The sequence below is a fragment of the Pseudomonas sp. BN414 genome (genome assembly GCF_029871275.1).
GTDB classification, from domain to species: domain Bacteria; phylum Pseudomonadota; class Gammaproteobacteria; order Pseudomonadales; family Pseudomonadaceae; genus Metapseudomonas; species Metapseudomonas resinovorans_C.
On the sequence record NZ_SSOL01000065.1, the window covers coordinates 168,257 to 282,913 of the forward strand.

104 protein-coding genes (2 of these 104 only partly in view) are annotated in these 114,657 nt (G+C 63.2%); 32 read left to right on the forward strand and 72 right to left on the reverse strand.

Annotated features, from left to right (window positions below):
- Together E8E95_RS13850 and E8E95_RS13855 are read left to right on the forward strand one after the other, a co-directional pair.
- A protein-coding gene (locus E8E95_RS13850; protein ID WP_280351001.1) for a quorum-sensing-regulated virulence factor family protein crosses the window boundary here: on the forward strand, positions 1-241 show its 3' portion. The gene continues 173 nt to the left of window position 1, outside the view; only the last 241 of its 414 coding nucleotides appear in the window; its start codon lies off the left edge, out of view; its stop codon occupies positions 239-241.
- Positions 242-462: 221 nt separating this feature from the next.
- Positions 463-1,542 (forward strand): LOG family protein, encoded by a 1,080-nt coding sequence (locus tag E8E95_RS13855; RefSeq protein WP_179060264.1) that lies wholly within the window; start codon positions 463-465, stop codon positions 1,540-1,542.
- A 77-nt stretch (positions 1,543-1,619) separates the two neighbouring features.
- Here E8E95_RS13855 and recX read toward each other — a convergent pair whose 3' ends face one another.
- The 4 genes from recX to E8E95_RS13875 form a co-directional block, all read right to left on the reverse strand.
- Positions 1,620-2,081: a recombination regulator RecX gene (gene recX, locus E8E95_RS13860; protein WP_280351004.1), complete on the reverse strand. Its 462-nt coding sequence runs from the start codon at positions 2,079-2,081 to the stop codon at positions 1,620-1,622.
- 7 nt (positions 2,082-2,088) lie between these two features.
- Positions 2,089-3,135: a recombinase RecA gene (gene recA / locus E8E95_RS13865; RefSeq protein ID WP_077527704.1), complete on the reverse strand. Its 1,047-nt coding sequence runs from the start codon at positions 3,133-3,135 to the stop codon at positions 2,089-2,091.
- 87 nt (positions 3,136-3,222) lie between these two features.
- Positions 3,223-3,735 (reverse strand): CinA family protein, encoded by a 513-nt coding sequence (locus E8E95_RS13870; RefSeq protein ID WP_280351007.1) that lies wholly within the window; start codon positions 3,733-3,735, stop codon positions 3,223-3,225.
- A gap of 755 nt (positions 3,736-4,490) precedes the next feature.
- The gene (locus tag E8E95_RS13875) at positions 4,491-4,994 is read right to left on the reverse strand and encodes a GIY-YIG nuclease family protein (protein ID WP_280351010.1); all 504 of its coding nucleotides are present in this window, start codon (positions 4,992-4,994) and stop codon (positions 4,491-4,493) included.
- A gap of 304 nt (positions 4,995-5,298) precedes the next feature.
- On the opposite strand from E8E95_RS13875, the gene E8E95_RS13880 reads away from it, so the two are divergent.
- Together E8E95_RS13880 and E8E95_RS13885 are read left to right on the forward strand one after the other, a co-directional pair.
- Complete coding sequence (locus tag E8E95_RS13880; RefSeq protein ID WP_280351012.1) at positions 5,299-5,535, forward strand: pyocin activator PrtN family protein; 237 nt, start codon at positions 5,299-5,301, stop codon at positions 5,533-5,535.
- Between the two features lie 176 nt (positions 5,536-5,711).
- On the forward strand, positions 5,712-6,296 hold the full coding sequence (locus E8E95_RS13885) for a tyrosine-type recombinase/integrase (RefSeq protein WP_280351014.1): 585 nt from the start codon (positions 5,712-5,714) through the stop codon (positions 6,294-6,296).
- A 20-nt stretch (positions 6,297-6,316) separates the two neighbouring features.
- On the opposite strand, the gene E8E95_RS13890 is transcribed toward E8E95_RS13885, so the two are convergent.
- Genes E8E95_RS13890 through E8E95_RS13900 form a run of 3 tightly spaced genes read right to left on the reverse strand, consistent with a single transcriptional unit; the run spans position 6,317 to position 8,018 of the window.
- On the reverse strand, positions 6,317-6,805 hold the full coding sequence (locus E8E95_RS13890) for a hypothetical protein (RefSeq protein WP_280351016.1): 489 nt from the start codon (positions 6,803-6,805) through the stop codon (positions 6,317-6,319).
- Positions 6,802-7,113: an STAS-like domain-containing protein gene (locus tag E8E95_RS13895; RefSeq protein ID WP_280351019.1), complete on the reverse strand. Its 312-nt coding sequence runs from the start codon at positions 7,111-7,113 to the stop codon at positions 6,802-6,804. The genes E8E95_RS13890 and E8E95_RS13895 overlap by 4 nt, the downstream gene beginning before the upstream one ends.
- Before the next feature lie 11 nt (positions 7,114-7,124).
- Entirely contained in the window at positions 7,125-8,018 is an 894-nt protein-coding gene (locus E8E95_RS13900; RefSeq protein WP_280351021.1) for a hypothetical protein, read from the reverse strand.
- Between the two features lie 619 nt (positions 8,019-8,637).
- Here E8E95_RS13900 and mutS point away from each other — a divergent pair.
- Positions 8,638-11,205, forward strand: a complete 2,568-nt coding sequence (gene mutS, locus E8E95_RS13905; protein ID WP_280351191.1) for a DNA mismatch repair protein MutS — start codon at positions 8,638-8,640, stop codon at positions 11,203-11,205.
- 140 nt (positions 11,206-11,345) lie between these two features.
- The gene (gene fdxA / locus E8E95_RS13910) at positions 11,346-11,669 is read left to right on the forward strand and encodes a ferredoxin FdxA (RefSeq protein ID WP_077527701.1); all 324 of its coding nucleotides are present in this window, start codon (positions 11,346-11,348) and stop codon (positions 11,667-11,669) included.
- 529 nt (positions 11,670-12,198) lie between these two features.
- Here the strand turns inward: fdxA and rpoS are convergent.
- The 8 genes from rpoS to E8E95_RS13950 all read right to left on the reverse strand — a co-directional run bounded on the left by rpoS (position 12,199) and on the right by E8E95_RS13950 (position 19,368).
- On the reverse strand, positions 12,199-13,203 hold the full coding sequence (rpoS, locus tag E8E95_RS13915; RefSeq protein WP_077527700.1) for an RNA polymerase sigma factor RpoS: 1,005 nt from the start codon (positions 13,201-13,203) through the stop codon (positions 12,199-12,201).
- A gap of 107 nt (positions 13,204-13,310) precedes the next feature.
- On the reverse strand, positions 13,311-14,186 hold the full coding sequence (locus E8E95_RS13920; protein ID WP_280351193.1) for a peptidoglycan DD-metalloendopeptidase family protein: 876 nt from the start codon (positions 14,184-14,186) through the stop codon (positions 13,311-13,313).
- Positions 14,187-14,346: 160 nt separating this feature from the next.
- A complete protein-coding gene (locus tag E8E95_RS13925) occupies positions 14,347-14,982 on the reverse strand; it encodes a protein-L-isoaspartate(D-aspartate) O-methyltransferase (RefSeq protein WP_179060554.1) in 636 nt (211 codons plus the stop codon).
- A 41-nt stretch (positions 14,983-15,023) separates the two neighbouring features.
- On the reverse strand, positions 15,024-15,773 hold the full coding sequence (surE, locus tag E8E95_RS13930) for a 5'/3'-nucleotidase SurE (protein WP_280351023.1): 750 nt from the start codon (positions 15,771-15,773) through the stop codon (positions 15,024-15,026).
- The gene (gene truD, locus E8E95_RS13935; RefSeq protein WP_280351025.1) at positions 15,761-16,819 is read right to left on the reverse strand and encodes a tRNA pseudouridine(13) synthase TruD; all 1,059 of its coding nucleotides are present in this window, start codon (positions 16,817-16,819) and stop codon (positions 15,761-15,763) included. Before truD ends, surE begins: the two co-directional genes overlap by 13 nt.
- On the reverse strand, positions 16,816-17,289 hold the full coding sequence (ispF, locus tag E8E95_RS13940) for a 2-C-methyl-D-erythritol 2,4-cyclodiphosphate synthase (RefSeq protein WP_280351027.1): 474 nt from the start codon (positions 17,287-17,289) through the stop codon (positions 16,816-16,818). Before ispF ends, truD begins: the two co-directional genes overlap by 4 nt.
- 53 nt (positions 17,290-17,342) lie before the next feature.
- Entirely contained in the window at positions 17,343-18,188 is an 846-nt protein-coding gene (gene fghA, locus E8E95_RS13945) for an S-formylglutathione hydrolase (protein WP_179060272.1), read from the reverse strand.
- Positions 18,189-18,255: 67 nt separating this feature from the next.
- The gene (locus tag E8E95_RS13950; protein ID WP_280351030.1) at positions 18,256-19,368 is read right to left on the reverse strand and encodes an S-(hydroxymethyl)glutathione dehydrogenase/class III alcohol dehydrogenase; all 1,113 of its coding nucleotides are present in this window, start codon (positions 19,366-19,368) and stop codon (positions 18,256-18,258) included.
- Positions 19,369-19,471: 103 nt separating this feature from the next.
- On the opposite strand from E8E95_RS13950, the gene E8E95_RS13955 reads away from it, so the two are divergent.
- The gene (locus E8E95_RS13955) at positions 19,472-20,386 is read left to right on the forward strand and encodes a LysR substrate-binding domain-containing protein (protein ID WP_280351032.1); all 915 of its coding nucleotides are present in this window, start codon (positions 19,472-19,474) and stop codon (positions 20,384-20,386) included.
- On the opposite strand, the gene ispD is transcribed toward E8E95_RS13955, so the two are convergent.
- The 23 genes from ispD to rpsB all read right to left on the reverse strand — a co-directional run bounded on the left by ispD (position 20,362) and on the right by rpsB (position 46,278).
- Positions 20,362-21,072 (reverse strand): 2-C-methyl-D-erythritol 4-phosphate cytidylyltransferase, encoded by a 711-nt coding sequence (gene ispD / locus E8E95_RS13960; RefSeq protein ID WP_280351034.1) that lies wholly within the window; start codon positions 21,070-21,072, stop codon positions 20,362-20,364. The genes E8E95_RS13955 and ispD overlap by 25 nt on opposite strands.
- A complete protein-coding gene (gene ftsB / locus E8E95_RS13965; protein ID WP_280351036.1) occupies positions 21,069-21,353 on the reverse strand; it encodes a cell division protein FtsB in 285 nt (94 codons plus the stop codon). Before ftsB ends, ispD begins: the two co-directional genes overlap by 4 nt.
- Before the next feature lie 317 nt (positions 21,354-21,670).
- Positions 21,671-22,960 (reverse strand): phosphopyruvate hydratase, encoded by a 1,290-nt coding sequence (gene eno / locus E8E95_RS13970; protein WP_280351038.1) that lies wholly within the window; start codon positions 22,958-22,960, stop codon positions 21,671-21,673.
- A gap of 144 nt (positions 22,961-23,104) precedes the next feature.
- Positions 23,105-23,950 (reverse strand): 3-deoxy-8-phosphooctulonate synthase, encoded by an 846-nt coding sequence (kdsA, locus tag E8E95_RS13975; RefSeq protein ID WP_280351040.1) that lies wholly within the window; start codon positions 23,948-23,950, stop codon positions 23,105-23,107.
- A 3-nt stretch (positions 23,951-23,953) separates the two neighbouring features.
- Positions 23,954-25,585 (reverse strand): CTP synthase, encoded by a 1,632-nt coding sequence (locus E8E95_RS13980; RefSeq protein ID WP_280351042.1) that lies wholly within the window; start codon positions 25,583-25,585, stop codon positions 23,954-23,956.
- A 172-nt stretch (positions 25,586-25,757) separates the two neighbouring features.
- The gene (gene tilS, locus E8E95_RS13985) at positions 25,758-27,074 is read right to left on the reverse strand and encodes a tRNA lysidine(34) synthetase TilS (protein ID WP_280351044.1); all 1,317 of its coding nucleotides are present in this window, start codon (positions 27,072-27,074) and stop codon (positions 25,758-25,760) included.
- 69 nt (positions 27,075-27,143) lie between these two features.
- Complete coding sequence (accA, locus tag E8E95_RS13990) at positions 27,144-28,094, reverse strand: acetyl-CoA carboxylase carboxyl transferase subunit alpha (RefSeq protein ID WP_280351046.1); 951 nt, start codon at positions 28,092-28,094, stop codon at positions 27,144-27,146.
- A gap of 127 nt (positions 28,095-28,221) precedes the next feature.
- The gene (dnaE, locus tag E8E95_RS13995) at positions 28,222-31,746 is read right to left on the reverse strand and encodes a DNA polymerase III subunit alpha (RefSeq protein ID WP_280351048.1); all 3,525 of its coding nucleotides are present in this window, start codon (positions 31,744-31,746) and stop codon (positions 28,222-28,224) included.
- A 106-nt stretch (positions 31,747-31,852) separates the two neighbouring features.
- Complete coding sequence (gene rnhB, locus E8E95_RS14000) at positions 31,853-32,455, reverse strand: ribonuclease HII (RefSeq protein WP_280351050.1); 603 nt, start codon at positions 32,453-32,455, stop codon at positions 31,853-31,855.
- Positions 32,455-33,588 carry a lipid-A-disaccharide synthase gene (lpxB, locus tag E8E95_RS14005; protein ID WP_280351052.1) on the reverse strand — a complete coding sequence of 378 codons (1,134 nt, stop codon included), beginning with the start codon at positions 33,586-33,588 and terminating at the stop codon, positions 32,455-32,457. Before lpxB ends, rnhB begins: the two co-directional genes overlap by 1 nt.
- Positions 33,589-33,592: 4 nt before the next feature.
- Positions 33,593-34,369 (reverse strand): acyl-ACP--UDP-N-acetylglucosamine O-acyltransferase, encoded by a 777-nt coding sequence (gene lpxA, locus E8E95_RS14010; RefSeq protein WP_179060284.1) that lies wholly within the window; start codon positions 34,367-34,369, stop codon positions 33,593-33,595.
- Positions 34,366-34,806, reverse strand: coding sequence for a 3-hydroxyacyl-ACP dehydratase FabZ (gene fabZ, locus E8E95_RS14015; protein WP_077527680.1), 441 nt, complete (start codon positions 34,804-34,806; stop codon positions 34,366-34,368). Before fabZ ends, lpxA begins: the two co-directional genes overlap by 4 nt.
- A 48-nt stretch (positions 34,807-34,854) precedes the next feature.
- Positions 34,855-35,916, reverse strand: coding sequence for a UDP-3-O-(3-hydroxymyristoyl)glucosamine N-acyltransferase (gene lpxD, locus E8E95_RS14020; RefSeq protein ID WP_280351055.1), 1,062 nt, complete (start codon positions 35,914-35,916; stop codon positions 34,855-34,857).
- Positions 35,916-36,419 carry an OmpH family outer membrane protein gene (locus E8E95_RS14025; protein ID WP_280351057.1) on the reverse strand — a complete coding sequence of 168 codons (504 nt, stop codon included), beginning with the start codon at positions 36,417-36,419 and terminating at the stop codon, positions 35,916-35,918. The genes lpxD and E8E95_RS14025 overlap by 1 nt, the downstream gene beginning before the upstream one ends.
- Positions 36,420-36,461: 42 nt before the next feature.
- Positions 36,462-38,813, reverse strand: a complete 2,352-nt coding sequence (bamA, locus tag E8E95_RS14030; RefSeq protein WP_280351060.1) for an outer membrane protein assembly factor BamA — start codon at positions 38,811-38,813, stop codon at positions 36,462-36,464.
- A gap of 75 nt (positions 38,814-38,888) precedes the next feature.
- The gene (gene rseP / locus E8E95_RS14035) at positions 38,889-40,241 is read right to left on the reverse strand and encodes a sigma E protease regulator RseP (protein WP_280351062.1); all 1,353 of its coding nucleotides are present in this window, start codon (positions 40,239-40,241) and stop codon (positions 38,889-38,891) included.
- A gap of 40 nt (positions 40,242-40,281) precedes the next feature.
- Positions 40,282-41,472: a 1-deoxy-D-xylulose-5-phosphate reductoisomerase gene (ispC, locus tag E8E95_RS14040; RefSeq protein WP_280351064.1), complete on the reverse strand. Its 1,191-nt coding sequence runs from the start codon at positions 41,470-41,472 to the stop codon at positions 40,282-40,284.
- On the reverse strand, positions 41,469-42,284 hold the full coding sequence (locus tag E8E95_RS14045) for a phosphatidate cytidylyltransferase (RefSeq protein ID WP_280351066.1): 816 nt from the start codon (positions 42,282-42,284) through the stop codon (positions 41,469-41,471). The genes ispC and E8E95_RS14045 overlap by 4 nt, the downstream gene beginning before the upstream one ends.
- Positions 42,278-43,039 (reverse strand): polyprenyl diphosphate synthase, encoded by a 762-nt coding sequence (gene uppS / locus E8E95_RS14050; RefSeq protein WP_280351068.1) that lies wholly within the window; start codon positions 43,037-43,039, stop codon positions 42,278-42,280. Before uppS ends, E8E95_RS14045 begins: the two co-directional genes overlap by 7 nt.
- A gap of 6 nt (positions 43,040-43,045) precedes the next feature.
- Complete coding sequence (frr, locus tag E8E95_RS14055; protein WP_179060292.1) at positions 43,046-43,603, reverse strand: ribosome recycling factor; 558 nt, start codon at positions 43,601-43,603, stop codon at positions 43,046-43,048.
- Positions 43,600-44,343, reverse strand: coding sequence for a UMP kinase (gene pyrH, locus E8E95_RS14060; protein WP_077527672.1), 744 nt, complete (start codon positions 44,341-44,343; stop codon positions 43,600-43,602). Before pyrH ends, frr begins: the two co-directional genes overlap by 4 nt.
- Positions 44,344-44,541: 198 nt before the next feature.
- Complete coding sequence (gene tsf, locus E8E95_RS14065) at positions 44,542-45,411, reverse strand: translation elongation factor Ts (protein ID WP_179060293.1); 870 nt, start codon at positions 45,409-45,411, stop codon at positions 44,542-44,544.
- Between the two features lie 126 nt (positions 45,412-45,537).
- On the reverse strand, positions 45,538-46,278 hold the full coding sequence (gene rpsB / locus E8E95_RS14070; RefSeq protein WP_280351072.1) for a 30S ribosomal protein S2: 741 nt from the start codon (positions 46,276-46,278) through the stop codon (positions 45,538-45,540).
- Between the two features lie 264 nt (positions 46,279-46,542).
- Here rpsB and map point away from each other — a divergent pair, with 264 nt between their 5' ends.
- From map to E8E95_RS14105, 7 genes are all read left to right on the forward strand, one after another.
- Positions 46,543-47,325, forward strand: a complete 783-nt coding sequence (gene map, locus E8E95_RS14075) for a type I methionyl aminopeptidase (protein ID WP_280351074.1) — start codon at positions 46,543-46,545, stop codon at positions 47,323-47,325.
- A gap of 29 nt (positions 47,326-47,354) precedes the next feature.
- On the forward strand, positions 47,355-50,057 hold the full coding sequence (locus E8E95_RS14080) for a [protein-PII] uridylyltransferase (protein ID WP_280351076.1): 2,703 nt from the start codon (positions 47,355-47,357) through the stop codon (positions 50,055-50,057).
- A 76-nt stretch (positions 50,058-50,133) separates the two neighbouring features.
- Positions 50,134-51,330, forward strand: coding sequence for a succinyldiaminopimelate transaminase (gene dapC, locus E8E95_RS14085; protein WP_280351078.1), 1,197 nt, complete (start codon positions 50,134-50,136; stop codon positions 51,328-51,330).
- A 16-nt stretch (positions 51,331-51,346) separates the two neighbouring features.
- Complete coding sequence (locus E8E95_RS14090) at positions 51,347-51,694, forward strand: ArsC family reductase (protein ID WP_280351080.1); 348 nt, start codon at positions 51,347-51,349, stop codon at positions 51,692-51,694.
- A 78-nt stretch (positions 51,695-51,772) separates the two neighbouring features.
- On the forward strand, positions 51,773-52,807 hold the full coding sequence (gene dapD, locus E8E95_RS14095) for a 2,3,4,5-tetrahydropyridine-2,6-dicarboxylate N-succinyltransferase (protein ID WP_280351082.1): 1,035 nt from the start codon (positions 51,773-51,775) through the stop codon (positions 52,805-52,807).
- Between the two features lie 144 nt (positions 52,808-52,951).
- Complete coding sequence (locus E8E95_RS14100; RefSeq protein WP_280351084.1) at positions 52,952-54,157, forward strand: cysteine desulfurase; 1,206 nt, start codon at positions 52,952-52,954, stop codon at positions 54,155-54,157.
- Positions 54,154-54,558, forward strand: a complete 405-nt coding sequence (locus E8E95_RS14105) for a SufE family protein (protein WP_280351086.1) — start codon at positions 54,154-54,156, stop codon at positions 54,556-54,558. Before E8E95_RS14100 ends, E8E95_RS14105 begins: the two co-directional genes overlap by 4 nt.
- 195 nt (positions 54,559-54,753) lie before the next feature.
- Here E8E95_RS14105 and tcdA read toward each other — a convergent pair whose 3' ends face one another.
- Positions 54,754-55,557: a tRNA cyclic N6-threonylcarbamoyladenosine(37) synthase TcdA gene (tcdA, locus tag E8E95_RS14110; RefSeq protein ID WP_280351088.1), complete on the reverse strand. Its 804-nt coding sequence runs from the start codon at positions 55,555-55,557 to the stop codon at positions 54,754-54,756.
- 152 nt (positions 55,558-55,709) lie between these two features.
- On the opposite strand from tcdA, the gene E8E95_RS14115 reads away from it, so the two are divergent.
- The 5 genes from E8E95_RS14115 (at position 55,710) to E8E95_RS14135 (ending at position 62,404) form a co-directional block, all read left to right on the forward strand.
- Positions 55,710-56,861, forward strand: a complete 1,152-nt coding sequence (locus E8E95_RS14115) for an iron-containing alcohol dehydrogenase (RefSeq protein WP_280351090.1) — start codon at positions 55,710-55,712, stop codon at positions 56,859-56,861.
- Positions 56,862-57,245: 384 nt separating this feature from the next.
- Positions 57,246-59,840, forward strand: a complete 2,595-nt coding sequence (locus E8E95_RS14120) for a glycosyltransferase (RefSeq protein WP_280351092.1) — start codon at positions 57,246-57,248, stop codon at positions 59,838-59,840.
- A gap of 237 nt (positions 59,841-60,077) precedes the next feature.
- Positions 60,078-61,220: a succinyl-diaminopimelate desuccinylase gene (dapE, locus tag E8E95_RS14125; RefSeq protein WP_280351094.1), complete on the forward strand. Its 1,143-nt coding sequence runs from the start codon at positions 60,078-60,080 to the stop codon at positions 61,218-61,220.
- Complete coding sequence (locus E8E95_RS14130; protein ID WP_280351096.1) at positions 61,217-62,023, forward strand: putative RNA methyltransferase; 807 nt, start codon at positions 61,217-61,219, stop codon at positions 62,021-62,023. Before dapE ends, E8E95_RS14130 begins: the two co-directional genes overlap by 4 nt.
- A 9-nt stretch (positions 62,024-62,032) precedes the next feature.
- Positions 62,033-62,404, forward strand: coding sequence for a hypothetical protein (locus E8E95_RS14135; RefSeq protein WP_280351098.1), 372 nt, complete (start codon positions 62,033-62,035; stop codon positions 62,402-62,404).
- Positions 62,405-62,477: 73 nt separating this feature from the next.
- Here the strand turns inward: E8E95_RS14135 and E8E95_RS14140 are convergent, their stop codons facing one another.
- The 5 genes from E8E95_RS14140 to E8E95_RS14160 all read right to left on the reverse strand — a co-directional run bounded on the left by E8E95_RS14140 (position 62,478) and on the right by E8E95_RS14160 (position 67,511).
- Entirely contained in the window at positions 62,478-62,687 is a 210-nt protein-coding gene (locus E8E95_RS14140; protein WP_016494409.1) for a cold-shock protein, read from the reverse strand.
- A gap of 325 nt (positions 62,688-63,012) precedes the next feature.
- Entirely contained in the window at positions 63,013-64,008 is a 996-nt protein-coding gene (locus E8E95_RS14145) for a DUF4340 domain-containing protein (RefSeq protein WP_280351100.1), read from the reverse strand.
- A gap of 10 nt (positions 64,009-64,018) precedes the next feature.
- Positions 64,019-65,854, reverse strand: a complete 1,836-nt coding sequence (locus E8E95_RS14150) for a Gldg family protein (protein WP_280351102.1) — start codon at positions 65,852-65,854, stop codon at positions 64,019-64,021.
- Between the two features lie 2 nt (positions 65,855-65,856).
- Complete coding sequence (locus tag E8E95_RS14155; protein ID WP_179060310.1) at positions 65,857-66,591, reverse strand: ABC transporter permease subunit; 735 nt, start codon at positions 66,589-66,591, stop codon at positions 65,857-65,859.
- A complete protein-coding gene (locus tag E8E95_RS14160; protein ID WP_280351105.1) occupies positions 66,588-67,511 on the reverse strand; it encodes an ABC transporter ATP-binding protein in 924 nt (307 codons plus the stop codon). Before E8E95_RS14160 ends, E8E95_RS14155 begins: the two co-directional genes overlap by 4 nt.
- Positions 67,512-67,741: 230 nt before the next feature.
- On the opposite strand from E8E95_RS14160, the gene plsB reads away from it, so the two are divergent.
- From plsB to E8E95_RS14185, 5 genes are all read left to right on the forward strand, one after another.
- Complete coding sequence (plsB, locus tag E8E95_RS14165) at positions 67,742-70,240, forward strand: glycerol-3-phosphate 1-O-acyltransferase PlsB (protein ID WP_280351107.1); 2,499 nt, start codon at positions 67,742-67,744, stop codon at positions 70,238-70,240.
- Between the two features lie 175 nt (positions 70,241-70,415).
- On the forward strand, positions 70,416-70,682 hold the full coding sequence (locus E8E95_RS14170) for a hypothetical protein (RefSeq protein ID WP_280351109.1): 267 nt from the start codon (positions 70,416-70,418) through the stop codon (positions 70,680-70,682).
- Positions 70,679-71,866 carry a hypothetical protein gene (locus E8E95_RS14175; protein ID WP_280351111.1) on the forward strand — a complete coding sequence of 396 codons (1,188 nt, stop codon included), beginning with the start codon at positions 70,679-70,681 and terminating at the stop codon, positions 71,864-71,866. Before E8E95_RS14170 ends, E8E95_RS14175 begins: the two co-directional genes overlap by 4 nt.
- Positions 71,867-71,981: 115 nt before the next feature.
- Positions 71,982-72,380: a YbaY family lipoprotein gene (locus E8E95_RS14180; protein ID WP_280351113.1), complete on the forward strand. Its 399-nt coding sequence runs from the start codon at positions 71,982-71,984 to the stop codon at positions 72,378-72,380.
- Positions 72,381-72,423: 43 nt separating this feature from the next.
- Complete coding sequence (locus E8E95_RS14185) at positions 72,424-73,101, forward strand: DUF4197 domain-containing protein (protein WP_179060316.1); 678 nt, start codon at positions 72,424-72,426, stop codon at positions 73,099-73,101.
- A 252-nt stretch (positions 73,102-73,353) separates the two neighbouring features.
- On the opposite strand, the gene E8E95_RS14190 is transcribed toward E8E95_RS14185, so the two are convergent.
- From E8E95_RS14190 to E8E95_RS14200, 3 genes are all read right to left on the reverse strand, one after another.
- Positions 73,354-74,511: an SRPBCC family protein gene (locus E8E95_RS14190; RefSeq protein ID WP_280351116.1), complete on the reverse strand. Its 1,158-nt coding sequence runs from the start codon at positions 74,509-74,511 to the stop codon at positions 73,354-73,356.
- Between the two features lie 153 nt (positions 74,512-74,664).
- The gene (locus E8E95_RS14195; RefSeq protein WP_280351118.1) at positions 74,665-77,781 is read right to left on the reverse strand and encodes an efflux RND transporter permease subunit; all 3,117 of its coding nucleotides are present in this window, start codon (positions 77,779-77,781) and stop codon (positions 74,665-74,667) included.
- 6 nt (positions 77,782-77,787) lie between these two features.
- Positions 77,788-78,891, reverse strand: a complete 1,104-nt coding sequence (locus E8E95_RS14200) for an efflux RND transporter periplasmic adaptor subunit (protein WP_280351120.1) — start codon at positions 78,889-78,891, stop codon at positions 77,788-77,790.
- Positions 78,892-78,983: 92 nt separating this feature from the next.
- Between E8E95_RS14200 and E8E95_RS14205 the strand changes: the two genes are divergently transcribed.
- Entirely contained in the window at positions 78,984-79,619 is a 636-nt protein-coding gene (locus E8E95_RS14205) for a TetR/AcrR family transcriptional regulator (protein ID WP_280351122.1), read from the forward strand.
- Positions 79,620-79,679: 60 nt separating this feature from the next.
- Here the strand turns inward: E8E95_RS14205 and E8E95_RS14210 are convergent, their stop codons facing one another.
- The 8 genes from E8E95_RS14210 to ppc form a co-directional block, all read right to left on the reverse strand.
- On the reverse strand, positions 79,680-80,453 hold the full coding sequence (locus E8E95_RS14210; RefSeq protein ID WP_280351124.1) for a class I SAM-dependent methyltransferase: 774 nt from the start codon (positions 80,451-80,453) through the stop codon (positions 79,680-79,682).
- Positions 80,454-80,522: 69 nt separating this feature from the next.
- The gene (locus E8E95_RS14215; RefSeq protein WP_280351196.1) at positions 80,523-81,182 is read right to left on the reverse strand and encodes an extensin family protein; all 660 of its coding nucleotides are present in this window, start codon (positions 81,180-81,182) and stop codon (positions 80,523-80,525) included.
- A gap of 37 nt (positions 81,183-81,219) precedes the next feature.
- Positions 81,220-82,047, reverse strand: a complete 828-nt coding sequence (locus tag E8E95_RS14220; RefSeq protein WP_280351126.1) for an isocitrate lyase/phosphoenolpyruvate mutase family protein — start codon at positions 82,045-82,047, stop codon at positions 81,220-81,222.
- 119 nt (positions 82,048-82,166) lie between these two features.
- Complete coding sequence (locus E8E95_RS14225; protein ID WP_280351127.1) at positions 82,167-83,021, reverse strand: DUF72 domain-containing protein; 855 nt, start codon at positions 83,019-83,021, stop codon at positions 82,167-82,169.
- Positions 83,021-83,365 (reverse strand): hypothetical protein, encoded by a 345-nt coding sequence (locus tag E8E95_RS14230; RefSeq protein ID WP_280351129.1) that lies wholly within the window; start codon positions 83,363-83,365, stop codon positions 83,021-83,023. The genes E8E95_RS14225 and E8E95_RS14230 overlap by 1 nt, the downstream gene beginning before the upstream one ends.
- A gap of 104 nt (positions 83,366-83,469) precedes the next feature.
- A complete protein-coding gene (gene tsaB, locus E8E95_RS14235; protein WP_280351131.1) occupies positions 83,470-84,150 on the reverse strand; it encodes a tRNA (adenosine(37)-N6)-threonylcarbamoyltransferase complex dimerization subunit type 1 TsaB in 681 nt (226 codons plus the stop codon).
- 84 nt (positions 84,151-84,234) lie between these two features.
- Complete coding sequence (gene adk / locus E8E95_RS14240; protein ID WP_179060326.1) at positions 84,235-84,882, reverse strand: adenylate kinase; 648 nt, start codon at positions 84,880-84,882, stop codon at positions 84,235-84,237.
- Positions 84,883-85,043: 161 nt separating this feature from the next.
- Positions 85,044-87,680 carry a phosphoenolpyruvate carboxylase gene (gene ppc / locus E8E95_RS14245; protein WP_280351135.1) on the reverse strand — a complete coding sequence of 879 codons (2,637 nt, stop codon included), beginning with the start codon at positions 87,678-87,680 and terminating at the stop codon, positions 85,044-85,046.
- A gap of 203 nt (positions 87,681-87,883) precedes the next feature.
- Here ppc and E8E95_RS14250 point away from each other — a divergent pair, with 203 nt between their 5' ends.
- On the forward strand, positions 87,884-88,228 hold the full coding sequence (locus E8E95_RS14250; RefSeq protein ID WP_179060328.1) for a pilin assembly protein: 345 nt from the start codon (positions 87,884-87,886) through the stop codon (positions 88,226-88,228).
- 16 nt (positions 88,229-88,244) lie between these two features.
- Here the strand turns inward: E8E95_RS14250 and cadR are convergent, their stop codons facing one another.
- A complete protein-coding gene (gene cadR, locus E8E95_RS14255; RefSeq protein WP_077527635.1) occupies positions 88,245-88,712 on the reverse strand; it encodes a Cd(II)/Pb(II)-responsive transcriptional regulator in 468 nt (155 codons plus the stop codon).
- Positions 88,713-88,787: 75 nt separating this feature from the next.
- Between cadR and E8E95_RS14260 the strand changes: the two genes are divergently transcribed.
- Positions 88,788-90,974: a heavy metal translocating P-type ATPase gene (locus E8E95_RS14260; protein ID WP_280351137.1), complete on the forward strand. Its 2,187-nt coding sequence runs from the start codon at positions 88,788-88,790 to the stop codon at positions 90,972-90,974.
- A gap of 231 nt (positions 90,975-91,205) precedes the next feature.
- On the opposite strand, the gene E8E95_RS14265 is transcribed toward E8E95_RS14260, so the two are convergent.
- The 16 genes from E8E95_RS14265 to E8E95_RS14340 form a co-directional block, all read right to left on the reverse strand.
- Positions 91,206-91,706, reverse strand: a complete 501-nt coding sequence (locus tag E8E95_RS14265) for an O-acetyl-ADP-ribose deacetylase (RefSeq protein ID WP_280351139.1) — start codon at positions 91,704-91,706, stop codon at positions 91,206-91,208.
- Positions 91,707-91,734: 28 nt separating this feature from the next.
- The gene (locus E8E95_RS14270) at positions 91,735-92,058 is read right to left on the reverse strand and encodes a hypothetical protein (protein WP_077527632.1); all 324 of its coding nucleotides are present in this window, start codon (positions 92,056-92,058) and stop codon (positions 91,735-91,737) included.
- Positions 92,055-92,948 carry an alpha/beta hydrolase gene (locus tag E8E95_RS14275; protein ID WP_280351142.1) on the reverse strand — a complete coding sequence of 298 codons (894 nt, stop codon included), beginning with the start codon at positions 92,946-92,948 and terminating at the stop codon, positions 92,055-92,057. Before E8E95_RS14275 ends, E8E95_RS14270 begins: the two co-directional genes overlap by 4 nt.
- 236 nt (positions 92,949-93,184) lie before the next feature.
- The gene (locus E8E95_RS14280; RefSeq protein ID WP_280351144.1) at positions 93,185-94,474 is read right to left on the reverse strand and encodes a flavohemoglobin expression-modulating QEGLA motif protein; all 1,290 of its coding nucleotides are present in this window, start codon (positions 94,472-94,474) and stop codon (positions 93,185-93,187) included.
- Between the two features lie 7 nt (positions 94,475-94,481).
- Positions 94,482-95,036, reverse strand: a complete 555-nt coding sequence (locus E8E95_RS14285; RefSeq protein ID WP_077527629.1) for a hypothetical protein — start codon at positions 95,034-95,036, stop codon at positions 94,482-94,484.
- 202 nt (positions 95,037-95,238) lie between these two features.
- Complete coding sequence (locus E8E95_RS14290) at positions 95,239-95,952, reverse strand: TetR family transcriptional regulator (protein WP_077527628.1); 714 nt, start codon at positions 95,950-95,952, stop codon at positions 95,239-95,241.
- Positions 95,953-96,148: 196 nt separating this feature from the next.
- Positions 96,149-97,654, reverse strand: coding sequence for a lysine--tRNA ligase (gene lysS, locus E8E95_RS14295; protein ID WP_280351148.1), 1,506 nt, complete (start codon positions 97,652-97,654; stop codon positions 96,149-96,151).
- A gap of 130 nt (positions 97,655-97,784) precedes the next feature.
- Positions 97,785-98,880 (reverse strand): peptide chain release factor 2 gene (prfB, locus tag E8E95_RS14300; protein WP_280351150.1). Its coding sequence is split into 2 segments (ribosomal slippage): positions 97,785-98,807 and positions 98,809-98,880, totalling 1,095 coding nucleotides; the frame shifts between segments, so codons are not numbered across the junction.
- 132 nt (positions 98,881-99,012) lie between these two features.
- Positions 99,013-100,038: a diguanylate cyclase gene (locus tag E8E95_RS14305; RefSeq protein ID WP_280351152.1), complete on the reverse strand. Its 1,026-nt coding sequence runs from the start codon at positions 100,036-100,038 to the stop codon at positions 99,013-99,015.
- A gap of 34 nt (positions 100,039-100,072) precedes the next feature.
- Positions 100,073-101,077, reverse strand: coding sequence for a chemotaxis response regulator protein-glutamate methylesterase (locus E8E95_RS14310; RefSeq protein WP_280351154.1), 1,005 nt, complete (start codon positions 101,075-101,077; stop codon positions 100,073-100,075).
- Positions 101,074-103,362 carry a hybrid sensor histidine kinase/response regulator gene (locus E8E95_RS14315; RefSeq protein ID WP_280351156.1) on the reverse strand — a complete coding sequence of 763 codons (2,289 nt, stop codon included), beginning with the start codon at positions 103,360-103,362 and terminating at the stop codon, positions 101,074-101,076. The genes E8E95_RS14310 and E8E95_RS14315 overlap by 4 nt, the downstream gene beginning before the upstream one ends.
- Positions 103,359-104,045, reverse strand: a complete 687-nt coding sequence (locus tag E8E95_RS14320) for a chemotaxis protein CheW (RefSeq protein ID WP_280351157.1) — start codon at positions 104,043-104,045, stop codon at positions 103,359-103,361. Before E8E95_RS14320 ends, E8E95_RS14315 begins: the two co-directional genes overlap by 4 nt.
- Positions 104,035-105,285, reverse strand: a complete 1,251-nt coding sequence (locus tag E8E95_RS14325; protein ID WP_280351159.1) for a CheR family methyltransferase — start codon at positions 105,283-105,285, stop codon at positions 104,035-104,037. The genes E8E95_RS14320 and E8E95_RS14325 overlap by 11 nt, the downstream gene beginning before the upstream one ends.
- Positions 105,282-105,788 (reverse strand): chemotaxis protein CheW, encoded by a 507-nt coding sequence (locus E8E95_RS14330; RefSeq protein WP_280351161.1) that lies wholly within the window; start codon positions 105,786-105,788, stop codon positions 105,282-105,284. Before E8E95_RS14330 ends, E8E95_RS14325 begins: the two co-directional genes overlap by 4 nt.
- 9 nt (positions 105,789-105,797) lie before the next feature.
- A complete protein-coding gene (locus E8E95_RS14335; RefSeq protein WP_280351163.1) occupies positions 105,798-107,426 on the reverse strand; it encodes a methyl-accepting chemotaxis protein in 1,629 nt (542 codons plus the stop codon).
- Positions 107,427-107,718: 292 nt separating this feature from the next.
- Positions 107,719-108,417: a tellurite resistance TerB family protein gene (locus E8E95_RS14340; RefSeq protein WP_280351165.1), complete on the reverse strand. Its 699-nt coding sequence runs from the start codon at positions 108,415-108,417 to the stop codon at positions 107,719-107,721.
- A 205-nt stretch (positions 108,418-108,622) separates the two neighbouring features.
- Here E8E95_RS14340 and E8E95_RS14345 point away from each other — a divergent pair, with 205 nt between their 5' ends.
- The 5 genes from E8E95_RS14345 to E8E95_RS14365 all read left to right on the forward strand — a co-directional run.
- Positions 108,623-109,534, forward strand: a complete 912-nt coding sequence (locus E8E95_RS14345) for a LysR family transcriptional regulator (protein WP_179060345.1) — start codon at positions 108,623-108,625, stop codon at positions 109,532-109,534.
- 101 nt (positions 109,535-109,635) lie between these two features.
- Positions 109,636-111,141, forward strand: a complete 1,506-nt coding sequence (locus tag E8E95_RS14350; protein WP_280351167.1) for a gamma-aminobutyraldehyde dehydrogenase — start codon at positions 109,636-109,638, stop codon at positions 111,139-111,141.
- A 137-nt stretch (positions 111,142-111,278) separates the two neighbouring features.
- Positions 111,279-112,430 (forward strand): putative ABC transporter substrate-binding protein YdcS, encoded by a 1,152-nt coding sequence (gene ydcS / locus E8E95_RS14355; RefSeq protein WP_280351169.1) that lies wholly within the window; start codon positions 111,279-111,281, stop codon positions 112,428-112,430.
- A gap of 284 nt (positions 112,431-112,714) precedes the next feature.
- Positions 112,715-113,740 carry an ABC transporter ATP-binding protein gene (locus E8E95_RS14360; protein ID WP_280351172.1) on the forward strand — a complete coding sequence of 342 codons (1,026 nt, stop codon included), beginning with the start codon at positions 112,715-112,717 and terminating at the stop codon, positions 113,738-113,740.
- A gap of 1 nt (position 113,741) precedes the next feature.
- A protein-coding gene (locus E8E95_RS14365; RefSeq protein WP_280351174.1) for an ABC transporter permease crosses the window boundary here: on the forward strand, positions 113,742-114,657 show its 5' portion. Its footprint extends 35 nt past the window's final position; only the first 916 of its 951 coding nucleotides appear in the window; it begins with the start codon at positions 113,742-113,744; its stop codon lies beyond the right edge, outside the window.

Below are 114,657 nucleotides of genomic sequence, written 5' to 3' on the forward strand. Positions count from 1 at the left end.
TGGCAATGAACTGGTGAACCACCTCAGCGTACGCGAGGGCCATGCCGCTCAGATGCGCGCAAACCCTGATGCTGTACGCGCGCAACTGGCCGCCAGCGTTTGCCGCAATACCGGTTACCGTCAATTGCTGGCACGCGGCGCTGGCCTGCGTTACGAGTTCAGTGAGTACAAGACCAATCGCCCGGTTACTTCCGAGCGTTTCACCGCCAAGGACTGCGGTCTCAAGGCGAAGACCAACTGATCGCTTGCGCGGCGCTCCCAGCTTCGGGAGCGCCTCCTCCTTGCTCTTCCCTGACGCGCTACGCAATGCTCCGGACTTTTTGCCGCTGTACATTCAGGCGGCTGGCTGGAAAAGATCCGCTCCCTGCCGCAAGCTGTAGTTGAGCGGCTCGCCTGGGTCGCCCGGATTCCGGACATAGCCAGCGGAGCTGCTCAGAGATGTTGATGAGCAAGGAGAATGCTATGCCCTATGATCCGGACGATTATCTCTCCCGGCACTTCCAGACCAGTGGAATCGATCTGACCCAGAAGGTCGATGAGCTGATCAACCTTACCGTTCCCAGCGGCAGTCCCAACCTCGCGCTCTACCGCGAAATGCTGATTACCGTCGTGCGCATGGCACAGGCTGACCGTAACCGTTGGGATGCCAAGATCATGCTGCAGACCCTGCGCGAGATGGAGCACGCCTTCAGCGTACTGGAGCAGTTCAAGCGGCGGCGTAAAGTCACCGTGTTCGGTTCCGCGCGGACCCCTGAGGGTCATCCGGTCTACAACCTCGCCCGCCAGTTGGGTGCTGAACTGGCCAAGCGCGACCTGATGGTCATCACTGGCGCCGGCGGCGGCATCATGGCCGCAGCCCATGAAGGTGCGGGACTTGAAAACAGCCTCGGGCTGAATATCACCCTCCCCTTCGAACAGCACGCCAACACAACGGTCGACGGCACCGAGCACTTGCTGTCGTTCCACTTCTTCTTCGTACGCAAGCTGTTCTTCGTCAAGGAAGCCGATGCGCTGGTGCTGTGCCCGGGTGGCTTCGGCACGCTGGATGAAGCACTGGAAGTGCTGACCCTGATCCAGACCGGCAAGAGCCCGGTCGTCCCGGTGGTGTTGCTGGACGAACCGGATGGCAGCTATTGGGAGGACGCCATCGGATTCCTCCACGAGCAACTTGAACGCAACCGCTACATCCTCCCCAGCGACATGAACCTGATGCGTCTGGTGCGCAATGCGGACGAAGCCGCAGCCGAAATCGCACAGTTCTACCGCAACTACCATTCCAGTCGCTGGCTGAAGAACAGCTTTGTGATCCGCATGAATCATCCGCTCAGCGGAAGGGCCCTCGACCAGATTCAGGAGCAGTTCGCCGACCTGTGTCTGGAAGGCGATTTCAGCCAACAGGCCTATCTGGAGTCGGAGAAGGATGAGCCGGAGTTCAGTGAGCTCATTCGCCTGGCATTTCGCTTCAATGGCCGTGACCACGGCCGCCTGCGCGAGCTGATCGACTTCATCAACCTGCCGCAACACTGGGCCAGCAACGTCTGATCCAGCGAGCGTAATCAATCCTGTCCAGCAACCAGCCATGCGCAGTCGCGCATGGCTCAAGGCTGCGTTCAGAAAAATCAGTCGTCGGAACCACCACGCAGGAGACGGCTGATCATCTCCATCGAATAGCCACGGTAGGCGAGAAAACGGCCTTGCTGGGCACGCTCACGAGCGTCCTGCGGCTGCCGATTGAACTTGCGGCGCCAGACTTCGCGAAGCTGCTCGCCCCAGTCGACATCGGCTTCCCGCAAGGCCTGGTCGATATCACTGCGGGGAAGACCACGCTGGGCCAATTCTTCGCGGATGCGTTGCGGCCCATAACCACCGCGGGCGCGGCTGGCAATGAAACTTTCGAGATAGCGGGATTCGGAGAGCAGGCCCTCTTCCGTCAAACGGTCGAGGGCACAGTCGATCAACTCGGGAGGGGCGCCGCGCTGACGCAGCTTGCGCGTCAGCTCGACTCGCCCGTGTTCGCGCTGCGCCAGCAGGTCCATGGCGGCCCGTCGCACTGCGGCGGGGCTGTCGAGCACAACGGGCATGGGAGGATCAGAGGTCTACGTCGGCCAGATCGTCAGCAGTAGCTGCCGACTTGTTGTTGGCAGAGGAGTCGACCAGCAGCCGCTCGCGGATGATCTTCTCGATGGCGCTGCCAACTTCCGGGTTGTCTTCCAGGTACTTGGCGGCGTTCGCCTTGCCCTGGCCGATCTTGTTGCCCTGGTAGCTGTACCAGGCACCGGATTTCTCCACCAGGCCTTGTTGCACACCCAGGTCGATGATCTCGCCGGTACGGTAGATACCCTTGCCGTACATGATCTGGAATTCGGCTTGGCGGAAGGGCGGGGCCACCTTGTTCTTCACTACCTTCACGCGGGTTTCGCTGCCCACAACTTCCTCGCCCTCTTTCACCGCGCCGGTACGGCGGATGTCGAGACGTACGGAAGCGTAGAACTTCAGGGCGTTACCGCCGGTGGTGGTTTCCGGGTTGCCGAACATCACACCGATCTTCATACGGATCTGGTTGATGAAGATGACCAGGCAGTTGGCGTTCTTGATGTTGCCGGTGATCTTGCGCAGGGCCTGGGACATCAGGCGTGCTTGCAGACCGACGTGGGAATCACCCATCTCGCCTTCGATTTCGGCCTTGGGTACCAGGGCGGCCACGGAGTCGACGATGATCACGTCAACGGCGTTGGAGCGCACCAGCATGTCGGTGATTTCCAGGGCCTGTTCACCGGTATCCGGCTGGGAAACCAGCAGGTCATCGACATTCACACCGAGCTTGCCGGCGTAGTCCGGATCCAGGGCATGTTCGGCGTCGACGAAGGCGCAGGTAGCGCCCATTTTCTGGGCTTCAGCGATGACGGAGAGGGTCAGGGTGGTTTTACCGGAGGATTCCGGACCGTAGATTTCTACGATACGGCCCTTCGGCAGACCGCCAATACCAAGCGCGATGTCCAGGCCCAGGGAACCGGTGGAAATAGCCGGAATGGCCTGGCGGTCATGGTCGCCCATGCGCATGACCGCGCCCTTGCCGAACTGTTTCTCGATCTGGCCCAGGGCAGCAGCCAAGGCGCGCTTCTTGTTCTCGTCCATTGAAGTCCTCACTAAAATCAAGAGGGCCTGGCGGCCACCAACAACTGTATAAGTAGACAGTATTATTCCATAGGGCAAGTCGCTCGCCTACCCCTGAACGGCTTTTTCTCCTGCAGCTAGTCGGATCAGCCCCCTGAGCGCTTCCGCAACGGTTTGTCGGCGTACGGCCAGGCGATCGCCCGGAAAATGGCGGCGTACAGCCTCGACGTCATTTCCATCGCCCCACGCCAGCCACACCGTACCGACCGGTTTTTCCGGCGAGCCCCCATCCGGCCCGGCCACGCCGCTGACCGCCACGGCAAAGCGTGCCCCGCTGCGCTGCTGGGCGCCATGCACCATGGCCTCGACCACCTCCTGACTCACAGCGCCCACCTGCGGGAACAACGTCGCCGACACTGCCAATTGCTCGGTCTTCTGCGCATTCGAATAAGTGACATAGCCCGCCTCGAACCAGGCCGAGCTACCCGGAATGCGAGTAATGGCTTCGGCGATACCACCTCCGGTGCAGGATTCCGCGGTGCTTACCGATTCGCCACGCGCCTTCAGTTCCTCACCCAGCCTGCCAGCCAGGGAAGTCAGCTCTTCATCGGTAACAGACATGTGCACTCCGGGGTTAAAGCGGGCCAACGGGATACCGTACACTAGCGCCTTTTGCACGCAAGGCCAGCCAATGAGTCAGAGCGATCTCAGCGAACACACACCCATTGTGTGGCAGTAGATCGCTATGGAGCACGGCAGCTTAGAGCCACCGAGCATTCCAGGCATTTTCAAACGATGCAGTCGGGATAGTTCTTGGCATTGAATGGCATGGTTTGGCGATCAACTTGCCCCATTTTTGCCCCATGCGCGCCGGCCGGCCTCACGCTTCGATTCACTCCCGCCAGCACTGCCCTGTTTCCGACGCTGGCCGTCAGAGCCTATCGTGCCTGCGACTTACCAAAAGTAATTTTGGCGGGTATATCAGGGAGTTACGCGCATATTGAGCTGACTTCCCTCCCCGCAAAAATCCCCCACAGTCCCCGCCTGTGGTACAGAAAGTGGTACAGAAAAAGCCCGGTCTTCGCCGGGCTTTTTTATGTCTGCCTTTGCCCTGCTCGGCCGGTCACGACAGGCAGAGACGGAAGTTCTATAAAAAATGGCTTACCGGCACAGGATGAGCCACCTAACCAGTCATTCATCCAGGTTATACCGTCTGCACTCGCATGCCCTGCGTGCGTCAGACTGCGCGTAGAACTCCAGCTCCGGTTAACGGGGAAATTGGCGCCCGCCTTGGGGCGACTTCTGTCGATTGCGATCGGCAGAGACCAGCAGGAATCAAACCAAAGCCGCCGTTGTTAGGCAGGTGCTGCCTCCTGCTAGCGACCAATCCTTTCCTGCTCTTCCCTCAGCAGACGGATTGCCGCAGCGTGTTTAGGATTCCTAAATTCTCTGGTGTGCCACAAGCAGTATTGGCGCCCCTTAAACTCCCGCTCTGCATGCCCCTTACAGCCTGGATACTCACATGGAGACACTTTTTGATCCTGCCCTGGTGCGTTCACTTCCGACGATTCGCCAGTGGTGCCCCCGCTTTCTAACAGAATGTCACCAGCGGCTACGTCTCTAATGTGCCTAATAGCTTCCAGAACTGTTAAGCGAAACCATTCCTTACCTTCTTGGTTTTGAGCGAGACGCTGGTGGAGAGTCCGCTCAAGATCGCGAGGTTCGCGGACCAGCACATCATAGAGAACGACGTAGGGATGCGGCGTGCCTGTGTGATTGAGCTCCTTTGCACGAAGCACGGGATCCTTGAGTGAATATCCGATCTTAATCAGACCCGGCATCGCCGGATTGGTGATCACATAAACCCAGCCGCGGGCCATATCCTGCACTCCGAACAAATGAAGCCGCTTACTAAATCGCCCCTGATTTTATACACGTGACCCCTGCCGCTAATGGCCGTCCCCTGTCCGATTCGACAGGAGGCAAAGGGCAATAAGCTGCTGGCGAACGTCCGCTTCTTGCACACGATTGCTGCCGCTCGGGAGCGGCAGCTTCGGGCCTGCTCCATCAAGCTACGACGTTTGGGGATCAAAAAAACTGTCTCCATCCCCGTCGTAGTCATAGTAGCTACGCTAGAAAGATTGTACCTGTCCGGCTGCCGGCGGGGTGCGGGGAGGCGCGGGCATGACAACGCTGGAACTCCTGCAACACCGCTGGAAGGCCAACAGCCTGGCGCTGGACGAAGTGCGCGAGCACTACTTCCCGCACATCAAGACGGAGAAGCGCCTGCGTGCCCTGATCAAGGCCAAAGAGATCACCCTCCCGACCTTCAAGCATTCCAAGTCGCGCCTGGCCCCGCTGCACGTGCGCCTCACCGATCTGGCCGAGTACCTGGACACCTGCGCCGCGGCTGCCGCCTAAAGCAGCCGGTCAACAAGGAGGATTGGCAGCCATGTAGCGAGCACCGATGCACCTCATCCCAGCAGAAGCGCCCCGCCGGGGCGCTTCACCGGACTCTGACCCCGAACTAAACGAGACACAGCACATGAGCAAACGCCCCTTCATGGACACCCTGCGCGAGATCGAGATGGGTGGCGGTGTACACCGGCCTGCGCCCGGGCGAACTGTGCGCGCTGGCCTGCGAGGACATCAACCTGGCAGCCGGCACGCTCCAGGTGCAACGGGCCATCACCAGCCGCGGGACATTCAAGGTGCCGAAGACCGGCAAGCCAAGGACGGTGATGCTGCTCCCGCCAGCGCTGGAGGCCTGCCGCACCCTGCTGTCGCTGGCCGCCGGTCGGAAGCCGCTGGGCGTGACGGTCTACCTGACCCGCCACGAGAGCCGCACCGACACCATCACGCCGCTGCTGACACCCGGCACCCTGGCGCGCAAGAAACGGGTGAACCAATGGTTCGTGCCCACCGCTTGGAACACCAAGTGGGCCACGATCCAAAAGCGCGCCGAGATCCGCCCGCGTCGGCCCTACCAGACCCGCCACACCTACGCCTGCTGGTGCCTAACCGCGCGCGGTAACCTTGCCTTCATTTCGAAGCAGATGGGTCACAAGGACTTCACCATGCTGGTGGAGGTGTACGCGAAATGGATGGACGACGAATCTCCGAATGAACTGCAGCACATTTGGAAGGGCATCCAGAACCAGAAGCACAGGACTATTTCCTGAACCTGGCTCTGGACTGCACGTCACTTGTGATAAGTGCCTTGGTAAGCTTTCTCCAAAGCATCGATCAGAACTGCGACCTGCAAATTAATGTCGTGCAACGCGCGATGATCACAGTCAACCGCTTGCCTATTGGCAACCCGATAGAAGCCATTGTTAGTGATAGCAGTCCGAACTTGCTGGGCTGTTATTACCACACCGCTATCGTCACGCAGCTTCAATCTCATCAAGGAATCTTCAAGAGTTTTCAGACAGGGATCTATCGATGCCTCGAGCTTACGAATCACAGCCGCATCGCTGGACAATAAGCACTCAAGCGCGCTGTCACGAACCTTTTCAACCGAAGAAATTGTGCGATCAAGAAACTGCCGAGTTTCCTTGCGCGTTTCTCTTTTGTCGTTGCCCTTGGAAACAACGACCCAACCTAGGATCACTAGGCCGGATGGCACAACGATTTTTACTAACTCCAGCAACACGGCCCATCCTGAGACCCCTTCAGTACCTGGAATCAAGCGCGTCTCCTCGCACCATCAATGTAGCCCCAAGCTTCGTTTACATAACTCTGCAGGGAAAAATTTATGGTTAGCTTTCGATGAAGTTCCTGAGCTGTGTAAACCCCTTCACGAACCAACCCGCCAAATGCCTCGTCAAGAAATGAAGAGCCCAGCGCAATAACCCCATTAAGATCTACGATCACACGCTCATTATTGCGCAGAGCCGGGATCAAAATATCATCCCTAAATTCCTCTCCTGACTGCGGCCCATCTTTCCTAGACCTTACACAGGGCATCCTTGCAAATTCTTTGCTGACATTAATCATAAATGAACTCATCACGTGTGCTCACTGACAAGACCAAAAGCCTCGATCGGAATACTCCACTGAATTACCGTACCCACAATACTCAGCTTTTCGTCGAATGAAACTTCTCTTCCAGCAGCATTATCCAGACTGAATACGCCTTTATTGCTATAGATCCCAAGGCTACCCACCTTGTGATCCCGCACGACCTTAAGAATATCTTTAAGACCTTTCCCACGATGTTTCTCATTGGTTCTGGTCTTACCCACTGTAAAAGCCAACTCGATCATCTTGTGGTGCTCCCGCTTCAAGCCAGACCGAGTTTTCAGATAGCTTCTTACTTCTTCCTTCCAATTCGACTCAAGCGTGCCAGGAATTCCAGCACCCAGATCACAAATAACAACAGCGATGTCCTCATCCACTTGCCTAGCAAATAGCCACCACTTTTTCTTTGTCTCTGGGTACCCCTTGCCAACCTCATCATTGTCTTTGATGTAGGCATGCTCGGAAGAGTTCGCTACGGCTTCAGCCATACCGCTCAACAGGGCGAGCCTCAGCTCCTGGTTGCTGCTATCAGTAAGAATTCTAGGCAAGCTGTCTGGAATCGCCCGAAGATCCCCCTCGTGTCCCGAGACATAAAGCCAGGGCACTACATTCTGCGCATCAATCTGAGGGATCCTGCTGGGCAGCCCCAGCTTGCTCAGGAGCCCAACATGCTGGAACAGCTGCTCGACCACCTCATCTTGCGGGTAGGTCCCAGTAAACTTGGGACTACATCCGGGCGTTTCAAGTAGCCGCTCAATCTCCGCCAAGAACAGTAATGTCCCACACGGGTGGAGCTGGGTCACATTGGAAAAGTCAATGATGACGTTAGAGATCTCTGGCGCTTGAGCGGCGGACCGCATGCGCCGCAGCACGGGGACCAAGGCGTCCCTCCATTCCGTTTTCCCCAAGCTCACGATCTTCGGAAGGCGAATCTTGACGGTCGAAAACTGAAGTGCAGACGCCTTTGCGCGCCTTACTTGAGCGCGGCACTGCTTAGCGAAGAGCGCATAACTCCTGCGCTTTTGGAGGTCAATCGCGTCCCTGGATACCCTTTTCATAGCCCTGCCGCAGTCTAAAAATTGGCAGATGATACGGCTGTTCGCGCTAGGAATGAACAATATCGGCCACCTATCGCCTTGGGAGGCTCCAATCACCACTCACGGTAGCACCGTGGTCAACCACCTCGCCCCGAGGTAAAACTCAAAGTTTGACTGGCAATCGACGATCGATGCGAAAGCGTACCTAGACAAGGCCTGCCAGCCCCTTCCACAGCCGTCGCCCCCTTACCTGCGAGCGTCTTATGGCCGTGATAACCTTGCCGCAATTAGACGCAGATGGGCTTTCCAAGACTTCAACGAGCTAGTGCAGCGCCACGTGAAGTAGATGGTCGACGAGGCGCTAAATGAGCACCAGCGCATTGGCGCGTCATCCATAGTGAAAAGCCCCAATTCTGCCCCACGAAAAACTCTACATAGCGCTAACTAGTTGATGGCAAAGGACATACAGGATTTTTCTGAACACACACCCATGATGCAGCAGTACTGGAGGCTGAAGAATCAGCACCCGGACCAGCTGATGTTCTACCGCATGGGCGACTTCTACGAGATCTTCTATGAGGACGCCAAGAAAGCCGCCAAGCTCCTCGACATCACCCTGACCGCGCGCGGCCAATCGGCAGGCAAGTCGATTCCCATGGCCGGTATCCCTTTCCATTCGGTGGAAGGTTACCTGGCCAAACTGGTGAAGCTTGGCGAGTCCGTGGTCATTTGCGAGCAGATTGGCGATCCCGCCACCAGCAAAGGGCCGGTGGAGCGCCAGGTGGTTCGCATCATCACCCCCGGCACCATCAGCGACGAAGCACTGCTCGATGAACGCCGCGACAACCTGCTCGCTGCCGTGCTGGGCGATGAGCGCCTGTTCGGCCTGGCCGTGCTGGACATTACCAGCGGCCGCTTCACCGTGCAGGAAATCAAGGGCTGGGAAAACCTGCTGGCCGAACTGGAGCGCCTGAACCCTGCCGAGTTGTTGATACCGGATGATTGGCCTCAGGGCCTGCCGGCCGAAAAGCGCCGCGGTGTCCGCCGCCGTGCGCCTTGGGATTTCGATCGCGACTCGGCCAGGAAAAGCCTCTGCCAGCAGTTCGGCGTACAGGACCTCAAGGGATTCGGCTGCGAAACCCTGACCCTCGCCATAGGTTCGGCCGGTTGCCTTCTGGGCTACGCCAAGGAGACCCAGCGTACTGCCCTGCCCCATCTGCGCAGTCTGCGCCACGAGCGTATCGATGACACGGTCATCCTCGATGCCGCCAGCCGCCGCAACCTGGAACTGGACGTCAACCTCTCCGGCGGTCGCGACAACACGCTGCAATCGGTGATCGACCGTTGTCAGACCGCCATGGGCAGCCGGCTCCTGAGCCGCTGGCTGAACCGCCCATTGCGCGACCGTGCCGTGCTGGTGGCGCGTCAGGACGCCATCGACTGCCTGCTGGACCGTTACCGTTTCGAAGGCCTGCAACCGCAGCTGAAAGAAATCGGCGACGTCGAACGCATCCTCGCCCGTATCGGCCTGCGCAATGCGCGCCCCCGTGATCTGGCCCGCCTGCGTGACGCCCTCGCTGCCCTGCCGCAACTGCAAGGCGCCATGACCGAACTGGAAGCGCCGCACCTGCAGGACCTGGCCGGTAGCATTCGCACCTACCCGGAACTGGCCGACCTGCTGGCTCGCGCCATTATCGAAAACCCGCCGGCGGTGATCCGCGACGGCGGCGTGATCAAGACCGGCTACGACGCCGAACTGGACGAACTCCAGGCGCTGAGCGAGAACGCCGGCCAGTATTTGATGGATCTGGAAACGCGGGAAAAAGCCCGTACCGGCCTGCCCAACCTCAAGGTTGGCTACAACCGCATCCACGGCTATTACATCGAGCTGCCGCGCGTACAGGCCGAGCAAGCACCCGCTGACTACATCCGTCGCCAGACGCTGAAAGGCGCCGAGCGCTTCATCACGCCAGAGCTGAAAGCCTTCGAAGACAAGGCGCTGTCGGCCAAGAGCCGCGCCCTTGCGCGCGAAAAGATGCTCTATGACGAACTGCTGGAGCTGCTGATCGAGCAATTGGCACCGCTGCAGGACACCGCCGCCGCCCTGGCTGAACTGGACGTGCTGAGCAACTTCTCCGAGCGGGCGCTGAATCTCGACCTGAACCGACCGCGCTTCGTCGACGAACCCTGCATGCGCATCAACCAGGGCCGTCACCCGGTTGTGGAACAGGTGCTGGACACGCCCTTCGTGGCCAACGACCTGGCCCTGGACGACGCCACCCGCATGCTGATCATTACTGGCCCGAACATGGGCGGTAAGTCGACCTACATGCGCCAGACCGCCTTGATCGTCTTGCTCGCCCACATTGGCTGCTTCGTGCCTGCGGCCAGCTGCGAGCTGTCACTGGTGGACCGCATCTTCACCCGCATCGGTTCCAGCGACGACCTGGCCGGCGGCCGTTCCACCTTCATGGTGGAGATGAGCGAAACGGCCAACATCCTGCACAACGCCAGTGCCAGCAGCCTGGTGCTGATGGACGAAGTGGGCCGCGGTACCAGCACCTTCGACGGCCTCTCGCTGGCCTGGGCGGCAGCCGAGCACCTGGCTCGTTTGCGTGCCTTCACCCTGTTCGCTACCCATTACTTCGAGCTGACCGTTCTGCCGGAAGCTGAACCGGTGGTAGCGAACGTCCACCTGAATGCCACCGAGCACAAAGAGCGCATCGTGTTCCTGCACCATGTACTGCCGGGGCCGGCGAGCCAGAGCTATGGCCTGGCGGTAGCGCAACTGGCGGGTGTTCCAGGCGGCGTCATCCAGCGCGCCCGCGAGCACCTGGCGCGGCTGGAAACCACCAGCCTGCCCCATGACGCCCCGCGACAGGACCCAGGCCAGCCGAGCGCTCCCATGCAGAGCGACCTGTTCGCCAGCCTGCCCCATCCTGTGCTGGACGAATTGGCGAAGATCAAGCCGGATGATCTGACGCCCCGGCAAGCGCTTGAGCTGTTATATACACTGAAGTCACGCCTCTAACCCCTAAACCGCACAAGCTGCTAGAATCCCGCGCGCTCTGGAGTGCACCCGGGATTCAGCCTACCCGGTACCGTGAGTTCCCGAGCCGAGAAGCCAGATATAGAAGGCTTCCGAGCCGCCGCTTGAGGAGAAGAATAGAAATGACCTTCGTCGTCACCGACAACTGCATCAAATGCAAATACACCGACTGTGTGGAAGTCTGTCCGGTGGACTGCTTCTACGAAGGCCCGAACTTCCTGGTCATTCACCCGGACGAGTGCATCGACTGTGCACTGTGCGAGCCTGAATGCCCGGCGCAAGCCATCTTCTCCGAGGATGAAGTGCCTGAGGATATGCAGGAGTTCATCGAGCTGAACCGTGATCTGGCCGAAGTGTGGCCGAACATCACCGAGAAGAAAGATGCCCTGGCCGACGCCGAAGAGTGGGATGGCGTCAAAGGCAAGCTGGAGCAGCTGGAGCGCTGATTCGTCTACGCATCCAAACGCAAAAAGGCCCGCATCTGCGGGCCTTTTGCTTTCCTGCGGACGAAAAAAAGGGGCGGGGGATACCCGCCCACTCTTTTGTCCCTATTCCCTGTAGTCCTTGCTCATCATCCTGATGAATCGCATCCCGCGATGTCCTGGTCGAATTCCTTATCAACCCGCATACATCCTGTACGCAAGGGAGATATTAGCGATCCAGACGCCCCCAGCAAGTTGGCAGTTTGCCGCACCAGTGGAAAAGAAAACCCTAGAGCTTCAAATAAAAACCTTATAAATCAATACCTTAAAAATATCTCTCGTAGCTTTCCACCAATTACGACCAGCAAGTTCCTCTGATCACGTACATAGCGTGTAAGCAATGACTTACACAGCGATGCAAAAAAGTGGACGTCGCAGGGCATTGCTCAATAGAAGGCGCCAAGGTCGAAGTTGCTGCCCTCCCCCCGGCCCACGCCTTTCATCCGCCATAAAAAAGCCCGGCTATGCCGGGCTCTTTCGATTTGCTCCAGCGTTACTGGAACAGGGCATCGCTGGATAAGCCATTCTTCTCCAGGATTTCCCGAAGCCGTTTCAGCGCTTCGACCTGGATTTGCCGCACCCGCTCGCGGGTCAGGCCGATTTCCTGGCCCACTTCCTCAAGCGTGCAGCTTTCATGGCCACGCAATCCGAAGCGGCGAACAACCACTTCTCGTTGCTTGTCGGTCAGTTCGGACAGCCACTGGTCGATGCTCTGCGAGAGATCATCGTCCTGCAACAGCTCGCAAGGGTCAGTGGGACGATCGTCGGTCAGGGTGTCCAACAGGGTCTTGTCGGAATCCGGACCGAGGGAAACATCCACCGAAGTCACCCGCTCGTTGAGACCGAGCATGCGCTTGACCTCGTCGACCGGCTTTTCCAGCAGATTGGCGATCTCTTCAGGCGAAGGCTCGTGATCCAGCTTGTGGGTCAACTCACGAGCAGCTCGCAGATAGACATTGAGCTCCTTCACCACATGGATCGGCAGGCGGATGGTCCGCGTCTGGTTCATGATGGCCCGTTCAATGGTCTGACGGATCCACCAGGTCGCATAGGTAGAGAAGCGGAAACCCCGCTCCGGATCGAACTTCTCCACCGCCCGGATCAAGCCGAGGTTGCCCTCTTCGATCAGGTCGAGCAGCGACAAACCGCGATTGACGTAACGTCGTGCGATCTTCACCACAAGGCGGAGGTTGCTTTCGATCATGCGCTTGCGCCCGGCAGGATCACCACGCTGCGCGAGGCGCGCGAAGTGCACTTCTTCTTCCGGGGTTAGCAGGGGGGAAAAGCCGATTTCGTTGAGGTACAGCTGAGTCGCGTCGAGCGCGCGGGTGTAATCGATGTACTTGTGTTGCTTTGGCGAGCTTGAATGCCGGGATTTCGCGGTAGGCAGAGGCGCGTCGTTCTCCTCGCTCAACGCATCGTCCAATATGACGCCCGGCTCCAGGAGGAGCAGTTCGTCATCGACGTCAAACTCCGGCGCTTCTTTATTGAGTGCCATTGTTGTTGTCCCTTGCTGAGTTCGACAACAAGCCCTGGCGATGCCTTATATCCCTGGCGCCGCCCGAGCCCGTCCTTACCACGTAGGTGGAACGGGCCGATAGCGAGTCAACGACGTGGCAGGTATTGCAGCGGATCTACGGGTTTACCCTGACGGCGAATCTCAAAATGAAGCTTCACCCGGTCAGTTCCCGTTGAGCCCATCTCGGCAATTGTCTGCCCGACCTTGACCTGCTGTCCCTCCCGTACCAGTAGCCTGCGGTTATGACCGTAGGCGCTTACGTAGGTATCGCTGTGTTTGATGATGACCAATTCGCCGTAGCCCCGTAGTCCACTTCCGGCATAAACAACTGATCCATCTGACGCAGCCAAGACAGGCTGGCCTAATTCCCCAGCGATATCAATCCCTTTATTCAAACTTCCGTTTGACGAAAAACGGCCGATCAGCGGGCCGCTCGCGGGCCATACCCAACCGGCTGCAGAGCGCGCAGTAGACGCGTTTGGCGTAGATACAGGCGCCGTCGCGACGGGTTGCGGCGTTTGCGGTTGAGGGCGGACAGCCGGTTGTTGGGATTGCACCGGCGGGCGCGTAGGAACGGTGCTGCTACTCGTCCTTGGATTGGTCACCGCGGGCGCCGTTGCGACTGCTGCCGGGCGCGCCTGACCCGCCTTACCGTCGAAACGAATGATCTGGCCGGGGCGAATCACGTAGGGCGCAGGAATGCTGTTACGCGCAGCCAGGGCTTTCCAGTCCCAGCCAAAGCGGAAGGCAATCGAATAGAGGGTATCGCCGCGTTGGACGCGGTACTGACCGCTGGTGACGGGTTGCCGCTGGGACGCGCCCGTCGCCCCCGAATGATTGCGGTCGACGACGCTGACACCATCTTTCTGGGTACTGGAGCAGCCGGCAAGCAGGATGCCGACGGCCATTGCGGGCAACCATGCGAGCCCATTTCCCATGCGAATCCACTGCCGAATGGCCATCAGGCTCACTCTTGTCCCCTTTTCCCAACATTCGAAGGTCTTGATTATTGTGCCGGAAATATCCGGACGAGCCAGTCGCCTGCCGCACAAAGTGCCACAGGCAGACCACTTGGCGGTGCATCAGAAAGTTGCCCTCGACGCAGGTTCCCTGCCAACGCGTTCAGGCGAGCGGGCCACTGAGCAGGGGGACGAAGCGTACGGCGTCGAGCACGTGACGCGTGAATCCCTGCTCTTCGCGAATGATCAGCATCAGTTGCTGGACGTCGCCCGCGCCGACCGGAATCACCAGACGCCCGCCCGGAGCCAGCTGATCCAGCAGCGCCTGCGGAACATCTGCCGCCGCCGCCGTTACGATGATGCCGTTGTAGGGCGCCAGCGCAGGCCAGCCTTCCCAGCCATCGCCCCAGCGGAATACGACATTGCGCAGGTTGAGCACTGCCAGGCGTTCCTTGGCCTTTTCCTGCAGGACCTGAATACGTTCGACGGAAAACACTCGCTCCACCAGCTGCGCGAGGATCGCCGTCTGATACCCCGAACCGGTGCCGATCTCCAGCACCTTGTCCAACGGCCCCGCGGCCAGCAGAAGCTCGGTCATCCGAGCGACCATGTAAGGCTGCGAGATGGTCTGGTTGTGGCCGATCGGCAGCGCGGTGTCCTCGTAGGCACGATGGGACAAGGCCTCGTCGACGAAGAGGTGACGCGGTGTCCGGCGAATGGTCTCGAGCACGCGGGCATTGGACAGCCCTTCCTCGTACAGGCGCTGGATAAGGCGCTCGCGAGTGCGCTGGGAAGTCATGCCGATCCCGCGGCGCATCAGGTCATCCTGTTCCCGAGACATCAGAGCAGGCCCTCCAACCAGCTATCGAGACCTTCGAAGGCCTCGTTGAAAGTCCGATCGAGCTGCAGGGGCGTGATGGACACGTAGCCCTGCATCACCGCATGGAAATCCGTACCGGGCCCGCCATCTTCAGCGTCGCCCGCGGCCGATATCCAATATCCCTCCTTTCCCCTTGGGTTGACTACCTTCACCGGCGCACCAGCCCGTGCGCGATGGCCGAGGCGGGTCAGCTGGATACCCTTGATTTGCTCGAGGGGCAGGTTGGGAATGTTCACATTGAGTACGGTGCGCGGCGGCAGGTCCAGCTGATCATGCGCAGCCACCAGCCGGCGCGCGATATGCGCAGCGGCCGGCAGGTTGTCGACCTGTCGCGATACCAGTGAGAAGGCGAAGGCGGGCAAGGCGAGGAAACGCCCCTCCAGAGCCGCAGCCACGGTCCCGGAATAGAGCACGTCGTCACCCAGGTTGGCGCCGAGGTTGATCCCCGAAACCACCATGTCCGGCAATTGCTCCAGCATGCCGTTGAGCCCGAGGTGGACGCAGTCGGTCGGCGTGCCGTTGAGGCAGATGAAACCGTTATCCAGCGTACTGGGATGAAGCGGGCGATCCAGTGTCAGGGAACTGCTGGCGCCGCTCCTGTCCTGGTCCGGTGCGATGACCACGCAATCGGCGTAATCCTTGAGCGCACCATGCAAAGCGGCCAGACCGGGTGCGTTCACCCCGTCGTCGTTGGAAATCAGAATGCGCATGGGTTTTCCGTCTGCCCTGCCGGCAGCAGATCGACGAGCTCACGCACCACTGCGGTGGCGAAGCATCCAGCCGGCAGGACGAATTCCAGTTGCAGAACGTCAGGCTCGGGATAATGCCACGTCAGGCCGCCGATGGGGAGGCGGAGGATGCGCCGTTCGTGCGCCATTCCCGCTTCGGCCAACCAGTGGCAAAGTGCCGGCTCCGCCGCGGCAACCGTCGCTTCCAGCTTTTGCGGCTGCCCCTGGGCAGGTGATGCGCCCTCCCCCCACAACGGCCCGGTCGGATGCAAATCCAGCTCGGCAAGACGGGGGTCGCTACAGTCGGACTCGCCTGCCGGGAAGAAGCTGCGGCTGGTAGTGAAAGCCAGCAGATCGCCAACCTGGGCTTTATTCCAGGTGCCGTCAGCAATGCGCTCGGCCAGCACCCGGTTGAAGAGGAAGCTACGGCCTGCCGAAAGCAAACGCGAACGGAGATTGCGCTGCACCGGCAGTTCCTTGCGCTCGGCGAAGGCGCGGGCGTCCACCACGTTGCCACCGCCGTGACCGAAGCGCTGTAGGCCAAAGTAATTGGGCACACCGGCCTCGGCCAGTTGCTTGAGCCTCGCGTCCAGTGCCTCTCGGTCGGCAGCCAGGCGCGTCAGGCGAAGGGTGAAGCCGTTGGCCGAATGGGCTCCGCGTTGCAGCTTGCGCTTGTGGCGGACGCTCTTGAGTATCCGCAGGTTGGCATTCTCGGCCGCAGTCAGATCCGGATCAGTCTTGCCCGGCAAGTGCAGGCTGAACCACTGGCGAGTCAACGCCTGGCGGTCCTTCAGCCCGGCATAGCTGACCACCTTCAAGGGCACGCCGGCGGCACGGGCGATACGCCGCGCGGCTTCCTCGGTGTTCAACTCGCGCTTCTCCACCCAGAGCCACAGGTGCTCGCCCTCGCCCTCCAGTGGAATGTCCAGCACTTCATCAACCTGGAAATCCTCGGCCACAGCTTTCAGCTGAGCCTGCCCGAGGGATTCGCCATGGGCTCGCGGGCCCAGCAGTTCGAGTTCGTTCATACCGGCAGCAGCAGGGCAACCGCATGTACGGCGATGCCCTCCTCGCGCCCCGTGAAGCCGAGCTTTTCGGTGGTGGTGGCCTTGACGTTGACCTGGTCCAGGTCGACTTCCAGATCAGCTGCGATGTTGCCGCGCATGGCCTCGATATGCGGAGCCATCTTTGGTGCCTGAGCCACTATGGTTCCGTCGACATTGCCGACCTTCCAGCCCTTGGCTTTCACCAAAGACACCACATGGCGCAGCAGCGCACGGCTGTCGGCGCCCTTGAAACGTGGATCGGTGTCGGGGAAATGCTTGCCGATGTCGCCCAGCGCGGCTGCGCCAAGCAGGGCATCGGACAACGCATGCAGCAGAACGTCGCCGTCGGAATGGGCGATCAGCCCGAACTTGTGGGAAATGCGCACGCCGCCAAGGGTGATGAAGTCGCCTTCACCGAAGCGGTGTACGTCGTAGCCGTGGCCAATTCGCATAGAGAAGAACGCCCTGAAAAGTCAGGGCGTGATTCTACCTATTTTACCGACGCTTAGCCCTTGAGGGCCGCGGCGTGATGCTTCAGGTGGTCGCCGATGAAGCTGGCGATGAAGTAGTAGCTGTGGTCGTAGCCAGGCTGCAACCGCAGGGTCAACGGATGCCCGGCCGCGTTGGCAGCCGCCTGCAGGGCCTCGGGCTTGAGCTGGTTGGCGAGGAAGTCATCGCGGTCGCCCTGATCCACCAGGATCGGCAAGCGCTCGGTAGCCTCGGCCAGCAAGACGCTGGCGTCCCACTCCCGCCAGCGGGCGCGGTCGTCGCCCAGATAGCGGCTGAACGCCTTTTCGCCCCAAGGGCACGCCATGGGATTGCTGATGGGGGCGAACGCCGACAGCGACTGATAACGCCCCGGATTGCGCAGCGCGCAAACCAAGGCACCGTGCCCTCCCATGGAGTGGCCGCTGATCCCGCGTTTCCCGGACACCGGGAAGTTGGCCTCGATCAGCGCGGGCAACTCGTGCACCACGTAGTCATGCATGCGGTAGTGGCGTGCATAGGGCTCCTGGCTGGCATTCAGGTAGAAGCCGGCGCCTAGCCCGAAATCCCAGGCGTTGTCCGGGTCACCGGGCACATCCGCGCCGCGCGGACTGGTGTCCGGTGCGACAATGATCAACCCCAGCTCCGAGGCCAGGCGTTGCGCGCCAGCCTTTTGCATGAAGTTTTCATCGGTGCAGGTCAGGCCCGAGAGCCAATAGAGCACCGGCAACTTTCCACCCTGCTCCGCCTGGGGCGGCAGGTAGACCGCGAACACCATCTCGCAGTTGAGGCTGGTGGAGCGATGACGGTAGCGCTTGTGCCAGCCGCCGAAGCTCTTGTTGCTGGAAACGATCTCAAGCGTCATGGAGCGATCTCCGTGGAAGCCAAATGCCCGAAGCGGAATACCTCGCCGCCTCGGGCTGTCTGCCGGATTAGTAGTGGACGACCGAGCGGATGCTCTTGCCTTCGTGCATCAGGTCGAAGGCCTTGTTGATATCGTCCAGCCCCATGGTGTGAGTGATGAAGGTGTCCAGCGGAATCTCACCCTTCTGCGCCTTCTCCACGTAGCTCGGCAGTTCGGTACGGCCTTTCACGCCGCCGAAAGCCGAACCACGCCAGACGCGGCCAGTCACCAGCTGGAACGGACGGGTCTTGATCTCGGTGCCAGCCGGCGCCACGCCAATGATCACGGACTCGCCCCAACCCTTGTGGCAGCACTCAAGCGCAGCGCGCATCAAATCGACGTTGCCGACGCACTCGAAGCTGTAGTCGACGCCGCCATCGGTCAGCTCGACGATGACGTCCTGGATCGGCTTGCTGTGTTCCTTCGGATTGACGAAGTCGGTGGCGCCCAGCTCACGGGCCACGTCGAACTTCTCCGGATTGATGTCGATGGCGATGATGCGCGACGCCTTGGCCATCTTCGCACCAATGATTGCGGCGAGACCGATACCGCCCAGGCCGAAGATCGCGACGGTAGCGCCCTCTTCCACCTTGGCGGTGTTGAGCACGGCACCGATGCCGGTGGTCACGCCGCAACCCAGCAGGCAGACCTTCTCCAGCGGCGCTTCCTTGGGAATCTTCGCCAGGGAAATTTCCGGCAGGACGGTGTACTCGGAGAACGTCGAGCAACCCATGTAGTGATAGATCGGCTGACCGTTGTAGCTGAAACGGGACGTGCCGTCCGGCATCAGGCCCTTGCCCTGGGTAGCGCGCACTTTCTGGCAGAGGTTGGTCTTGCCCGATTTGCAGAATTTGCACTCGCGGCATTCGGCTGTGTAGAGCGGGATGACGTGATCGCCCACCGCCAACGAGGTAACGCCCTCGCCCACCGCTTCGACGATGCCGCCACCTTCATGACCAAGGATGCACGGGAACACGCCTTCGGAGTCGGCGCCGGACAGGGTGTAGGCATCGGTGTGGCAGACGCCGGTGGCCACGATCCGCACCAGGACTTCGCCGGCCTTGGGCGGCGCCACGTCGACTTCGACGATCTGCAGCGGCTGGTTGGGCGCAAAGGCCACAGCGGCACGGGACTTGATCATGGTCATTCTCCAGCTGATTGAAATGGCGAAGAAGTGTAGTTGAGGCGCTAATGGTAAATAATCCGTCACAAAGCAAAACGTTATTGCTGTGGAGGGATAATCAATGAGTCGATGGGAAGGCCTCGACGAGTTTGTCGCGGTTGCCGAAACAGGTCAGTTCACGGCTGCGGCGGAACGCCTGGGTATCTCTTCATCCCATGTCAGCCGACAGATCGCCCGACTCGAAGAACGCCTGCAGACGCGACTGTTCTATCGAAGCACCCGCAAGGTGGCCTTGACCGAGGCCGGGCAGACCTTCCTGCAGCACTGCCAACGCCTCATGGATGCTCGCGAAGAGGCCCTTCGAGCGGTCAGCGACCTCACCAGCGAACCCAAGGGCCTGCTGCGCATGACCTGTGCGGTAGCCTACGGCGAGCGTTTCATCGTGCCGCTGGTCAACGAGTTCATGGCGCGCCATCCACAGTTGCGCGTGGACATCGAGCTGAGCAATCGCACCCTGGACCTGGTGCACGAAGGCCTCGACCTGGCGATACGCCTCGGCCGCTTGCAGGATTCGCGACTGGTGGCGACGCGCCTGGCGCCACGGGTCATGTACCTCTGCGCAGCGCCGTCCTATCTGGAGCGTTACGGTCGCCCACACAGTCTTTCCGAGCTGGCGCGGCACAACTGCCTGATCGGCAGCGCGGATCATTGGGATTTCCTCCAGCAAGGGCGCGAGCATGCGGTGCGGGTCCAGGGCAACTGGCGCTGCAACAGCGGGCAGGCCGTGCTGAGCGCCGCGCTGCGGGGATTCGGCCTGTGCCAGTTGCCCGACTACTACGTGCTGGAGCACCTGCGCAGCGGCGCGCTGGTGTCTCTACTGGAACAGCACCGTCCACCGAACACAGCGGTCTGGGCACTTTATCCACAGCAGCGGCACCTATCGCCGAAGGTGCGGCAATTGGTGGACCTATTGAAGACCGGGCTGGCCGAAAGGCCGGAATATGCGCTGGATCAGACGCGCGTCGACCAGCGCTGACGCAGCCAGTCGAGATCTTCGGGACGGGTGATCTTGAGGTTGTCGGCGCGCCCTTCGATTAGCCGGGGTGCGTTGCCGGCCCACTCCATGGCGGAGGCTTCATCGGTGATGGCTACGCCTGCTACCAGGGCGTCGGCCAGCGCGCGGTGCAGGGCGCCGAAGCGGAACATCTGAGGCGTATAGGCCTGCCAGATCAGGCTGCGATCCACGGTTTCCGCCACCCGGCCATCGGCGCTGGCACGCTTCAAGGTATCCCTTGCCGGCACGGCGAGCAGACCACCTACCGGGTCGTCCGCCAACTCGGCCAGCAGCAGGTCGAGGTCGTAGCGCGACAGGTTCGGCCGTGCCGCATCATGCACCAGCACCCAGTCATGGGCTCGGGCTCCGTGCTCGGCCAGTCGCAACAGGGCACTGAGCACCGAATCCGAACGCTCCTTGCCGCCGTCGGCACGGATGATGCGCTCATCCGTGGCGCAGGAAAGCGCCGGCCAGTACGGGTCATCGACTGACAGGCTGACTACCAGTCCTTTGAGCTGCGGATGATCGAGGAAGCAATCGAGGCTGTGCTCGAGGATGGTTCGCCCGGCGAGTTCGAGATACTGCTTGGGACGGTCGGCGCGCATACGGGCACCGACACCGGCGGCAGGAATCACCGCCCAGAAGAAGGGAATGTCAGCCTGGTTCATTCGGAAATCTGGAAGAGGGTTTCGCCTTCCTTGACCATGCCCAGTTCGTGACGGGCACGCTCTTCGACGGTCTCCATACCTTTTTTCAGCTCCATCACTTCCGCTTCGAGGATGCGGTTGCGCTCCAGCAGGCGCTCGTTCTCGCCTTTCTGCTCGGCAATCTGGTGCTGGAGATCCTGGACCTGAGCCAGGCTCCCGTCGCCCACCCAGAGGCGATACTGCAGGCCAGCCAGCATCAGGATCAGGACAACGAACAACCAGTAAGTGTTAGGGCGAGTCATTTTGCCAGGGAGTATCCATGCGAAAAGGGCAGCTTGCGCTGCCCTTTTACCATTCCTGAACGGATTACGTCGCTGCCGTGCGGCGGGAGACGACCGGCCAGGAGAAATCAGGTGAGGCTGCGAAGTTTACATGAAGTAAAGATGCATTCAGCGCCTGATTTCAACATGGCATCGCTGAGACTTGCTCACGATCGAGCGAGCTAGAGAAGAACAAGGCGAGAATGGCTGAGGACGCGGAGTTTACGAGCTGTAAATGAGCAGTCCGAAGCCATTCTCAACGCAGTTATTCCGACGCGCAGCCGATCGTAGCCAGTCTCTTAGCCGCGGAATTCCGCACGGCCACGGTACGGAGCCTTCTCACCCAGTTGCTCTTCGATGCGCAGCAGCTGGTTGTACTTGGACACGCGGTCGGAACGGCACAGGGAACCGGTCTTGATCTGACCGGCGGCGGTGCCTACGGCCAGGTCGGCGATGGTGCTGTCTTCGGTCTCGCCGGAACGGTGGGAGATCACCGCGGTGTAACCGGCAGCCTTGGCCATCTGGATGGCTTCCAGAGTTTCGGTCAGGGAGCCGATCTGGTTGAACTTGATCAGGATCGAGTTACCGATGCTCTTCTCGATGCCTTCCTTGAGGATCTTGGTGTTGGTTACGAACAGGTCGTCACCGACCAGTTGAACCTTGGCACCGATCTTGTCAGTCAGGCCTTTCCAGCCAGCCCAGTCGGACTCGTCCATGCCGTCTTCGATGGAGATGATCGGGTAACGCTGGGTCAGGCCGGCCAGGTAGTCAGCGAAACCGGCAGCGTCGAACACCTTGCCTTCACCGGCCAGGTCGTACTTGCCGTCCTTGAAGAATTCGCTGGAAGCGCAGTCCAGGGCCAGGGTCACGTCGGTGCCCAGCTTGTAGCCGGCGTTGGCAACGGCTTCGGCGATGGCGGCCAGGGCGTCTTCGTTGGAGGCCAGGTTCGGGGCGAAACCACCCTCGTCACCTACGGCGGTGTTCAGGCCACGGGCCTTCAGCACGGCTTTCAGGTGGTGGAAGATCTCGGCGCCCATGCGCAGGGCGTCGGCGAAGTTCTTGGCGCCAACCGGCTGAACCATGAACTCCTGGATGTCGACGTTGTTATCGGCGTGCTCGCCACCGTTGATGATGTTCATCATCGGTACCGGCATGGAGTACTGGCCGGGGGTGCCGTTCAGGTCGGCGATGTGGGCATAGAGCGGTACGCCCTTGGCCTGGGCAGCGGCCTTGGCGGCAGCCAGGGACACGGCGAGGATGGCGTTGGCGCCCAGCTTGCCTTTGTTCTCGGTACCGTCCAGTTCGATCATGGCGCGGTCCAGGCCTTTCTGGTCAGCAGCGTCCTTGCCCAGCAGCAGGTCGCGGATCGGGCCGTTGATGTTGCCCACGGCCTTCAGAACGCCCTTGCCCAGGTAACGGCTCTTGTCGCCATCACGCAGTTCCAGTGCCTCGCGGGAACCGGTGGAAGCACCGGACGGCGCGCAAGCGCTGCCGATGATGCCGTTCTCGAGGATCACATCGGCTTCCACGGTGGGGTTGCCACGGGAGTCCAGAACCTCGCGGCCCTTGATGTCGACGATCTTTGCCATTGTTGTTAGCACTCCAAAAGTTGACGAAAACGCTCAGCAGAAAGTGAGGCGATTCGCCGGGCCTCGGGGTCGGCTGACCCGGCGAATGTCCTGACCGATCGGTCAGTTTGTGCCCACGCGGCACTTTACCGGAGATCGGCCGGTTCAGGCAGTCTCGATCGGCGGAAAACTCTTGACCAGGTCGTCCAGCTGCTTGAGCTGGGACAGGAAGGGCTCGAGTTTGTTCAGGCGCAAGGCGCAGGGGCCATCGCACTTGGCGTTGTCCGGGTCCGGATGCGCCTCGAGGAAAAGACCCGCCAGGCCCTGGCTCATGCCGGCCTTGGCCAGGTCGGTGACCTGGGCCCGACGGCCGCCAGCGGAGTCGGCACGGCCGCCCGGCATTTGCAGGGCGTGGGTGACGTCGAAGAAAACCGGGTACTCGAACTGCTTCATGATGCCGAAGCCGAGCATGTCCACGACCAGGTTGTTGTAACCGAAGGACGAACCGCGCTCGCAGAGGATCAGGCGATCGTTGCCGGCTTCCTCACACTTGGTGAGGATGTGCTTCATCTCCTGGGGCGCGAGGAACTGGGCCTTCTTGATGTTGATTACCGCGCCCGTCTTGGTCATGGCGACCACGAGGTCGGTCTGGCGCGACAGGAAGGCCGGCAACTGGATGATGTCGCAGACCTCGGCCACCGGAGCCGCCTGATAGGGCTCATGGACGTCGGTGATCACCGGGACACCGAAGGTCTTCTTCACTTCCTCGAAGATCTTCATGCCCTCTTCCAGGCCCGGGCCACGGAAGGAGTTGATCGAGGAGCGGTTGGCCTTGTCGAAGCTGGCCTTGAACACGTAGGGGATACCGAGCTTCTCGGTCACCTTGACGTATTCCTCGCAGACCTTCAGGGCGAGGTCACGGGACTCCAGCACGTTCATGCCGCCGAACAGCACGAAGGGCTTGTCGTTGGCGATCTCGATGTTGCCGACGCGGACGATCTTCTGCGCCATGGGTCAGGCCTTCTTCGCTTTCTGCGCCAGGGCGGCGTTGACGAAGCCGCTGAACAGCGGGTGACCATAACGCGGCGTGGAAGTGAATTCCGGGTGGAACTGGCAGGCGACGAACCACGGATGATCCGGAGCCTCGACCACTTCGACCAGGGCACCGTCGCCAGAGCGACCGGTGACCTTCAAGCCGGCTTCCCGCAATTGCGGCAGCAGGTTGTTGTTCACTTCGTAGCGATGGCGATGGCGTTCGACGATCTCGTCCTTGCCATAGCAATCGTGTACCTGGGAGCCGTTTTCCAGCTGGCAAGCCTGGGCGCCGAGGCGCATGGTGCCGCCGAGGTCAGAGGCTTCGGTACGGATTTCGGTGGCGCCGGTGGCGTCTTCCCACTCGGTGATCAGGCCCACGACCGGATGGCCGCTGGACTTGTCGAACTCGGTGGAGTTGGCGTCGGTCCAGCCCAGTACGTTGCGGGCGTATTCGATGACCGCAACCTGCATGCCGAGGCAGATGCCCAGGTAGGGAATCTTGTTCTCGCGGGCGAAGCGCACAGTGGAAATCTTGCCTTCCACGCCACGCAGACCGAAGCCGCCCGGAACGAGGATGGCGTCGACGCCTTCGAGCAGAGCGGTGCCCTGAGTCTCGATGTCTTCGGAATCGATGTAGCGCAGGTTCACCTTGGTGCGGCTCTGGATGCCAGCGTGGCTCATCGCTTCGATCAGCGACTTGTACGCGTCCAGCAGCTCCATGTACTTGCCGACCATGGCGATGGTGACTTCCTTCTCGGGGTTCAGCTTGGCATCCACCACGCGGTCCCACTCGGAGAGGTCGGCACTGCCGCATTGCAGGCCGAAGCGCTCGACGACGAAATCGTCCAGGCCCTGGGCGTGCAGTACGGACGGGATCTTGTAGATGGTGTCCACGTCCTGCAGGGAGATCACCGCGCGCTCTTCCACGTTGGTGAACAGAGCAATCTTGCGACGGGAGGACAGGTCGACGTCATGATCGGAACGGCAGACCAGCACATCAGGCTGCAGGCCGATGGAGCGCAGCTCCTTCACGGAGTGCTGGGTCGGCTTGGTCTTGGTCTCGCCAGCAGTGGCGATGTAGGGGACCAGGGTCAGGTGCATCAGCATGGCGCGCTTGGCGCCTACTTCCACGCGCAGCTGGCGAATGGCTTCGAGGAAGGGCTGGGACTCGATGTCACCCACGGTGCCGCCGATTTCAACCAGGGCCACGTCGGCGCCTGCGGCACCCTTGATGATGCGGTGCTTGATCTCGTCGGTGATGTGGGGGATCACCTGGATGGTGGCACCCAGGTAGTCACCACGGCGCTCCTTGCGCAGCACATCGGCGTAAACGCGGCCGGTGGTGAAGTTGTTGTTCTGGGTCATCGTGGTGCTCACGAAGCGCTCGTAGTGACCCAGATCGAGATCGGTCTCGGCGCCGTCCTCGGTCACGAAGACTTCACCGTGCTGGAAGGGGCTCATGGTACCCGGGTCCACGTTGATGTACGGGTCGAGCTTGAGCATGGTGACCTTCAGTCCCCGCGCTTCCAGAATGGCGGCCAAGGATGCCGAGGCGATGCCTTTCCCCAAAGAAGAAACAACACCACCCGTGACGAAGATGTAGCGCGTCATGAAAAACCCTAGAAGTCTGCGTTTAGGCGGAATGCCGCCGGGGAAAGCGATGAAGGGCTATGGCCTTCAACCATTGAGCGCAACTGGGCGCTGCTTCAAAAGCAACTACCGCCGATTCCGAAGGAATCAGCGAAAGCTATGTAAGACGGGAGCGTAGTCTACCGGAAAGACCCTACCAGCTCAAACCTTGGTCACTCGTCGGTGGCGACCAGCGCAGCTGCCCACTACCCGCTCCCCGACTGTCCAGCTCCGGAAGGTTGGCGACGGCCACCAGCTCACCATCGACGAACAGCAGCGGCAATCGGCCGCGAATAAAAGCAGGCAGGCGAGATTCGTTGAGCAAGCGCTTGAGGTCGCGACGCCCTCGCCCCGCCAGTTCCAGTACCTCACCTCCCCGCCGATAGCGAACTTCGAGCCTGCCGGCCGGTGGCGCCCCCAACAGACTCAGCTCGCCATTGCCCGGCAGTTCGAGCGGCAAAGCCGGATCGGGCCAGGGAAGATCGCTCTCCGGCACCGCGAGCCAATCCCCGGACAGCCACCACAACCGTCCGTCGGCACGGTGCAGCTCACCCCTGGCAAGACGCCAGATCGGCGTCGTATCGGCGGCCGCATCGCGCAGGTCTTCCCACCCTGCCCAATGGCTGCTGTCCGGTAGCGGCGTGAACCTCGCCAGCCAGTAACGCAGGGCATTGCGCTGTCGCGGCGGCGACAACGACGCCAGCACTCTCAGATCGAGGGACGGCAGCGGCAGCCAGGGGAAATCGCTGCCAGCCTGGGCGTGCTGCAGGTCGGTCTGGGCCAGCTCGCCCAGTAGCCCTTCCGCCTCAGCCATGTGCTCTGCGCTGCGGGCCAGACTTTCCGTCGCCTTCGGCCAACGAGACAACAACACAGGCAACACATCGTGGCGGAGAAAATTGCGCGCAAGCGAAGTATCCGAATTGCTCGGGTCTTCCACCCAGTCGATCCCTTCGGCGCGGGCATAGGCTTCCAGTTCGGCGCGGGACGCCTGCAGCAGCGGCCTGACCAGGCTGCCCAAGCCGAGGGGCCGGACTTGCGGCATACCCGCCAGCCCACGCACACCGGCACCTCGCAATTGTCGGAAAAGCAGCGTTTCCGCCTGGTCATCCCGATGTTGGGCGCTGAGGAGCACCTCCCCCGCTCGCAGCTCGCCCACGAATGCGGCATAGCGCGCATCCCGCGCCGCACGCTCCAGGCTTGGCCCGGTATCGACAGTCACACGCAGCACTTTGAGCGGCACGCCCAATGCCTCGCAGACACCTTGGCAATGTTCCGGCCAGGCATCGGCTGCGGCCTGCAAGCCGTGATGTACATGAATGGCCGATAGCGGCGGCAGGGCTTCGCGAAGCGCGAGACGCGCCAACACATGCAGCAGGACGGTGGAATCGAGCCCGCCAGAGAAGGCGACGTGCCAAGCCGGCGCATGGCGCCAGGGGGCCAGGGCAGTCAGGAGGCGGGACTCAAGGGACATGGGCTGCTCGAAACGAAATCGGGCCCCAAGCATAAAGCCGGGGCCCGATCTTTACAGCCGGAAGCGGGATCAGGCTACGCCGTAGCTCATCAGGCGATCGTAACGACGCGCCAGCAGATCCTCGTTGTTGAGCTTCTGCAGGGTCTTCAGTTGCTCGGAGAGCTCCTTGCGGATCGACTCGGCAGCGGTGGCCGGGTCACGGTGGGCGCCGCCCAGAGGCTCGGCAATCACCTTGTCCACAATGCCCAGGCCTTTCAGGCGCTCAGCGGTGATGCCCATGGCCTCGGCCGCATCCGGAGCCTTCTCGGCGGTTTTCCACAGGATGGATGCACAGCCTTCGGGTGAAATCACCGAGTAGGTGGAGTACTGCAGCATGTTCAGGCGGTCGCAGACACCAATGGCCAACGCGCCACCGGAACCACCCTCACCAATCACAGTGGCGATGATCGGGGTCTTCAGACGGGACATGACACGCAGGTTCCAGGCGATGGCTTCGCTCTGGCCGCGCTCCTCGGCATCGATACCCGGGTAGGCGCCGGGGGTGTCGATGAAGGTCAGGATCGGCATCTTGAAACGCTCGGCCATTTCCATCAGGCGGCAGGCCTTGCGGTAACCCTCGGGGCGCGGCATGCCGAAGTTGCGGCGTACCTTCTCGCGCACCTCACGGCCCTTCTGGTGGCCGATGACCATGACCGGCTCGTCGTTCAGACGGGCAACCCCGCCAACGATAGCGGCGTCGTCGGAGAAATGACGATCGCCGTGCAGTTCGTCGAACTCGGTGAAGATGTGCTCGATGTAATCGAGGGTGTAAGGCCGACGCGGATGGCGCGCCAGCTGGGCGATCTGCCAGCTGGTGAGATTGCCGAATATGCTTTCGGTGAGCGCGCTGCTCTTCTCCTGCAGACGGGAAATCTCGTCGGTGATGTTCAGGGCGTTGTCGTTACCGACCAGACGCAGCTCCTCGATCTTGGCTTGCAGATCGGCGATGGGCTGTTCGAAATCCAGAAAGTTCGGGTTCATAGGCTTCCGTCGTGCGCTTGGGGCCAGGCGGCTGGTTCCATTTGGCGCCCTACCTTAAGGGATCGGGCGCGTTCGGGTCGAGATCAAATCGAAATCGGGCCGCTGCGAGCGTGCAGTCACGTTCGCATCAGCGGTAGTGCAGGAAGACGTTGTCGCGCCCGAACTGGTCACGCAATGCCTGAATCAAAGCGTCAGCCGGTGCGATTCGCCAGTTGTCGCCGAACTGCAGCACGGCCTTCGCGTCATTGCCGCTGTAGTCCAGGGTCAGCGGGCAGGAGCCGCGATGGCGACCGCAAAGCTCGGCCAGCCAGCGCAAACGATCGCCTTGCAAGGCGCTGAAATCCACTTTCATGCGCAAGCTCTCAGCCAGGCCGGTGCGCGCCTCTTCCAAGCTCAGCACACGCTTGGCGCGCAAGCGCAGGCCGCCGGAGAAGTCGTCATGGCTGACCTCCCCTTCCACCACTACCAGGGCGTCGGTCTGCAGCAGGCCCTGGGCAACGTTGAAGGCATCGGCGAAGAGCGAGGCTTCGATGCGACCGGAGCGATCGTCGAGGGTGATGAAGCCCATCTTGTCGCCCTTCTTGTTCTTCATTACCCGCAGGTTGACGATCAGGCCGGCGATGATCTGGGTGTCACGCGCAGGCTTGAGCTCGACGATGCGCTGGCGGGCGAAGCGGCGGATCTCGCCTTCGTACTCGTCGATCGGGTGACCGGTGAGGTACAGCCCCAGGGTTTCCTTCTCGCCCTTCAGGCGCTCCTTGAGGGACAGCTCCTTGGCATTGCGGTGGTTGGCGTACATATCGGCCTCAGGCTCGGCGAACACCCCGCCGAAGAGGTCCATATGGCCACTGTCATGGCTACGCGCGGTCTGCTCCGCCGCCTGGATGGCTTCCTCCATGGCTGTCAGCAACACCGCGCGGTTGCGGTCGATGCCAGCCTGATAGGCCTTGGGTTCGTTGCTGAAGAACGGACCGAGACGATCGAGGGCACCGCCGCGAATCAGGGCTTCCAGGGTGCGCTTGTTGATGCGTTTGAGGTCGACGCGGTTGCAGAAGTCGAACAGGTCCTTGAACGGACCGCCTTCGGCGCGGCATTCCGTAATCGCCTCCACCGGGCCCTCGCCCACGCCCTTGATGGCGCCCAGGCCGTAGACGATCTGGCCGTCATTGTCGACGGTGAAGCGATACTCGGAGTTGTTCACGTCGGGGGCGACGATGCGCAGCTTCATGTGCCGGCATTCTTCGATCAGCGTCACCACCTTGTCGGTGTTGTGCATATCCGCAGTGAGTACCGCGGCCATGAAGGGTGCCGGGAAATGTGCCTTGAGCCAGGCGGTCTGGTAGGAAACCCAGCCATAGGCGGCCGAGTGGGATTTGTTGAAGCCGTAGCCGGCGAACTTTTCCACCAGGTCGAAAATGTTGCCCGAGAGGGTGGGGTCGATTCCATTGCTGGAGCAACCTTCGATGAAGCCGCCACGCTGCTTGGCCATTTCCTCGGGCTTCTTCTTGCCCATCGCGCGGCGCAGCATGTCTGCACCGCCGAGGGTGTATCCCGCCATCACCTGGGCGATCTGCATCACCTGCTCCTGATACAGGATGATGCCGTAGGTGGGCTTGAGGACCGGTTCGAGGCCCGCGTACTGGTAGTCGGGGTGCGGATAGGAGAGCTCGGCACGGCCGTGCTTGCGGTTGATGAAGTCATCCACCATGCCGGACTGCAGCGGACCCGGTCGGAACAGCGCCACCAGGGCGATCATGTCTTCCAGGCAGTCGGGCTTGAGCTTCTTGATCAGCTCCTTCATGCCGCGCGATTCAAGCTGGAAGACCGCGGTGGTCTCCGCCTTCTGCAGCATGTCGTAGGTTTTCTTGTCGTCCAGCGGGATGCGGTCGATATCAACCAGGGGCTTGCCCAGCTTCTCCTGCTCCCGGTTGATCATCTCCATGGCCCACTTGATGATCGTCAGGGTACGCAGGCCGAGGAAGTCGAACTTCACCAGGCCGGCGGCTTCCACGTCGTCCTTGTCGAACTGGGTCACCAGGCCGGCGCCCTCTTCATCACAGGCGATCGGGGAGAAGTCGGTGAGTTTGGTCGGCGCGATAACCACACCGCCGGCATGCTTGCCGGTACCTCGGGTGATGCCTTCCAGCTTGAGGGCCATGTCCCAGATCTCCTGGGCTTCTTCGTCCACCTTGAGGAAGTCCCGCAGCACTTCTTCCTGGTTGAACGCTGCCTCCAGGGTCATGCCGACTTCGAAGGGGATCATCTTGGACAGGCGATCGGCCAAGCCGTAGGACTTGCCCTGCACCCGCGCCACGTCGCGCACCACCGCCTTGGCCGCCATGGAGCCGAAGGTGATGATCTGGCTGACCGCGTTGCGTCCGTACTTGTCGGCCACGTAGTCGATCACGCGGTCGCGGCCGTCCATGCAGAAGTCGACGTCGAAGTCGGGCATGGATACCCGCTCGGGGTTGAGGAAGCGCTCGAACAGCAGGTCGTAGGCCAGCGGGTCGAGGTCGGTGATCTTCAGCACATAGGCCACCAGGCTGCCCGCACCCGAGCCCCGACCCGGCCCCACCGGCACACCGTTGTTCTTGGCCCACTGGATGAAGTCCGCAACGATCAGGAAGTAGCCGGGGAAGCCCATCTGGATGATGGTGCCCAGTTCGAATTCCAGGCGATCGATGTAGAGCTGGCGTTTCTCTTCGTAATCAGGCGTGGTTTCCTTCGGCCAGAGCACCAGCAGGCGTTCTTCCAGCCCTTCATAGGAGGCATGCCGCAGGTAGTCGCCGATGCCCATGCCGTTGGGCGTGGGGAAGTCCGGCAGGAAGTGCTTGCCCAGCTGCACTTCGATGTTGCAGCGCTTGGCGATCTCGACGGTGTTTTCCAGCGCCTCGGGGATGTCGGCGAACAGCTCGGCCATTTCCTCGGGCGACTTGAGGTACTGCTGGTCGGAGTAGTTGCGCGGACGGCGCGGGTCATCGAGAACGCGGCCCTCGCCGATGCAGACACGGGTTTCGTGGGCCTCGAAATCGCCGGCCTTGATGAAGCGCACGTCATTGGTGGCCACCAGCGGCGCACCGCAACGGGCGGCGAGGGCAACGGCGGCATGTACGTGCTCCTCGTCGTTGACGCGGGAAGTACGCTGCAGCTCCAGGTAGAAGCGGTCGGGGAAAACGCCCTGCCACTCGGCCAACATGGCCTCGGCGCTCGCCGGGTCATTGTTGAGGAGGGCCATGCCGATCTCGCCCTCTTTGGCACCGGACAGGGCGATCAGGCCTTCGGCAGCCTCTTTTACCCAGTCGCGCTGGATGATCACCAGGCCATTGCTCTGGCCGTCAGACCAGCCGCGGGAAATCAGTTCAGTGAGGTTGCGGTACCCCTTGGCGTTCATCGCCAGCAGGGTCATGCGGCTCAGGGGACCATCCTCGAAGGGACTCGCCAGCCAGATGTCCGCGCCGCAGATGGGCTTGATCCCGCCGCCCATGGCGGTCTTGTAGAACTTCACCAGCGAGCACATGTTGCTCTGATCGGTGATCGCCACCGCCGGCATACCCGCTCCCGCCACTGCCTTTACCAGCGGCTTGACCCGTACCAGGCCGTCTACCAGGGAGTATTCGGAATGCAGACGCAGATGGACGAAGGAAGCGGTCATGGAAGTCCTATGCAAAACGCGAAAACGACAAGGCCCGGATTGTACCGGGCCCTCGGACAAAGCTACAGGCTTGGGGCAAGGTCGCGGATAGGCGCAATGGCGGGCCTCAGAAGGCACCCTCGATCAGCTCTCGAACCGGGCCGAAAGAGCGGCGATGGATCAGCGTCGGACCCAGTCGACGCAAGGCTTCCAGGTGAACTGCCGTTGGGTAGCCCTTGTGGCCGGCGATGCCGTAGCCCGGGTAGATTGCGTCCAGTTCGGCCATTTCACGGTCGCGGCTGACCTTGGCCAGGATGGAGGCGGCGGCGATGGCCGGAACCTGGCTATCACCCTTGACGACCGGAGCGCTGGGGACCTTCAGCTTGGGACAACGGTTGCCGTCGATCAGGGCCAGCTTCGGCGTCACGCTGAGCCCCTCAACAGCGCGCTGCATGGCCAGCATGGTGGCGTGAAGGATATTCAGCTGGTCGATCTCTTCCACCTCGGCGCGCGCGATGCACCAGGCCAGGGCCTTTTCGCGTATCTCGTCGAACAGTGCATCGCGACGGGCTTCGGAAAGCTTCTTCGAATCGTTCAGGCCGAGGATCGGCCGTGCCGGGTCGAGGATCACGGCGGCGGTCACCACCGGACCACAGAGCGGGCCACGGCCGACTTCGTCGACGCCGGCCACCAACTCTTCCACCAGGCTGAAATCCAGGCCGAGTTGCATCAAGACACTCCAATCAGTTGCAGGATGGCATCGGCCGCCTCACGCGAGGCGTCCTGGCGCAGGGCGCGATGAATGACATCGAAGCCATGAGTCTGTATCTCGCCGTCTTCGAGCAACGGCGAAATGGCCTGGGCCAGCGCCTCAGGCGTGGCGGCGTCCTGCAGCAGTTCAGGCACCAGCAGGCGCTGGGCCAGCAGGTTGGGCAAGGACACGTAGGGACTTTTCACCAGGCGCTTGAGAATCCGATAGGTCAGCGGCGCCACCTTGTAGGCCACGACCATCGGACGCTTGTACAGCAGCGCTTCCAGGGTAGCCGTGCCGGATGCGATCAGTACTGCATCGCAAGCGGCGAGCGCCTCATGGGAACGGCCGTCGAGCAACTTCAACGGCAGGTCGCGACCGGCGAGCATCGCCTCGATCTGAATCCGCCGCTCGGGGCTGGCACAAGGCAGGACGAAGCGGATACCGGGACGAATCGAACGCAGGCGCTCTGCAGCATCGAGGAACAACGCTCCCAGCTTGCCGACTTCCCCACCGCGACTACCGGGCAGCAGCGCTACCACAGGTGCGTCCTCAGGCAAGTCCAGCGCCACGCGCGCAGCGGCACGGTCGGCCTCCAGCGGGATGGCATCGGCCAGCGGATGGCCCACGAATCGGACCGGGACACCCTTCTCTTCGTAGAAACGCGCTTCGAAGGGGAAGAGCGTGAGCATCAGATCGCAGCCTTCGCGGATCTTCAGTACGCGCTTCTGCCGCCATGCCCAGACCGAAGGGCTGACGTAATGCACGGTCTTGATACCGGCACGACGAAGCTTGAGCTCGACGCCAAGGGTGAAATCAGGCGCATCGATGCCAATGAAAACATCGGGACGCTCGTCGATCAGGGTCTGGATGAGCCGCCGGCGACGCGCCAGCAGTTCGGGCAGGCGCCCGAGCACTTCCACCAGGCCCATGACTGCCAGGCGTTCCATGGGGAAATAGGATTTCAGCCCTTCCGCCTGCATGCGCGGGCCACCAACGCCAATGAACTGGGCATCGGGGTGGCGCGCCTTGAGCGCGTGCATCAGGGTGGAGCCGAGGATATCGCCGGACGCCTCGCCGGCAACCAGCGCGATGCGCAATGGACGATTCATGTGGTCAGCGAGTAATGCCGCGGGTCGAGGACTGGATGGAATCGCGGAAAACAGCCACTTCCGGGAATTGTGCGGAGGACTCGGCCAGCTCGGCCAGCGCCTGTTCCACGGTCAAACCCTGGCGATAAACCACCTTGTAGGCACGGCGCAGGGCAGCGATGGCTTCTGCACTGAAGCCACGACGGCGCATGCCTTCGAAGTTCATGCTGCGGGCCTCGGCCGGGTTGCCGAAGACCGTGACGTATGCCGGAACGTCCTTGCCGATGGCCGTGCCCATGCCGGAGAAGCTGTGGGCGCCGATTCGGCAGAACTGGTGAACCAGGGTATAGCCGGAGAGGATCGCCCAATCGTCCACATGCACGTGGCCGGCCAGCGCCGTGTTGTTCACGAGGATGCAATGATTGGCGATCACGCTGTCGTGACCGATATGCACGTAGGCCATCAGCAGGTTGTGGTCGCCGATGGTGGTCTCGGAGCGGTCCTGCACGGTGCCACGATGGATGGTCACGCCTTCGCGGATCACATTGTGGTCACCGATCACCAGACGGGTGGGTTCACCCTTGTACTTCAGGTCAGGCGTATCTTCACCCACCGAAGAGAACTGGTAGATGCGATTGTGCTTGCCAATACGGGTCGGTCCCTTGATGACCACATGCGGTCCGACCACGGTCCCCTCGCCGATTTCCACATCGGGTCCAATGATCGACCAGGGGCCGACCTGAACTCCATCCGCCAGCTTGGCTGCCGGATCGATAATGGCGCGAGGGTCAATCAAACTCATAGTTTGCGTTCCGCACAGATGATCTCGGCCGAGCATACTTCCTTGCCATCGACGCTGGCATGGCAGTCGAACTTCCAGATGCCGCGTTTGACGCTGAGGAACTGCGCGCTGAGGATCAGTTGGTCACCCGGCAGTACCGGCTGGCGGAAGCGCAGCTTGTCGGAACCCACGAAATAGTAAAGCGTGCCGTCCGCAGGTTTGACGTCGAGCATCTTGAAGCCAAGGATGCCGGCCGCCTGGGCCATGGCCTCGATGATCAGCACACCCGGCATGATCGGATGCTGCGGGAAGTGGCCGTTGAAGAAGGGCTCGTTGATGCTGACATTCTTGTAGGCGCGAATGCGCTTGCCTTCAACATCCAGCTCCACCACCCGATCTACCAGGAGGAAAGGGTAGCGGTGCGGCAGATATTCGCGAATCTCGTTGATGTCCATCATGTTCCTGGAGCCTTTTCAGAGGATTGGGGATGCACGGCGCTGCGTGAATCACGCTTCTGATGAAGCATCCCCGCCCGGGGTCACTGCCGCCAGGCGTTTTTCCAGTTGCTGCAGACGACGCGCCATGTCGTCCAACTGGCGGATCCGGGCAGCGCTCTTCTTCCAATCCGCGGCGGTCTGCATCGCGGTACCGGAAGAATAGGCACCCGGCTCGGTGATATTGCGAGTCACCATGGTCATGCCGGTGACGAACACGTTGTCGCAGACCTCGATGTGGCCAACCATGCCCACGCCACCGGCGATCATGCAGTTGCGGCCAATCTTGGTGCTGCCGGAAATGCCCACGCAGCCGGCCATGGCGGTGTTGTCACCGACCTGCACGTTGTGCGCGATCATGATCTGGTTATCCAGCTTCACCCCATTACCGATGAGAGTGTCGGAGAGGGCACCACGGTCGATGGTGGTGTTGGCCCCCACTTCCACGTCGTCGCCCAGGGTCACGCCGCCGATCTGCGCGATCTTCTGCCAGACGCCCTTTTCATTGGCGAAGCCGAAGCCCTCGCCGCCGATCACGGCACCGGACTGAATTACCACACGCTTGCCGATCTTGACGTCGTGATAGAGGGTAACGCGGGGCGCCAGCCAACCACCTTCACCGATCACGGTGCGGGCACCTACTACGCAGTGGGCACCGAGGGTCACGCCAGCGCCGATCTGCGCGCCGGACTCGACCACTGCATAAGCACCGATGCTGGCGCTCGGATCCACCTTGGCATCGGCCGCGACCACTGCGGTCGGATGGACGCCTGGCTGGGCCTTGGGCTTCGGATCGAACAGGTGGGAAAGCTCGGCGTAGGCCAGGTAGGGGTTTGGCACCACCAAGGCGTCGCCGGCAAAGCCCTCGGCGTCAGCCGGGGTCAGCAATACCGCTCCGGCCTTACTGTCAGCCAGAAATTTGCGGTACTGCGGATTGGCCAGGAAGCTGAGGTGGCCGGGACCGGCCTCATGCAAGGTAGCCAGGCCGGTAATTGCCTTTTTCTCGGAACCACGCACGGTGGCTCCGAGACGCGCCGCCAGTTGGCCCAGGGTGAAGACCGGAGTCGTCATCATCAACGCTGCTGGTTCATGCGCTCGATGACTTGGCGGGTGATGTCGTACTGAGGCTTGACGTCAACCACAGCACCACGCTCCAGCACCAGGTCATAGCTGCCTTGCTTCAGGACATCTTCAACAGCCTTGTCCAGCTTCGGCTTGAGTTGCTTGAGCATGTCGCGGTCGGCAACGGCCTTGGCTTCGTTCAGTTCCTTGGACTGGAACTGGAAATCACGAGCCTTCTGCTTGAACTCGAGCTCCAGGCGCTCGCGCTCGGCTTGTTGCATCTTCTCGCCGTCTTTCACCAGACGGTCCTGGATACGCTTGGCGTCGCTCTCCAGGGTTTTCAGCTTGTTCAGCTGCGGACCGAATTTCTTCTCGGCGTCGACCGCGTACTTCTTGGCGGCGTCGGATTCGAGCAGGGCCATTTGATAGTTCAGTACCGCGATCTTCATTTCCGCGAAGGCCGGAGTCGCCAGCATGGCAGCGGCAACCAGAACGAATTGAGTCAACTTACGCACGATGCAACTCCTGCAACACATACTGTTGTCTTGAAATAATACTTAGAAGGTCTGGCCCAGGGAGAACTGGAATACCTGGGTATCGGCATTGTCCGGCTTCTTGACGGGCATGCCCAGACTGAAGCTCAACGGCCCCAGCGCTGTGATCCACGTCAGACCCACACCCACGGAGCTGGCCAGGTCACCGGCGTTGATGCTGCTGCAGTTGGTCGCGGTGGACGAGCAACTGGTATCGAACACGTTACCCACATCCCAGAACAACACAGTACGCAACTGGCGCTGGTCCTTGACGAATGGCATCGGGAACAGCAGTTCGACACCGCCCTGGATCAACACGTTACCACCGAAGGGCAGCGGGTCCTGGTCCGGGTCGAACGCGGTGCCCGGCTTGGTGCCCTGGCTCGGCGTACTGCGTGGGCCCAGGCTGCTGTCTTCGAAGCCGCGTACGGAGTTGAAGCCGCCCGCGAAGTAATGCTCGTAGAACGGCAGTTCGGAGGTGGAGCCGTAGCTGTCGCCGTAGCCCAGTTCGGTGTGCCAGCGCAGTGCGGTGCTCTGGCTCAGCGGAGTGAACAGCTGGCCGCGGTAGTCGAGTTTGTAGAACGACAGATCGCTCCCCGGAATGGTGCTTTCCAGTACCAGGCTCTGGGAATGGCCGCGAGTGGCCAGCACGCCTTTGTTCAGGGTCGATTCGGACCAGCCGATGGAGCCCTTGAAGTTCAGGTAGCTGTCGCCTTCCTGCTCGATGAAGTCGAAGATCTCGTCGACGGTGTAGATACCGGTGTTGATCTTGTCCTGCTGCACGGTCAGGCCGTAGGTGAGTCGGCCGATTTCACTGATCGGGTAGCCGATGCTGACGCCCGCACCGTAGCTGTCCACCGCATAGCTGGACACGTCCACATCGAGGTCGTCGTAGTCGGTGCTGCGGTAGAAGGCGTTGTAGCCCAGGCTCACGCCGTCCGGCGTCCAGTAGGGGTCAACGAAGCCGAAGTTGTAGCGGGTCTGGTATTCGGAACGCGTCAGGCCGATGCTGACCTTGTTACCGGTACCCAGGAAGTTGTTCTGGCTGATGGAGCCGCCGAGAATCAGGCCCGCGCTCTGGGCAAAGCCCACGCTGGCGGTGATGGAGCCGGACGGTTGCTCTTCCACGGTGTAGTTCACGTCGACCTGGTCGTCGGTGCCGGGCACCTGCGGGGTCTCGACGTTGACTTCCTTGAAGAAGCCAAGGCGTTCCAGACGAGTCTTGGACTGGTCGATGAGGTAGGTCGAAGCCCAGCCACCTTCCATCTGGCGCATTTCGCGACGCAGTACTTCGTCTTCGGTCTTGGTGTTACCACGGAAGTTGATGCGGTTGACGTAGGCACGCTTGCCCGGATCCACCACGAAGGTGATGGAAACGGTGTTGTCTTCGTCATGGGGTTCCGGCACGCCGTTGACGTTGGCGAAGGTATAGCCTTCGTTACCCAGGCGACGGGTGATCAGTTCGGACGTAGTGGTCATCACTTTGCGCGAGAAGACCTGCCCCTGCTGTACGAGCAGCAGCTTCTTCACTTCGTCCTCGGGAACCTTCAGGTCACCGGAGAGCTTGACGTCGCGAACGGTGTACTTCTCGCCCTCGTCCACGTTGACGGTGACGTAGACGTGTTTCTTGTCCGGAGTGATGGATACCTGGGTGGAGGAGATATCCATGTTGATGTAGCCGCGGTCCAGGTAATAGGAACGCAGACGCTCCAGGTCACCGGAGAGTTTTTCGCGGGCGTACTTGTCGTCGTTCTTGAAGAAGGACAACCAGTTCGTGGTCTTCAGCTCGAACAGGTCGATCAGGTCTTCATCGGGGAAGACGGTATTGCCGACGATGTTGATGTGCTGGATGGCGGCAACGGAGCCTTCGTTGATCTTGATCTTCAGCGCTACGCGGTTGCGCGGCTGCGGGTTCACGTCAGCTTCGATCTCGGCGGAGTAACGGCCCTGGGCCACATACTGGCGCTGCAGTTCGTTACGTACGCCTTCGAGGGTCGCACGCTGGAAGATTTCACCTTCAGCAAGGCCCGATTGCTTCAGGCCCTTGAGCAGGTCTTCGGTGCTGATGGCCTTGTTGCCCTCGATCTCGATGCTGGAAATCGACGGGCGCTCGACTACGGTAATGACCAGGACGTCGCCATCGCGGCCCAGTTGAATGTCCTGGAAGAAACCGGTCTTGAAGAGTGCGCGGGTAGCTTCGACCAGACGGCGGTCATCCGCGGTGTCGCCGACGTTGAGCGGTAGTGCGCCGAATACGCTGCCAGCGGAAACCCGTTGCAGGCCGTTGACGCGAATGTCGGAGATGTTGAAGGACTCGGCGTGAACCTCGGCGATCATGAGTGCGGCAAGCACCGCAGGTAGCAGCAGGCGTTTCATGAAGTCCTTTTTAATTCCAACCGGTAATAAAGAATCTGCCGCACAAGGCGGCAGACTCGAAATTCAGTGACTCGATTACAGACGGCTCAGATCGTTTACCAGGGCGAGCAACATCACACCCACGACCAGACTGATACCGATCTGTACCCCCCAAGCCTGCACCCGCTCCGATACTGGGCGACGTCGCACCAGTTCGATCAGGTAGAACAGCAGGTGCCCCCCGTCCAGGACAGGAATTGGCAACAGATTGAGAACCCCCAGGCTTATGCTCAGATAGGCGAGGAAGTTCAGGAAGTCCCCCACCCCGGACTGGGCCGAAGCGCCCGCCACTTTAGCAATGGTTATCGGCCCGCTCAAGTTTTTTACCGAGAGCTCGCCAAGCAACATTTTCTTTAGGGAATCCAGAGTTAGCAGGCTCATGGACCAGGTTCTGGCCATCGCTTCGGTAACGGCATCGAGCGGTCCGAAACTGACTTCGCGAAGCATTTCCGCCGGCCATTCGACGCCTTTCACCCCTGCGCCCAGGTAACCACTGCGGGCTTCGCCTTCGCCACGAGAAGCCAGATTCAACTGGACATCGCGCACCTGACCTTCGCTCTCGACGCGCAGGGTGATGCGTTCGGCAGGACGCTTGCGCACCCGCTCCACCAGTTGCTGCCAGTCATCCAGGGCCTGGCCATCCAGAGCCAGCAGGCGATCACCGACCTTGAGGCCAGCGGCCTGCGCCGGACCCTTCGGGTCGAGTTCAGCGAGGATCGGCGGAATCGCGGGGCGCCACGGTGTGATGCCCAGGGCGCCAATCGGATCAGGCTCATCGACACCCTTGAGCCAGTCATTCAACTGCAGCGCATGGCTTTGCTCGGTCGAGGCACCGGACTCGCGCACACTCACCTGCAGCGTGCCGCTTTCACCCAGACGGCGCACCAGTTGCAGATTGACCTGCGACCAGCCGGTGACAGCCTCGCCATCGACAGAAACGATTTCTTCGCCCGCTTCCAGGCCAGCACGTGCGGCAATGCTGTCCGGTGCGACGTTGCCGATCACCGGTTTCACCTGCTGGCTGCCAAGCATCGCCAGCACCCAGAAGAACAACAGCGCAAGGAGGAAGTTGGCAATCGGGCCGGCAGCCACGATAGCGATGCGTTGCCCAACGGGTTTGCGATTGAAGGATTGGCTGAGCAGCGCTTCGGGCACTTCTGCCTCGCGCTCGTCCAGCATCTTCACGTAACCGCCCAGGGGAATGGCGGCAACGACGAATTCGGTGCCGTGGCGATCATGCCAGCGGAACAGGGCCTTGCCGAAACCCACGGAGAAGCGCAGGACCTTGACCCCGCACCGCCGTGCAACCCAGAAGTGACCGAACTCGTGGAAGGTCACCAGCACCCCAAGCGCAATCAGGGTGCCAACAATCATGTATAGAGCGCTCATCGGTTTCCTCCGGAGCAGGCGGCCCATCCAGGGCCACCCGTTACCGCCCTTGACGGACCAACCACTGCTGCGCCGCCGCCCGGGCACGGGCATCCGCCAACAGTACGGAATCCAGCGTTTCGACTGCGTTCGCCGCTTCGCGGTTCAACACTTCATCGATGATACTCGCGATCTCGGTGAAGCGGATGCGCCTATCCAGGAACGCCGCCACAGCCACCTCGTTGGCTGCATTGAGCATTGCCGGGGCACTGCCCCCCTCCTCCGCCGCCTGTCGTGCGAGACGCAGGCACGGAAAGCGCTCTTCGTCCGGCGCCTGGAAATCCAGACGGGCCACGGCGAACAAGTCCAGTGGCGAGACACCGGAGTCGATGCGCTCCGGCCAGGCCATTGCATGGGCGATAGGGGTGCGCATGTCCGGATTGCCGAGCTGGGCGAGTACCGAGCCATCCACGTAGTCCACCAGGGAGTGGATAACGCTCTGCGGATGAATCACCACCTCGACCTGGGCCGGCCGCGCATCGAACAGCCAGCAGGCCTCGATCAGTTCGAGCCCCTTGTTCATCATGCTGGCCGAGTCGACGGATATCTTGCGCCCCATGGACCAGTTGGGGTGGGCGCAGGCCTGCTCAGGCGATACGTCCGACAGTTGCGCAAGCGGCATCTCACGGAACGGACCGCCCGAGGCAGTCAGCAGAATACGGCGGACGCCGACGGGCGCCAGGCCCTGGGCGTAATCCCGGGGCAGGCACTGGAAGATCGCGTTGTGCTCGCTATCGATCGGCAGCAGCACGGACCCGCTCTTGCGTACGGCCTGCATGAACAGGGCGCCGGACATCACCAGCGCCTCTTTGTTGGCCAGCAGCACACGCTTGCCAGCCTCTACGGCTGCCAGGGTGGGCTTGAGGCCCGCAGCGCCCACGATAGCGGCCATCACGGCATCTACCTGCGAGTGCGCGGCGACCTCACAAAGCCCTTGCTCGCCCACCAGGACGCGCGTCTGCAATCCGGCGGCCAGCAGACCGCCCTGCAAGTGGCGGGCGGATTCGCTATCCGGGACTACGGCAAACTCGGGACGATGGCGCAGACACAGGGCCTCCAGCTCGGTCAGACGGCTGAAGCCACTGAGTGCGAAGGCCTGGTAGCGATCAGGATGACGTCCTATGACGTCGAGGGTGCTGAGACCAATCGAACCGGTGGCACCCAGAACGGTAATGCGCTGCGGCTGACTCACAGGGATCCCCAGCCTGAGGCCCAGAGCAGCACCGCGAACAGCGGGATGGCCGCAGTCAGGCTATCGATTCGATCCAGCACACCACCATGGCCCGGCAGCAGATTGCTGCTGTCCTTGATGCCGGATTGGCGCTTGAACATGCTTTCGGTCAGGTCGCCCACCACTGAGATCATCACCACCAGGGCGGCACCGGCCAGGGCCAACAGCAATTCGGAACCGACCCATCCACGGTAGAAACCGACACCCGCCGTGATCAAAAGGCTGGCCAGCAGGCCGCCGATCAGACCCTCCCAGCTCTTGCCGGGACTCACCTGCGGCGCGAGTTTGCGCTTGCCGAACGCCTTGCCGGAGAAATAGGCGCCGATATCGGCTGCCCATACCAGCACCATCACAGCCAGGATCAGCCAGTTGGCCAGCGGCCATTGCTTGAACAAGACCAGCCCCTGCCACGCAGGCAGCAGGATCAACAGGCCTATGAGCAATTTGCCGGACGTACCGCCCCAGTAGCGGCTGGTTTCGGGGTAACCCAGTACGAAAACCGTCGCAGCGCCCCACCAGAGCACACCGAGGATCAGGACAAGGGGCGCCAGGGCCGGCACGAGATAGAGCCCGTAGAGCAGCGCCGCCACAAGGAGGCCGTAGGCGACACGCTGCGGCTGGGAAGCGAAGCCCGCCAAGCGCGCCCACTCCCAGGCACCAAGACTTACAACGGCGCCGATGAACAGGGCGAAGGCGCCGCCGTCCAGCCAGAAGAAACCCGCGAGGGCAATGGGCAGCAACACCAGGGCGGTGATGACGCGTTGTTTCAGCATTTGGCTCGGGCCTCGGCTTCTAGCTGTTCGCTCGTCTTGCCGAAGCGACGCTGGCGCTTTGCGTAGTCGGTCAGTGCCTTACGCATGGCTTCGTGCTTGAAGTCGGGCCAGAAGAGATCGGAGAAATACAGCTCTGCATAGGCAAGCTGCCAAAGCAGGAAGTTGCTGATGCGGTGCTCACCACCGGTGCGGATGCACAGGTCGGGCAGCGGCAGATCCGCGGTGACCAGGCAGCCCTGCAGCAACTGTGGGGAGATGTCGTCCACCTGCAGGTGCCCAGCCTGGACCTCACGCGCCAGGCGCTGTGCTGCCTGAGTGATGTCCCACTGACCGCCATAGTTGGCGGCGACCTGGAGGGTGAACTTCTGATGGCCCGCGGTCAGTTGTTCGACTTCGCGCATGGCGGCTTGCAATTCCGGATGGAAGCGCGAGCGATCGCCAATGATGCGCAGACGGATGTCATTCTGATCCAGGCGACGGGCCTCACGGCGCAGTGCCGCCAGGAAGAGCTCCATCAGGGCGCCGACCTCGTCGGCCGGGCGCTGCCAGTTCTCACTGGAGAAGGCGAACAGGGTGAGCACCTCGACGCCGGCCTCGGCGCACACCTCGATCACCGCGCGGACTGCGTCAACGCCGGCCTTGTGGCCGGCGACGCCAGGCAGCAGACGCTTCTTCGCCCAACGGTTATTACCGTCCATGATAATCGCCACATGCCGTGGCACCGCGGGATTCGCGCCTTGCTGCTTCTTGTCCATGGCGGTTCAGACGGCCATCAGGTCTTTTTCTTTGTTTTCCAGAGCCTTGTCAGCCTCGCCGACGAACTTGTCGGTCAGCTTCTGGACCTCATCGGCGGCACGACGCTCGTCGTCTTCGCTGATTTCCTTTTCCTTGACCAGATCTTTCAGCTGAGCCAGGGCATCGCGACGGATGTTGCGCACAGCAACACGGGCGTTTTCGGCTTCAGCACGCGCCTGCTTGGTGTAACCCTTGCGGGTTTCCTCGGTCAGGGCGGGCATCGGCACGCGAATGGTGGTGCCAGCGGTAGCCGGGTTCAGGCCCAGGTCGGAGGTCATGATGGCCTTTTCCACAGCCTGGATCATGCTCTTGTCGAACACGGTCAGGGCCAGGGTACGAGAGTCCTCGGCTATCACGTTGGCGACCTGGCGCAGCGGAGTATCGGTGCCGTAGTAGGACACCATCACACTGTCCAGGATGCTCGGATGCGCGCGCCCGGTGCGGATCTTGGCGAAAGCATGATCCAGCGATTCCAGGGTTTTCTTCATGCGCTCCTGCGCTTCTTGCTTGATCTCGTTGATCACTGTTCGCCCTCCTCGATCAGGGTTCCTTCGGCGCCGCCGACCACGATGTTCAGCAAGGCACCCGGTTTATTCATATTGAAGACCCGCAGCGGCATCTTCTGGTCACGGCACAGACAGATGGCCGTGAGATCCATGACGCCCAGTTTGCGATCCAGCACCTCGTCGTAGGTCAGGCGCTCGAACTTCTCGGCATTGGGGTCCTTGAACGGGTCGGCAGTGTACACGCCATCGACCTTGGTGGCTTTGAGTACCACGTCCGCATCCACCTCGATGGCGCGCAGGCAAGCCGCCGAATCCGTGGTGAAGAAGGGGTTGCCGGTGCCGGCAGAGAAGATCACCACTTCACCAGAAGCCAGATGGCGCATGGCTTTGCGGCGGTCGTAGTGATCGGTCACGCCGACCATGGAAATCGCCGACATCACGATGGCGGGGATATTCGAACGTTCCAGCGCATCACGCATGGCCAGGGCGTTCATCACGGTAGCCAGCATGCCCATGTGGTCACCGGTTACCCGGTCCATGCCGGCGGCGCTGAGGGCTGCACCGCGGAACAGGTTGCCGCCGCCAATGACCAGGCCGACCTGTACGCCGATACCGACCAGTTGGCCGATTTCCAGCGCCATGCGATCGAGGACCTTCGGATCGATACCGAACTCCTCGGAGCCCATCAGGGCCTCACCGCTGAGTTTGAGCAGAATGCGTTTGTAGCGAGGTTGGCGACCACTCACCTGCTGAGCCATTGCGTATCTCTCCTGCGGCGCTATTGAATTCCTGGGCCCAGAGGCCCGATGTACTGGCGAGTCCTGAGACTGCGCAAACGGCGGTTGGTGCCCGGCGACCGGGCCCGCCGTGGAAGCCGCCCCAAAATGGCTCCCCAGTTTGACGAAGAGGCCGCGCGCGTGAGCGGGCAGCCTCTTGGGGCGACAGCCGGAGCTGTCTTATTGCTTGGTAGCGGCGACTTGAGCAGCTACTTCGGCAGCGAAGTCGACTTCGACTTTCTCGATGCCTTCGCCTACTTCGTAACGAACGAAGGAAACGATCTCGGCGCCGGCTTTCTTGGCCAGGTCACCGACCTTGATTTCCGGATCCTTGACGAAAGGCTGCTCGACCAGGCTGGCTTCGGCCAGGAACTTGGCGATACGGCCCTTGACCATGTTCTCGACGATGTTTTCCGGCTTGCCGGCGATCTTGTCGGCGTTCAGGGCCAGGAAGATTTCCTTTTCCTTGGCGACAGCTTCTTCGGAAACTTCGGCCGAGCTCAGGAACTGCGGGTTGCTGGCAGCCACGTGCATGGCGATGTCCTTGGCCAGTTCCGGGGTGCCGCCCTTCAGGTTCACGACTACGCCGATACGGTGGCCGTGCAGGTAGGCGCCAACCACGTCACCTTCAACGCGGCTCAGACGACGGATGTTGACGTTCTCACCGGTCTTGGAAACCAGGGCCAGACGAGCTTCTTCGCGGGACTCGACCAGCGGAGCAGCGTCGGTCAGCTTCTCGTTGAAAGCCTGATCCAGGGAAGCGGCAACGAAGGACTTGAAGTCGTCCTGCAGGGCCAGGAAGTCAGTCTGGGAGTTGACTTCGATGATGACAGCAACCTTGTTGTCGTCAGCAACTTTGACAGCGATGGCACCTTCGGCGGCGATGTTGCCAGCCTTTTTGGCAGCCTTGATGGCACCGGCGGCACGCATGTCGTCGATGGCCTTCTCGATGTCGCCGTCAGCGGCGGTCAGGGCCTTCTTGCAATCCATCATGCCCAGGCCGGTACGCTCGCGCAGTTCTTTAACCAGGGCTGCAGTAATCTCTGCCATGTCGCAATCCTCTTGAATAGGTTTTCAACCATTCAGCCCGGAATCCGGGCATTCACAATTCGGAGGTGGCAAAAAGGGGGCCTAGCCCCCTTCTTGCGCACCGGGTAACGCTAGAGGGCTGTCAAATCAGCCTTCTGCGGCCTCGGAAGCAGCTTCTTCGACGAACTCGTCAGGGCCGCCAACGGCATTCTGACGGCCGCGGATTACAGCATCAGCAACGCTGGCCAGGTACAGCTGAACGGCGCGAATGGCGTCGTCGTTACCCGGAATGACGTAATCAACGCCTTCGGGGCTGCTGTTGGTATCGACTACGCCGATAACCGGGATACCCAGCTTGTTGGCTTCGCTGATGGCGATGCGCTCGTGATCAACGTCGACCACGAACAGAGCGTCCGGCAGGCCGCCCATGTCCTTGATACCACCCAGGCTGCGCTCGAGCTTCTCGAGATCGCGGGTGCGCATCAGGGCTTCTTTCTTGGTCAGCTTGGCGAAGGTGCCGTCCTGGGCTTGGGTTTCCAGGTCACGCAGACGCTTGATGGACTGACGGATGGTCTTGTAGTTGGTCAGCATGCCGCCCAGCCAGCGGTGATCGACGTACGGGGAGCCGCAACGAGCAGCTTCTTCGCGAACGATCTTGCCAGCGGAACGCTTGGTGCCAACGAACAGAACCTTGTTCTTGCCTGCAGCCAGCTTCTCAACGAAGGACAGAGCTTCGTTGAACATCGGCAGGGTTTTTTCAAGGTTGATGATGTGGATCTTGTTGCGCGCGCCGAAAATGTACTTGCCCATTTTCGGGTTCCAGTAACGGGTCTGGTGGCCGAAGTGCACACCGGCCTTCAGCATATCGCGCATATTGACTTGGGACATTTCTATTCCTCGATAGTCGGGTTAGGCCTCCACGCATCCCAATTTCCAACCCTTGCGGGCACCCAGGAAATCGTGTCGATACGTGTGTGGGTTAATGCCTTGCGAACAGGTCGTCCGTAAAGCGGCGCGTTTTATAGCACAAAAAGCAGACCCAAGCTACTGGAACAATGCTCCGCAAAACAGGCCGCTTGCTGCCAGCCGCTTATGGCTTGCGGCTTGAAGCTGTTAATATCAAGCCTTTTCCGTTTGCGCCCGAGAGCCAATATGACCGTCACCATCAAGACGCCCGCAGAAATCGAGAAAATGCGCGTGGCCGGCCGCCTGGCCGCCGAAGTGCTGGAGATGATCGGCGAGCATGTAAAAGCCGGCGTGACCACCGACGAGCTGGACCGCATCTGCCACGACTACATCGTCAACGTGCAGCAGGCCATCCCAGCGCCCCTCAACTACAAGGGCTTCCCCAAGTCGATCTGCACCTCGATCAACCACGTGGTGTGCCACGGCATTCCCAACGAGAAGCCGCTGAAGGATGGCGACATCCTCAATATCGACGTCACCGTCATCAAGGACGGCTACCACGGCGACACCAGCAAGATGTTCATGGTGGGCAAGGCACCGGAATGGGCGGAGAAGCTCAGCCGCGTGACCCAGGAATGCATGTACAAGGGCATCGAGCTGGTGAAGCCGGGCGCACGCCTGGGCGACATCGGCGAGGTGATCCAGAAGCACGCCGAGAAACTGGGCTATTCCGTGGTACGTGAGTACTGTGGCCATGGCATCGGCGCCGTGTTCCACGAGGAGCCTCAGGTCCTGCACTACGGCCGCGCCGGCACTGGCATGGAACTCAAGGAAGGCATGACCTTCACCATCGAGCCGATGATCAACCAGGGCCGCCCGGAAACCCGCTTGCTCGGCGACGGCTGGACCGCCATCACCAAGGACCGCAAGCTCTCCGCCCAGTGGGAACACACCGTACTGGTGACCGCCGACGGCTACGAGATCCTCACCCTGCGCAGCGACGATACCCTGCCGCGCACCTCGTCCTGATCAACGACTTATATAAGGAAAGCCGCCCCATGCCGCAGGTGGATCCCGAGTTGTTCGACCGCGGGCAGTTCCAGGCGGAACTGGCCTTGAAGTCCAGCCCCATTGCTGCCTTCAAGAAAGCCATTCGCCAGGCCCGCGACGTGCTCGACAACCGTTTCACCCACGGTCGCGACATCCGTCGCCTGGTAGAGGACCGCGCCTGGTTCGTCGACCAGATCCTGCGGGCGGCGTGGGAGCGCTTCGACTGGAGCGAAGACGCCGACATCGCCCTGCTGGCGGTAGGCGGCTACGGGCGCGGCGAGCTGCACCCCTTCTCCGATATCGACCTGCTGATCCTGCTGGACAGCGCCGATCACGAAGTCTTCCGCGAACCCATCGAAGGCTTCCTCACCCTGCTCTGGGACATCGGCCTGGAAGTCGGCCAGAGCGTACGCTCGGTGGCCGAATGCGCCGAAGAGGCACAGGCCGACCTGACGGTGGTCACCAACCTGATGGAAAGCCGGACCATCGCCGGCCCCGAGCACCTGCGTCAGCGCATGCTGGAAGTCACCAGCCCCGAGCAGATGTGGCCGAGCAAGCACTTCTTCCTCGCCAAGCGCACCGAGCAGAAGGCACGCCACGCCAAGTACAACGACACCGAATACAACCTGGAGCCTAACGTGAAGGGCTCCCCGGGTGGCCTGCGCGACATCCAGACCATTCTCTGGGTTGCCCGCCGCCAGTTCGGCAGCCTCAACTTGCACGGCCTGGTGCAGCAAGGCTTCCTGGTTGAAAGCGAGTGCAGCATGCTGGCCTCCAGCCAGGAGTTCCTCTGGAAGGTCCGCTACGCCCTGCACATGCTGGCCGGCCGCGCCGAAGACCGTCTGCTGTTCGACCACCAGCGCAAGATCGCCGCCCTCCTCGGCTTCGGGGATGGAGACGGCAAACTCAGCATCGAACGCTTCATGCAGAAGTATTACCGGGTGGTGATGGGCGTTTCCGAACTCAGCGACCTGATCAACCAGCACTTCGAGGAAGTCATCCTGCGTGCCGGCGAAACCGGCCAGGCCCAGCCGCTCAACAGTCGCTTCCAGTTGCGCGACGGCTACATCGAGGTGACCCACCCGAACGTCTTCAAGCGCACGCCCTTCGCCATGCTGGAAATCTTCGTGCTGATGGCCCAGCACCCCGAGATCAAAGGCGTTCGTGCCGACACCATCCGCCTGTTGCGCGAAAGCCGTCATCTGATCGACGACGAATTCCGCAAGGACATCCGCAATACCAGCCTGTTCATCGAGCTGTTCAAGTCCTCCCAGGGCATCCACCGCAACCTGCGGCGGATGAATCGCTACGGCATCCTGGGCCTGTATCTGCCGGAGTTCGGCCAGATCATCGGGCAGATGCAGCACGACCTGTTCCACATCTATACGGTGGACGCCCACACCCTCAACCTGATCAAGCACCTGCGCAAACTGAAGTGGCCGGAGCTGGCGGAGAAGTTTCCCCTGGCCAGCAAGCTCATGGACAAGCTGCCCAAGCCGGAGCTGATCTACCTCGCCGGGCTCTATCACGACATCGGCAAGGGCCGTGGTGGCGACCACTCCGAGCTGGGCGCCGTAGACGCGGAGATCTTCTGCGCTCGCCACCAATTGCCGGTATGGGATTCCCGCCTGGTCGCCTGGCTGGTGCAGCATCACCTGGTGATGTCCACCACAGCCCAACGCAAGGACCTTTCCGATCCGCAGGTGATCTACGACTTCGCGCGGCTGGTAGGCGACCAGACCCGGCTGGACTACCTCTATGTGCTCACCGTGGCCGATATCAACGCCACCAATCCGAGCCTGTGGAACTCCTGGCGCGCCAGCCTGCTGCGCCAGCTCTACACCGAGACCAAGCGCGCGTTGCGCCGTGGCCTGGAAAACCCGCTGGACCGGGAAGAGCAGATTCGCCAGACCCAATCCGCCGCCATCGACACCCTGGTGCGCAACGGCATCGACCAGGACGAAGCCGAGCAGCTCTGGAGCCAGCTGGGCGACGACTATTTCCTGCGCCACACCGCCAACGATGTGGTCTGGCACACCGAGGCGATACTCCAGCATCCGGCCGGCAACGATCCGCTGGTCCTGATCAAGGAAACCGCCCAGCGCGAGTTCGAAGGCGCGACGCAGATATTCATCTATGCGCCGGACCAGCACGACTTCTTCGCCGTGACCGTGGCCGCCATGTCACAGCTGAACCTGAACATTCATGACGCGCGGATCATCACCTCCACCAGCCAGTTCACCCTCGACACCTACATCGTGCTCGATGCGGATGGCGGGCGGATCGGCGACAACCCGGCGCGTATCCGAGAAATCCGTGAAGGCCTGATCGACGCCCTGAAGAACCCGGACGAATACCCGGCCATCATCCAGCGCCGCGTACCGCGCCAGCTCAAGCACTTCGCCTTCCCGCCGCAAGTGACCATCTCCAACGACGCCCAGCGACCGGTGACCATCCTCGAACTGATCGCCCCCGACCGTCCGGGCCTGCTGGCACGCATCGGCCGGATCTTCGTGGAGTTCGACCTGTCGCTGCAGAACGCCAAGATCGCCACGCTGGGCGAACGCGTGGAAGACGTTTTCTTCGTCACCGACGCCGCCAACCAGCCGCTCTCCGATCCCGAGTTCTGCCTGCGGCTGCAGGAAGCGATTGTCTCCCAGCTGTCCGAAGCCAACGGACAAAGCGTGGACCCGACGCGATTGAGTATCTGAACCCGTAGGGTGCAATAAGGCCGCAGGCCGGATTGCACCGTTTCACCCACGACCTCCCTGTTGACGCCCTACAACCATGAACGACGCCCTGAACCACCTGCAGCCCTACCCCTTCGAGAAACTCCGCGCCCTGCTGGCCGGCGCCCAGCCACCGGCGGAGAAGAAGGCCATCGCCCTGTCCATCGGCGAACCCAAGCACCGCTCCCCGGCGTTCGTCGCCGAAGCCCTGTCGGCCAATCTCGATCAGATGGCGGTCTACCCCACCACCCTGGGGGTTCCGGCGCTGCGCGAAGCCATTGCGCAATGGTGCGAGCGTCGCTTCAAGGTCCCGGAGGGCTGGCTCGACGCCGCCCGCCACGTGCTGCCGGTGAATGGCACCCGCGAGGCGCTGTTCGCCTTTACCCAGGCGGTGGTCAACCGGGCCGATAACGGACTGGTGGTCAGCCCGAACCCCTTCTATCAGATCTACGAAGGTGCGGCCCTGCTGGCCGGGGCCGAGCCCCACTATCTGCCGTGCCTGGCGGAAAACGGCTTCAACCCGGACTTCGATGCCGTTCCCGCGGACGTCTGGCAGCGCTGCCAGATCCTCTTCCTCTGCTCCCCGGGCAACCCCACGGGTGCGCTGATTCCTCTGGAAACGCTGAAGAAGCTGATCGCCCTGGCCGACGAGCATGACTTCGTGATCGCCGCCGACGAGTGCTACAGCGAGCTCTACTTCGATGAGCAGAACCCGCCGGCCGGCCTGCTTACCGCCTGCGCCGAACTCGGCCGCTCGGACTTCAAGCGCTGCGTCGTGTTCCACAGCCTGTCCAAGCGCTCCAACCTGCCCGGCCTGCGCTCCGGCTTCGTCGCCGGCGACGCGAATATCCTCAAGTCCTTCCTGCTGTACCGCACCTACCACGGCTGCGCGATGCCGGTGCAGACCCAACTGGCCAGCGTCGCAGCGTGGAATGACGAAGTGCACGTTCGCGCCAACCGCGCCCTGTACCGAGAGAAGTTCGACGCCATGCTGGATATCCTCGGTCCGGTCCTCGACGTGCAGCGCCCGGACGGCAGCTTCTACCTCTGGCCGAAAACTCCGGTGGACGACGAAACCTTCACCCGCGAACTGTTCGCCCGCGAGCACGTCACCGTGGTCCCCGGCTCCTACCTGTCGCGCGCCGTGAATGGCTTCAACCCCGGTGCCGGCCGCGTACGCATGGCCCTGGTGGCCCCGCTGGCCGAGTGCGTCGAAGCCGGCGAGCGTATCCGCAACTTCATCAAGACCCTGTGAGATTCAAGGGAAAGTCATGAGCATTACCCTCTACGGCATCAAGGCGTGCGACACCATGAAGAAGGCCCGCACCTGGCTCGAAGAGCAAGGCGTGGCCTACAGCTTCCATGACTACAAGGCTTCGGCCATCGACCGCGCCAACCTCGAGAAATGGTGCGCCGAACACGGCTGGGAAACCGTCCTGAACCGTGCCGGCACCACGTTCCGCAAGCTGGACGACGCGCAGAAGGCCGACCTGAACCAGGACAAGGCCATCGCCCTGATGCTGGCCCAGCCGTCGATGATCAAACGTCCGGTGCTGGACCTGGGTGATCGCACCCTGGTCGGCTTCAAGCCGGACCTTTACGCCGCCGCATTCAAGTGACTTGCCAGGGCGTGATGCCGGGACCGCTTCCCAGTATCCGCCCCATCTGATCAACCCCCTTCAGCAAGAGGAATCCCCATGTCCAACGCACTCTTCAGCATCGCCTTCGGCGTCGGTACCCAGAATCGCCAGGGCAGCTGGCTGGAAGTCTTCTACGCCCTGCCGCTGCTCAAGCCGTCCGAGCAACTGGTGGCTGCTGTCGCCCCGGTACTCGGTTACAGCGCCGGCAACCAGGCCATCACCATCAGCAATGCCCAGGCCGCCCAGCTGGCTACCGCGCTGAAGGACATCGACGCCGCCCAGGCAGCCCTGCTGACCCGCCTGGCCGAAAGCCACAAGCCGCTGGTCGCGACCCTGCTGGCCGAAGACGCAGCCCTGACCTCCACCCCGGAGGCCTACCTCAAGCTGCACCTGCTGTCCCATCGCCTGGCCAAGCCCCACGGCCTGAACCTGACCGGCATCTTCCCGCTGCTGCCGAACGTGGCCTGGACCAGCCAAGGCGCTGTCGACCTGGCCGAACTGGCTGAGCGCCAGCTGGAAGCCCGCCTGAAGGGCGAACTGCTGGAAGTCTTCTCCGTGGACAAGTTCCCGAAAATGACCGACTACGTGGTTCCGGCCGGCGTGCGTATCGCCGACACTGCCCGCGTTCGCCTGGGCGCCTACGTGGGTGAAGGCACCACTGTGATGCACGAAGGCTTCATCAACTTCAACGGCGGCACCGAAGGCCCGGGCATGATCGAAGGCCGCGTTTCCGCGGGCGTCTTCGTCGGCAAGGGTTCGGACCTGGGCGGCGGCTGCTCCACCATGGGCACCCTGTCCGGTGGCGGCAACATCGTCATCTCCGTGGGCGAAGGCTGCCTGATCGGCGCCAACGCCGGCATCGGCATCCCGCTGGGTGACCGCAACATCGTCGAAGCCGGCCTGTACATCACCGCCGGCACCAAGGTGGCCCTGCTGGACGACCAGAACCAACTGGTGAAAGTGGTCAAGGCCCGCGACCTGGCTGGCCAGGCCGACCTGCTGTTCCGCCGCAACTCGCAGAACGGCGCCGTCGAGTGCAAGACCAACAAGACGGCCATCGAACTGAACGAAGCCCTGCACGCTCATAACTGAGCCAGGGTCCCGAAGCTTCGGCTTCGGGACAGCTTCCGACCAGGCCCGGACGCTCGTTTACACTTAGTAGACCGTGCATCCGGGCCTGTTCGCGTTCGAACCGCCCTTAACTCGCAACACTTCCATTTCCGTGTGCTGCAAGCCATGTCCCTGAACTCCCCCTGGCGCTCCGACTTCCCCGCCCTTTCGGCTCTCGATTCCGAGGGGCAGACCTATCTGGACAGTGCCGCCACTTCGCAGAAGCCCCAGGCAGTTCTGGACGCCCTGCTCGGCTACTACGCCAGCGGCGCGGCCAATGTGCATCGCGCCCAGCATCTGCCCGGCGAGCGCGCCACCCGCGCCTTCGAAGGGACACGGACACTCGCGGCACAGTGGTTGAATGCCGCTAATCCGGCGGAAATCCTCTTCACCCGCGGCGTCACCGAGGCGATCAACCTGCTGGCCTATGGCCTGGAGCACCTGTTCCAACCAGGCGACGAGATCGTCATCAGTGCCCTGGAACACCACGCCAACCTGCTGCCCTGGCAACAACTCGCCCTGCGCAGGCAACTCAAGCTGGTGGTGCTGCCGCTGGATGATCGCGGCCTGATCGATCTGGAACAGGCAAGGCGGTTGATTGGTCCGCGCACCCGCTTGCTGGCGGTGAGTCAGCTGTCCAACGTCCTGGGTCGCTGGCAGCCGCTGACCGACCTGCTTCCCCTGGCCCGGGCCCAGGGCGCGCTGACCGTCGTCGACGGCGCCCAAGGCGCGGTTCACGGACGCCATGACGTCCAGGCCATGGGATGCGACTTCTACGCCTTCTCCAGCCACAAGCTCTATGGCCCCGATGGCGTCGGCGTGCTCTACGGCCGTGGCGACTCGCTGGCACGCCTGAAGCATTGGCAGTTCGGCGGCGAAATGGTCCACACCGCCAGCTACCAGACGGCCGACTTCCATGGCGCGCCCCTGGGCTTCGAAGCCGGTACCCCGGCCATCGCCTCCGTTATCGGACTCGGCGCGGCACTGGATTACCTGGGCAGTCTGGACGCCGCCAGCGTCGCCGGCCATGAAGCAGCCCTGCACGCCAAGCTGCTGGCAGGCCTTGCCGCGCGAGACGGCGTGCGCCTCCTGGGTGCGCCCCAGTTGGCCCTCGCCAGTTTCACCATCGAGGGCGTGCATAACGCCGACCTGGCCCATCTGCTCACCGACCAGGGCATTGCCGTGCGCGTCGGCCACCACTGCGCCATGCCACTCATGCAAACCCTTGGCGTGCAGGGCGCTATTCGCGTGTCCCTCGGTCTGTACAACGATGGCGACGACCTGGAGCGCTTCTTCGGCGCATTGGACAAGGCCCTGGAGTTGCTGCGATGAACCTGCCCGAAAAAGCCCAGGAAGCCCTGGAGACCTTCACCACAGCCGGCAGCTGGGAACAGCGCGCGCGCCTGCTGATGCAGTGGGGCGAACGGTTGGAGCCCCTGACGGACACCGAGCACAGCGACGCCAACCGCGTGCATGGCTGTGAAAGCCAGGTGTGGCTGGTGGGCGAACAGGCGAACGATGACTGGCACTTCCGCGCCGCCAGCGATGCCCGGTTGATTCGTGGGCTACTGGCGGTGTTGCTGGTGAGGGTCAACGGCCTGCGAGGCGATGAACTGGCAACCATCGACCTGGCGGACTGGTTCAATCAGCTGGGATTGGGCCGGCAACTGTCGCCATCACGCAGCAATGGACTGAATGCCGTCCTCAAGAAAATGCGCGAGATGGCCCAATAGCGGCGAATTCATTCGCCAAGGGCCGCGCAGCGGCCCCGTAGGTTGGTCCGAGTCCACGAGGCCCAACGCAATCTGTTACCGGTGCCGCAGCGTTGGGTTTCGCTACGCTCTACGCCAACCTACGAAAACCTCCATCCTCCGACGGGTCCCAGCCGTACAAACGAATTCATTCGCGAAAGGACGGCGCAGCCGTCCCTAACCTGCTTGGCGCTCCGATGGCCTGCGCGCCCCGGCCACCAACTTATCCACAATCCGCGCCGCCGCCACCATGCCGAAGGTGGCGGTGACCATCATCACCGCGCCAAAGCCGCCGGCGCAGTCCAGCTTCACGCCTTCGCCAACGAAGCTCTTCTGCTGGCACACCGAGCCATCCGGTTTCGGATAGCGCAGCTGTTCGGTGGAGAACACGCAAGGCACGCTGTAGGTGCGTCCCGGCGTCCGGGAGAAGTTGTAGTCGCGCCGCAGCGTGGAGCGCACCTTGGCCGCCAGCGGGTCGTTGAAGGTCTTGTTCAAGTCGGCGACCTGGATCTGCGCCGGGTCCACCTGGCCGCCGGCGCCGCCGGTGGTGACGATCTGGATCTTGCGTCGCTTGCACCAGGCGATCAGCGCGGCCTTGGCCGCGACGCTGTCGATGCAGTCGATGACCGCATCCAGCTCGGGCGTAACGTACTCGGCCATGGTCTCGCGGGTAACGAAGTCGGGCACGGCATGGACCACGCAGGCCGGGTTGATGGCACGAATACGCTCGGCCATCACATCCACCTTGGCCTTGCCCACAGCACCCTCGATGGCGTGCACCTGGCGATTGGTGTTGGTGATGCAGACATCATCGAGATCGAACAGGGAGATTTCCCCCACCCCTGAACGCGCCAGGGCCTCGGCTGCCCAGGAACCCACGCCACCAATGCCGACCACCGCCACATGGGCGGCCTGCAACCGGGCAAGTCCTTCCAGGCCATATAGCCGGGCAATGCCGCCGAAACGCTCGTCTGTACTCATCCCAATCACTCCCATCGCCAACCTTCGGGCGGGCGCGCATTATAGGAAGCGCTATCCCTCGGCCCAAGTCCATTGCCGCTGAATGGCGGCCTATAGATTTGCGCGCGGTCCGTCAGGGCTATAGTCGACCGATAACGACAAGGGAGCCGGTCATGCGCAATTTCACCTTCTACAACCCCACCCGCATCCACTTCGGCGAAGGCCAGATCACCAAACTGGCGCGCGACGTGCCGGCGGGTAGCAGGGTGTTGGTGACCCATGGCGGCGGCAGCATCTTCCAGAACGGTGTCTGGCAGCAGGTCGAGGAAGCGTTGGTGGACCACAAGGTCGTCCGTTTCGGCGGCATCGAGGCCAACCCGCAGTTCGATACCCTGGTCAAGGCAGCCGAGCGGGCCAAGGTCGAACAGTGCGACTTCATCGTCGCCGTGGGCGGGGGCTCGGTCATCGATGGCAGCAAGTTCATCGCCGCGGCGGCTTGCTACGACGGCGATCCGCTGGACCTGCTCAGCGGTAAACGCATTACCGCCGCCCTGCCCATGGGCTGCGTGCTGACCCTGGCCGCGACCGGCTCCGAGAGCAATCCCCACGGCGTGGTTACCCATGTCGCCCGCCAGGAAAAGCTGCCGTTTTCCAGCGCCCTGCTGTACCCGCGATTCGCCATCCTCGATCCACGAACCACCTTCAGCCTGCCACCCCGGCAAATCGGCAATGGCGTGGTGGATGCCTTCGTCCACACCATCGAGCAATACCTCACCTACCCTTCCGACGCGCCTCTGCAGGACCGCTACGCAGAAGGCCTGCTGCTGACCCTGATAGAGGAAGGCCCCAAGGCTCTGGCCAACCCGGACGACTACGCCGTGCGCGCCAACCTGATGTGGTGCGCCACCCAGGCCCTGAACGGCCTCCTCGGCTGCGGCGTGCCCCAGGACTGGTCGACTCACATGATCGGTCACGAGCTGACCGCGCTATACCACATCGATCACGCGCAGACCCTGGCGGTAGTGCTGCCGGCCCTGCTGGCTGAGCGCCGCCAGGTCAAGCGCGAGAAGCTGCTGCAATACGGGGCTCGCGTCTGGGGCTTGAAGGAAGGCGACGAAGAACAGCGTATCGACGCAGCCATCAAGGCCACCCGCGACTTCTTCAAGCGCATGGGTGTGCCTACCCGTCTGTCCGAACACGGGCTGGACGCCGATGTGATCCCGCAGGTGCTGGCGCAACTGGAGCGGCATGGAATGACGGCGCTGAGTGAGCGCCGCGACCTCGACCTGGAAGCCAGCGAGCGCATTCTGCTGCGCGCGCTCTGAACCTGACCGAGATCAAACCGACGGGGCGTCCAGCAGTCGACCGTCGGTCCAGGCCCCATGTAGGAGCTAGCTTGCTAGCGAAATGGGACCCTCAGCTGGCAAGCCAGCTGCTACGGGCAATGCAGCTACTTGCAACACTCAGTGCGGACATTGCCTTTCGTCCACCAGTCGAACTTCTCGCGCCGCAAGCAAACAAACCCTCTGGCGGGGACGGCCATCCGGCTTCCCCGGCTGGTCGCAATCTATACAGCTGTTGGGCGCCGGGGTAGGATTCGCGCCGACCAGCATATCGCTGGCCCTACCCCAGGTTTCGTACGAAATTTGATCAAATGGCGATCATTCTCGTATGGAACCCAGTTCCTCGATTCGGAACCCTTGACCTCTATGCCATCGCGTAAATTTGGACTCAACCTGGTGGTCTTCGTGGCAGTCGCCGCGTTGTTCACCGGTATCTGGGCGCTTTACAACCGCCCGGTCACCGCGCCGGACTGGCCGGAACAGATATCCGGCTACTCCTTCTCGCCGTTCCGCGCGGACCAGAACCCGCAAACCAACCGCTACCCCAACGACGAGCAGATCCGCCAGGACCTCGAGTTGGTGAGCAAGCAGACCGACAGCATCCGTACCTACTCGGTGGATGGCACCCTGGCCGATATCCCGCGCCTGGCGGAAGAGTTCGGCCTGCGGGTGACCCTCGGTGTCTGGATCAGCCCGGACGAGGAACGCAACGAGCGCGAGATCGCCAAGGCCATTGAAATCGCCAACGCGTCCCGCAGCGTGGTTCGCGTGGTGGTAGGTAACGAGGCCCTCTTCCGTCGCGAGATCAGCCGCAAGGACCTGATCGTCTACCTGGACCGTGTACGCGCCGCCGTGAAGGTGCCGGTGACCACTTCCGAGCAGTGGCACATCTGGCTGAAGTACCCGGAACTGGCCAAGCACGTCGATCTGGTGGCCGCCCACGTCCTGCCGTATTGGGAATTCGTGCCGATGGAGGACTCCACCGAGTTCGTCCTGGAGCGCGCCAAGGACCTGAAGAAGGCCTTCCCGAAGAAGCCCCTGCTGCTCTCCGAAGTGGGCTGGCCGAGCAACGGCCGCATGCGCGGCGGTGCTGACGCTTCCCAGGCCGACCAGGCCATCTACCTGCGCACCCTGGTCAACGCCCTTAACGCCAAGGGCTACAACTACTTCGTGATCGAGGCCTTCGACCAGCCGTGGAAGGCCAGCGACGAAGGTTCGGTGGGTGCCTACTGGGGCGTCTACAACCTCGACCGCCAGCCGAAGTTCGCCTTTGAAGGCCCGGTGATCGCCATCCCGCAATGGCGCATGCTCGCAGTCGCATCCGTGGTCATGGCGCTGCTGGCCCTGGCCCTGATGCTGATCGACGGCAGTGCCCTGCGCCAGCGCGGTCGCACCTTCCTGACCTTCGTCGCCTTCGCCGGCGGCTCGGTACTGGTCTGGATCGCCTACGACTACAGCCAGCAGTACAGCACCTGGTTCAGCCTGACCGTCGGTCTGCTGCTCGGCGTCGGCGCCTTGGGCGTCTTCATCGTGCTGCTGACCGAAGCCCATGAACTGGCCGAGGCGGTCTGGGTGCGCAAGCGCCGCCGTCCGTTCCTGCCGGTACTGGCCGACAGCGCCTACCGCCCGAAAGTGTCGGTGCACGTGCCCTGCTACAACGAGCCGCCGGAGATGGTCAAACAGACCCTCGACGCCCTGGCCAACCTCGACTATCCGGACTACGAAGTCCTGATCATCGACAACAACACCAAGGACCCGGCGGTCTGGGAACCGGTGCGCGACTACTGCGAACAGCTGGGCCCACGCTTCAGGTTCTTCCACGTTGCCCCGCTGGAAGGCTTCAAGGGCGGCGCGCTGAACTACATCCTGCCGTACACCGCACCAGACGCCGAGGTCGTGGCCGTAATCGACTCCGACTACTGCGTCGACCGCAACTGGCTGAAGCACATGGTTCCGCACTTCGCCGACCCGGAAATCGCTGTGGTGCAGTCGCCGCAGGACTATCGTGACGGCAACGAGAACACCTTCAAGCGGCTCTGCTACGCGGAGTACAAGGGCTTCTTCCACATCGGCATGGTCACCCGCAACGACCGCAACGCCATCATCCAGCACGGCACCATGACCATGATCCGTCGCAGCGTGATGGACGAGCTGAAGTGGGCCGACTGGACCATCTGTGAAGACGCCGAACTGGGCCTGCGCGTGTTCAAGAGCGGATATGCCGCGGCTTACGCACACGAGAGCTTCGGCCGTGGCCTGATGCCGGACACCTTCATCGACTACAAGAAGCAGCGCTTCCGCTGGGCCTATGGCGCCATCCAGATCATGAAGGGGCACGCCCGCAGCCTGTTCCTCGGCAAGGACTCCAAGCTCAAGCAAGGCCAGCGCTACCACTTCATCGCCGGCTGGCTGCCGTGGGTTGCCGATGGCCTGAACATCTTCTTCACCGCCGGCGCCCTGTTGTGGTCGGCAGCGATGATCATCGTGCCGCAACGGGTCGACCCGCCGCTGCTGATCTTCGCGATCCCGCCGCTGGCGCTGTTCTTCTTCAAGGTGGGCAAGATCGTGTTCCTCTACCAGCGCGCGGTGGGGGTCAACCTGAAGGATGCCTTCTGCGCCGCGGTAGCGGGCCTCGCCCTCTCCCACACCATCGCCAAGGCCGTGCTCTATGGCTTCTTCACCAAGAGCATTCCGTTCTTCCGCACGCCGAAGATGCGCAGCAACCACGGCCTGCTGATGGCCCTGGCCGAAGCCCGCGAAGAAGTCTTCATCATGCTCCTGCTCTGGGGCGCGGCAATCGGCATCGCCATCGTCCAGGGCATGCCGAGTCCGGACGTGAAGTTCTGGGTGGCCATGCTGCTGGTGCAGTCGCTGCCCTACCTGGCGGCGCTGATCATGGCGCTGCTCTCCTCCCTGCCGAAGGGCCAGGAAGAGGAGCAAGAGGAGGTCGCCACCGCCTGACGGAAGCATCTCGAGACTGTTTGAGAACGTCACGAGCGAAGGTCAGGCAAGGCGAAAACAGCCGAAGAAGCGCAGTTTACGTGTTGTAAATGAGCATTCTGAGGCTGTTTTCAACGCAGCATCACCTAGCGCAGTAGTTTTCAAACAGTCTTAAACGGCGGCCTATGGCCGCCGTTCTTGTTTTAAGATATCGGCCTTTCATCCCTTGCGTTGCCGCGCTGCCCTCCGGAGCCCTTCATGTCGTCCCTGTCCCCCACCCTCGAACTCGCCTGCGACCTCATTCGTCGTCCCTCGGTCACCCCGATCGACGAAGGCTGCCAGGACCTGATGATGCGCCGGCTGGAAGCCGCGGGCTTCCGCATCGAGCGCATGCGCATCGAGGATGTGGAGAACTTCTGGGCCATCCGTGGCGGCGAAGGTCCGGTGCTCTGCTTCGCCGGTCATACCGACGTGGTGCCTACCGGCCCCGTGCAGGCCTGGCAGCACGAACCGTTCGATGCCCTGATCGACGCGCAAGGCATGCTCTGCGGCCGCGGCGCGGCGGACATGAAAGGTAGCCTTGCGGCGATGGTGGTCGCGGTCGAGCGCTTCGTCGCCGAACATCCTCAACACAAAGGCGCCATTGCGTTCCTCATCACCAGCGACGAGGAAGGTCCGGCCCATCATGGCACCAAGGCCGTGGTCGAGCGTCTGGCCGCTCGGGGTGAACGCCTGGACTGGTGCATCGTCGGCGAGCCTTCCAGCACGTCCCTGGTGGGTGACGTGGTGAAGAACGGCCGTCGCGGCTCCCTTGGCTGCACCCTGACTGTTCGCGGCGTGCAGGGTCACGTCGCTTACCCCCACCTGGCGAAGAACCCCATCCACCTGGCCGCACCGGCCCTTGCCGAACTAGCCGCGGAACACTGGGACGACGGCAACGCTTTCTTCCCGCCCACCAGCTTCCAGGTCTCCAACCTCAACTCCGGCACCGGCGCCACTAACGTCATCCCGGGCGAGCTGAAGGCCATCTTCAACTTCCGTTTCTCCACCGAATCCACAGTGGATGGCCTGCAGCGTCGCGTCGCGACGATTCTCGACAAGCATGGCCTCGACTACCACCTGGAGTGGGCGCTGTCCGGCCTGCCCTTCCTGACCCAGCCGGGCGAACTGCTGGACGCGGTTTCCGCGAGCATCAAGGCCATTACCGGCCGCGACACCACCCCTTCCACCAGTGGCGGCACCTCCGATGGACGCTTCATCGCCACCATGGGCACGCAGGTGGTCGAACTCGGTCCGGTGAACGCCACCATCCACCAGGTGAACGAGCGGGTACTGGCCAGCGATCTCGACCTGCTGACCGACATCTACCAGCAGACCCTGGTCCGACTGCTCGCACAATGACGCTCATCTGCCCCCTCTGCCAGGGCGCGCTGAGCGCCCGCGACCAGGGCCTGGCGTGCCCGGCGAACCATAGCTTCGACCGCGCGCGCCAGGGCTACTACAACCTGCTGCCGGTGCAGCACAAGAACAGCCGCGACCCGGGCGACAACGCCACCATGGTCGAGGCGCGTCGACGCTTCCTCGACGGCGGCCACTATGCGCCGCTCGCCAATCGCCTGGCCGCGCTCGCTGCCGAACGTGATCCGGAGCGCTGGCTGGATATCGGCTGTGGCGAGGGCTATTACACGGGCCAATTGGCCATGGCCCTTCCCGCGACCGACGGCTATGCCCTGGACATCTCCCGCGAAGCAGTCAAACGCGCCTGCCGCCGCGCGCCGCAGCTGCACTGGCTGGTGGCGAGCATGGCACGCGTGCCCATGGCCGATGCCAGTTGCCAGCTACTCGCCAGCGTGTTCAGCCCACTGGACTGGCAGGAAGCGCAGCGCCTGCTTTCACCGGGCGGCGGTCTGCTACGCATGGGGCCCACCCGCGAGCACCTGCTGGAGCTGCGCCAGAAGCTCTACGACGAAGTTCGCGACTACGACGACCAGAAGCACCTGACACTGATCCCCGACGGCATGCGCCTGGCCCACAGCGAGACGCTGAGCTACCGCTTGCGACTGGACGACGCGCAAGCGCGTGCCGATCTGCTGGCGATGACGCCCCACGGCTGGCGCGCCAGCGCCGAGCGCCGCGCGGCAGTAGTGGCAGCACCATTCGAGGTCACGGTTTCCATCCGCTACGATTGGATCGAACGAATCTAGGGAGTCCCCATGCGCCAACCCGATATCGAGATCTACCTCAAGGACGCCGACCAGGAGGCCGTCACCGCCTGGCTCAATGAGGCGCTGGGCACTTGCACGCCCTGGCAGCAAAAGGGACAGACCTTCAAATGTCTGGCAGGGAGCATTCCCGTGACCTGGCTGCCAAAAGCCGTGGGCAAATGGAACAGCGTCTATCTGGAAAGCGATAGGACGCCCTGGGAGGACGATCTGGGCTGTGCCCGCGCGGCTTTCGCGGCTCTCGGCGTGGAAATCCGCTGTGCGCCTGGTGGCTGGCAGGAGGTACAGGGCGAGGAAGATGCCGACCGCTGGATCAAGGTAAATGCGGAAGGCGAACAGGAGATCATCTGGCGCACCGATTGAACGATCGGCTGCCCGATGCCGGATTCGCAGAAAGCAAAAGGCCCGTCACTGACGGGCCTTTTGTTTTTGAGTCTCAGACCTTGGCGACGTCTTCCGCCTGCAGGCCTTTCTGACCCTGGATCACGGAAAACTCTACCTTCTGGCCTTCCAGCAGAGAGCGATGGCCCTCGCCGCGGATAGCGCGGTAGTGAACGAATACATCAGGACCGCTTTCGCGCTGAATGAAACCATAGCCCTTGGCGTCATTGAACCACTTGACGGTTCCGACCTCACGATCAGCCATTACTGCTCTCTCCAACTCACAATTTTGTTGTTTACCCCCTTTAGTAGGGGTTTCGACGGTGCAGTAAGGACGTTCTTCTTGTTATTCCAACCCAGGCCGAATCAGGCTTGGAGCCGGCATTTCGAATGGCGTTCTTTTTCTGACCGCGACCGGAGTATACGACAAGAGTTCGTACTGAAAAGCACTTTTTTATGACAGTTCGGAATGGCCGCGCCATGCGGGCTGGACGCCCTTTTTTGGCTCTTTGGAAGTACAAAATGGGGCATAAGGGTAGGCGGAAATGAACGATCTATTGTCCGATTTACCGCCCACCCAATAACTTCAACTATTTGGCGGCAAGTACGTCTTCGAGCTTCTTGGCCAACGCCTGATATTGGAATGGCTCCAACCTATATGCCCAATCCAGTTTGCCCGGCACCTGCTCATCGGCAAGCTTTTGCTTGTCCTTGAGGACCATCCAGGCTTGCTCGCCCTGGCTGAAAATCTCGCCGCGCAGCTCGCCACCGTCGAAGGTGGAAAGGCTGAACCGAAGCATCGGCTTGCCCTTGAACTGCACTTGCGCCAGGGGCGCGTTGTCGGCGAACTCCAGTCCCGCGAACAGCGTCGCCATACCGTTTGCCGCAGCCTCGTACGCCAGCCGGCGCCCCTTGGGCAGCTGCTTGACTTTGAGGTTGGGCTCTTCGGCCGAATCGCGATAGACGGTCAGGCGCTTTCCATCCGGATAGGTGACGTCTACCTGCCGCACGCTGGCGAATGGAATGCCCGCGATTCGGCGATCCAGCCAGCCGAGTTCGTTCGTCGGCAAGGCAATGGTCTGGTCGATCAACCAGACCTGATTGTCGCCGTAGAGACGCACCAGTTGACCGCTCCCCTGTTGCGCCGGCTTGCCCACGAGAAGCTCCAGTGGTGGCTCGCCACCACGCTCCAGCTTGATCCGCGTGCCCTGCTCGTCGGGAGTGCCCTTGTCCGCCAGGCCGACTCGGCCATGCAGTTGCGGATTGGCTGTCTTGGCTTCCACCTTGCGCGCATCAGCCAGCGCGCGCAGCAAGGTCGCCACGGGCAGCCCGGCGGCCGGGTAGTCCGCCTTGACCGGCAACACCCAGAGGCCATCCTTGCGCGCGAGTTGCAGATCCGGCTGCCCGGGTATCTGCACGTCCAGTGCAGTCACGCCCGCCAGGTTGCCTTGCAAGGCAGGCAACAGCAGTTCGCGGGTGGCGCTGGCCGGCTGCGGTTGGGGCCGTGAGCTGTCGTGCTGGATGAAGTAGGCCGCGCCGAGGCCAGCGGCCAGCAGCGCAAGAACGATCAGACCTTTGCGTCCCATAGCGCCTCCCTCAAGCCTTGCGCTGGCGGTGCCAGAACCACAGAACCAGCACACCCAGTGTCAGCACCAGCGGCACCAGGGCGATGTTGATGAATTTCAGGGTGCGGCCCAGGTCTTCGATGTTGGCATTGAGCTGGAAGCGCACGTCGCGCAGTTCCTTGCGGATGCGCAATTTCTCCTGAACGAACTGCTGCAGCGTCGCTTGCTGCTCCGGGGTCAGCTCCAGGGCCTTGGTGGGGTCCTGGTTCTGCTGCAGGGAGGCCAGCTTCTGCTCGGTATCCGCCAAGCGCTGCTGGAGTACCTGCTCCTGCTCGCGGAACTTGACCTCGGCATCGCGCTGAAGCTTTTCCACCACGTCGAACGGGCGGCTGTAGCGGCCACGAGAGCGTACGCTGATCAGCGCATCGGAGCCGGCAAGGTTGTCCAGGGCGTTGATCGCGAAGCCCGAGTTGTCGGCCCAGGGCTGAGGTACGCGTTGGCCGAAGAAGTCCTGCACCTGTACCCACATGCGGTCGCTGAGGATGTCGGTGTCGGCCACGGCGATCACGTTGATGTTCGCGGCAGACTTCAGACCGTCCTTGCGACCCTCGATCCCCTCGGGGAACGCCGATTGCGCCGGCCCGCTGATACGCGCAGCCAGGGTGTAACGCTCGCCAGTGGGCTTGAGCTCGCGAATCAACTCCTCGGGGTCCGAGAGCATCCCGAAACGCTGCACGTCGAAGGGCATGGCGTATTCGGAACTCTGGATCAGCGGCACGAAATGGGTCTTGGCACCCTCCAGTGGTTTGAGAATGCCGGCGGTTGCCACCGTGATGTTTTCCAGGCCCGCTGTGCTGACATCGTTCTGGTCCAGGCTGTGCCTCGGCAGATTGAGCCAGCCGGCATGGCGCGCCGGCGGCTTGTCCGGACCCACGCTGACCGACATCGCGTTGGCACCGTCACCCAACACCTTGCCCGGCACCATTTGCAGGCCCCAGGCCTTGAACAGGGTATCCAGGTCAGACGATTTGTCCCCGCCCGGCTCACCCGGCATTTCCATACCGCTGTCCGCTTCGCTCCAGGGGTCGACGAAGGCCAGCAGCTTGCCCCCGCGCAGGACAAACTGGTCGATGGCGTACTGGGTCTGCTGCGGCAGGTCTTTCGGATGCACCAGCAGGAGTACCGACACCGTATCGGGAATCTGGTCGATATCGCTCTTCAGGCTCTCGATCTGGAACAGCTGACGGACTTCCTCCATCACCATCCAGGGCTGAGTCGGCTGGCGGGTCATCATGTCGAAGCCGCCATTGAGTTTCAGCCCGGAAAGAATCCCCACCACCGGGCGCTCTGGCTTGGCCAGGCTCTGCACCAGACGGCTGACCTCGTACTCGAGGAACTCCTCCTGGTCCAGCGGGAAGAACGGAATGATCTGGGTGTCATCCACGCCATTGGTACCGGCCAGGCCGAAATAGATCTGGTCGCCACCCTGCTGCAGCGGCACCGCCTGCAAGCCGAATTCGGCGGCCTTGTCCTCGTCCTCGGAGAAAGGCTCGGGGTCGATGACGTGCAACCTGATCTTGCCACCGGCGGCGCGCTCGTAGGCCTTGAGCATCTCCTCCACGCGCCGGGCGTAGTTGCGCAGCACGACCAGGTCCTTGGCGGACTTGTCGGAGTAGAAGAAGTACAGGTTGATGGGCTCGTCGATCTCGCCAAGGATCTGCTTGGTTCCGTCGGAGATGGTGTAGAGCTTCTGCTCGGTGAGGTCGACCCGCGCGTTGGTCAGGGTCAGCCCGGCGAGCATGTTGAAGGCCAGGAACGCCACGGCGATGAGCAGCAGCCCGGCACCGGAATACATCAGTCTTTTCATGTTCAGTCGGCCTTCTTCAGATCGACCACCACAGCGGTGGCGGCCAGCCAGGCGGCGATCAGGGTGACGAAGTAGAGCAGGTCACGCAGATCGATCACGCCCTTGCTGATGGCATCGAAACGGGTCAGGAAGCTCAGCGAAGCCACGGCATCCAGCAGCCACTGCGGCGCCCAGCTGCTGAACGCGTCCAGCACCAGCGGGAAGCCGCTGACGATGAACAGGAAGCAGACGCTGACGGCGAGGATGAAGGCGATCACCTGGTTCTTCGCCAGTGCCGACATGCAGGAGCCAATGGCGAGGAAGGCCCCGGCCAGCAGCCAGCTACCGATGTAGCCGGTGACGATGGCGCCATTGTCCGGCTCACCCAGGTAGTTGACCGTGATCACCATCGGGAAGGTCAGCAGCAGCGCCAGCCCGGCGAAGGCCCAGGCGGCGAGGAACTTGCCCGTGACCGCCTCGAAACGGGTGATCGGCAAGGTCATCAGCAACTCGATGGAGCCGGACTTGCGCTCCTCCGCCCAGAGCCGCATGGCGATGGCCGGCACGAGGAACAGGTAAAGCCACGGATGGAAGTTGAAGAACGGCGCGAGGCTCGCCTGGCCACTCTCATAGAAACCACCCAGGTAGAAGGTGAAGACCCCGGACAGAACCAGGAAGATCACGATGAACACATAGGCCAGCGGCGTGGCGAAATAGCTCGCCAGCTCGCGTTTGAAAATCACCGGCAACTGCCTCATGCCGCTTCTCCCCGGGTCAGTCGGCGGAATACTTCGTCGAGCCGACCGCGCTCCACGTCCAGCTCTTTCACTTTCCAGCCCCGCTGGTGAATCAGTTGGTTCACCTGCGGGAAGATCACTTCGCCCGGCTTGGCCAGGATGGTCAGGCCGCCCTGGATAGCGTTCTCCTCGATGCCGGCCACGCCCGGAAGCACTGCCAGCGCCAGCATGTCCAAGGGTTCCTCGGCTACCAGGGTCACGGCCTGGTGATAACGCGAGCGGCTTTCCAGCTCGAACGGCGTGCCGTCCGCCACCACCTTGCCGGAGGCGATCACCAGCGCGCGGGTACAGACCGCCGTGACCTCTTCGAGAATGTGGGTCGAGATGATCACGATCTTGTCGTGGGCCAGGCTCTGGATCAGTTGGCGGACCTGGTGCTTCTGGTTCGGGTCGAGGCCGTCGGTTGGCTCATCGAGAATCAGCACGCGGGGGTCGTGGAGGATCGCCTGGGCCAGGCCGACTCGGCGCTTGTAGCCCTTGGAGAGGGTTTCGATGGATTGGCCGAGGACGTTGTCCAGCTCCACCTGCCCCACCGCACGGGCCACGCGGGCCTTCTTCTCGGCACCGCGGAAGCCGCGGACTTCAGCGATGAACTCGAGAAAGCCGCGCACCGTCATGTCGCCATAGCAGGGCGCACCTTCCGGCAAGTAGCCAACCTCCCGCTGGGCTTTCAGGGTCTGGGTCTGGATGTCGAAGCCGAAGATGCTGGCGCTGCCGGAGGTCGGGGCGAGGAAGCCCGTGAGCATCTTCATGGTGGTGGACTTGCCCGCGCCGTTGGGGCCAAGGAACCCCAGCACCTCCCCCGGTGCGACGCTGAAGGACAGGTTATCCACGGCGGTATGCTGCGCGAAGCGCTTAGTCAGATTTGTTATTTCGATCATGGCCTTTAGTCCCGAAGGGAGCAGCCCCTGGCCATGCTGGCCACCGGGGCCTTGCAAAACGCCGGCGGACTATAAGTAGTGATCCGCCGCCATTGCAAGACGGCCATTTGTGCCAAAAGTTGCAGGAATCTTCGGGCTAAAACGACGGCCCTTGCCTTTTTGCGACCCGGCAGCGAATACGGCAAACTAGCCGCCCCGAGCAATTGCTCGTTTCACAGCATTACCCCGCCATGACCCGCTCCCCTCTCCGCCGCCTTGCCTTTGGTGCCCTGCGCCGCCTGCTTTATCTGTGGGTACGTTCGGAAACCATCAACCAGTCGGCGTTCACCCTGAAGCTCGATCGCAGCAAGCCGGTGTTCTACGTCCTGCAACAACCGTCGGCCAGCGATCTGGCGGTGGTAGATCGGGAGTGCACCAAGGCCGGCCTGCCGCGCCCGGTACTGCCAGTGGCGGTGGGCGACCTGATGGAGCCGGCGGCCTTTTTCTATCTGCAACCCGAACCGGGCTGGCTCGGCGGCCAGGATAAGCGCGCGGCCTCCCCGACCCTGGTGCGGGTACTGGGCGCCATCGAGCGGCAGGCGGTGGAAGATGCGCAGATCATCCCGGTGACCGTATTCTGGGGTCAGTCACCTGACCGCGAGACCAGTCCCTGGAAGCTCCTGTTCGCCGATAGCTGGGCGGTGACCGGGCGCCTGCGCAAGTTGGTCAGCATCCTCATACTCGGGCGCAAGACCCGCGTGCAGTTCTCCGCGCCTATCCACCTGCGCGAGCTGGTGGAGCAGGACAAGGGGCCGGAGCGCACCCTGCGCATGGTCAACCGCATCCTCCGGGTGCACTTCCGCAACCAGAAGACCGCGGTGATCGGCCCCGACCTTTCCCACCGCCGCAACCTGGTCAAGGGGCTGGTGCGCGGTCCACTGGTTCGCCAGGCCATCGCCGACGAAGCCGAGCGCGAGAAGATCAGCCTCGCCACCGCCGAAGCGCAGGCGCTGAAGTACGGCAACGAAATCGCCTCCGACTTCGCCTATACCGCCATCCGTTTCCTCGAAGTCGTGCTGTCCTGGTTCTGGAACAAGCTCTACGAGGGCATCAAGGTCAACCATATCGAGCAGGTGCAGGAGATCGTGCATGGCCACGAGGTCATCTACGTGCCCTGCCACCGCAGCCATATTGACTACCTGCTGCTGTCCTACCTGCTGTTCCGCAACGGCCTGACACCGCCGCACATCGCCGCCGGCATCAACCTCAATATGCCGGTCATCGGCGGCCTGCTGCGCCGTGGTGGTGCCTTCTTCATGCGCCGCACCTTCAAGGGCAACCCGCTGTACACGGCGGTATTCAATGAATACCTGCACACCCTCTTCAGCCGCGGCTTCCCGGTGGAGTACTTCGTCGAGGGTGGGCGCTCGCGCACCGGGCGCATGCTGCATCCGAAGACCGGCATGCTCGCCATCACCCTGCGCAGCTTCCTGCGTTCCTCGCGGCTGCCCATCGTCTTCGTGCCGGTCTACATCGGCTACGAGCGCGTGCTGGAAGGCCGCACTTACCTGGGCGAACTGCGCGGCGCGAGCAAGAAGAAGGAATCCATCTTCGACATCTTCAAGGTCATCGGCGCCCTCAAGCTGCGTTTCGGCTCGGTGGCGGTGAACTTTGGCGAGCCGATCAAGCTGGCCGAATTCCTCGACCAGCAGCAGCCGGACTGGCGCGCCCAGGAGCTGGGGCCGCAGTTCCGTCCGGCCTGGCTCAACGACACCACCAACCAGCTCGCCGTACGCATCGCCCGCCACCTCAATGACGCGGCAGCGATCAATCCGGTCAACCTGGTGGCCCTGGCGCTGCTTTCCACCAGCCGCCTGGCCCTGGATGAGCGCGCCCTGACCCGCGTGCTCGACCTCTACCTGGCCCTGATTCGCGCCGTGCCTTATTCGCCCCATGCCACCCTGCCGGAAGGCGACGGTCAGGCGCTGATCCAGTACGTACAGAGCATGAACCTGCTCGCCGAACAGAAAGACGCGCTGGGCAAGATCCTCTACCTGGACGAGCAGAACGCCGTCCTCATGACCTACTACCGCAACAACGTCCTCCACGTCTTCGCCCTGCCCGCACTGCTCGCGTGTTTCTTCCAGAGCAGCGCGCGGATGAGCCGCGAGCAGATCCTGCGCTACACCCGCGCCCTGTATCCCTACCTGCAGGCCGAACTGTTCATCCGCTGGGACGCCAGCGAACTGGAAGGCGTGGTGGACCAGTGGCTGGCAGCCTTCGTCGAGCAGGGTCTGCTCAAGGCGGAGGGTGACGTCTACGTGCGTCCGGCGCCGAGTTCGCGGCAGTTCGTCCTGCTGACCCTGCTGGCCCGCGCCATCGTCCAGACGCTGCAGCGTTTCTACATGGCCATCGCCCTGCTGCTGAACGCCGGACAGAACCAGCTGAGCGCAGAGGAACTGGAAGACCTCTGCACCGTCATGGCCCAGCGCCTGTCGATCCTCCACGGCCTGAACGCCCCGGAGTTCTTCGACAAGAGTCTTTTCCGCCACTTCATCCAGACCCTGCTGGACCAGCGCGTGCTGCGCCGGGACGATGCCGGCAAGCTGGGTTATCACGAACTGCTCGGCGAACTGGCCGAGGGCGCCGCCAAGCGTGTGCTCCCCGCGGAGATTCGCCTGTCCATCCGCCAAGTGGCATTCGATCGCCAGGCCGAAGCGGAACCGGAAGCCGCGGTAGAAGCTGGCTGACCCCGCATCCCCGCCAGGCCCTCGGGCCTGGCGCTTCGCCCGCTTTAGACCGTTCCTACAAGACATCCAGACAGCTTCCGGCAGGCATGGCCGAGACCACTTCGTACCATTCGGCGCTGCGCCGCCTCGGTCCACCGAGTGCATCACCAGCCCTGAACACGGAAGGCCCCGCCCCATGCTCCTGAGAACCATCACTGTCGAGAACGGCACTGGCGAGGTGGTCAACGCTGCCGTCCTGTGCAGCTTCGCCATTCCCCGGATCGATAGAAACATCCTCGTCTACACCCTCAACGAAGAAGACCGCCACGGCACCGCCAAGGTGTACGTGACCAGCGCCGTTCCACAGGAGAACGGCTATCGCCTGGCCAATCTGGAATCGGAGCAGGAATGGCAGTGCGCCCTGGCGGTGCTCAAGCAGATCACCAAGGGGGAGCAATCGTGAGCACGAATGAAAAACCGCAGTTCCACTTCGTCCGGCTCGATGGCGAAATCACCGGCGCAGACAAGAACCCGCCAAACGCCCGTGAACACCGCAACCTCGCCATCAACCGTTCCTCGGTGAACAAGCTTATCGCAACACGGCAGAGTGCCAACACCGGCGATCCGCTGCCCTCCGCCCGCCCACCGCTGGCGGACCCGGGCGCCAGAGAAGCCGTGCCGTCCGTCCCCTTCCACAGCCACTCCCTGAGCGTGGATTTCAGCCTGCCACCACCGTCCGCTGAAACCGCGATCGCAACAGAGCCCATGCCTGAAGCGGAGGAAGTGCGCGAAGAGGCACCGGGCGAGCAAGGTGTCGATGAGGAATCCAGTCAGGAAGAGACAGCGCTGCCCATCGCTTCCGAGCAGGAGCCAGTATCCGTGGACGCCCCGGCACCCGAACCCGAGCCCGAGCCCGAGCCCGAACGGAGCATAGAAGCCATCGACCTGCGGAGTTTCAGCGTCGAGCTCGCAACGCTAGTCCGCGCCGAGCCATCCGATGCGGCAGCAGCTATGACCGAGCAACCCGAGGAGGCGCCGGAGCTTCAATCCACCGTGGCGCCTTCCCTTGGCGGTGATGCGGACAATCTCCTGTACGACGTGCAGAACACCCTCGACTCCCTCGCGGACATGGCCAAGGGGCTCACCCAGCAGAAACTGGACGCGCTGAAACATCAGGAGGGTATGGAGCAACGCAAGTTGCAACTGCAGGAAAAGGAGCGCCTCCTCGCCGACAAGGAGGAGCAATTGCGACTGCTGGAAGCGCGGCTGACGCGCGAAGTCGGCAACCTGGAGCGTAGCGCCGAAGACAACGCCCGAGCCCTGGCCGAGCGCAGTGCCGCGCTCAAATCCCTGGCCGAGAATGTGGAAGCGCGGGACCGCAGCACTGCCAGGCTCGCCGACACCCTACGCCACGAAAAGCAGCGCAATGACGAGTTGACCGAAGCCCTGCAGCGTCGCGGCGATACCCTGGACGAACGCGAAGCTGCGCTCGCCCGAAAGCAGGACGAACTGGCCGAGAAGCTCAAGCAATTGATCGCCGCCAAGGACCGCTTCCGCGCGCTGGTCAAGGCGTTCAACGAAACGGTGCAGTTCAACGACACCCTCAACGCCATCTCCAGCACCGCACTGGACGACAACGCGCACTGACCCCTCAATCGCCCCCACTCGGGGGCGATGTCTTTTGGGGCGCTCGAAGCCCTGGCCCAACGCACTTCGCCTTCTATAGTGGGTCCTATCAATCCCACATGGCCCCGAGGCCCCCATGAAAACACTGCCCCTGATCCTAGCCGGCAGCCTGCTCGCCGCCTGTGCCGGCCAGCCCACCGAGCAGACGAGCCACCTGGAAGGTGAAGTCTTCTACCTGCAACGCATCGCGCTGCCACCCGCCGCCATTCTCAGCGTCAGCCTGCAGGACGTTTCCCTTGCCGATGCGCCGGCGGTGGAACTCGCTCGCCAACAGGGGCCAATCCAGGGTCAGGTACCCCTCGCCTTTCGCCTCGACTACGATCCCGCCAAGGTCCAGCCCAATCACCGCTACACCGTGAGCGCACGAATCGAACTGGACGGCAGGTTGATGTTCATCAGCACCGAGCAGCACTCGGTTAAACTCGACGGCTCCGACCCACAGCCAGTGCGCATCAAGGTCGACCCGGTCCGCTGATCCTCAAGATGGACCGCCCTCAAATAGCCACAAGGATGCAGCCATGATCCGCTTCGCCACCCTCTGCGCCGGCCTCGCCCTTTCCGCCAGTGCCTTCGCCCTGTCCATTGCCGATCTCAGCCAGTCGGATGCCAGCGGCGGCCTGAAGGATGCCTTGACCCAGGGTGCCAAGGTCGCCGTCCAGCAACTGGGCAAGCCGGGCGGTTTCGCCGACAACCCGGACGTCCGCATCGAATTGCCGGGTAACCTCGGCAAGGCCGCCAAGACCATGAAGATGATGGGCATGGGCGCCCAGGTGGAACAGCTCGAAGACACCATGAACAAGGCCGCCGAGGCTGCGGTACCGCAGGCCCAGGCGTTGCTGGTGGACGCCGTGAAGAAGATGACCGTGCAGGACGCCAAGGGCATCCTCAGCGGCCCGGACGATGCCGCCACCCAGTACCTGAACAAGTCCAGCCGCGAGCAGTTGCGTGCCAAGTTCCTGCCCATCGTCAAGCAGGCCACCGACAAGGTTGGGCTGGCCCAGCAATACAACAGCTTCGCCGGTCAGGCCGCGAGCTTCGGCGTGGTGAATGCCAAAAGCGCCAATATCGAGAGCTACGTGACCGAGGAAGCCCTGGACGGCCTGTTCAAGATGATCGCCGAGCAGGAGGCCAGCATCCGCCAGAACCCGGCCGGTGCCGCCACCAGCCTGGCGAAGAAGGTGTTTGGCGCGCTTTGAACGTCACAACGCTGTGAAGGAGCCCGGCTTGATGCCGGGCTTTTTGTGGGGTGGTTTAGCAAGCTTTATCTTGGGCAGTTCAGCTCATTGCCGAGCGGGTTGCGGATTTCTGTTTCGCCTTCCCAGGCGAGTTTGGGCTTCAGGATTCCCTGGAATCGCCGGCGCGAGTCACCCCTCTCCTCTTCAGGGAGAGGGGCCGGGGGTGAGGGCGGTATCCACAGGCCTGGGTCCCGCAATGAGACCCGATGCCCCTCACCGCCCCACAACCTCCACCCGCTCCTCCCCCAACGCCTCATCCAGCCCCTGATGAAACCACCTCAGCGCCTGCTCGAAGCGCCCGTGCCAAAGCCGGTCGCTGGCGCCGGCCTGGATTCCCGCCTGCACCCGCGCGGCCATGGCGAAGTCTTCCTCCAGCGCTGAATAGAGAATGGCGTTGTTCTTCTCGAAGTAGCGTTGCGCCTTCTCCGTTGCAGGTGCCTCCGGCAGCAAGGTATGCCCCAGTACACGAGTCGCCAACGGCCCATCGGGGAAGACGGTGGAGAAGTCGATGTGGTCAGGCTCCACCAGCACCAGCGTATTGGGCCAGAGGAAATACAGCAGGTTGCCGTGCTGTCGCAGGTTCCAGTCCTGCTCGGGCTGGTCGAGGATCTCTCGCAGGTTGCGCTTCACGTAGTAATTGCGGATATGCCGGCCGAAACGCTCGAACAACCCCAGGTTGGGCCAGAACAGATGATCGATGGTGGCCTGGTGTGCCTTGGTGACGTGGTAGTTCTCCAGGAAGGTGTCGATGGTCAGTTTCCAGTTCACCGGTCGGCGGATGTCCTGGGGATCGAAGATCACATGATCGTCCAGGGCGAAGCTGTCGAAATCAGCCAGTATCTGCTCGCCGAAGAAGGCGTCCATGTCCAGTGCCGGCCCCGCTGAATGCCGAGCCCAGACAGCGCCAAAACGCTCAGCCACCGGCACTTCGGTGAGATTCAGGCAGGCGCGGTCGATTCCCTCGAAGCCGTAGCCGTGGGGAATGCCGCGCAACTGGCCGTCGGGGTTGTAGGACCAGGCGTGATAGGGGCAGACGAAGACCCGGTTGCGCCCGCACGCGTCGCCCACCAGTTGGGTGCCGCGGTGTTTGCAGACGTTGAGGAAGGCACGCAGCCGTCCCTGCTCGTCGCGGGTCAGCAGCAGCGGCGCCAGCAGATCACGGGTAATGAAGTGGCCTGCGGGAATCTCGCCGGAGCGAGCAACCAGCAAGGGCTCGCGACGCAGAACCTCATCACGTTCGCGGCAGTAGCGTCGCTCGTCCAGGTACAGGTCCACGGGGAGCGATGATGGTGTCTCGACGCATTCGGACACGCCCCGTTCCACCAGGGCCAGGGTCCGTTTGAGCAAGTCCACCTGGGTCGCGTGCTGCATGGGCACCTCGTCTTGTTGTCATGGGCGGAGGCAAGCCCGGCCAGTCTCTGCCCACCGGCGATCGACGCCAAGAGCCCGGGAAGAAGTGGCCTGATGATTGGCAGGATCGCCGGGGAGGCCCATGAAAAAAGGCCCCCGAAGGGGCCTTTGTCGTCAGAGGCTGGGCTGGGTACCTGGCACGGGTACCGTCCGCTTCTGCTCTGCCTCGGCCGGCTTGACGCGGAACCAGGCCGCATAGAGCGCCGGCAGGAACAGCAGCGTCAGGGCCGTGGCGACGATCAGTCCGCCCATGATGGCGACGGCCATCGGGCCGAAGAACACGCTGCGCGACAGCGGGATCATCGCCAGCACCGCGGCCAGGGCGGTGAGCACGATGGGACGGAAGCGCCGCACCGTGGCTTCGATGATTGCGTGCCAGCGATCCAGGCCCTGGGCGATGTCCTGCTCGATCTGGTCCACGAGGATCACCGAGTTGCGCATGATCATCCCCGCCAGGGCAATGGTGCCGAGCATGGCGACGAAGCCGAAGGGCTGGCGGAACACCAGCAGGAACAAGGTCACGCCGATCAGCCCCAGGGGCGCGGTGAGGAACACCATCGCCGAGCGCGAGAAGCTCTTCAGCTGCAGCATCAGCAGGGTCAGCACGACCACGATGAACAGCGGCATGCCGGCGTTCACTGACTTCTGCCCGCGCGCGGAGTCTTCCACCGTCCCGCCCACGTCCAGTAGGTAGCCGTCCGGCAACTCAGCGCGGATCGGGTCCAGTGTCGGCGAGATGTCCTTGACCAGACCAGCCGGCAACGACTTGTCGTAGATATCGGCACGCACGGTGACAGTCGGCAGGCGATTGCGGTGCCAGATGATGCCTTCCTCGAAGCCGTATTCCAGGGTGGCGATCTGCGACAGCGGCACGCTACGGCCGTTGTCGGTGGGTATCGCCAGGCTCGGCAGCAGGGCCAGTTCCTGGCGCTCGCGCACCGTGCCACGCAGGAGGATCTCGATCAGCTCGTTGTCCTCGCGGTACTGGCTCACCGGCGCACCGGTCAGCGAGCTCTGCAGGAAGCGCGAGAGATCGGCGGTACTCACACCCATGGCACGCGCGCGGTCCTGGTCGATATTCAGGCGCACCACCTTGCTTGGCTCTTCCCAGTCCAGGTGCACATTCACCACATGCGGGTTCTCGCGCACCTTGTCGGCCACCTTGCGAGCCAGGGCGCGGACTTCATCGATGTGCTCACCGGAAACGCGGAACTGCACCGGGTAACCCACTGGCGGGCCGTTCTCCAGGCGCGAGATACGGCTGCGCAGCGTGGGGAATTCGTCGTTCAGTACCTGGATCAGCCAGCTGCGGATCTCTTCGCGCGACTCGATTGATTTGGCCAGCACCACGAACTGGGCGAAGCTCGCCGCCGGCAACTGCTGGTCCAGCGGAAGATAGAAGCGCGGCGAACCGGTGCCGACATAGGCCACGTAGTTATCCACACCCGGATGCTCACGCAGGAGCTGCTCCAGGCGTTTCACCTCGACCTCGGTATTGGCCAGGGACGAACCCTCGCCCAGCTTGAGATCGACCATCAGCTCCAGGCGTCCGGAAGACGGGAAGAACTGTTGCGGCACGAAACGGAACAGGGCAATGGACGCAACGAAAGCCGCCAGGGTCAGCAGGATCACCGTCTTGCGCCGCCGCACGCACCACTCCACCACACGACGGACACGCTGGTAGAAGGGCGTGCCGTAGGGATCATGACCCTTGTCGCTGCCGCCATGTTTCTTCGCGTGCAGCTTGGCAAGGTCAGGCAGCAGGCGGTCGCCCAGGTAGGGCACGAACATCACCGCGGCGATCCAGGACACCACGAGGGCGATGGTCACCACTTGGAAGATCGAGCGGGTGTATTCGCCGGTGCCGGATTGCGCTGTGGCAATGGGGAGGAAGCCGGCGGCGGTGATCAGCGTGCCGGTGAGCATGGGGAACGCGGTACTGCTCCATGCATAGCTCGCCGCCTTCAGGCGGTCGTAGCCCTGCTCCATCTTGATGGCCATCATCTCCACCGCGATGATCGCGTCGTCCACCAATAGGCCAAGCGCAAGCACCAGGGCGCCAAGGGAAATCTTGTGCAGGCCGATGCCGAGGTAATACATCGTGGCGAAGGTCATCGCCAGCACCAGCGGAATGGACAGCGCCACCACCAGGCCGGTACGCAGGCCGAGGGAGAAGAAGCTCACCAGCAGCACGATGATCAGCGCCTCGGTGAGCACACGAACGAACTCGCCCACCCCGGTCTTCACCGCTGCCGGCTGGTCCGACACCTTGCGCAGCTGCATACCGGCCGGCAGGTTCTGTTGCAGACGGGCGAACTCGCTTTCCAGCGCCTCACCGAGCACCAGGATGTCGCCGCCGCCCTTCATGGACACCGCGAGACCGATGGCGTCCTCGCCCATGAAGCGCATGCGCGGCGCGGGCGGGTCATTAAAGCCACGACGGACGTCGGCGACATCGCCGATACGGAAGGTGCGGTCACCCACGCGGATGGGGAAGTCGCGGATTTCCTTCACCGAATCGAAGCGGCCGGAAACCCTCAGTTGCACACGGTCGCTGGGGGTTTCGAAGAAGCCGGCAGCGGCCACCGCGTTCTGCTCTTCCAGGGCTTGCTGGACGGCGGCGAGCGGCAGGCCCAGGGTCGCCAGCTTGACGTTGGACAGTTCGATCCAGATCTTCTCGTCCTGCAGGCCGAGCAGCTCCACCTTGCCCACGTCCTTGACCCGCTGCAGTTGCAGCTGGATGCGATCGGCATAGTCCTTGAGCACGGCGTAATCGAAACCTTCACCGGTCAGCGCATAGATATTGCCGAAGGTGGTACCGAATTCATCGTTGAAGAACGGCCCCTGGATGCCCGGCGGCAAGGTGTGGCGGATGTCGCTGATCTTCTTGCGGACCTGGTACCAGAGCTCGGGAATCTCGTTGGAGTGCATGGAGTCGCGCGCGATGAAGGTCACCTGCGACTCGCCGGGGCGGGAGAAGGAGATGATCTTGTCGTACTCGCCGGTCTCCATCAGCTTCTTCTCGATGCGCTCGGTGACCTGGCGGGACACTTCCTCGGCACTGGCGCCCGGCCAGTTGGTGCGGACCACCATGGCCTTGAAGGTGAAGGGCGGGTCTTCGCTCTGCCCCAGCTTGGTGTAGGAAATAGCCCCGACGATGCCCAGCAGCAGCATGATGTAGAGGACGATCTGGCGGTTCTGCAGCGCCCATGCGGATAGGTTGAAGTTCACGGCGCCTTACTCCTTGGCCAGCATCTTCACCGAACGATTGGCGCGGTCCACCGGCCGCACCTGCTGGCCTTCGCGCAGAACCTGCACGCCGGCGGCCACCACCCAGTCATCGGGCTGGAGGCCTTCAAGCACCGGCACGCGGTCCTCGCCGTAAGGGCCAACGCGCACCAGGCGGCGCTTCAGCGTGGAGTCCTTCGGGTCGACTACCCAGACGTAAGGCTGACCGGCCTCGGCGGTGAGCGCCGAAAGCGGTACGGAAAGCGGCACGGAGCCATTGCTGCGGATGAACACACGGGCGCTCTGGCCCAGCTCCGCCGGCGCCTTGCCATCGATGAAGGCGACCCGCGCAGCGAAGGTGCGCGACTGCGAATCGGCAGCCGGTGCCAGCTCACGGATTCGTGCCGGGAAACGTTGGCCAGGCAGGGACCAGAGTTCCACTGCAACGTCTTGCCCCACCTTGAAGCGATCAATGGCGTGCTCTGGCAGGCTGATCAGCACTTCGCGCTCACCGTCAGCAGCGAGGGTGAAGACCGTCTGTCCGGCGGCCACCACCTGCCCGACTTCGGCCCGCCGACTGGCGATGACACCGTCCTGGGAGGCACGCAGCACGGTGTAGGCAGCCTGGTTGCTGGCGACGTTGTGTTCGGCCTTGATCTGCTTCACCCGCGCTTCGCCCGCGCGGTACTGGTTCTCGACGTTGTCGTACTGGGAGCGACTGATCATCTGACGGTCCAGCAGGGTGCGGTAGCGGTCCCGCTCGGCCCGCACCAGCTTGAGGTTCGCGTCGGCCGCAGCCACCTGGGCGCGGCTGGCCTCCAGTTGCAGGCGCACGTCCTCCGGGTCCAGCTCGGCCAGGGCCTGATCCTTCTTCACCCGCTGCCCCACTTCCACCAGGCGCTTGGCGATCTTGCCGCCGATGCGGAAAGCCAGGTCCGGCTCGTAGCGAGAGCGCACCTCGCCCGGGAAGGTATCCACCGCATCCGCAGCGGGCTCGGGCTGCACCACCATGGCCGGACGCACCACCTGTTGCACAGGCTCCCCACTACCGCAGGCCGTGATCAAAAAAGAGAGGGAAAGGGGCAAAGCGAGGGGCAAGGCATGGCGAAACATGATGAATGACCTTTCGCGAAGAGCAGCTGGAATATTTATACTGCTGGGTATAGTAAAAATAGCAAACTCACCAGTCCAGTATTTAGAAAGAAATGTCAGACAATTCATTTCCGACCAGCGGCCCAGGCCGCCCAAAAGATCCAGCGAAGAGAAAGGCGATTCTCGAAGCTGCGAAAAATCTTTTCCTACAGAACGGCTACGACGGCAGCAGCATGGACGCCATCGCCGCCGAGGCCGGCGTTTCGAAGCTGACGGTCTACAGCCACTTCACCGACAAGGAGACGCTGTTCTCTGCCGCGGTGAAGGCCAAGTGCGAGGAGCAGTTGCCAGAGCTGCTGTTCGAATTGCCGGCAGACGCCAGCATCCAGCACGTGCTGCTGAACATCGGCCGCAGCTTCCATCAGCTGATCAACAGCCGGGAATCCCTGGAATTGCACCGGGTGATGGTGGCCATGGCCAACCAGGATCAGAAGCTGTCTCGGATGTTCTACGAGGCGGGGCCGCTGCAGATCCTGCAGGAAATGACCGGCCTGCTGGACCACGCCAACCAGGCGGGCAAGCTACGCATCGACCACCCACAGAACGCGGCCGAGCATTTCTTCTGCCTGATCAAGGGCGGGCACAACTTCCGCATGCTGATCGGCTGTGCCGCAGCGCTGGAGGGGGACGAAGCCGAAGAGCACGTGCAGGAAGTGGTGGAGCTGTTCATCAGGGCCTATGCACCCTGAGCGGTTGACTGATGGGGTTCCGCAGGCCGGGCTGAGTGATGCAGCCCGGTTCAAGCGCTGTCAGCTACCCAGCTTCTTCTTCGGGTAGATGTCGTAGCGGCTTGACTTGCCTTCCAGCGCATAGCCTGGCTTCGCGCCGTCGATGATCGGCGCCTTGCGTGGCCGCTTCACCACCACCCGGTGGCTGGCCAGGGCCAGGGCAGCCTCCAGTAGGGCCGGCGCATCCTGGTCATCCCCGACCAGAGGGCGGAACAGGCGCATTTCCTTCTTCACCAGGGCGCTCTTGTCGCGGTGCGGGAACATCGGGTCGAGGTAGATCACCTGGGGCGCTTCGCCTTGCCAGGTGCGCATCAGCTCGATGGCGTTGCCATGCAGTAAACGCATGCGCGCGGCGATTGCCGCCGTCTCCAGGTCCTGTGCGGCGCGGGTCAGGCCATCTTCCAGCAGCGCGGCGATCAGCGGCTGGCGCTCGATCAGCGTCATGTCGCAACCCAGCGTCGCCAGGACGAAGGCATCACGACCAAGCCCCGCCGTGGCATCCAGCACTGTTGGGCGGACGCCCGGCTGCACCCCGACGGCCTTGGCAATCATCTGCCCACTGCCACCCCCGAACTTGCGCCGGTGGGCAGAGGCGCCCTCGACGAAATCAACCCGCACCGGCCCGGGCGAGTCCGGCCCCAGCTGCAGCAGTTGCAGGCCCTCACCGCCCAGCTGCAGGGCGAAATCCGCCTCGCCATCGCGCGCCAGGCCCAGGCGTGCCGCCCAGGCATCCAGCGCTTCGGCAAAAGCCGGTTCCAGGGCCTCAGCCCTCACCCTGACAGAATCTTCACTCATGGACGCAATCGCCTGACCGGTAAAAACCCGCGCATTCTGCCAGAGCAGGGACGGAGATTCGCGCCCGTCTCAGCGGCACATATGGAATAGCCCCATATCCAGGTGGAAGTGATCGCGATGGGCAGCGTTGTAATCCGGGCCGAGGGTCACACTGAAATGTTCACAGGCCGCCTTCAGCACTTCGCGCAGGAATCGGGCATTGTCACCATCCCCGGCCCAATCCCTGGCTACCGAAATATGACGACCGTCGGCCAGCCGGAATCCGGCGATATCCAGCGCATTGGCCGCTGCATGCTGACTGCGGCGCTGGCTGTCGCCGATATTGCGACAGGCGAAGCTGCCCAGATGATCGATGCGTACCACGCGCTGGCCGAATATCTGCTGCGCGGTAGGCTGCAGGCTATGGCGCTCGAACAGGGCGAAGGCTACCGCTAGCTCGCACGTGGAGATGAAGCTGCTGCTGAATGTCAGATCGGACGCGCTGATACGCACACTGTTGGAAAGCGGGCAACCGGCGACAGGAGCGCTATCGGGCAATGCCGCGTAGCGCAGCGGAGAACTGGTCAGAGCCAGTCGGCAAAGCTCGCGGTCGCCCTGCAAGCGTGAGAGCTTGAAGCGAGTCACCAGGTTAGGCGCGTCCCGCACATCCAGCGGCGCCCAGGGATTCCAGCGTGGCGGCAGCTCCAGGCGCCAGCCCCGCTCCAACGTCGGCGCCAGCAGGAGGGCCAGCGCCGCGAGACCGGCCAGGATTCGACGCAAGACAGGCTCAGGGCCTGAACAGATCGTTCAAGCGATCGAAAGGCATCGCACGGGACATCGGTTCGAGATCACCCCGGCGCAATGCTTCGGCTGACTGGAAGAACGCCCCCAGGGCCACGCGCGCCAGAGTCGAACCGACGCTGACGCGCCTGACCCCAAGCTCGGCCAGCTCATCCAGGCTCAGCTTCAGACTGGCCGATCCCACCAGCACGTTCACCGGACGCGGCGCCACGGCGTGCACGACCTCATGGATTTGTTCACGCGTGGTCAGGCCCGGCGCATAGAGCACATCGGCGCCAGCTTCCGCATAGGCGACCAGCCGGCGCAGGGTGTCGTCCAGGTCGGGGCGGCCGTGAAGGTAATTCTCCGCCCGCGCAGCCAGCGTGAACGGAAAGCCGAGGCCGCGCGCCGCCGCCACCGCCGCACGAATGCGTTCGACAGCCAGTTCCATGGGGTAGATGGGCTCGTCGGGACGTCCACTGGCGTCCTCGATGGAGCCGCCTACCAGGCCGACAGCCGCGGCAGCACGAATGGTCGCCGCGCAATCCTCGGGATGATCGCCGTAACCGTTCTCCAGGTCCGCCGCCACCGGCAACGGCGTGGCTTCCACTATTTTGCGGGCATTGGCCAGAGCCTCGTCGCGACTGACATTGCCTTCGGCATCCCGTCGTCCCAAGGCAAACGCCAGACCGGCACTGGTGGTCGCCAGGGCATGGAATCCCAGATGGGCGAGCATCTTCGCCGAGCCGGCGTCCCAGGGGTTGGGCAAGACGAGAACGCCGGGGCCGCGATGCAGGCTGGCGAAGGCTTCACCGCGTTGTGCTTGGGTGGTCATGGCAGGCTCCGCATTCCGGGGGAAGAGTTCAGCCTAGCCCAAGGTGATGCGAGACAGTTCGTGCTGCGGCGAACTGTCGATTTGGATTGCAACGCCGCTATGGGGCGACGGGTCAGCGGTCAGAGCAGGCCAAGTTGTTGCGCTGGCGGCTCCGGAAGCACCAGCTCCGGCAGCCCTGGCAGGCGCTCGCGGAGGCAGGCATGGAAGCGCAGGGCCTGGGCAGCAGCCAGGTGGTTGTCCGGGGTATGCAGGAAGATGTTCGGTGTGAGGCCCTGTTCGATCCAGCCGGCAATCTTCTCCAGCCAGGGCGCGAGGAATGGCTGGTTGGCATCCAGGTCCGGCCCGCCGATGAAACGCACCTGCGGACTGCCGCTGAACGCCGTGGGGCGCACCGGCACGCGGGGTTTCTTCGATTGGGCATGGAGTACCGCCGGGTCCTGGGAACGAACGCTGAACAAGGCCCGCGAATCCAGGCAGATTCGCTCCACGCCGCGCTCATGCAACAGGCGGTTGAGCAGCCGCTCGTCGTCGCCCTTGTCGAAGAAGGCAGGGCTGCGCACTTCCACGGCGATAGGCTGATGCTGGAACTCGTCCAGCCAACAGGCCAGCTCGCCCAGTCGGTTCGGCCCGAAGGCAGCCGGCAATTGCAGCCAGAGCGGCGCCAGGCGCTGACCAAGGGGCGCCAGGAGCTTGAGGAAGTCGGATGTGGCGGCGAACTGGTCGCGCAGATCACCTTCGTGGCTGATGTCGCGGGGCACCTTTGCACAGAAGCGGAACTGCTCCGGCATCGTGTTCGCCCAACGCTGCAGGGTGTCGGCGGAGGGTCGGGCGTAGAAGGTGGTGTTGCCTTCCACCGCGTTGAATACCTGGACGTAATGACCAAGGGTATCGGCGGGTCGCAGGTCAGCGGGGTAGAAGCTGCCGCGCCAGGCCGGCTCGTTCCAGGACGGGCAGCCCAGATGGTAGGGCAGCATCAGGCGTAGAGATCGAGGCCGAGAACTTCGGGCGCGTCGTATTCGGCGGTCATGCTGGCGGTGCTGCTGTAGCTGGCGATGGCCTGGGCGGCACGGTTGCTGATGCCGCGCTGCTGCTGGATCAGGTCCTGCGGGCGCACCGGCAGGCTGTCTGTGGAGCCATTGCTGGCCTGTACACGACGGAGTTGCGGAGCCTGTTCGTAACCCTGGGTCGAAGACGGGGTTCCCGGCTGCTCACGGCGAGCTTCTTCTTCACGCTGGACCTCGCGGAAAGGCGTAACCGCGCTGCCCTGACGGGGGCTGCGTTCCAGTGGAAAGGTGGAGGTAAAGCCGTCGATGCGCATCGATTACTGCTCGGCAGTGCTGGCGTTTCGAAATTATAGCCGGTGGACTCTAGCCGCCCGGCCACGGCTTGGCAATCCGCGGCACGGGGCTCAATGGCGCAATTCTATTGCGGCGCCTTGGGCGTGGCGACGTTGTCGCGCAGGTAGACCGGTTGCGCCTGGTCGGCGGGCAGGCCTTCGCCCCGCGCCCAAGCGAAACGAGCCAAGGTCAGCAGGTCTTCTGCATGGGGCAGAAGGTTTGGCGACTGGCCACTGACCGCCACCGGAATCCGTGCGGCGAAGGTGCCCCAACCGGTGCCGGCCCCGTACCAGTCACCGCTCGCATCGCGCGGCAGTAGTGCCTGCTCGGGCGGCAATACCGCTTCCCCACCGGCCAGGCGCATTTCGCCAGCGTCCAGGCGGTAGCAGCCCCAATAGACCTCATCCATGCGCGCATCGATGGCGGCAGCTACCTGGTCGACACCCTGCTCGCGGTGGGCGCGCTGGGCCAGAACGGCCAGATCGGACACCGGCAGCACCGGACGATCCAGGGCGAAGGCCAGCCCCTGCACAACGCCAATGGCGATACGCACACCGGTGAAAGCCCCGGGACCACGGCCGAAGGCGATGGCATCCAGCGCCGACAGCGGCACACCGGCCTCGCCCAGCAGGGTCTGGATCATCGGCAACAGACGCTGGGCGTGCAGACGCGGGATCACCTCGTAGTGGCTGAGCACCTTGCCGTCGTGCAGCAGGGCGACGGAGCATGCTTCGGTGGCGGTATCCAGGGCCAGCAGAGTGGTCATCGATCAGTCCAGACGCAGAAAAAGGCGCGCATTATAAACGCCAACGGCCCGCAAGCGGGCCGTTGGTCAGATACGGGCTGCGTCTCAGCTGAGAGCGGCCAGCACCTTGGAGGTGATCTCGTCCACCGAGCCCACGCCGGCAATGGCGCTGTACTTCGGGGTGCCTTCAGCGGCGGAGAGCTTCTGGTAGAAATCCACCAGCGGTTTGGTCTGCGAGTGGTACACGGCGAGACGCTTGCGCACGGTCTCTTCCTTGTCGTCTTCGCGCTGGATCAGGTCTTCGCCGGTTTCGTCATCCTTGCCGGCAACCTTCGGCGGGTTGTGCTCGGTGTGGTAGACGCGGCCGGAGGCCAGGTGCACACGGCGACCCGCGATACGACCGACGATTTCTTCGTCGTCCACTGCGATCTCGACCACGTGGTCGATGCTCACACCGGCTTCCTTCATGGCTTCAGCCTGAGGGATGGTGCGCGGGAAACCATCGAAGAGGAAGCCGTTGGCGCAGTCGGGCTGGGCGATGCGTTCCTTGACCAGGTTGATGATCAGGTCGTCGGAAACCAGGCCACCAGCATCCATTACGCTCTTGGCCTGCAGGCCGAGCTCGGTACCGGCCTTGACGGCTGCGCGCAGCATGTCGCCGGTGGAAATTTGCGGAATGCCGAACTTCTTGGTGATGAAACCGGCTTGAGTACCTTTGCCGGCACCAGGGGCCCCCAGCAGAATCACGCGCATCGATGTGCTCCTCAAAGATTTTGTTTTCAGATCGGTCGGATTTGCCTCATGGGGCCAATCTCAGAATAGGTTTTCGGCGTCGCTGTCGGGCCAAAAGGACGTTCAAGATACACAGCGCCCCTATAGCGCACAAGACGCCGGAAGGAGGGGTGAAAACGGCCTCAACCGGTGTTGCGGAGCCCTGCTGCGATGCCCGCAACGCTCACCAGAAGGGCCTGTTCCAACGGCCCTTCGACGTGCTCTTCGCAGCGTCTGGAACGGGCCAGGAGCTCCGTCTGAAGCAGGTGCAGGGGGTCCAGGTAGGTATTGCGCACACTGATGGCTTCGCGGGTCTCCGGGTTATGCGCCAGAAGCTCGGACTGACCGGTCAGAGCCAGTACCGAAGTACGCGCCTGCGACAATAGGTCGCGCAACTGCGCACCCAGGGATTTCAGCTCTTCCGGCACCAGCCGCTCGTCGTAGAGCGCGGCGATATTGGCATCGGCCTTGGCCAGGACCATCTCCAGCATGTCGATGCGCGTGGCGAAGAACGGCCAGCGCTCGCGCATCCTCTCCAGCAGCTGGGTTTCACCACGTTGCTGGGCATTGGCCAGGGCCGTTTCCCAGCCCAGCCAGGCCGGCAGCATCAGGCGTGTCTGGGTCCAGGCGAAGATCCAGGGGATCGCCCGCAGGCTTTCCACCCCGCCGGCGCGGCGCTTGGCCGGTCGACTGCCCAGCGGCAGACGGCCCAGTTCCTGCTCGGGCGTCGCCTGGCGGAAATACTCGACGAACTGCGGATGCTCACGCACCACGGCACGGTAGGCGGCCACACCGTCCGTCGCGAGGCGGTCCATGGCGGCGCGCCAGGCCGGTTCCGGCTCCGGTGGCGGCAGCAGGGTCGCCTCCAGGACAGCAGCCAGGTAGGTGTTGAGGTTCTGCTCGGCGATACCCGGCAAACCGAACTTGAAACGAATCATCTCGCCCTGTTCCGTGGTGCGGAAACGCCCAGCCACAGACCCCGGCGGTTGCGACAGGATCGCCGCGTGGGCCGGACCGCCGCCGCGCCCCACGGTGCCACCGCGACCGTGGAACAACAGCAACTCCACCTGATGCTCGCGGCACACGTCCACCAGGCGCTCCTGAGCACGGTACTGCGCCCAGGCGGCAGCGACGGTGCCGGCATCCTTGGCCGAGTCGGAGTAGCCGATCATCACTTCCTGCGGGCCGTGCAGCCGGGCGCGATAGCCGGGCAGGCCCAGCAGGCGGTCGATAGCGGGCCCCGCGTTGTCCAGATCGGCCAGGGTTTCGAAAAGTGGCACCACGCGGATAGGTCGTTGCAACCCGGCTTCCTTGAGCAGCAATTGCACCGCCAGCACATCGGATGGAGCTCCGGCCATGGAGATAACATAAGAGCCAAGGGAAGCAGCCGGCGCATGGGCCACCACGCGGCAGGTGGCGAGTACTTCGGCGGTGTCGGCGGAGGGTCGGTAGTTCGCAGGCAGCAGCGGGCGGCGGTTGTCCAGTTCCCGCTGGAGGAAGGTCAGGCGGGTCTCTTCATCCCATTCGGCATAGTTGCCGAGGCCCAGGTAATCGGTGATCTCATCGAGCGCAGCGGCGTGGCGGCCGGCGTCCTGACGGACATCCAGGCGTACCAGGAACAGGCCGAAGGTGGCCGCACGGCGCAGGCAGTCGAGCAGCGCGCCATCGGCGATCACGCCCATGCCGCACGCATGCAGCGAGTGATAGCAGAGCTCCAGGGGTTCCAGCAGCTGGGTGTTCTCGCTCAGCACCTCGGCACCCGGCGCGACGTCGCCATCCAGCGCTGCTTCCGCCCAGGCACGCGTGGCGCGCAGGCGGTCGCGCAGTTGCTTGAGTACCGCACGATAGGGTTCGGGATGGACACCCACCCGCACCCGCAACTCATCGCTGGCCTGCTGCATGGACAGCTCGGAGGCCAGGTGATCGATGTCACGCAGATAAAGGTCGGCCGCCATCCAGCGCGCCAACAGCAGCACCTGGCGACTGATGGCGGCAGTGACATTGGGGTTGCCGTCGCGGTCGCCCCCCATCCATGACGCAAAACGCACCGGCGCGGCGGTCAATGGCAGGCGCAGGCCGGTGGCGGCGTGCAGGGTCCGGTCGACATGGCGGAGCACATTGGGCAGGGCGTGCCAGAGGGAATGTTCGATCACCGCGAAGCCCCATTTCGCCTCATCCACCGGGCTTGGCCGGCTGCGGCGGATTTCCTCGGTGTGCCACGCCTCGGCGATCAGGCGCAGCAGGCGCAGGCGCGTCTGCTCGCGCTCGGCATCGCTGAGATCTGCATGATCCAGGGCCGCCAGTTGCGCGGCCATGGCGTCGTATTTCTGGATCAGCGTGCGGCGTGCAACTTCGGTGGGGTGGGCGGTCAGTACCAGTTCGATGTCCAGCCGTCCGAGCTGCCGGGCCAGTTGCTCCGGGCCGTGCCCAGCGTGGAGCAGGCGCTGCAACAGGTCGCCGAGCACTGAATCTTCGAAGGGTTGCGGTTCGTCCGTGCCGCGCCTGCGGATGCGGTGGTACTGCTCGGCGATGTTCGCCAGGTTGAGGAACTGGTTGAAGGCGCGAGCCACCGGCAGCAGTTCGTCGTCGCGAAGGCCGTCGAGGGTCTCGATGAGCTGGCGCTCGCCCTGGGCCGAGCCTTTGCGCGCGGCCTTGGCGCCCTTGCGAATGCGCTCGATCTTATCGAGGAAGGCGTCCCCCAACTGGGCACGAATGGTGTCGCCGAGCAACTCGCCGAGCAGGTGGACATCTTCACGCAGGCGCGCGTCTATTTCGGCCATTGCCTTCCCCTCCTTAGCTGGATTCGACCTCCAGATTGCCGATAGCGCCATGCAGATACAAGGGTGCGACGAACGGTGTATCCCCATGCGCCTGCGAGCTAGTCTGAACAGTAGCCGCCATCACGAATGACGACTCCCGGGTGGCAGAGACCGCCCGGAGTTCAAAGCCACCCACAACCACGTGGGAAGAGGATGAGGTGTCTATGAAGATCCGAGAACTGGTTCGCCATTGGGAGCAGAACGCCAAGGGTCGCCTGACCCGCAGCGAGTACAGCATTCATCTGGACCTGGAGTCCGCAGCGCGACTGGCCGCCCTGGCCGAGATGTATCCGAAGCGCAGCGTCGAGGAGCTGATCGGGGAGCTGGTCGGCTCCGCCCTCGAGGAGCTGGAAGCCAGCTTCCCCTACGTCAAGGGCAGCCAGGTGGTCGCCACCGACGAGCAGGGCGACCCGCTCTATGAAGACATCGGGCCGACGCCCCGTTTCCTGGCCCTTTCACGCCGCTACCTGCGGCAGTTGAGCGATCCGCGCGACAACACGAACCACTAGACCGCCGCAGTCCGTTTCAGCCCCGCCGATGCACGCCCGGCACGTGCAGATGGCCTGCGTGCGCGCATTCCTCGCTGGTCACTGGCGGTGGTCCGGGCTGCTCCAGTTCGCGGAGGATGCCGCAGGCTTCGCTGGCTCCCACGCCGCTGCAGCGTGCGCGCAGCTCCCTGAGCTGGTCGCGCAGGGAATGCAGTTCGGCGATCCGCACCTCCACATGGTGCAGGTGCTCCTCGATCAGTCGATTGGCGGTACCGCAGTCGGCCTCGGGGCGATCGCGCAGGGCCAGCAGCGCACGGATTTCTTCCTGGGTCATGTCCAGCGAACGGCAGTGACGAATGAAGGACAGCCGCTCCACATGGAGTGTGTCGTACTGCCGGTAGTTGCCCGCACTGCGCGAAGGCTCGGGCAGCAGGCCTTCACGTTCGTAGTAGCGGATGGTTTCCACGGGGCAACCGGTGAGGGTCGCCAGTTCGCCGATCTTCATGCTCGACCTCCGCTTGACTCTGTAGTTGCTACAGGGTGTGCAATGCCACTCGAAGCGTCAAACAGGAATTGACCCATGAGCCACCATTGCTGCCACGACCATGACCACGCGCCCCGCTCCGCCACGGCGGAAATAGCCGCCGTCGCCGCTACCGCCGAAGCGCGCTGGAGTAGCTTGCGCATCGACGCCATGGACTGTCCCACCGAGGAACGCCTGATCCGCGACGCCCTGGGTAAGGTCCCGGCAGTCGAGGCGCTGGAATTCAACCTGATGCAGCGCCTGCTGCGCGTTCGGCACCGTTTCGACAACGTCGAGCCCTTGCAGCGCCTGATCGAAAGTCTCGGCATGCAAGCGGTGCCACTGACCGAGGGCGCTGCCGCCACGGCGCCGGCCCAGGCGAAGAAACCCTGGTGGCCCCTGGCGCTGGCGGGGCTCGCAGCACTGGCCGCGGAATCCCTTGAATGGTTTGGCCTGGCGCCCGAGTGGGTGATCGCCGGGCTGGCGATACTCGCCATCCTCGGTGCCGGCCTGCCCACCTACAAGAAGGGCTGGATCGCCCTGAAGAACCGCAACCTGAACATCAACGCCCTGATGAGCATCGCGGTCACCGGCGCCCTGCTGATCGGCCAGTGGCCGGAAGCGGCAATGGTCAGCGTGCTGTTCGCCATTGCCGAGCTGATCGAAGCACGCTCACTGGAACGCGCGCGGGACGCCATTCGCGGCCTGCTGCAACTGGCCCCCGAGCAGGCCACGGTGTTCGAGGACGGACAGTGGCGCGAGCGTCCGGCACGCGACGTACTGCCCGGCACCCGCCTGCGGGTGCGTCCCGGCGAGCGCATCGCCCTCGACGGTGAAGTGCTGAGCGGGCGCTCCAGCGTCAACCAGGCCCCCATCACCGGCGAGAGCCTGCCAGTGGAAAAGGACCTGGGCGACCCGCTGTTCGCCGGCACCATCAATGGCGAAGGTGAAATGGAGTACCGCGCCACCCGCGCCGCCGACGACAGCACCCTGGCGCGCATCATCCATGCGGTGGAAGCCGCACAGGGCGCGCGCGCACCGACCCAGCGCTTCGTCGACCGCTTCTCGAGCATTTACACCCCGGTGGTGATTCTCATCGCCGTACTCACCGCCCTGCTTCCCCCGCTGCTGTTCGACAGCGCCTGGCTCGACTGGCTCTACCGTGCACTGGTGCTGCTGGTCATCGCCTGCCCCTGCGCACTGGTGATCTCCACGCCGGTGACCATCGTCAGCGGCCTCGCCGCAGCGGCGCGGGGCGGCATCCTGATCAAGGGCGGGGTTTTCCTCGAACTCGGCCGCAAACTTGCGTGGGTGGCCCTGGACAAGACCGGTACCCTGACCGAAGGGCGCCCTCGACAGACCGATTTCGAGCTGCTGCAGGCGGGTGAGCGCAATGCCCGAGCCCTGGCGGCCAGCCTGGCCGCCCGCTCTGACCATCCGGTGTCCCAGGCCGTGGCACGCGCCGCCGAAGTCGACGGCATCGCCCTCTACGCTGTGGATAACCTGGCCGCCCTGCCCGGCCGCGGCGTCAGTGGCCAGATTGCAGGGCATAGCTATCACCTGGGCAATAACCGCCTGGTGGAAGAGCTCGGTCTCTGCGGGCCAGAGCTGGAAGCGCGCCTGGACGCTTTGGAAACACAGGGCAAGACAGTGGTGGCGCTATGTGGTGAAAACACTGTGCTCGCGCTGTTCGCGGTGGCCGATACCGTGCGTGACAGCAGCCGAGAAGCCGTTGGCCAGCTGCATGAACTGGGGGTGAAAACCCTGATGCTCTCCGGCGACAACCCGCACACGGTGCAAGCCATCGCCGGCCAGGTGGGCATGGATGACGCCCGCGGCAACCTGCTGCCTGAAGACAAATTGGCCGAGATCGGCAAGCGCCAGTCGGGCGGTGTGCCCGTGGGCATGGTCGGCGACGGCATCAATGACGCTCCGGCCCTGGCCCGCGCCGACATCGGTTTCGCCATGGGCGCGGCCGGCACCGATACTGCCATCGAAACCGCCGGCGTGGCGCTGATGGACGACGATCTGCGCAAGCTGCCGCAATTCATCCGCCTGTCCCGCCGAACCCACAGCGTGCTGATGCAGAACATCAGCCTGGCGTTGGGTATCAAGGCAGTGTTCCTGGCGTTGACTCTGATGGGCGAAGGCACGCTGTGGATGGCGGTGTTCGCCGATATGGGTGCGAGCCTGCTGGTGGTGTTCAACGGGTTGCGGGTGTTGTCGCCGAAGTCGTTGGGCTAACAGAACGTAGGTTGGGCCGGGCGGCGTTCCGCGAGTGCAGCGAAGCCCAACGTTGCCCGGTTCAGCTCCGCCGTTGGGCTTCGCGTAGCTCAGCCACAACCTACGCCAGCGCGTCCTGGTAAATCTTCACCTGGTCCGCACCAAACGCCACGTAGGTTGGTCTGAGCGCAGCGAAGCCCAACGTTGCCCGGTTCGGCTCCGCCGTTGGGCTTCGCGTAGCTCAGCCACAACCTACGCCAGCGCGTTCTGGTAAATCTTCACCTGATCGGCACCAAACGCCACCAACAGCGCCTCACGCAGGTTGCTGCCGGCCGGCCTCGGCCGTTTCAACTCGGCTACTGCGATGCGCGCTGCTTCCTGCAACGGATAGCCATACACCCCGCAACTGATCGCCGGAAAGGCGATGCTCGCCAGCCCTTCGGCGTCGGCCAGGGCGAGGCTGTTGCGGTAGCAGTTGGCGAGCAGTTCAGGTTCGCGGTGTGTGCCGCCGTGCCAGACCGGCCCGACGGTGTGGATCACGAACCGCGCCGGCAGGCGGAAGCCGGGCGTGATACGCGCCTCGCCCGTGGGGCAACCGCCAAGGGTGCGGCAATGGGCGAGGAGTTCAGGGCCGGCGGCGCGGTGAATGGCGCCATCAACACCCCCGCCGCCGAGCAGCGAGGAGTTGGCGGCATTGACGATGGCGTCCACCTCCAGGGTGGTGATGTCGCCCTGCCAGATACGAATGTCCATAGGGTCACCTCCTTACGGAGGCTAGTCCTTATTTGACCTCTTGCGGGGTCTCCTGACCTACGCAGCGCACCGCTTTCTTCTTGTTATCCACAAGCACGCCGGTCAGGCCCTTCTGCGTGGTATCGAACATCACCAGCACGCCGTCGATGCACTGCGCCACCTGTGCGGCGGGCTCCAGGGAGACCTTGTAGTCCTCGCCGGGGACGGTCTTGAGCATGGTGAAGTCGGACAGCAGCAGAGCATCTTCGGGTTTGGCGAAGTGCAGGTAGCCGTAGTACCAGAGCACCATCACGGTGCCGACAATGCTGCCGATGCCGGTGAGGATCAGCGGGATGGGATTGCGTTCGCTCATTGGGGACTCTCTGTATTCGGGACTTCAGCCAGCCGGCGCAGTCCGACGAAGCCCTTGGGGTCTTCGAGGTAAAGCACCATTACCTTGCGCCAGGTGGGATCGCCGAAGGTCTGCACATGGCCGCCGCGGACCGGCTGGAATACCCGCGGCGGGGGCGCAGCTTGATACAAGCGCACGCCGTTGGAAAGGGGCACCACCGGATCGTCGATGCTGTGGTAGATCAGCATCGGCAAGCCCTTCAGCTCGCCAATGCCGCGTATGGCGCTGTCTCCGTCGGGCACCAGCCAGGACAGGGGTACCTGCAATGGCCAGAGCGGCCAGGCATTGGACAGGCTGAAGCGGGCCACCTCGCGGTAGCTGGCGGGTACGCCGTCCAGTACCAGGGCCTTGAGCCGACCGCGGCGCTCCGGGCGCTCGGAGAGGTAGTGCACCGCCAGGGCGCCTCCGATGCTCTGGCCGAGCAGCACGACCGGTTTGCCCTGGACCTCCGGCGCCTGGTCGAGCCAGGCGAAGGCGGCATCGATGTCCTCGTAGAGCGCCGGCAGGCTGGGCGAGCCCTCGGAACGGCCGTAGCCGCGATAGTCCAGCAACAGCACCTGGTAGCCCTGCTCCGGCAACCACCAACTGCCGCCCAGGTGAGTGGCGACATTGCCGCCGTTGCCATGCAGGTGGAGTACCGTCCCCTTCACCTCCACGCCGGGCTTGGCCGGCAGCCACCAGGCATGCAGGCGCGTGCCATCGGCAGCAGTCAGGCTGATATCGCGATACGCCAGCTTGGCCTTTTCCGGCGTGAAGGGCAGGTACTGGTCCGGGTAGAAGAGCAGAGAACTGCAGCCTTGTAGGAACAGGGCGAAAAGAATCAGCAGGAGGCGAGAAGCGGGCATGTGCATTTCCTTCCTGAAACATCACAGGCCAGCCCTGCGGGCTGGTTGGCGAATGAATTGGCTGGGCCTGCATTAAGTGTTGCGAGTGGCGGCATTGCCCGTAGGAGCTGGCTTGCCAGCGAATGGCCTCTTTTCGCTAGCAAGCTAGCTCCTACAAGGTTGCTTCTGGCAGCAGGCATAGCCAACGAATTCGCCCCTACAGGTGCCTTGTCGGGGCGAGTGCCTTCGCCCCTCCAGGGTAGTCAGAGGATGTTGGCGTAATCCGCCTCGATGCGGTCCAGGCTCAGGTGGTTGAGGAAGTTGGAGAAGCACATCCAGGCCGACAGCGCGTTGAGGTCGCGGAACTGCGGCGGCAGGTACTTCGGCGGCACCACCAGACCTTCGTCCACCAGTTGGCGCAGCGTGCGGGTGTCCTCCAGGGTGGTCTTGCCGCAGAACAGCAACGGGATCTGCTCCAGCTTGCCTTTGCGCACCGCGAGCTGGATGTAGTTGTAGATCAGGATGAAACCCTTCAGGTACGACAGGTCCTTGGTGAAGGGCAGCCCACCCGGCACCGAACCACGGAAGGCGCGGCTGGCGCTGCCATAGCTCTCCTCCATGGCGTAACCCTGCTCGCGGTAGAAGTGGTAGACCTCGAGGAAATCAGCGCCCTCCTCCGCCATGTGGATGGCACGGGTCCGGTTGGTCAGCCGGCGCAGTCGGCTCGGGTAGGAAGCGAAGGCGATCACTTCCATCAGGATCGCCAGGCCTTCCTGGGTCACGGTGGAGGACGGCGGGCCCTTGGAGAGGAAGGTGCAGATCGGTTGGTTCTGGCCGTTCAGGGTGGTGCCGACGTGCACCAGCCCCTCGTGGACTTCCAGGGCGCGCACGTCGCGTTCGTTGAACAGGGCGTCGGCGCGAATCTTGATGTAGTCGGCGCCGGCGGCCGCGTCGGCGACGATGCCGTCGGACTCGAACACCCGGATGGTGTCATCGCCGAACACCTCTCCCAGCCGGCTCTGCAGCAGGTTGACGGCGTCCTTGGCGCTCAGGGTCTTGGGATCGTCCTTGAGGTCGCCACGGTCGGCAATGTTATTCAGGTAGTCCGAGAGCATCAGGCCGAGGTCGGCCAAGGTCGGGTCACCGGCATGGAAGGCATCGGACGCCGCACCGTAAAGCTCCTGGGAAATCAGACCGAAGTCCGCGGTGCCGCGCGCTTCCAGCATGCGGATCACCATGCGGTATTCCTTGCACATGCGCCGCATGATCTGCCCCACCGGGTTGAACTGGCCCAGGTGACGGGTGATATCGCGCTCGATGTTCTGGAATTCCAGCTTCTTCTCTACCGAGTCGAAGGCCAGCGGGCGGCTCTCGTAATAAGCACGGTCCACAGCGGGCATGGACTTGCCCTTGTGCTTGAGGAAGTCCTGGCGGACGCTGTCGTCCCATTTCACGGCGTCCAGCACGCGGATTGGCGTCTGTGCCTGGACGATGCGATCGGACAGCGCGCGGATGGTCTTCTGGTAATCGTCAGGGAGCTTGCGACGGGTCATCGTGGGCTCACTCCTCGGCCGAGCGCTGGTAACGCGCCACTTCAACGAAGACATCCGAGTTGGCCGGGTCATCCAGCCAGCCGAAGACGACATCCAGCGGAGTGGTGATGAGCACGCCGTCGCCGTCCGGCATTTCCACGGGCTGGCCCTGGAACTTGCCTTCCTGCATTTCCTGTTCGATGCGCTCGACATCCAGGTTGTAGACCACGAGTTCGTTATCCGTGGTCAGTTCGAAACCGGCGATGGCGAAGTTCGCGCCCATTTTCTTCGGCAACCCGGCAGAGAGGTACCAGCGGCGGCCGTGATGGGCGACGGTGAAGCCGAACTCCTCCATGCCCTCCAGGTTGTCCTTGCTGCCCTCGAAGCTGCGTGCCTTGTACACGTTGGAGCCGGAGCGGCTGATTTCCAGATACTCGCGTTCGCCCCATTCGTCCTTGCGGGTCCAGTCCCCGAGCAGTGGGATGGGGGCCGGCTCATTGGCCGGAATCGGATCCTTGAAGGTGACCAGGCAGCCGCCCAACAGCAGGAAGGACAGGGCAACCACGGCACGCCAGACTTTCATCTCGCTCTCCTTGTGATAACGAAAAACCCCGCCTCGCCGGCCAAGTGAACACGTCGCGAGCGATGGCCAGGCTGGGCGAAACAGGCGAAGAAGCGCAGTTTACACGTAGTAAATGAGCATTCTGAGCCTGCTTTCAACGACGCATGGCCGAGTGCAGCAGTGTTCACGCAGCCGCCGACACGGCGGGGTTTGATCTATGCGCCTAGAGTCCCATCACCAGGTAAAGGTAGCGTTTAAGGACCGCTCGCATCTCGTCGATGTCGAGGTTTTCCACGCCGTCGAGGAGGCCCTGATATTCCATCCGCAGAATGACGGCCGTCAACACCTTGGCGTCTTCGGTGGGTTCGGCCGAGCCCAGTACCTGGAAGAAATGCTCCGCGCCCTGCGAGAGTATCCTGCGATGTGCGTCAGCAAGATTACGGAGACCGGCATTCAGTAGCGCTTCCTGGCGGAAGGCATGTTCGGCCAGCAACTGGTCGCGGTTCTCTTCGAGCTGGCTACGCACGTACTGGATGGCCAGTTCGACGATCTGGTCGGTCATTTCCCGGCGCGAATCGCCGTCGCGGCTGAGCACCCCGGCCATGGCCTGCAGGTCATCCTCCACGCTGGCCCAGAAGGCCGCCATCACCGCCGAACTGCGCTCCACAAACTGCGCAAAGGTATCGGTGATGAGGTCGTTGATGTCCTTGAAGTAATAGGTAGTGGCCGACAGCGGCACCTGGGCCTCCGCGGCAACGGCCCGATGGCGCACGGCCCGTACACCGTCGCGGACGATGATGCGCATGGCGGCATCGAGGATCGCCTGGCGGCGTTGCTCGCTACCTTGGCGGCTGGCCTTGCGGCCCTGGTATTTCACGCTTTCGGCGACCGCGCTGGCCACGCGAGCGGCGCTGTCACTGCGGGACGACTGGCTCAAGACAGGAAACCCTCCGAACTCACTCAAGGTGAAAGTGTTGACCATTTATCCCGCTTATCAATGCAGGAACTGGCGAGATTTAGGCTCTGTCTCCCTGACTAGCGCCTTTTAGGAGCGGCGCCGGGGAAAAAGGTTCGCATGCCTTACGGCGGCCAAGAAAAAACCGCCCGAAGGCGGTTTCTTTCTTACTCCTGCATCAAGCCTGGGGCCGCATGTGCGGGAACAGGATGACGTCACGAATAGACGGCGAATTGGTGAGCAACATCACAAGTCGGTCGATACCGATGCCTTCGCCGGCGGTGGGCGGCATGCCGTATTCCAGCGCATTGACGAAGTCGGCGTCGTAATGCATCGCCTCGTCGTCACCGGCATCCTTCTCCTTGACCTGCAGCATGAAGCGCTCGGCCTGGTCTTCGGCGTCGTTCAGCTCGGAGTAGGCGTTGGCGATCTCGCGGCCACCGATGAACAGCTCGAAACGGTCGGTGACGCTCGGGTCGTTGTCGTTGCGGCGGGCCAGCGGGGAGACTTCGAACGGGTACTGGGTGATGAAGTGCGGCTGCTCCAGCTTGTGCTCCACCAGCTCCTCGAAAATCATCACCTGCAGCTTGCCCAGGCCTTCGTGGCCAAGGACCTTGGCACCGGCCTTCTTGGCGATCGCACGGGCGGTCTCGACATCCTTGAGGTCAGCGGCGCTGATTTCCGGGTTGTACTTGAGGATGGCGTCGAACACGGACAGGCGGGCGAACGGCTCGCCGAAGTGGAAGACCTTGTCGCCGTAGGGCACGTCGGTGCTGCCGAGCACCGCCTGGGCCAGCTCGCGGAACAGTTCCTCGGTCAGGTCCATGTTGTCTTCGTAGTCAGCGTAGGCCTGGTAGAACTCGAGCATGGTGAACTCGGGGTTGTGCCGGGTCGAAACGCCTTCGTTACGGAAGTTGCGGTTGATCTCGAAGACCTTCTCGAAGCCACCGACCACCAGGCGCTTGAGGTACAGCTCCGGCGCGATACGCAGGAACATGGCCATGTCCAGCGCATTGTGATGGGTCGCGAACGGCTTGGCCGCGGCGCCGCCAGGAATGGTCTGCAGCATCGGGGTTTCCACTTCGAGGAAACCGCGGTCGGACAGGAAGCGGCGGATGTGGGCGATCACCTGGGAACGTACGCGGAAGGTGTTGCGGGTTTCCTCGTTGACGATCAAGTCGACGTAGCGCTGGCGATAGCGCTGCTCGGTGTCGGTCAGGCCGTGGTGCTTGTCCGGCAGCGGGCGCAGGGACTTGGTCAGCAGGCGCACGCTGGTCATCTCGACGTACAGGTCGCCCTTGCCGGAACGGGCCAGGGTGCCTTCGGCGCCGATGATGTCGCCCAGGTCCCAGGTCTTGATCTCGGCCAGGGTTTCTTCCGGCAGGGTCTTGCGGTTGACGTAGACCTGCAGGCGGCCGCTGGAGTCCTGAAGAACGATGAAGGAACCGCGGTTGAGCATGATGCGACCAGCGACCTTGACCGGGATGGCGGCTGCTTCCAGCTCTTCCTTGGTCTTGTCGGCGTACTGCTTCTGCAGGTCCGCGAAGTAGTTCTCGCGGCGGAAGTCATTGGGGAACGCAATGGCCTTGGCTTCACGCACGGCGGCAAGCTTTTCCTTGCGCTGGGCGATCAGCTTGTTTTCTTCCTGTTGCAGTTCGTGCTGGTCGAGTTGTTGGTCGCTCATGGTCGTCTATCTGCCTGGCGTCAATTTCAAAAGAAGGTAACTGTAGGAGCGAGCTTGCTCGCGAAGCTCTTCGACGGTTTCGCGAGCAAGGACTAAGTGTCCCCCTCGCTCCTACAAAAGCGGCTCCGCGTCAGAGCCCTTGTTTGAGGCTGGCCTCAAGGTATTCGTCCAGATCGCCGTCCAGCACCTTGTCGCAGTCGCTGCGCTCGACACCGGTGCGCAGGTCCTTGATCCGCGACTGGTCGAGTACGTAGGAGCGAATCTGGTGCCCCCAGCCGATGTCGGACTTGGTGTCTTCCAGGGCCTGGGACGCGGCGGTGCGCTTCTGCATTTCCTGCTCGTACAACTTGGCCCGCAGCATTTTCATGGCGGTGTCCTTGTTGGCGTGCTGGGAGCGTTCGTTCTGGCACGCCACCACGGTGTTCGTGGGCACGTGGGTGATACGCACCGCGGAGTCGGTGGTGTTCACGTGCTGACCGCCCGCGCCGGAGGAGCGGTAGGTGTCGATGCGCAGGTCGGACGGGTTGATCTCGATCTCGATGTTGTCATCGATTTCCGGCGAGACGAACACCGCGGTGAACGAGGTGTGGCGACGGTTGCCGGAGTCGAACGGGCTCTTGCGCACCAGACGGTGCACGCCGATCTCGGTACGCAGCCAGCCAAAAGCGTATTCGCCCTTGATGTGCACGGTGGCACCCTTGATACCGGCGACTTCGCCTGCGGACAGTTCGATGATGGTGGCGTCGAAGCCGCGCTTGTCGGCCCAGCGCAGGTACATGCGCAGCAGCATGTTGGCCCAGTCCTGGGCTTCGGTGCCGCCGGAGCCGGCCTGGATGTCCAGGTAGGCGTTGTTCATGTCCATCTCACCGCTGAACATGCGACGGAACTCGAGCTTCTCGAGGATCTCGCGCAGGCGCTCAACTTCGGTGGAGACGTCGTTGACGGCGCCTTCGTCGTTCTCCTCGACCGCCATGTCCAGCAGGTCGCGGGAGTCGCCGAGGCCGCTGGTGAGGTCGTCCAGGGTTTCGACGATCTGCGCCAGCTGGGCACGTTCACGGCCGAGATTCTGGGCGTATTCGGGGTTGTTCCAGACGGCGGGGTCTTCGAGTTCGCGGTTTACTTCGACGAGACGATCATGCTTCTGATCGTAGTCAAAGATACCCCCGAATAGACAGGGTGCGATCGGAGAGGTCCTTGATGCTGTTCAGGATCGGGTTGATTTCCATGACGGGAAGCTCTCGCTGGCAAAACTTTCGGAAAAGCCGGCGAGTATACCCGAGTCACCGGATGCCGGCAGCATGCCAGCCGCGAAATGCGCCCCGCCGGCGACGCACGGGCGCCATGGAGCCCCGTCCCGATCAGGGCGCGGGGCTGGCTGCCACCATGGCCACCCGGTTACGGCCATCGTTCTTGGCCTGATAGAGGCCCTGGTCAGCCATGTCCACCAGCACCAGGGAAACCTGGCCCGACTTCGGCGTGAGCGTGGCGACGCCGATGCTGACGCTCAGCACCGAGCCCGCCACCGGCAGATCGTGGTGAATGCCCAGCGCCTCCACCGAGCGTCGTACCTTTTCCGCCAGCAGGCGTGCGCCGCCAGCCGCAGTGCCCGGCAGGATCATCGCGAACTCTTCGCCGCCGTAGCGTGCGGCCAGGTCGGTGGCTCGGCTGCAGCACGCTCGGATGGATTCCGCCACCCGGCGCAGCGCCTCGTCACCCGCTACGTGGCCGAAGTTGTCGTTGAAGCCTTTGAAGTGGTCGACGTCGATCATCAGCATCGACAGCTCGCTCTGCTCGCGGAGCGCGCGTCGCCACTCCATGTCCAGGTACTCGTCGAAGTGTCGCCGGTTGGACAGCCCGGTCAGGCCGTCGGAGTTCATCAGCCGCTGCAGCACCAGGTTGGCTTCCAACAGCTGCTGCTGGCTCTCGCGCAGGGCGCGATAGGCCTCGTCGCGCTGTTGCAGGGCAGTGAAGGAACGCGAGTGGTAGCGGATGCGGGCGACCAGCTCGATGGTGTCGGGCAGCTTGACCAGGTAATCGTTGGCGCCGGCGGCGAAGGCGGCGCTCTTCACCGTGGGTTCTTCCTTGGTGGACAGGACGATGATCGGCACATCGCGCAGCGCCGGCACCGCGCGGTACTCGGCAAGCAGGCTGAGCCCATCGACCCCGGGCATCACAAGGTCCTGAAGGATGACCGTGGGTTTGATCTGCAAGGCCACGGCGACCGCCTGAAGCGGGTCGGCGCAGAAATGGAAATCGATGCCCGGTTCGGCCATCAGTGCCCGACGCACCGTTTCACCGACCATGGCCTGGTCATCGACCAGCAGCACCATTGCCGAAGGCTCGACCGGCGTCATGTCCACGGGGTTGCGATAGGGGTATTGCATCACGCTCTCCGGGCCCGCAGGCCTCAGGTAGAAATTATCCGAAGACCTCGGCCAGCCGGGGCGCGATGCGCTCCAGGGCGAGGATTTCCACCGCAGCGCCAATGGCGGCGGCGGCCTTGGGCATGCCATAGACCGCGCAGCTGGCCTGGTCCTGGGCAATGGTCAGGAAGCCGCGGCCGCGCATGCGCTTCAAGCCCTCGGCGCCGTCCCGGCCCATGCCGGTAAGCAGCACGCCGACGGCTTCGCCCTTCCAGTGCTCCACCAGGCTGTCGAAGAAGACATCGATGGAAGGACGATATACGAAGCTGGTGGGCTCGGCGGTATAGGCCAACGTGCCATTTTTCAGCAATCGCAGGTGGTTGTTGGTGCCGGCCAGAAGGATGGCTCCCGGCTGTGGCGGCTCGCCTTCCCGTGCCAGTCGAACCGGCAAGCGAGACTCGCTGGCCAGCCAGTCGGCCATGCCCGCGGCAAAGACTTCGTCCACGTGCTGGACCAGCACCACGGCCGCCGAAAAGTTCGCCGGCAACTGCTTGAGCAGTTGCGCCAGGGACGCCGGACCGCCCGCCGAGGCGCCGATGGCGACCAGGCGCTGGCCGCCGCTGCGCTGGGCACTCGGTTCGGCTGCGCCACGGGCGCGATTGTCGCGCTGGCCCACGAGCCAGCCGATGTTCTGGATCTTGCGCAACAGCAGCGCGGCTTCCTGCGCCTGGCCGCTACTGAGCGCGGGGGTATTCACCGCATCCAGGGCGCCATGGCCCATCGCCTCGAACACCCGGTGCACGTTCTGTTCGATATCCACGGTCACGATGAGGATGGCACAGGGGCTGCGCGCCATGATCTGGCGGGTCGCTTCGACCCCGTCCATCACCGGCATCAGCAGGTCCATCAGCACCACATCCGGCACATCCCGACCGCAGCACTCCACCGCTTCCGCGCCATTGCAGGCGATCCAGGCGATCTGGTGCGCCGGCTCCAGTGCAAGGGCCCGACGCAGCGCTTCGACCGCCAGGGGCATATCGTTGACTATCCCTATCCTCACCCTTGGGCCTCCCCGATCAGCATGACCACGGCATCCAGCAACGCTTCGTCGTGGAAACTGGCCTTCGCCAGATAATAGTCGGCCCCAGCATCCAGGCCGCGTCGACGATCCTCTTCACGATCCTTGTAGGAAACCACCATCACCGGCAACGACTGCAGGCGGTTGTCACGGCGCACCAGGGTGACCAGTTCGATGCCGTCCATGCGCGGCATGTCGATATCGGTGATGAGCAGATCGAAATGCTCCGAACGCAGTGCGTTCCAGCCGTCCATGCCATCCACCGCCACCGCGACTTCGTAGCCGCGACCGGCCAGCAGCTTGCGCTCCAGCTCTCGCACCGTGAGCGAGTCGTCCACCACCAGGACGCGCTTGCGCTGGGCGCCGGCGCCCTGGCGGCCACCGCGATCGACCTTTTCCAGGCGACCGCTGCCGAGCAATTTGCCGACGGACTTCAGCAGGTCCTCGACGTCGAGGATCAGCACGGGCCGGCCATCATCCAGCAATGCCCCGGCGGACAGGTCCTGGACCTTGCCCAGGCGCGGGTCCAGCGGCATCACCACCAGGGTTCGCTCGCCGATGAACCGCTCCACGGCAACGCCGTAGCAAGTGTCGCGCTCATTGATCAGCACCACCGGGATGCCGGCCTCGTCGCGCTTGCCCTCGGCGCACTGAAGGATCTGGCTGGCCGAAACCAGCCCCACGTGCCGGCCTTCGTACCAGAAGTGCTGACGTCCTTCGAGCTGGACGATGTCCTCGTGCTGCAAACGGGTCATGCGTTCGATATGGGCCAGGGGGAAGGCGTACGCCTCGCCGCCCACTTCCACCACCAGGCTGCGCACCACCGACAGGGTCAGGGGTACTTCGATATGGAAGGTCGCCCCCTGGCCGCTGCGCTGTTCCATGCGCACGCCGCCCCGCAACTGGCGCACCATGTGTTGCACCGCATCCAGGCCGACACCGCGCCCGGACACCTCGGTGACCTGTTCGCGCATGCTGAAGCCGGGCAGGAAGAGGAAGGCCAGCAACTCTTCCTCGGTCATCCTCATGGCGGTTTCAAGGTTGGCGAACTGGCGTGCAACCACGGCGTCACGCAGGCGCTCCAGGTCCACCCCGGCGCCATCGTCCGCCAGCTCCAGCAGGAGCATCCCGGCGTGATGGCGAGCATGCAGACGGATCATGCCCTCTTCCGACTTGCCCAGGCGCAAGCGCACCTGCGGGCTTTCGATGCCGTGATCCACGGCATTGCGCAACAAGTGAGTAAGGGGCGCTTCCAGACGCTCCAGCACATCGCGGTCGACCTGGGTGGTCTCGCCGCTTACTTCCAGTCGCACCGGTTTGCCCAGCGAGCGGCCGAGGTCGCGGACCATGCGCGCCTGGCCAGCCAACACGTCGGCGAACGGACGCATGCGCGACGCAAGAGCGGCGTCATAGAGCAACTGGGCACGCTGGCCGCCCTGCCAGCCGAATTCATCGAAATCGGCCATGTAGCCGGAAAGCATCTGCTGGCACTCGCCGAGCAGTTGCCGGGCCTCGCCAAGCATCGCCTGGGCTTGCGGGTCCAGGGTGCCGTCCAGCACCGATTCGCGCGCCACGTCGAGGGCGCGACTGGCGCTGGCCTGAAGGCGCTTGAGACGGTGCAGGGCATCGTTCAGGGGCTTTATGCGCTGGAATTCCACCAGCGACTTGCTGGAGATATCCAGCAGGTGATCAAGACGTTCGGCGCTGACGCGCAGCACCCGGTCACGGGCCTCGGCACCGGTATCCGCAGGGACCTGGGCTTCGACAGGCTCCGGCGACGGTAACGGCGACGGCGCGACAGGAATGACAGGTGCAGAAATGACCGGCGTGGGGATGACCGGCTCGAGAAGCCCTCCCGTAGCTGGCGCAGGCTCGGCGGGCTGCCCCTGCAGGCGGGCTACCAGCGCAGCGATGACATCGCGACCGGCGTTCTCCGCCCAGTCGGCGTCGCTGCCAATGCGCACCAGCAGATCGGAACCCTGCAGCAACGCATCGATATTGTCCGGCTGCAGCCGTACATGCCCCTGGCGCGCGGCCTCAAGCAGGTCTTCCATCACATGGGCGACCCGCACCCCGGCGTCCAGCCCAACGATACGCGCAGCCCCTTTCAGCGAGTGGGCAGCACGCATGCAGGCTTCCAGCTGGTCGGCCTGGGTCGGATTGCGCTCCAGCACCAGCAAACCGGCATTGAGTACCTGGGTCTGGGCATCCGCCTCCAGGCGGAACAGCTCCAGCAGGGATGCGTCGCGCATCTGGTCCGGGGTCATGCCAGGCTCCTTGCCATGGCCTGCAACAGCAGGCTTTCGTCCAGCAGCGTGATGCTGCGTCCACGCCACTGCACCACTCCCGAAGCGAACTGGCGGGCCGCCAGGTCCGGGGTACGGCCCGGGTCGATCACCGCGTCCACGGGAATGCCATGTATGCCGTCTACTTCGTCCACCGGCGCCACCAGCGGTCCACCCTGGCTGGCGAGAATCAGCATGCGCGGCACGACACGCCGCTCACCGTTCGCCTGCCCGCCTTTTTCCAGCCCCAACAACTCGCTCAACGACAGGCAGGCCACCAGTGCCCCACGCACGTTGGTCACGCCCAGCAGGGCCAGGGAACGCTGGTGCGGCAGGGAATGGATGGGGTTGATCGAAGCCACCTCCACCAGGCTGCGTGTCGCCAGGCCGAGCCACTGCTCGCCCAGGCGGAATACCAGGGTTGAACGACGCTCGCGGCCATCTTCCTCCTCCTCCACCGGCGCGGCGGCGATGTCCTCGCGAACCAGCGCGTAGCGGTCGAGCAGCAGGGTGGCAGCGGCCGCATGCACGTCGCAGTTGCGGCAGTGCACGTGGGCTTGCAGGCGTTCGCAGGACTTGTCGCCATGCACGCCAATGCGATTCCAGCAGTCGTCCACGGCGGGCAACTGGTCGCTGGCGATCAGGGGCAGACGGTTATCGGCCATGGCTGTTCACTCCACGACTGGCGCGCTGCAGCAGGCGTTCTGCGCCGGCGCGGTCGCCTCGGGCGGCGAGCAACGCTGCGAGATGCGCCAATGCCTCGGGATGCTGGGGTTCCAGGTAGAGCGCCTTGCGGTAATGGTCCTGGGCTTCATCGGCCTTGCCTGCCACATCGCTGAGCAGGCCCAGCCAGTAGAAGGCATCCGCCGACGGGCCGTGGGCGGACAGGAAGGCTTCGCAAGCGGCGCGGGCTTCTCCGGTTCGGCCGCTGTTGGCAAGGCTTGCGATAGTCGCCAGGGCAGCTTCAGGTCCCGCGCCATCGGCCTTGGCCTTGGGCAACTCGGGCTTTGGCAGCGGCGTGCGCGGCCTCGCCGGCGCTCGGCTGGGCACTGGCGCGGCGGCGACGGGAGCCGGTGCCGGGATGCGTACCTTGGCCGGTTTGGCGGCGATCTGCGGCGGCGCATTGCGAAACACGAAGGCCTGTGGATAACCCAGCGGCTGCATGCCCTGCTGACTGAGCAGACTGGCTTCGGCTGGCCCGATGAACATGGCGCCATCCTTCTGCATGTGGCGCTTGAGCACCTCCAGCACGGCGGTCTGGGTGGTTCGGTCGAAATAGATCAGCAGATTTCGGCAGAAGACGAAGTCGTAGGGCGGCTCACCGGCGAGCAGGCCGGGGTCCAGCAGGTTCCCACGCAGGAAGCGCACCTTGGATGCCACCTGCTGGGCCAACGCATGGCTTTCGCCCGAAGGAATGAAGTAACGGTCGCGAAAGCCCAGGTCGTCGCTGCGGAACGAGTTGCGTCCGTAAAGTCCCTGGCGCGCACGCTCCAGTACCCGTTCGCTGATATCCACCGCATCCACCTGGAACAGCCCCGGCGCCAGGCCAGCATCCAGCAGTGCCATGACGATGGAAAACGGCTCTTCCCCGGTGGAACAGGGCAGGCTGAGGATACGCAAGGGCCGCCCACCCACCAGGTTTGGCAGGCGTTCGAAGGCCAGGCGGCCGAGGGCAGCAAAGGATTCGGGATAACGGAAGAACCAGGTTTCGGGGACCACCACCGCTTCCACCAGCGCCTGCTGTTCAGCCGGCGAAGCGTTGAGGGTGGCCCAATAGGCTTCTTCGTCGTAGCTGCCGCAGGCGTTCATGCGCTGGCGCAGGGCACGCTCGATCACCACCCGGCCGACGGATTCCGCCTCCAAGCCGATGCGGCTCTTCAACAGGGCCTCGAAGCGCTCGATCATGCCGCGCCCTCCGTGGCCGGGAACAGCAACGCGCGCACCTCATCCGGCAGCAGGTCGGCAACGCGGATGCGCTGCACCAGGCCATCGGCGCCCTGGTAGACGGGCCCGAGGTAACGCGCCCCACCCGGCTCCAGGCCGTAGTCGCGGAACTCGTCCGGACTGCAGCGCAGGGTGTCGGTAGCCTGTTCGAGGATCAGCCCGAGCCAGCGTGTCCGCCCTTCCAGCGGGTAATTCACCAGCACCAGCCGGGTACTGGTGCGCACCTGCGCGGATTGGCCAAAGGCGAGCACGCCCAGGTCCAGCACGGGCACCAGCACGCCGCGATGGGAAAACACCCCGGCCACCCAGCCCGGCGTCTCGGGCACCTGCTTCAGTTGGCGCAGGGGCAGGACTTCCACCACTTCATGGACGTCCAGCGCATAGCGGTCGCCGCCCATGCGGAATCGCAGGTAGAGCCGGCCCCTGACGGTGCGGGCCGGCGCGCGGGTACGACTCGGGCACATGGCGCCGACTCAGACCTTGAAGCGGCTGACGCCGGTTCGCAGGCCGTTGGCCACCAGGTTCAGTTCGTCGATGGCGGAGCTGGCCTGGCGCAGGGATTCCACCGTCTGGCCGGTGGCCTCGCCCAGCTGTACCAGGGCCTGGTTGATCTGCTCGGCGCCGGTGGCTTGGGCCTGCATGCCCTCATTGACCATCTGCACGCGGGGCGCCAGCGCCTGCACCTGCTGGATGATCTGCGACAGCTGCTCGCCCACCTGCCCCACTTCGGCGATGCCGCGACGGACTTCCTCGGAGAACTTGTCCATGCCCATGACCCCGGCGGAGACCGCCGACTGGATCTCGCGCACCATCTGCTCGATGTCGTAGGTGGCCACGGCGGTCTGGTCGGCCAGGCGGCGCACCTCGGTGGCGACCACGGCGAAACCGCGGCCGTACTCGCCCGCCTTTTCCGCTTCGATGGCGGCGTTCAGGGACAGCAGGTTGGTCTGGTCGGCCACCTTGACGATGGTGGTGACCACCTGGTTGATGTTGCCGGCCTTCTCGTTGAGGATCGCCAGCTTGGCGTTCACCAGCTCGGCGGCGCCCATCACCTGGTGCATGGTGTCTTCCATGCGCGCCAGGCCAAGCTGGCCGGAGCCGGCGAGGATGGAGGTCTGCTCGGCAGTGCCGGACACCTCGTTCATGGTCCGCACCAGGTCGCGGGAGGTCGCGGCGATCTCCCGCGAGGTGGCGCCGATCTCGGTGGTGGTGGCAGCGGTCTCGGTGGCGGTGGCCTGTTGCTGCTTGGACGTGGCGGCGATCTCGGTGACCGAGGTGGTCATCTGCACCGCCGAGCGCTGGGCCTGGGCCACCAGTGTCTTGAGTTCCTCGGCCATGCTGTTGAAGCCGGTCTCGATGGCGTTGAATTCATCCTTGCGCTGGAGGTCCAGCCGGGTCGACAAGTCGCCACCGCCCATGACCTTCAGGCTATCGACTATGCCGCCCACCGGACGGGTGATGGCGCGCATCAGCAGCAGGCCGCAGATGGCCGCGGCGGCGACCGCCAGCACCATGGCGAGGAGCATGCTGCGCTCGGCGTTGCGCACCGAGTTGACGATCTCTCCGACGGAGCTCTCGGCAGTCCCCTTGTTGAAATCGATCATCTCGTTGAGCAGCTGGCGTCCGCCGTTCCACTGCACGACCAGCCCTTCGCGGAAAGTCCGGCGAGCCTGTTCCAGGCTTCCGGCGTGCACCAACTCCAGTATTTGCGCCTGGTGCTCGCGATAGGTCTTGTGGATGCCGAGGAATTGCCGGTAGCTGTCCAGATCATCGGTCTTGGAGATGGTCTCTTCGTACGACTTGAGGAAGGCATCGAGCTGGTCGGTGCTGTCTTTCAGCGCCTTCTCATCGCCGGGATAGACCTGTATGTCACTTTCGTCGGTCCCACCCAGCAACGCCTGGGTGCGCAGCATGTTGTCAGTCCAGCTGCTGCGCAGCTTGCTGATCACGAACATGCCCGGCACGGAATCGGCCAGCACGCGGTCGCCTTCGTGCTCGATGTTCCGCAACTGCAGGTAGGACATGGTGGCCATCAACAGCATGATGGCGATGATCACCGCGAAACTTGCCTGGATACGCAAGCGAACAGTCCAGTTCTTCACAAAACTTCCCCAGTTACCAATGCCCGGAATCTTGGCGGCCCAGCGCCATTGGCGGCGACTCTAGTGACTCGCCCCAACGGCCGCAAGCACGGAAGGACGTACATTTACGTCGCCAGAAAGCCGGCGGCGCGTGGCCTTGGGGAGTTTGGCAGAAAGTTGCCGGTTTGCAGGAAGGGATTGGAAGGGGTGAGCGAACTCAGAATAGGTAGGAGCGAGCTTGCTCGCGAAGAGTCGCGAGCACGAATCCTTCGCGAGCAAGCTCGCTCCTACAGAGGGACGTACCGGCGGCCGGTCAGGCCAGCTCCTGCCTCACCTGGCGCTCAAGCTCCAGCTTGAGCCCTGGATCGAGTCGCAGCTGGCGCGCCAGTTCTTCCAGGTAGGCGCGTTCCATGAAGTGCTCCTCATCCACCATCAGCACGCTGGCGAGGTACATTTCCGCGGCCATTTCCGGGGTCGAGGCAGCACGGGCAACGTCTGCCGGGTCGAGCGGCTTGTTCAGTTCGGCGTCCAGCCAGCGGCGCAGGTCGGCATCCTGGGTCAGTTTGGCCAACTCTTCTTCGATCAACTGGCGCTCGCGGGCATCCACATGGCCATCGGCCTTGGCCGCCGCCACCAGCGCCTTGAGGATGGCCTGGCTGTGCAGTTCGGCCTGGGGCGCGGGTAGACGATCGAGGGTCTGGGGTTCGCCTTGCGGCGCGCCGGCCTGTTGCGCCTGCCAATTGCCGTAGGCCTTGTAGGCCAGCACGCCGAGCGCGGCCAGGCCGCCATAGGTCAGCGCCTTGCCGCCCAGCTTGCGGGCGCTCTTGTTACCGAGCAGAAGGCCCAGGGCGCCTGCCGCAAGCGCGCCTCCACCTGCGCCTTTGAGCAGGCTGCCGAGATCGCCCGAGCCGGACTTCCCGCCGGAGAAACCGCCGGATTTGCCGTTGGCTTTCTGCTGCAGGAGGTTCTGGCCGGATTTGAGCAGTTGGTCGAGCAGTCCGCGGGTAATCATGGAAAACCTCCGAGTCATTCCGAGTTCACAGATCGACCGACTCTAGCCGTAGGGATTCCGCAGGGCAGTTCACAGAGTGCTTCGAGATATTGCTGCGGGCCCGCAGGGTGGCGGAAATCGACGTAACCATCTAAAAAAGCGAATCGCTCGTTCAGATTTCGATAAACCCTAACCACCGGCCGCCATTCAGACGCGAACCACGCCCATGATGACCCTCCGCCAGATTCGCCATTTCATCGCCGTCGCCGAAACCGGCTCCATCTCCGCTGCCGCCCAGGCGGTGTTCATCTCCCAATCCACCCTGACCCTGGCCATTCAGCAGCTGGAGGAGGAAATCGGCGTCAACCTGTTCAATCGTCACGCCAAGGGCATGTCGCTGACGCACCAGGGCCACCAGTTCCTGCGCCAGGCGCACCTGATCCTCGCCACGGTGGAGAACGCCAAGCGCAGCCTGCAACAGAGCACCGACCAGGTGGCCGGCAGCCTCACCATCGGCGTGACCAGCCTGGTAGCGGGTTATTACCTGGCCGACCTGATCACCCGCTTCCAGCGCGCTTACCCCAACGTGAAGACCCGCGTGGTGGAAGACGAGCGCCCGTACATCGAGCACCTGCTGGTCAGCGGCGAGATCGACGTAGGTGTGCTGATCCTCTCCAACCTGGAAGACCGCCACGCGCTGCAGACCGAAGTACTGACCCACTCGCCGCACCGCCTCTGGCTCCCAGCCCAGCACCCACTGCTGGAACGCGACAGCATCGCCCTGGCGGATGTGGCCGGTGAGCCGCTGATCCAGCTCAACGCGGACGAGATGGGCCTGCACACCCAGCGCATCTGGTCCCGCGCCGGGCTGACACCCCAGGTGACCCTGCGCACCGCCTCGGTGGAAGCGGTGCGAAGCCTGGTGGCGGCCGGCCTCGGACTGTCGATCCAGCCGGACATGACTTACCGCCCCTGGTCACTGGAGGGCGACATCATCGAGGCCCGCCCCCTGGTGGACCTGGGTGCGCCGCTGGACGTCGGCCTGGCCTGGAGACGGGGCACCGCACGCCCGGCCCTGGTGGACCCCTTCATCACCGTGGCGCGGGAACAGCCAAACAACCGCAGGCTTTCGATTTAATCGAACGCTGCTTTCAATATTTAGAATTTGTCGACCTCCAGCCCGGCCTCTAGTCTCTCCTCCCCATAAGCAGAGGCATGCCGGGCTCCAAGGAGCACGGGATGACCACAGAACAAAAGTCCGAGAAGAAAAGAGCCAGCAAGATGACCGGCGCCGCCAGCACCCCGCCCCTGCACACCGAACTGCTGATCGACGGCCAGCTCGTCATCGGCGAAGGGTTGGCCGAGCCGATCATCAACCCCGCCAGCGGCGAAACCCTAGTGACCATCGCCGAAGCCTCCATCGAGCAGGTGGAAACCGCCGTCGCCGCCGCCCATCGCGCCTTCACCAGTTGGTCGCGTACCACGCCTGCGCAACGCGCCACCGCCCTGCTGGCCATTGCCGACGCCATCGAGAAGCGCGCCGATCAGCTTTCCCGCCTTGAGGCCCTGAACTGCGGCAAGCCGCTGCACCTGGCGCGTCAGGACGACATCCCCGCCACCGCCGACGTATTCCGTTTCTTCGCCGGCGCCGTGCGCTGCCAGCAGGGCCAGCTCGCCGGTGAATACGTGCCCGGCCACACCAGCCTGGTGCGCCGCGACCCGGTGGGTGTGGTCGCCTCCATCGCACCCTGGAACTACCCGTTGATGATGGCGGCCTGGAAGATCGCCCCGGCGCTGGCTGCCGGCAATACCCTGATCTTCAAGCCGTCCGAACACACCCCGCTGTCTATCCTGGCCCTCGCGCCGGCGCTGGCGGAAATCCTCCCTCCGGGGGTGATCAACATCCTCTGTGGCGGCGGCGACAGCGTCGGCAGCCAGTTGGTCGGCCACCCACGCGTGCGTATGGTGTCGCTCACCGGCGACATCGTCACCGGCCAGAAGATTCTCCAAACCGCCGCGCGCACCTTGAAACGCACCCACCTCGAACTGGGCGGCAAGGCGCCGGTGATCGTCTGCAACGATGCCGACATCGACGCCGTGGTCCATGGCGTGCGCACCCACGGCTACTACAACGCCGGGCAGGACTGCACCGCCGCCTGCCGCATCTACGCCCAGGCCGGCATCCACGATCGCCTGGTGAGCGAATTGGGCGAGGCCGTGGCCAGCCTGCGCTTCGCCCGCAAGCGTGACCAGGACAACGAAATCGGCCCGCTGATCAGCTCCCGCCAGCGCGACCGCGTGGCCAGCTTCGTCGAGCGCGCCCTCGGTCAGCCCCACATCGAGCGCGTCACTGGCGCCGCCGTGCACTCCGGTGCGGGCTTCTACTACCAGCCCACCCTGCTGGCCGGCTGCAAGCAGCAGGATGAGATCGTCCAGCGCGAAGTCTTCGGCCCGGTGGTCACCGTCACTCGCTTCGACGACCTGGCCCAGGCCGTGGATTGGGCCAACGACTCCGAATACGGCCTGGCCTCCTCCGTCTGGACGCAGAACCTGGACAAGGCCATGCAAGTGGCCGCGCGGCTGCAATACGGCTGCACCTGGATCAACACCCATTTCATGCTTGCCAGCGAGATGCCCCACGGCGGCCTCAAGCGCTCCGGCTATGGCAAGGACCTGTCCAGCGACTCGCTGCAGGACTACAGCGTGGTGCGCCACATAATGGCCCGCCACGGCACGGACCTCTGAGTGCCTGCCCATGGCCAGCTGCGCGTCGGCGATACAGCGTCAAGAACAGGCTTGGAAAATTAGAAGAAACAAAGGCCTCTAAGGCCGGCTGTACCCGCTTCATCTGCCCCGACCAATAACGAAAAAGAGGGAACAACATGTCCGTGCGCAAAACCGCCCTGCTCAGCGCAGTGGCCACCGCCATCCTCGCCAGCGGCAGCCTGCAGGCCGCCGAAGCCCTAAAGCAAGTCGGCGCCGGCGAAGGCCAGCTCGACATCATTGCGTGGCCCGGCTACATCGAGCGCGGCGAGTCGGACAAGAACTACGACTGGGTCACCCAGTTCGAGAAAGACAGCGGTTGCAAGGTCAATGTGAAAACCGCCGCCACCTCCGACGAGATGGTCAGCCTGATGGCCAAGGGCGGCTATGACCTGGTCACCGCCTCCGGCGACGCCTCCCTGCGCCTGATCTATGGCAAGCGCGTACAGCCGATCAATCCGGAGCTGATCCCCAACCTGAAGAACCTCGACCCGCGCCTGAAGGACGCGCCCTGGTTCACCGTCGACGGCAAGTCCTACGGCACCCCCTACCAGTGGGGCCCGAACCTGCTGATGTACAACACCAAGGCCTTCGCCAAGGCCCCGGACAGCTGGAGCGCGGTGTTCGAACCCCAGGACCTGGCCGATGGCAAGGCCAACAAGGGCCGCGTGCAGGCTTACGACGGCCCCATCTACATCGCCGACGCCGCGCTCTACCTGAAGTCCGCCAAGCCGGAACTGGGCATCCAGGACCCATACCAACTGACCGAAGCGCAGTACACCGCCGTGCTCGACCTGCTGCGCAAGCAACATGGTCTGGTGCACCGTTACTGGCATGACGCGACCGTGCAGATGAGCGACTTCAAGAACGAAGGCGTGGCCGCCTCCAGCACCTGGGGCTACATGGCCAACACCCTGAAAGCCGAAGGTCAGCCTGTGGCCACCGTCGTGCCGAAGGAAGGCGTCACCGGCTGGGCCGACACCACCATGCTGCACGTCGACGCCAAGCACCCGAGCTGCGCCTACAAGTGGATGAACTGGTCGCTGGAACCCAAGGTCCAGGGCGACGTTGCTGCCTGGTTCGGTTCCCTGCCCGCCGCCCCGGAAGGCTGCAAGGCCAGCGCCCTGCTCGGCGCCGAAGGCTGCACCACCAACGGCTTCGATCAGTTCGACAAGATCGCCTTCTGGAAAACCCCGCAGGCCGAGGGCGGCAAGTTCGTCCCCTATAGCCGCTGGACCCAGGACTACATCGCCATTATGGGCGGTCGCTGATAGCTCCCCTCTCCCGCTTGCGGGAGAGGGGCCGGGGGAGAGGGTAGCTCGGCACCGCGCGGTGTTTCCCTCTCCCCAGCCCTCTCCCTGAAGGGAGAGGGAGTTTGTTCGTACTCGCCTGGAAACACCGAGCGGCTGACATACCCCTCATCCGCACGCGGCCCGCCCAGCCCTCTCCCAGAGCGAGAGGGAATTTGTCCGAGCCACCTGAAATTCCCGCAGGGTCTCCACCGCGAGGCCCCGCCCAAGTCATGTCTTTTTTCGCGTCACCGGAGCACCACACCATGACACTTGCTGTCCAGTTCACCCAGGTTTCCCGCCAGTTCGGCGAGGTCAAGGCCGTCGACCGGGTATCCATCGATATCAAGGACGGCGAGTTCTTCTCCATGCTCGGCCCATCCGGCTCGGGCAAGACCACCTGCCTGCGCCTGATCGCCGGTTTCGAACAACCTACTTCGGGTTCCATCCGCATCCACGGTGAAGAAGCCGCCGGCCTGCCGCCCTACGAGCGCGACGTGAACACCGTGTTCCAGGACTACGCCCTGTTCCCCCACATGAACGTGCGCGAGAACGTCGCCTACGGCCTCAAGGTGAAGGGCGTGGCGAAGGCCGAGCGCCTGGCCCGCGCCGAGGAAGCCCTGGGAATGGTTGCCCTGGCCGGCTACGGCGACCGCAAACCGGCACAGCTTTCCGGCGGCCAGCGCCAGCGCGTGGCCCTGGCCCGCGCCCTGGTCAACCGCCCGCGCGTACTGCTGCTGGACGAGCCCCTCGGTGCCCTGGACCTCAAGCTGCGCGAGCAGATGCAGAGCGAGCTGAAGAAGCTGCAGCGCCAGCTCGGCATCACCTTCATCTTCGTCACCCACGACCAGGGTGAAGCGCTGTCCATGTCCGACCGCGTGGCCGTGTTCAACAAGGGCCGCATCGAGCAGGTGGACACCCCGCGCAACCTCTACATGAAACCGGCCACGCCCTTCGTCGCCGAGTTCGTGGGTACCTCCAACGTGCTGCGCGGCGACGTAGCGCGTCAGCTCACCGGTGTCGAGCAGCCCTTCTCCATCCGCCCCGAGCACATCCGCTTCGCCCATGGCGAGCGCAACGGCAGCGATGTGGAAATCAGCGGCCTGCTTCACGACATCCAGTACCAGGGCGCCGCCACCCGCTATGAAATCCGCCTGGATAACGGCCAGAACCTCTGCGTCAGCCTGCCCAACAGCCAGTGGCAGGACGCCGCGCCGCTGCACCAGCAGGGCCAGGTGGTCACCGCCCGCTGGGCGCGCGATGCCATGGTCCAGCTGACCGAGGGCGCGTGACATGGAACTGACCCTCAACGCCGAGCGGCCACGCGCCGCCAATGGCCTGATGCGCAGGTTCTCGGGCCTGCTCTATCGCCGGCCGACGCTGTACCTCTCGCTGCTGCTGGTGCCGCCGCTGCTGTGGTTCGGCGCCATCTACCTGGGCTCGCTGCTGACGCTGCTCTGGCAGGGTTTCTATACCTTCGACGACTTCACCATGACGGTGTCGACGGACCTGACCCTGGTGAACTTCGGCGCGCTGTTCCAGGCCGCCAACTTCGACATCATCGTGCGCACGCTGAGCATGGCCGTCGCCGTGTCCATCGCCAGCGCCGCCCTGGCCTTCCCCATCGCCTACTACATGGCGCGCTACACCACGGGCAAGACCAAGGCGTTCTTCTACATCGCGGTGATGATGCCCATGTGGGCCAGCTACATCGTCAAGGCCTACGCCTGGACCCTGCTGCTGGCCAAGGGCGGCGTGGTGATGTGGTTCGTCCAGGCCCTGCACCTGCAGCCCGTGCTGGAGCTGCTGCTGGGTGTACCCGGCGTCGGCGGCAGCACCCTGTCGACCTCGCACCTCGGGCGCTTCCTGGTGTTCGTGTACATCTGGCTGCCGTTCATGATCCTGCCGATCCAGGCGTCCCTCGAGCGGCTGCCGCCGTCGCTGCTGCAAGCCTCGGCCGACCTCGGTGCGCACCCGCGCCAGACCTTCATGCAGGTGATCCTGCCGCTGTCCATCCCGGGCATCGCCGCCGGCTCGATCTTCACCTTCAGCCTGACCCTGGGCGACTTCATCGTGCCGCAGTTGGTGGGCCCGCCCGGCTACTTCATCGGCAGCATGGTCTACGCCCAACAGGGCGCCATCGGCAACATGCCCATGGCCGCCGCCTTCACCCTGGTGCCGATCGTGCTGATCGCCGTTTACCTGTCCA

Excerpts from the sequence above, each read along its gene's own strand:
- E8E95_RS13855 (WP_179060264.1), top strand. The coding sequence starts at position 463 with ATGCCCTATGATCCGGACGATTATCTCTCCCGGCACTTCCAGACCAGT.
- recX (WP_280351004.1), bottom strand. The coding sequence starts at position 2,081 with ATGCCCGTTGTGCTCGACAGCCCCGCCGCAGTGCGACGGGCCGCCATG.
- recA (WP_077527704.1), bottom strand. The coding sequence starts at position 3,135 with ATGGACGAGAACAAGAAGCGCGCCTTGGCTGCTGCCCTGGGCCAGATC.
- E8E95_RS13870 (WP_280351007.1), bottom strand. The coding sequence starts at position 3,735 with ATGTCTGTTACCGATGAAGAGCTGACTTCCCTGGCTGGCAGGCTGGGT.
- E8E95_RS13875 (WP_280351010.1), bottom strand. The coding sequence starts at position 4,994 with ATGGCCCGCGGCTGGGTTTATGTGATCACCAATCCGGCGATGCCGGGT.
- E8E95_RS13880 (WP_280351012.1), top strand. The coding sequence starts at position 5,299 with ATGACAACGCTGGAACTCCTGCAACACCGCTGGAAGGCCAACAGCCTG.
- E8E95_RS13895 (WP_280351019.1), bottom strand. The coding sequence starts at position 7,113 with ATGATTAATGTCAGCAAAGAATTTGCAAGGATGCCCTGTGTAAGGTCT.
- fdxA (WP_077527701.1), top strand. The coding sequence starts at position 11,346 with ATGACCTTCGTCGTCACCGACAACTGCATCAAATGCAAATACACCGAC.
- rpoS (WP_077527700.1), bottom strand. The coding sequence starts at position 13,203 with ATGGCACTCAATAAAGAAGCGCCGGAGTTTGACGTCGATGACGAACTG.
- E8E95_RS13920 (WP_280351193.1), bottom strand. The coding sequence starts at position 14,186 with ATGGCCATTCGGCAGTGGATTCGCATGGGAAATGGGCTCGCATGGTTG.
- E8E95_RS13925 (WP_179060554.1), bottom strand. The coding sequence starts at position 14,982 with ATGACTTCCCAGCGCACTCGCGAGCGCCTTATCCAGCGCCTGTACGAG.
- surE (WP_280351023.1), bottom strand. The coding sequence starts at position 15,773 with ATGCGCATTCTGATTTCCAACGACGACGGGGTGAACGCACCCGGTCTG.
- truD (WP_280351025.1), bottom strand. The coding sequence starts at position 16,819 with ATGAACGAACTCGAACTGCTGGGCCCGCGAGCCCATGGCGAATCCCTC.
- ispF (WP_280351027.1), bottom strand. The coding sequence starts at position 17,289 with ATGCGAATTGGCCACGGCTACGACGTACACCGCTTCGGTGAAGGCGAC.
- fghA (WP_179060272.1), bottom strand. The coding sequence starts at position 18,188 with ATGACGCTTGAGATCGTTTCCAGCAACAAGAGCTTCGGCGGCTGGCAC.
- E8E95_RS13950 (WP_280351030.1), bottom strand. The coding sequence starts at position 19,368 with ATGATCAAGTCCCGTGCCGCTGTGGCCTTTGCGCCCAACCAGCCGCTG.
- E8E95_RS13955 (WP_280351032.1), top strand. The coding sequence starts at position 19,472 with ATGAGTCGATGGGAAGGCCTCGACGAGTTTGTCGCGGTTGCCGAAACA.
- ispD (WP_280351034.1), bottom strand. The coding sequence starts at position 21,072 with ATGAACCAGGCTGACATTCCCTTCTTCTGGGCGGTGATTCCTGCCGCC.
- ftsB (WP_280351036.1), bottom strand. The coding sequence starts at position 21,353 with ATGACTCGCCCTAACACTTACTGGTTGTTCGTTGTCCTGATCCTGATG.
- eno (WP_280351038.1), bottom strand. The coding sequence starts at position 22,960 with ATGGCAAAGATCGTCGACATCAAGGGCCGCGAGGTTCTGGACTCCCGT.
- kdsA (WP_280351040.1), bottom strand. The coding sequence starts at position 23,950 with ATGGCGCAGAAGATCGTCCGCGTCGGCAACATCGAGATCGCCAACGAC.
- E8E95_RS13980 (WP_280351042.1), bottom strand. The coding sequence starts at position 25,585 with ATGACGCGCTACATCTTCGTCACGGGTGGTGTTGTTTCTTCTTTGGGG.
- tilS (WP_280351044.1), bottom strand. The coding sequence starts at position 27,074 with ATGTCCCTTGAGTCCCGCCTCCTGACTGCCCTGGCCCCCTGGCGCCAT.
- accA (WP_280351046.1), bottom strand. The coding sequence starts at position 28,094 with ATGAACCCGAACTTTCTGGATTTCGAACAGCCCATCGCCGATCTGCAA.
- dnaE (WP_280351048.1), bottom strand. The coding sequence starts at position 31,746 with ATGACCGCTTCCTTCGTCCATCTGCGTCTGCATTCCGAATACTCCCTG.
- rnhB (WP_280351050.1), bottom strand. The coding sequence starts at position 32,455 with ATGCAACTCGGCCTGGATTTCAGCCTGGTGGAAGAGTTGGTGGCCGGC.
- lpxB (WP_280351052.1), bottom strand. The coding sequence starts at position 33,588 with ATGAATCGTCCATTGCGCATCGCGCTGGTTGCCGGCGAGGCGTCCGGC.
- lpxA (WP_179060284.1), bottom strand. The coding sequence starts at position 34,369 with ATGAGTTTGATTGACCCTCGCGCCATTATCGATCCGGCAGCCAAGCTG.
- fabZ (WP_077527680.1), bottom strand. The coding sequence starts at position 34,806 with ATGATGGACATCAACGAGATTCGCGAATATCTGCCGCACCGCTACCCT.
- lpxD (WP_280351055.1), bottom strand. The coding sequence starts at position 35,916 with ATGATGACGACTCCGGTCTTCACCCTGGGCCAACTGGCGGCGCGTCTC.
- bamA (WP_280351060.1), bottom strand. The coding sequence starts at position 38,813 with ATGAAACGCCTGCTGCTACCTGCGGTGCTTGCCGCACTCATGATCGCC.
- rseP (WP_280351062.1), bottom strand. The coding sequence starts at position 40,241 with ATGAGCGCTCTATACATGATTGTTGGCACCCTGATTGCGCTTGGGGTG.
- E8E95_RS14045 (WP_280351066.1), bottom strand. The coding sequence starts at position 42,284 with ATGCTGAAACAACGCGTCATCACCGCCCTGGTGTTGCTGCCCATTGCC.
- uppS (WP_280351068.1), bottom strand. The coding sequence starts at position 43,039 with ATGGACAAGAAGCAGCAAGGCGCGAATCCCGCGGTGCCACGGCATGTG.
- pyrH (WP_077527672.1), bottom strand. The coding sequence starts at position 44,343 with ATGGCTCAGCAGGTGAGTGGTCGCCAACCTCGCTACAAACGCATTCTG.
- tsf (WP_179060293.1), bottom strand. The coding sequence starts at position 45,411 with ATGGCAGAGATTACTGCAGCCCTGGTTAAAGAACTGCGCGAGCGTACC.
- rpsB (WP_280351072.1), bottom strand. The coding sequence starts at position 46,278 with ATGTCCCAAGTCAATATGCGCGATATGCTGAAGGCCGGTGTGCACTTC.
- map (WP_280351074.1), top strand. The coding sequence starts at position 46,543 with ATGACCGTCACCATCAAGACGCCCGCAGAAATCGAGAAAATGCGCGTG.
- E8E95_RS14080 (WP_280351076.1), top strand. The coding sequence starts at position 47,355 with ATGCCGCAGGTGGATCCCGAGTTGTTCGACCGCGGGCAGTTCCAGGCG.
- dapC (WP_280351078.1), top strand. The coding sequence starts at position 50,134 with ATGAACGACGCCCTGAACCACCTGCAGCCCTACCCCTTCGAGAAACTC.
- E8E95_RS14090 (WP_280351080.1), top strand. The coding sequence starts at position 51,347 with ATGAGCATTACCCTCTACGGCATCAAGGCGTGCGACACCATGAAGAAG.
- dapD (WP_280351082.1), top strand. The coding sequence starts at position 51,773 with ATGTCCAACGCACTCTTCAGCATCGCCTTCGGCGTCGGTACCCAGAAT.
- E8E95_RS14100 (WP_280351084.1), top strand. The coding sequence starts at position 52,952 with ATGTCCCTGAACTCCCCCTGGCGCTCCGACTTCCCCGCCCTTTCGGCT.
- E8E95_RS14105 (WP_280351086.1), top strand. The coding sequence starts at position 54,154 with ATGAACCTGCCCGAAAAAGCCCAGGAAGCCCTGGAGACCTTCACCACA.
- tcdA (WP_280351088.1), bottom strand. The coding sequence starts at position 55,557 with ATGAGTACAGACGAGCGTTTCGGCGGCATTGCCCGGCTATATGGCCTG.
- E8E95_RS14115 (WP_280351090.1), top strand. The coding sequence starts at position 55,710 with ATGCGCAATTTCACCTTCTACAACCCCACCCGCATCCACTTCGGCGAA.
- E8E95_RS14120 (WP_280351092.1), top strand. The coding sequence starts at position 57,246 with ATGCCATCGCGTAAATTTGGACTCAACCTGGTGGTCTTCGTGGCAGTC.
- dapE (WP_280351094.1), top strand. The coding sequence starts at position 60,078 with ATGTCGTCCCTGTCCCCCACCCTCGAACTCGCCTGCGACCTCATTCGT.
- E8E95_RS14130 (WP_280351096.1), top strand. The coding sequence starts at position 61,217 with ATGACGCTCATCTGCCCCCTCTGCCAGGGCGCGCTGAGCGCCCGCGAC.
- E8E95_RS14135 (WP_280351098.1), top strand. The coding sequence starts at position 62,033 with ATGCGCCAACCCGATATCGAGATCTACCTCAAGGACGCCGACCAGGAG.
- E8E95_RS14140 (WP_016494409.1), bottom strand. The coding sequence starts at position 62,687 with ATGGCTGATCGTGAGGTCGGAACCGTCAAGTGGTTCAATGACGCCAAG.
- E8E95_RS14145 (WP_280351100.1), bottom strand. The coding sequence starts at position 64,008 with ATGGGACGCAAAGGTCTGATCGTTCTTGCGCTGCTGGCCGCTGGCCTC.
- E8E95_RS14150 (WP_280351102.1), bottom strand. The coding sequence starts at position 65,854 with ATGAAAAGACTGATGTATTCCGGTGCCGGGCTGCTGCTCATCGCCGTG.
- E8E95_RS14155 (WP_179060310.1), bottom strand. The coding sequence starts at position 66,591 with ATGAGGCAGTTGCCGGTGATTTTCAAACGCGAGCTGGCGAGCTATTTC.
- E8E95_RS14160 (WP_280351105.1), bottom strand. The coding sequence starts at position 67,511 with ATGATCGAAATAACAAATCTGACTAAGCGCTTCGCGCAGCATACCGCC.
- plsB (WP_280351107.1), top strand. The coding sequence starts at position 67,742 with ATGACCCGCTCCCCTCTCCGCCGCCTTGCCTTTGGTGCCCTGCGCCGC.
- E8E95_RS14170 (WP_280351109.1), top strand. The coding sequence starts at position 70,416 with ATGCTCCTGAGAACCATCACTGTCGAGAACGGCACTGGCGAGGTGGTC.
- E8E95_RS14180 (WP_280351113.1), top strand. The coding sequence starts at position 71,982 with ATGAAAACACTGCCCCTGATCCTAGCCGGCAGCCTGCTCGCCGCCTGT.
- E8E95_RS14185 (WP_179060316.1), top strand. The coding sequence starts at position 72,424 with ATGATCCGCTTCGCCACCCTCTGCGCCGGCCTCGCCCTTTCCGCCAGT.
- E8E95_RS14190 (WP_280351116.1), bottom strand. The coding sequence starts at position 74,511 with ATGCAGCACGCGACCCAGGTGGACTTGCTCAAACGGACCCTGGCCCTG.
- E8E95_RS14200 (WP_280351120.1), bottom strand. The coding sequence starts at position 78,891 with ATGTTTCGCCATGCCTTGCCCCTCGCTTTGCCCCTTTCCCTCTCTTTT.
- E8E95_RS14205 (WP_280351122.1), top strand. The coding sequence starts at position 78,984 with ATGTCAGACAATTCATTTCCGACCAGCGGCCCAGGCCGCCCAAAAGAT.
- E8E95_RS14210 (WP_280351124.1), bottom strand. The coding sequence starts at position 80,453 with ATGAGTGAAGATTCTGTCAGGGTGAGGGCTGAGGCCCTGGAACCGGCT.
- E8E95_RS14220 (WP_280351126.1), bottom strand. The coding sequence starts at position 82,047 with ATGACCACCCAAGCACAACGCGGTGAAGCCTTCGCCAGCCTGCATCGC.
- E8E95_RS14225 (WP_280351127.1), bottom strand. The coding sequence starts at position 83,021 with ATGCTGCCCTACCATCTGGGCTGCCCGTCCTGGAACGAGCCGGCCTGG.
- E8E95_RS14230 (WP_280351129.1), bottom strand. The coding sequence starts at position 83,365 with ATGCGCATCGACGGCTTTACCTCCACCTTTCCACTGGAACGCAGCCCC.
- tsaB (WP_280351131.1), bottom strand. The coding sequence starts at position 84,150 with ATGACCACTCTGCTGGCCCTGGATACCGCCACCGAAGCATGCTCCGTC.
- adk (WP_179060326.1), bottom strand. The coding sequence starts at position 84,882 with ATGCGCGTGATTCTGCTGGGGGCCCCTGGTGCCGGCAAAGGTACTCAA.
- ppc (WP_280351135.1), bottom strand. The coding sequence starts at position 87,680 with ATGGCCGAAATAGACGCGCGCCTGCGTGAAGATGTCCACCTGCTCGGC.
- E8E95_RS14250 (WP_179060328.1), top strand. The coding sequence starts at position 87,884 with ATGAAGATCCGAGAACTGGTTCGCCATTGGGAGCAGAACGCCAAGGGT.
- cadR (WP_077527635.1), bottom strand. The coding sequence starts at position 88,712 with ATGAAGATCGGCGAACTGGCGACCCTCACCGGTTGCCCCGTGGAAACC.
- E8E95_RS14260 (WP_280351137.1), top strand. The coding sequence starts at position 88,788 with ATGAGCCACCATTGCTGCCACGACCATGACCACGCGCCCCGCTCCGCC.
- E8E95_RS14265 (WP_280351139.1), bottom strand. The coding sequence starts at position 91,706 with ATGGACATTCGTATCTGGCAGGGCGACATCACCACCCTGGAGGTGGAC.
- E8E95_RS14270 (WP_077527632.1), bottom strand. The coding sequence starts at position 92,058 with ATGAGCGAACGCAATCCCATCCCGCTGATCCTCACCGGCATCGGCAGC.
- E8E95_RS14275 (WP_280351142.1), bottom strand. The coding sequence starts at position 92,948 with ATGCACATGCCCGCTTCTCGCCTCCTGCTGATTCTTTTCGCCCTGTTC.
- E8E95_RS14280 (WP_280351144.1), bottom strand. The coding sequence starts at position 94,474 with ATGACCCGTCGCAAGCTCCCTGACGATTACCAGAAGACCATCCGCGCG.
- E8E95_RS14285 (WP_077527629.1), bottom strand. The coding sequence starts at position 95,036 with ATGAAAGTCTGGCGTGCCGTGGTTGCCCTGTCCTTCCTGCTGTTGGGC.
- lysS (WP_280351148.1), bottom strand. The coding sequence starts at position 97,654 with ATGAGCGACCAACAACTCGACCAGCACGAACTGCAACAGGAAGAAAAC.
- E8E95_RS14305 (WP_280351152.1), bottom strand. The coding sequence starts at position 100,038 with ATGCAATACCCCTATCGCAACCCCGTGGACATGACGCCGGTCGAGCCT.
- E8E95_RS14315 (WP_280351156.1), bottom strand. The coding sequence starts at position 103,362 with ATGACCCCGGACCAGATGCGCGACGCATCCCTGCTGGAGCTGTTCCGC.
- E8E95_RS14320 (WP_280351157.1), bottom strand. The coding sequence starts at position 104,045 with ATGGCCGATAACCGTCTGCCCCTGATCGCCAGCGACCAGTTGCCCGCC.
- E8E95_RS14325 (WP_280351159.1), bottom strand. The coding sequence starts at position 105,285 with ATGATCGAGCGCTTCGAGGCCCTGTTGAAGAGCCGCATCGGCTTGGAG.
- E8E95_RS14330 (WP_280351161.1), bottom strand. The coding sequence starts at position 105,788 with ATGTGCCCGAGTCGTACCCGCGCGCCGGCCCGCACCGTCAGGGGCCGG.
- E8E95_RS14340 (WP_280351165.1), bottom strand. The coding sequence starts at position 108,417 with ATGATTACCCGCGGACTGCTCGACCAACTGCTCAAATCCGGCCAGAAC.
- E8E95_RS14345 (WP_179060345.1), top strand. The coding sequence starts at position 108,623 with ATGATGACCCTCCGCCAGATTCGCCATTTCATCGCCGTCGCCGAAACC.
- E8E95_RS14350 (WP_280351167.1), top strand. The coding sequence starts at position 109,636 with ATGACCACAGAACAAAAGTCCGAGAAGAAAAGAGCCAGCAAGATGACC.
- ydcS (WP_280351169.1), top strand. The coding sequence starts at position 111,279 with ATGTCCGTGCGCAAAACCGCCCTGCTCAGCGCAGTGGCCACCGCCATC.
- E8E95_RS14360 (WP_280351172.1), top strand. The coding sequence starts at position 112,715 with ATGACACTTGCTGTCCAGTTCACCCAGGTTTCCCGCCAGTTCGGCGAG.